Below are 115343 nucleotides of genomic sequence, written 5' to 3'. Positions count from 1 at the left end.
TGGGATATGATGCGGCACTTTTTTCGCATCCCGTGATTGATTGAGAATACCAGCCAACCGGGGCTTCTGCCAGTATCATTTTGGCTGGAAAACTACCTGAATTATTCTTTCTATGTCTTTGATTAAAATTGAAAAAGCCGGCCTTAGTTACGGCCTGCAAGTATTGCTTGATGGCGTTGACCTGAGTATCGAAAAAGGTCAGCGTTTGTGTTTGATTGGCCGCAACGGTGCTGGGAAGTCCAGCCTGCTAAAAGTTATCGCCGGCGAGGTGGATCTGGATAAAGGCGAAGTCATTCGTCAAAACGGTATCCGCATTGCGCGCCTTGAGCAGGATTTGCCAGAAGCGGATGACCGTTTGGTGTTTGATGCAGTGGCTGCCGGTAGCGATGGTACTGGCCAATTGCTGGCAGAATATCGTGCGCTTTCCCACGGTGCTGAAATTTCTGATGCACAACTTGCGCGCATGACGCAATTGCAGCAGCAAATAGAAGCGCGCGATGGTTGGCTATTGCAGCAAAAAGTGGAAGAGATTATTTCCCGTCTGGATTTACCGGCGGATCGTTACATGCGTGAACTCTCCGGTGGCTGGCGTCGTCGCGTTGCACTGGCTCGGGCATTGGTGCTTGAGCCGGATGTATTACTGCTTGATGAACCAACAAACCATCTGGATATCGCAGCCATCGAATGGCTGGAAAAACAGTTGCTGGCTTTCAACGGTGCGTTGATTTTTATCACCCATGACCGCTCTTTGTTGCAAGCATTGGCAACTCACATTGCTGAGTTGGATCGTGGTAATTTGCGGTACTGGCAGGGTGATTACAGCAGCTTTTTGGTGTACCGCGAACAGGCATTGGCTGATGAAGCGCGCCACAACGAATTGTTCGACAAAAAATTAGCTCAAGAAGAAGTGTGGATTCGTCAGGGTATTAAAGCGCGACGCACTCGTAATGAAGGGCGCGTACGTGCATTGAAAGCATTGCGTGTTGAGCGCGCTGAGCGCCGGGAAGTTGTAGGCAAAGCTAACTTTACTCTCGCCAGCAGCGGTGACTCAGGTAAGTTGGTCGCTGAGCTTAATGATGTTTCCTATGCCTGGGGTGATAAACAAATTATTAAACATTTATCCACGCGTATTATCCGTGGAGATCGAATCGGTTTGGTCGGTGCGAATGGAGCGGGCAAGAGTACGTTGCTCAAATTAATTTTGGGTGAGTTGCAGCCGCAATCCGGTACGGTTCGTTTGGGGACTAATTTACAGGTCTCCTATTTTGATCAGTTGCGCGATCAATTGGATCTGGATAAAAACGCTGTCGATAATATTGCCGAAGGGCGTGAGTTTATTGATATTGATGGCAAATCCAAACACATCTTTTCTTATCTGAGTGATTTCCTGTTTAGCGGTGAGCGCGCTCGCACACCTTTGCGTGCGCTTTCCGGTGGTGAGCGCAATCGCGTATTACTCGCTAAATTGTTCAGTAAGGCGGCGAACTTATTGGTGCTTGATGAGCCGACTAACGATCTTGATGTTGAAACACTGGAGCTGCTCGAAGAAATATTGACGGATTATTCCGGCACTATTTTGCTGGTCAGCCATGATCGTGCGTTTCTGAATAACATAGTTTCCAGTGTTATTGCCTTTGAAGGGCGTGGCAATGTCCTCGAATATGTTGGTGGATATGATGACTGGATTCGCCAGGGAGGAAAATGGACCCAGGCGGATGAGTTGCCGCAAGTCACTGCTGCTAAACCCGAAACAAGTAACGTAGTTGCTCCGGCAGCAACAACTGCAAAAGCGGCTCCCAAGACTAAAAAGCTAAGTTATAAATTCCAGAAGGAATTTGATGAGTTGCCGCAAAAAATTGAAAGCCTCGAACGTAAACTAACTGCGTTGCAAGCCGAAACAACAGCCGGGGATTTTTACACGCAATCTGCCCCTGTTGTTGAAAAAAAACTGCAGGAACTGGCCCAGGTCCAACAGCAATTGGATGATTGTTTTGAGCGCTGGGCAGAATTAGAGGATATGCAGCAGGAATAAGCCAATCATCGGATTGTTTTATTCCTGTTCATGATTCTTCGGTTTGTTTTCGTACCAATACTGCAAGTACGTCACACGTGGCGCCGTGCAATACGCTGTTTGGGGTAGAGCCGAGCAGTAGGGCAAAGCCTTTACGGCCATGGCTACCAACAACAATCAAATCTGCCGATTCCTGTTCCGCTAAATAATGCAATTCGGCAGCAGGTTGACCGACTAAAACGTGCTGCTGCTGGATCGGGTAATTCGTGGTTTTTGCAAGCTGGGCCAATTCGGCATTTGCTTTATGAACTTGTTGTTCCTGGACTCCGCTGAGGTCAACTGGCATGTCGCCCCCATACGCAAATGCGATGGGCTCCAGGACATAAGCTAACGTCAATTTGGCCCGACAAGCGCTGGCAATTCCGGCTGCACGTTGTATGACGGTAGGACAGTCTTCCGATAAATCCACACCTACAATGATATGGCGGTAGCTGATTGATTCACTCATGATGCTCACCTCTCTCCGACGGATGATTAACCTAGTGACAAGATTAATCTAAGCCTAGTTCCTCTTTGGTAAATATTTAGGGTTGTCCATGAATATCTGGTTTTTTGTAATTCTTATTTTGGCTATTTCACTCGTGCTTGGGCCCATAGCAATGTTGCGGCCAAATCCAGCCCAGAAGCGTAAAGAGGCATTGCGCCAATATGCCACGAAATTGGGGCTACGCTTTACCTTACGCAAGCTGCCAAAATTAAAAACAGATATGGAAGACCCGGGCATGTCGCCGGTTTACTATTTAACTCCAACAGCTGCAATGCAAGTATTGCCTACCTGGATTCTGGTACGTACCCAATATGAGCATGAAGGGAATTTTTATCGCGAGTGGGACTGGTATAACGAGATTCGCCCTAATCAAGCGGTACGTGCAAAATTAATGGATTATTTGCCGAAATTGCCTGGCTCAATTGCAGTTATCACTCAGGGAGAGGCCGGAACCGCTCTATTCTGGGGTGAAAAAGGGGATAAGGATATATTGGATCTGATAGCCTCGGCGCTGAATGATTTACAAGCGGCTGCTATTGCGGATTTATCAGTGTAGTTTGAGTGCTGCGGAGGTTGGCTCCCGTAATTCCCTGCTTAGGCCAACCCGGTCACCGTCTACCATTTCGCTCAACTCTTTAATCATTTTCAGGCGGCGAGGGTCCTGATGCATTGACTCCATCAGTAATTGCTGTGCCTTGCGATAAAAAGCCTGAGCGGAAAAGCGATCACTAATCGCCATGGATTTTTCGCCTTGGCCAATGTACGACATCACTGAAACCATAAGGTAAGCCCAACGCAATTCGGAAAGGTATGTATCCAATTCGACTTCATTAATAACTCCGCGCGCTGCCAGCTGGGTTATCAGATGCATAGCTTCATTAAGGTGTAACTGCGTTTTTGCAATCTGCGCGTCACTCTCACGCTGGTAGCTGATATGTGGCCGGGTCTGGGGATTCAAAAGTTCTTCTGAATAAAGCTCGCTCTTGTGAATGGCAGCTTCAATATGTTGCGGATTCTTATCTTCAAGCGCCAGCATTTGCTGCTGCAAACCAATAATCATGTCGTTGATATGTTTGGTAATAACCCGGTTAGGGATAGTTTGCTCAAGGGTAATTACTACCTCATTTAATTCATCAGCCTGATTGCGCAAGCGCCGCTGCTGCAGCCGGCGCTCGCGCTGCCGCTGCTGCATGCGGTTAATAACACTGACACCTACAAGTGTTACAAGCATCAAAAAAACGAGAACAACAATTAGGGTCATGCGTAGTCTATTTGGTCTGTTGGTCGCAATAGCGCGAAATTATTGGTTTTTGTTTTTGAATCATGATTTTTATTAAGTTCTTTTTAAATCAATGCGTTAATAACAAAAGTTAAAGTTGCTTAAAGTGCCATCTTAGGATTGATTTTGCGTGATTGCCAGAGCTCAGCTATAAGTCTTCATGGAAATAATCGCTTGACCCCTTGCGGCTCAGGTCTTATATATGCGCACCTTCAAACGCTAGTTTAGCCTTTTTGATGGCTCTGCAGTATTAGTTTGGCATATTTTTCAACTTGCACAGCCTTCCTTTATATAGAGACATTTCTAACCATCATGGGTAAATCTTTAGTTATCGTAGAGTCGCCTGCCAAGGCAAAAACCATTAATAAATACCTGGGGAATGACTTTATCGTTAAATCCAGTATTGGCCACATTCGCGATTTGCCAACCAGCGGTGGAGCCAAACCGGTTGATGCTAAAGAGCGTGCCAAACAGGCAGCTGCGACCAGAAAAATGTCTGCAGAGGATAAGGCTCGCTATCAGGCTCAAAAAAGTAAGAGCCAACTGATTAATCGTATGGGCATCGATCCCGAAAACAATTGGGAGGCCCAATACGAAATTCTTCCCGGAAAGGAAAAAGTGGTAGAGGAGCTGAAAAAGCTCGCTGAAAAGGCCGACACGGTTTATCTCGCAACCGACTTGGATAGAGAGGGAGAGGCTATCGCGTGGCATTTGCGTGAGGCAATCGGAGGTGATGAATCCCGCTATCGCCGTGTTGTTTTTAATGAGATTACTAAAACTGCCATCCAAAACGCGTTTAAAACCCCGGGCCCTATTGATCAAAATCGTGTAGATGCGCAGCAGGCCCGTCGTTTTCTGGATCGGGTTGTGGGATATATGGTCTCGCCATTGCTATGGGAAAAGGTTGCGCGTGGTTTGTCGGCCGGGCGCGTTCAGTCTGTTGCGGTTCGTCTGGTGGTAGAGCGCGAGCGTGAAATTCGTGCATTTATCCCGGAAGAATACTGGACATTATTTGCCGATTTGCAGGCAGGCAAAAACCAGGTCGCCAGTTTCGAAGTGAAAAAGCAAGGTGATGAAGCGTTTAAGCCAATTAATGAAGCGCAGGCGATGGCTGCGGTCAAAGCGTTGCAGGGCGTCAGTTATAAAGTTTCCAGCCGCGAAGATAAACCAACCCACTCCAAGCCTTCTGCTCCCTTTATTACTTCAACTTTGCAGCAGGCGGCAAGCACTCGTTTAGGGTTTGGTGTTAAGAAAACCATGATGATGGCTCAGCGTTTGTATGAGGCAGGCTATATCACTTATATGCGTACAGACTCCACTAACCTCAGCAAGGAGGCGGTAGAGGGTTGTCGCGATTATATTCTTGGTCATTATGGCAAACTTTATTTACCTGAATCGCCGGTTACCTACTCAAGTAAAGAAGGGGCCCAAGAGGCCCACGAAGCGATTCGCCCATCGAATGTTGAGGTTTTGCCCAATCAATTAAGTGGAATGGAGCGGGATGCTGAACGACTTTATGGGTTAATTTGGCAGCAGTTTGTGGCTTGTCAAATGACCCCTGCCGAATACACCAGTACGAGTGTTGTGGTTAATGCCGGTGAATACGAGTTGCGCACTCGGGGCCGTGTAATTCGCTTTGACGGTTACACCAAAGTGCTGCCGCAAATCGCGAAAAAAGATGAAGATGTTGTTTTGCCTGAGATGAAAGTTGGGCAGGTATTGCCACTCATCAAGCTGAATCCCCAGCAACATTTCACCAAACCTGCTGCGCGTTATACCGAAGCCAGTTTGGTAAAGGAGTTGGAGAAGCGCGCAATTGGTCGCCCATCTACTTATGCCGCAATTATCTCCACCATCCAGGAGCGTGGGTATGTGCGCCAGGATAATCGTCGTTTTTATGCTGAAAAAATGGGCGATATAGTAACTGAGCGCTTGGTGGAAAGTTTTGATGATCTAATGGATTACGGTTTTACCGCTAACATGGAAGATGCTTTGGATGTTGTCGCCCAGGGTGGTAAGAATTGGCGTGATTTACTTGATGAATTCTATACGGGGTTCAGTAAGAAGCTTGAATCTGCATCCAGCTCCTCTAACGGCATGAGGGCAAATGATCCAACCAACACCGATATTTCTTGCAATCTTTGTGGTCGTAACATGCAGATTCGCACCGGGAGCACAGGTGTGTTTTTGGGGTGTTCCGGTTATGCACTTCCCCCCAAAGAACGCTGTAAAAATACAATGAATTTGGTGTCTGGTGATGAGGTTATCGATGCTGAAGCGGATGAGGAGGCTGAATCTCGACAACTCCGTTCAAAGCATCGCTGCAAGCTTTGTAATTCTGCGATGGATTCTTACTTGCTGGATGAAAGTCGTAAACTGCATATTTGTGGCAATAATCCCGATTGTCCTGGCTATGAGGTGGAGCAGGGCACCTACCGCTTAAAGGGGTACGAAGGCCCGACAATTGAGTGCGATAAATGCGGCAGCGAAATGCAGCTAAAGACGGGCCGTTTTGGCAAATATTTTGGTTGTACTAACAGTGAGTGTAAGAATACTCGCAAGCTTCTGAAAAGTGGCGAAGCGGCACCGCCAAAAGTAGAACCTATTTCCATGCCGGAATTGCGTTGCGAAAAAGTGGATGACCATTATGTTTTGCGTGATGGTGCGGCAGGTCTTTTTCTGGCGGCCAGTCAATTCCCGAAAAATCGTGAAACCCGTGCTCCTCTGGTGGAAGAGCTATTGCCATACAAAGATCAAATTGATCCCAAATATCATTTCCTGTTATCGGCTCCCGCCAAAGATCCAGAGGGTAATAAGGCAATTATTCGCTTTAGCCGTAAAACGAAAGAGCAATATGTCCAGACCGAGGTCAACGGTAAGGCGACTGGCTGGAAGGCCTTTTATAACGCTGGTAAATGGCAGGTACAGAAATAATATTAATGGCCAGCTAATGCTGGCCATTTTAATTCGCATCCATATTTTTCATCGCACTTATTTACATGAGCAATCACCTATCCCTGGTTAACCAAAAACTTGGTTTCGCTACAGCAATTCTTTTCCTTGCAGATAATGCTTCTGATGCAACAGCCGGCCAGCAGTTTCAGCGGCAAGCAGCCTATGAGTCATCATTGCTTCATTTATATACAGCTTTCCATTTTTACTTGCGTGAGCTGGCGGAGAACAATGGTATTAAAAATCCTGAAACCATCAACTCCCTTGGAGAACTATCCTCTTCATTGCATGAATTGGGAAAGTGCCCGTCGGAGGTTGTTGAATTGCAGGAGCTTGAGAACCGGGAAGGGAGTTGGCTAAGAGATGTTCTGCGGTATCATTTGCAGGTTTTTAAATCCCCCCCAAAAAAAATTGAAAAGAAAGCTTTCGGGGCTGAAAACTTCATTGAGGTTGTGGACTTGACCCAGGTTGAGCCTGTTCATACAGCATTGAATTCTGAATTGCTTAAAAATTGGATTGGTGAGTTCAAGACTATGGTTTTGCGTCAGCGTCAAACTGGCGCTGAGTATTAATGAGAAATGCATAAAAAGTTGAAGCCACATAATGACTGTGGCACAATCAGCACCCTTCGCGCGACCGACCCGATGATTTTTATAAAAAACATTAAAAATCAAATAGTTAATGCGCAGTAAGATTTAGTCAGCACCTATCTTCCATGTAAGAAAAGGTGATCCAATGCGGACGTGGTGAAATTGGTAGACACACCAGGTTTAGGTTCTGGCGCCGCAAGGTGTGAGAGTTCGAGTCTCTCCGTCCGCACCATATTCTACGGGGTTTTATAATAAGCCCCTGATCGACCGCCAAACATTAGTTATCTCACGAGGCACATATGCAGGTTTCACTTGAAACAACATCTGGATTGGAACGTCGCCTGACAGTAGGCGTACCTGCGGAGCAAGTTGAAAACGAAGTTGAAAATCGTTTGAAGCAAGCTGCTCGCAATGTCAGCATTAAAGGTTTCCGCAAAGGCAAAGTGCCCCTGTCTGTAGTTAAGCAACGTTTTGGTGCTGGCATTCGTCAAGAAGTTGTTGGTGATGTAATTAGTCGTTCGTTCTACGCTGCTGTACAGAAAGAAAATGTAAAACCAGCTGGTCAGCCTTCTATTCAACCAAAACAATTGGCTGTCGGGCAAGATCTGGAATATGTGGCGACTTTTGAGGTTTATCCAAGTGTTGCCCTTAGTGACCTTTCTGCTTATGAGATTAATCGTTATAAGGCTGAGGTGACTGAAGCTGATGTAGACAACATGATCGAAGTGTTGCGCAAGCATCAGGCTACCTGGTCTGTGGTAGATCGTGCTGCGGCAGATGGTGATCAGGTTGATATCAACTTTGTTGGCACTAAAGATGGCGTTGAGTTTGCCGGCGGCAAGGCTGATAACCATAAATTGGTGCTGGGTTCAAAATCTATGATTCCTGGTTTTGAAGACGGTATCGTAGGTTTGAAAGCGGGTGAGAAAAAAACTGTTTCAGTAACCTTCCCTGATGATTACCAGGCGGAAGAGTTGAAAGGTGCTGCCGCTGAATTCGTTATCACTGTAAATAACGTTTTTGAAGCGCAATTACCAGAGCTCAAAAAAGAGTTTTTCCAAAAGTTTGGAGTAGAAAAAGGCGGCGAGAAGCAGTTCCGTAAAGAAGTTAAAGCCAATATGGATCGTGAATTGGCTAATGCGCTTAAAGCCAAGGTAAAGGGTCAGGTAATGGATGCGTTAATTGCTTCTCATACCACTGAAGTGCCGAAAGCGTTAGTTGCTAATGAAGTTGAGGTTTTGCGTAATCAAATGTTGCAACGATTTGGTGGGCAGCAGCAAAATTTTGATGTGAAGTCTTTGCTTCCGGACACTATGTTCCAGGAAGAGGCTACTCGCCGCGTTACTCTGGGTTTGATTGTTGGCGAAATTGTAAAAGCTAATAAACTTAAGCCGGATGCCAAGCGTGTCCGCGCAATGATTGAAGAAATTGCTTCTACATACCAAGAGCCTAAAGAAGTTGTTGAATACTATAACGGTAACCAGGAGTTGCTGGCTGGTGTGGAATCGGCAGTTCTTGAAGACCAGGTAGTTGATTATATTTTAGGTCAGGCGAAAGTTGTTGATTTGGAAACCAACTACGACGAAATCATTAAAGCCAACGCTCAGCGTTAATTGTTTAAAAAAGCTGCAAAACACTCGTTTTGCAGCTTTCCCTTCTTCGAATACCTCCCAAAATCCCTCTTTATACTGGCATATAATCCCATCACGGGTTAAGCTCTCTAATGTCAAAACCTAACAGTTCTCAAATTTGGCGATGCTATAAAAGCCCGCTTAAGGACAAAATGCACGATGTCATACGAATATATGAATTCCCATTCTTCTACAATTAATAGCGGTTTAGTTCCTATTGTTATTGAGCAGACGGCAAGGGGGGAGCGGTCTTTCGACATATATTCCCGATTGCTGAAAGAGCGCGTTATATTTTTAGTAGGGCCTGTAGAAGATTACATGGCGAATCTTGTGGTTGCTCAACTATTATTTCTTGAAGCTGAAAATCCGGATAAAGATATTCATTTATATATCAACTCTCCTGGCGGTTCAGTAACGGCTGGGATGTCAATATACGATACCATGCAATTTATAAAACCAGATGTCAGCACTATGTGCATCGGTCAGGCATGCAGCATGGGTGCATTCTTGTTAAATGCGGGAGCGAAGGGTAAGCGTTTTTGTCTACCAAATTCACGTGTAATGATTCATCAGCCAAGCGGTGGCGCTCAAGGGCAAGCATCCGATATTCATATTCAGGCGCAAGAAATACTAAAAATTCGGGCTAAATTGAATGAACTGATGGCTTTCCATTCGGGTCAACCAATTGAGAAAATAGAAGTAGACACTGAGCGCGATAACTTCATGTCTGCGCACCAGGCTAAAGAATATGGCTTGGTTGATGCGGTTATTGAAAAGCGAATTCAGCCAACCAAATAGCTTTAATTGTCAAATTTTTTGATTTTTAGTCAAGATAAAAGGTGAGAAAAGTGCCAAATTCTACTCTGATAGCTTGAAATTTGGCTCTTCGACCTGACAATTGTTATAGAAATTTTGATGGAGTGGGCCAATGACCGATCACACTAGTGACTCAGGTGATAAAAGCGGAAAGTTACTGTATTGCTCTTTTTGTGGCAAAAGCCAGCATGAGGTTCGTAAGCTAATTGCGGGCCCATCCGTTTTCATTTGCGATGAATGTGTTGATTTGTGTAACGACATTATCCGCGAAGAAATTCAGGAAAATGCCACTGAAGGCAATTCAGAAAAATTGCCGAAACCGCATGAGATATCAGCAATCCTTGATCAATATGTAATTGGTCAAAAGAGGGCCAAGAAGGTATTGGCGGTAGCTGTTTATAATCATTACAAGCGTTTGCGTTTTGGTGACAAGGCCGGCAAAGATAAAGAGCAAGTTGAGTTAGGCAAAAGTAATATCCTTTTAGTTGGTCCTACAGGCAGTGGTAAGACTTTGCTTGCAGAAACGCTTGCTCGATTACTGGATGTCCCCTTTACAATTGCAGACGCTACTACCCTAACCGAAGCGGGATATGTGGGTGAGGATGTAGAAAACATCATTCAGAAATTGTTGCAAAAGTGCGACTATGATGTTGAAAAGGCGCAGCAAGGTATTGTTTACATTGATGAAATCGATAAAATTTCTCGTAAGTCCGATAATCCATCAATCACCAGAGATGTGTCGGGTGAAGGTGTCCAACAGGCATTGTTAAAGTTAATTGAAGGTACTGTTGCATCTGTTCCTCCTCAAGGTGGACGTAAACATCCCCAGCAAGAGTTTTTACAAGTAGACACATCAAATATCCTATTTATATGCGGTGGAGCTTTTGCGGGGCTGGACAAGGTTATTCGAGATCGTTCGGAAAAAGGTGGTATTGGATTCGGTGCTGAAGTTAAGAGCAAAGATGAAAAGAGAAACTTTGGCGAAACGTTACACGATCTGGAACCAGAGGATTTGGTGAGATATGGCTTAATTCCTGAGTTTGTAGGACGCTTACCTGTCATCGCAACATTGGATGAGTTAGATAAAGCCGCATTGATTCAAATTCTCACTGAGCCTCGTAATGCATTGACCAAGCAATATGCAAGATTATTCGAGATGGAAGGTGTTCAAATTGATTTCAGGACGGATGCGTTGGACGCGGTTGCGGAGCGCGCACTTGAGCGTAAGACCGGTGCCCGTGGTCTACGTTCAATTATGGAATCGGTATTGCTTGATACGATGTATCGAATTCCAGCTGAAGAGCATGTTGTCAAGGTTGTAGTTGATGAGTCAGTTATAAAAGGCGAGTCTGAGCCATTGTTGGTATATGAAACTGCTGAAAAGCAACCAAAAGCTGCAGCTGATGAATAATAAATCCTGAGTGATTTTTATTCAGGAAAAACAAAAAGAGCGCAATTTAGCGCTCTTTTTGTTTTTTCTCCTCCGGTAAACTTGTAATTGCCCCTTTTTGCCCCCAATCTTGTTCTATGGCAGTTATAGCTGCCGCCAGAGAAGAGAGGATCCAATGGTCGCTGAAACCCCACTCGAACCCCGTATTACTGATATTCCCTTACTGCCGTTGCGTGATGTAGTTGTATATCCGCATATGGTTACGCCTTTGTTTGTTGGAAGAGGCAAATCCATTGAGGCCCTGGAAAGGGCTATGGCTGCAGATAAGCAGGTACTTTTAGTAGCGCAAAGAAATCCCCAGCAAGATGAGCCCAAGGCTGAAGATTTATATGAAATTGGAACGGTGGCAACCATATTGCAGTTGCTTAAGTTACCAGACGGAACCGTCAAGGTTTTGATTGAGGGACGAGAGCGCGCCAGGATTGAATCGATAGAAGATGTTGGTGGGTTCTTTAAAGCAAATGCAGAAATTGTTACAGGCCCCAATGTTGAAGGGGCAGAGGCGCGCGCCTTGGTTGCCTCTGCAATCGGCCAATTTGAACAGTATGTAAACCTGAGCAAAAAAGTCCCTGTCGAAGTTATTACGTCATTATCAGGAATAGATGAACCTGGGCGCTTGGCCGATACAATTGCGGCGCATATGTCTTTGGATTTGTCTAAGAAGCAATCCATATTGGAAATTGCTGATATTCATGCCCGCATCGAATTATTGCTGGATTTAATGGATGCAGAAGTGGATTTATTCCATGTTGAAAAGAAAATCCGTGGGCGCGTTAAAAAGCAAATGGAGAAAAGTCAACGTGAGTATTACCTCAATGAACAAATCAAGGCTATTCAAAAGGAATTGGGAGAGTTGGGTGAAGAGGTAAATGAGGTTGATGAACTGGAAAAGAAAATTCTCTCTGCCGCCATGCCAAAAGACGCAGAAGAAAAAGCGCGCACTGAGCTCAACAAATTAAAGATGATGTCACCAATGTCCGCTGAAGCATCGGTTCTCCGCGCATACATTGATTGGATGATCAAGGTGCCTTGGAGTAAGCGCAGCAAGGTGCGAAATGATTTAGTCCGGGCTGAAGAGGTGCTAAATAAAGATCATTTCGGTTTGGAAGAGGTAAAAGAGCGAATCCTGGAGTATCTGGCTGTCCAGCAGCGTGTTAAGAAGGTAAAGGGACCAATCCTTTGCCTGGTGGGTCCTCCCGGGGTTGGTAAAACATCATTGGGTGAATCCATTGCACGAGCTACTAATCGTGAGTTTGTTCGCATGGCGCTTGGTGGTGTGCGCGATGAAGCGGAAATTCGCGGGCATCGCCGGACTTACATTGGCTCTTTACCAGGAAAGTTAATTCAGAAAATGGCGAAAGTAGGTGTAAAGAATCCGCTTTTCTTGCTTGATGAAATTGACAAAATGGGAATGGATAATCGTGGTGATCCTGCATCCGCTTTATTGGAGGTATTGGATCCAGAGCAAAATAGTCATTTTAATGATCATTATTTAGAAGTTGATTACGACTTATCTGATGTGATGTTTGTTTGTACATCCAACTCGATGAATATTCCCGGCCCATTATTGGATCGGATGGAAGTTATTCGAATTCCTGGTTACACCGAGGATGAAAAATTAAATATCGCAGTGCGTTATTTAATACCCAAGCAAATGAAGGCCAATGGACTGAAAGAATCTGAAATCAAAATCGCAAACGAAGCAATTAAAGATATTATCCGTTACTACACTCGCGAGGCTGGGGTTCGCGGACTTGAACGTGAAATCGCTAAAATTTGCCGTAAGGTAGTTACGCTTCATGTAAAAGGTAAAAGCAATAAGGCAGATATTATTGGCAGTGATTTGCTTGAGGATTTGTTAGGCGTTAGAAAATTTGATTTTGGCAAAGCCGAGAGTAAAGATCAGATTGGTCAGGTGACCGGATTGGCTTGGACGCAAGTCGGGGGAGAGTTGCTCACAATTGAATCCTCTGCAGTTGCTGGTAAAGGCCGGATCATTAAGACTGGATCCCTCGGTGATGTGATGCAAGAGTCCATTCAAGCTGCACTAACTGTGGTTCGTTCTCGAGGTCAGGCATTGGGTATCGCACCAGACCATCATGAAAAGGTAGATGTGCACATACATGTTCCTGAAGGTGCGACTCCGAAAGACGGGCCAAGTGCGGGCATTGCTATGTGTACCGCGTTGGTGTCTGTATTGACCGGTATACCTGTCAAAGCAGATGTAGCCATGACAGGAGAAATCACTTTGCGTGGCGAAGTTCTTCGCATTGGCGGATTGAAAGAAAAGCTACTAGCCGCACATCGCGGAGGAATCCGGACTGTTATCATTCCTGCTGATAATGAGCGTGACCTGAAAGAGATTCCGGCCAACATAAAAGCAGATTTAGTGATTAAGCCTGTTAAATGGATTGATGAGGTTCTTGATATCGCTCTGCAATTCCATCCCAAGCCACTCAGTGATGAAGAGTATCGGGCCCTGGAAAAGGCGGCGCAAAAAGCGCCAGAAACAGACGCTCGGTTAAATACGCATTAAAGAGTGCTTTATTGCAAAAAAGGTGCATCAGGTTGTTTTGTGATCAGTGTTCGGCGGGTTTTGTGTAAAGCTGTAAGCTTTCCTTGACCCTCTCCGACACTGTTGGTATAAATCGCAATTCATTTGCTGCGCAGCCAAGTAAATTATTCGCGACATTAATTTGTGCTGTGTTTTTAGAAACAAATAATCAAAAGGGGTTAAGTGTGAACAAAACTGAGCTGATTGAAGCTATTGCCGCATCTGCGGATATTCCTAAAGCAGCTGCCGGACGTGCCTTGGATGCGGTAGTGGAAAGTATCACTGGTGCCCTGAAGAATGGTGATTCTGTTGTTCTGGTAGGCTTTGGTACGTTTGCAGTGAAAGAGCGCGCTGCTCGTACTGGACGTAATCCTCAAACAGGTGCGGAAATTAAAATTGCTGCAGCAAAAGTACCTGGATTCAAACCCGGTAAAGCTCTTAAAGACGCTGTCAATTGATTGATAGTTATTTCCGATAAATAATCGGAGATGCAAAAAGGCGCATTTATATGCGCCTTTTTCTTAGTGATGTGGCTTTTGTATATATATTTAACGATTACAAATTAATGCCTTTTAACATCGAATAATTAATTATTAGGTTTCTTTGTGCGATACCTTTTGCGCAAAACGCTTTCTTCCAAGCTAGGAGTTTAAAATGTTACAGAACCTCAGAGACAATTCCAGAGGCGTTATCTCTTTTATTTTAATTGGATTTCTTGTAATCATTTTTGCTCTCACTGGTGTTGAGGCTCTATTTAATTGGGACACTTCAGCTAATCAGGCCGCAAAAGTAAATGGTGAAGTAATTACCGAGACTGATGTTGCGCGAGCAATAGGAAATCAAAAGCAACAAATGCTTAATACCTATGGAGATCAAATTCCTGCTGAATTTTTGAGTGATGAATATTTGCGTAAACCTGTTATTGAGAATCTTGTCCAGCGCAAAGTTTTGTTTCAAGCGGCCGATGGTTCAGGTATGACAATCGGGAATAATTATCTTCACGAACAAATTAGCAATTCGCAGCAATTTAAAAATGAATCAGGCGCTTTTGATAATAATCGTTATCAACAATTGTTGCGTAACATGGGTTATACGCATGGCACTTATACGAAGTTGCTTTCCGAAGAGCTGGTTATAAACCAGCTTCAATCCGGGTTGACTGCTACTGCTTTTGCAACTCCTGCGCAGCTTAATGATATTGTGGCGTTGAGCTTCCAGTCTCGAGACTTATCTTATGTGATATTGCCTTCTGCAAAAATTCGCGAAGGTATCACGATTGATGAGAATGAAATTCAAACTTACTACAATGCTAATCAGCAGGCATTTACTAGTGATGAACAAGTTTCTGTTGATTACATTAGTTTGAGTGTTTCAGAGTTAGTTAAAACTGTTTCTGTTACTGAAGAACAAATCCGCAAGCAATACGAACAAAACTTATCATCCTTTGTTGCAGCGACTGAGCGTCATGCAGCGCATATCTTGATTGAAAATAATAATGCAGAAAAAATCAAACTTGTGACTGAAAAATTGGCAGCCGGTGAAGATTTCGCAAAGCTGGCAAAAGAATATTCTGACGATTTGGGAAGCAAAGAGCAGGGTGGGGATCTTGGTTTTACAAAAGGAGATGCTTTCCCGGCAGAGTTTGAAACTGCATTGGCTGCGTTAAAAGTAGGGCAAACTTCGGCAGCGGTTAAAACTGATGCAGGTACTCATTTTATTAAATTACTAGCAGAAAAAGGATCTGAACCTCCTACATTTGAAGAGCAAAAAGCTAGTGTAGAGGAGCAGTTGAAGCGTGCTGAAGCTGAAACATTATTTGTAGCACAATTAGAAAAATTGCGGGATTTGGCTTATAACGCAGAAAGCCTTGCTGATGTAGCTCATGAGTTGGGAGTAAAAGTACAGAATTCCGGTTTGTTCGAGCGTAATAAAGGCAAAGATCTATTGGCAAATCCAAAAGTTTCGGAAGCGGCTTTTTCTCAGGAAGTATTGCAGGAAGGTAATAGCAGTGATGTTATTGAGCTTGATTCAAGCAATGTCATCGTATTGAAAAAGACAGATTACAAACCAAAACAGGTTAGACCTATTGCTGATGTGAAGGAGCAAATCGTTAATACCCTTAAAGATCAGAAAGCGCGTACACTTTTGAATGATCAGGCAACCAAGCTAATTGCTGAATTAAAAGCTGGCGGAAAATTTGAGGAGCTAAGCAAGGCTAATGGAGTTGAGTTAAAGCAAGTTAAAGCTGCCGCTAGAAGTAATGCTGAAGTTGATGCTGATGTGTTGCGTTATGCCTTCACTATGAGCAAGCCACAGGCAGGCACCAATAGTTATGGCAGCACTCTAACTGGTTCGGGAGATTTAGCAGTTGTTGTCCTGGAGAGTGTAACTGCTGGCAGCTTTGATAAAGTTACGCCAGAACAAAAGACAGCTATTACAGCTCAGCTAGGTAGTATTTATGGCCGTAACGATTTTGCGAGCTATCAAAAACTATTAAAAGATGCTGCTACCGTAGAGTAAAATCATCCGCCACCTAATAAAAAAGGCTTCATTTGAAGCCTTTTTTATTGTTCGTCAAAGCATTGTGCAACGATTTCGACCAGTTTCCTTTGAGCGATACAGGGCATGGTCAGCTCTTTCAATCCAGTTTCGATGATCCCTGACCTGGTTGCTCATTTCTGCGACTCCCAGGCTAATAGTAAATTTAATCTCGTGCCCTTCTGCATAAACTGTCAGATTTTCAACTGTGTTGCGCAAACGTTCAGCAAAAACACACGCTCCATCTCCGTCGGTATTGGTTAGGATTATTGCAAATTCTTCTCCGCCGTAACGCCCGGCAATATCAAGGTCTCTGACTTGTTCTTTTATTGCGCGGCTTACTCCACGGATCGCCTCATCTCCAACCGTGTGGCCATACTTATCATTAATCTTCTTGAAATGATCTATGTCGAGCATTATCAGGCTAGAGGATTGCTCATAGCGGTCATAACGTTTGAATTCTTGAATTAAACGTAACTCCCAATAACCACGATTAAATAAACCAGTTAAATGATCGGTACGGCTCAGGTTCTGAAGCTGTTTGTTTGCTTGCTGTTGTGCAAGTTTATTAACAGCTGTATCGGTTACGTCATAAATTATCAGGCAGATATGGCCAACAATGCCTTTGGTGTCTGCCAGAGGGATAATGGTACTGTTTTGATACATGTATTCCGCAGTGCCAGTAATAGGGCGGTAATGAGGAAAACGAAATAGAAAAGGGCGCTGTTCCCAAGTGGTAAATGTGGCGTTTTGTAATACAAAAACAGCTTGGGCCTTGTGGCGAAACCATTGCTCTGGTAGCTCAGGGAAAACCTGGAACAAGCTTTTTCCCAGCACATCCTCAGGTGCTTTGCTGCTATGGTTTTGCATGAAGCTGTTCCAAACTTCAATCGTGTAGTCCTGGTTCATCACCACTAAACCTACATCGATATTTTGCAAGATGTCCATTTGCCAATGGACATCTTTAAATAACTTATTGAGTTCGTCGCTCATTGCCATCGTTTGTCTTTAAATGCCCAAAGTTAATCAAGTAAATAATTGAGTTTTTCAATTAATCCATGAATCGAATGTTCAGCTACAACGAGTAATAAATCGCAGTTGATTTTGTGATTTTCAATAGCGTAATTAATTTCAACGACCAGGGCTTGTTTCCATTTCATATTGTCATTTTGGAGAAGGTCGGTAATGTTGCAGTGTTGTCCCAGTAACATTGGTGGTCCGAAGCTGAAATGGGTGTCAAGCTGTTCTGCCAGGCCGCGCAAACAGGCCCCATTAAGCACATTGGCTGTATCCATTAATAGTTCATATTGCGCTTGCTCATCAGGAATGCGGTCATATTTGAGCAGCTTGGCCAAGTCTTCAAAATCGGTGCCATGAAAAATAAGCATGGCTTCACCTGCTATGCCGCCACCGATAAATCCCTGGCAAACGCCGTGAACGATATCGTCTTTCCCTTCCCTGTTCAGTGATTGCAACGCCATCGCAATATCGGTTGGATTTAATACGCTAACGTGGGGAATGGATAAAACGACAAAAACATTCAGCAGGCGAGCCAGGTGTGAGCCCGCTTGTCCCATGGCAACATTCGTAATTTCCTGAAGGCAATCACGTTGATCTTCAGTCAGTAAATAATCACGCATAATTCAAATCTAGTTATAGGCGTTTTCTAGGGATTTAACTGAAGCTTAGCAGCAATCTGTAAATTTGTTGGGAAACTCAGTATGGAAAGCAAATTGCCGATGGCTAACCCATCCAAATGCGGGGAAAACGCGAAAAATATCACATAAGTCCTTAATGATTAAGCAATTTTATCCTCTTTGTTTGTATTGAAAACTGTACTACCATGCCTCGTTCACCGGCGATATTGCAGCGCGGGAAAACCATTTATTGATACTGGAGGGGTGTTATGACGTTGTTCCTGGGTTCAAACAGATTGTTCCTCACAGCCATATCTGTAAGCAAATTACCTCTATGCGCACTAATTGGCATCCTCCTGAATGGCTGCACCTCAACTCTGCCCTCCAAATCGGGTGAGGCCGTACCAAACGATGCAACCGCAATTACCTGGACTGCACCGGCAGATAAAAACGCCAAAAGCTATTTGGATAATTGTCAGAATGATTACGTAAAGGTACAGGCTTATATGGCTGACCTATCGTCATCCAAAAATTACAGCCAGAAAGATTTGCTACAAAGTATTAATGCTGTGGATATTATTCTTGATCGGCAAATGAACCTGTCCAGCCTTTATGCCAATGTTCATCCGAATCCGGAAATGCGTACTGCCGCTGAGCAGTGCGAGCAAAATCTGGTCTCATTAATTAGTGAAATCAGTCTGTCGCGCCCACTTTATAATCGTATTGCGAAGATTGATAAAAATGTCCTGGATGAACAGGATCGCCGTTTCGTTGAGCGTATGTTGCTCGATTATAAGCGTTCGGGTGTTGATAAAGATGATGCAACCCGCGCACGTATTAAAGCACTAAATGAAGAAATTAATTTAACAGGCCAGCAGTTCGATAAAAATATACGTGATGGCGCGCGTCAGTTGGTTCTTGATTCTATTGGTGATTTGAGTGGATTGCCGCAAGATTATATTGATGCGCATAAACCTGATGCACAAGGGAAAATAATTCTTACCACTGCATATCCTGATTACGTCCCCTTTATGCAGTTTGCCGAAAATGATGCATTGCGAAAAAAATTCTATGTAATTTTCAGGCAGCAGGCCTATCCGGAAAATAAAAAGGTCTTACAACAGCTGCTTGAAAAACGTTATGAATTAGCACAGCTGTTAGGTTATAAAAATTTTTCAGAATATATCACCGAAGATAAAATGATTAAGAATCCGGCTAATGCCCAATCATTTATCGACAAAGTTTCTACACTGGCTAATCCTCGCGCTGAGATCGAATACAACGAATTATTGAAACGGCTACAAAAAATAGATCCATCAGCCAAGGTAGTTGCGGATTGGCAGAAACTCTATTTAGAACATTTGGTCAAGAAAGAAAAATACGAGGTCAACTCCCAGGAGGTGCGCCAATATTTTCAATACGAAAATGTTCGTAAAGGAATTTTTGATTTAATGGAGACCATGTTTGGTATCAGTATTCGCCCCTGGAATACCAAGGTTTGGCACGAAACAGTAACCGCCTATGAAATTGTTGAGAAGGGAAGAGTGATTGGCCGTTTCTACCTGGATATGCATCCGCGTGATGGCAAATACAAACATGCGGCCCAGTTTTCAATAACCAGCGGGCTCAAAGACCTTCAATTACCAGAAGCAGCCCTGGTTTGTAATTTCCCTTCCGGTTTAATGGAACACACCGATGTCGAAACTTTTTTACATGAATTCGGCCATCTAATGCACGATATTTTCGCTGGCGTGGATCAGCGTTGGATTTATTTTTCTGGTACCAAAACTGAATTGGATTTTGTTGAAGCACCTTCGCAAATGTTAGAGGAATGGGTTTGGGATGCTGCGACATTGGCCAAGTTTGCACGTAACGAGAAAGGTGAAGTAATTCCTCCTGAACTGGTAAAAAAGATGGTTGCAGCGCGCGATTTTGGCAAAGGAATGTGGACCAAGCATCAACTCTTCTATGCTGCATTATCGTTGGGTTTTTATAATCAGGATCCTGCCACGCTTGACCTAAACAAAAAAATGGCCGAAATACAATCTTCGTATTCACCTTTTGGTTATGTGGACGATACCTATTTTTATACCAGTTTTGGCCACCTAAATGGTTACTCGTCTCTTTATTACACCTATATGTGGTCATTGGTTATTGCTGCTGATATGCACAGTGAATTCGTGAAAAAAGGATTGCGTAATGCTGAATTGGCTCAACGGTATCGCGAAACAGTATTAGCGCCCGGTGGAAAAAAAGATGCATCTGAATTGGTAGAGGATTTTCTTGGAAGACCTTACAGTTTTGATGCATTTGCAAAAGACCTTTCAAAATAATGATTATTAACTTCTGACAGAGTTATATTTATGCATGCGATACGATGGCTGATGATTTGTGTAATGGCTGCTGGCCTGCTATCTGGTTGTGGAAAGTCGCAAAAACTGGTTGATATAGGTAATGAGCAGCAGATTTTGCATATTGCAAATGGCGATGAAATCTCCGATCTGGATCCGCAAGTCACCACTGGTATGCCCGAGTCACGTGTGCAGGCAGCGTTGTTCGAAGGGTTGGTCGCAAGGGATCCTAAAACGCTTAAGGTGGTGCCGGGTGTAGCGGAACGGTGGGATATATCAGAAGATGGAACAAAGTATAGATTTTATATCCGGGAAAATGCCAAATGGTCAAATGGCGATGACCTGACTGCAAATGATTTTGTGCAATCCTGGCGGCGAAGCTTTCTGCCTGCGTTAGGTAACCAATACGCAACATCGTTATACGTAGTAAAAAATGGCCAGGCATTTCACGAAGGAAAAATTGGTTTCGAAGATGTCGGTGTTAAAGCATTTGATAAAAAAATCCTGGATGTCGAACTCATAGCACCGACTCCTTATTTCCTGCAGTTACTCGCCCATCACAGCGCATTTGCACTGCATATCCCCACTATTGAAAAATTTGGTGCAATAGACGAGCGAGGTACAAAATGGACTCGCCCGGAAAATTTTGTAGGCAATGGACCATTTATTCCCGTTGAATGGATTCCAACAAAATATATCGCCGTCAAACGTAATCCTTATTATTGGGATGCGGCCAATGTAAAACTTAATGAAATAAGATTTTATCCAATTCCTAAATATACGGTAGAAGAACGTATGTTCAGGGCCGGGCAATTGCATATCACCTATTATTTGCCGCGCGATAAATTAGAGTATTACAAAGCAAAAAATGATGGCGTTCTGCGTTCCTTTCAAAATTTTGCAACTTATTTTTATCGTTTTAACACCACTATAAAACCGTTGAATGATCTGCGTGTTCGCAAAGCCCTTGCCTATAGCGTTAACCGACACCAAATAGTTGAGTATGTCACCAAGTTTGGTCAAAAACCCGCCTATGCATTAACTGCACCTGATCCAAATTCTTACGTACCTGAAGCAAAAATGCCCTACGATCCCGATCTGGCTAGAAAGCTGCTCGCTGAAGCGGGTTTTCCGGAAGGAAAAGGTTTTCCAACGTTAACCATTGCATTTAACACCAACGATGAACATCGAAATGTTGCCATGGCTATTCAACAAATGTGGAAAAAGGAATTGGGTATTGAAGTAAGTTTGGAAAATGTTGAATGGAAAGTATTCCTGGACCGTGAACGCCAAATGGATTATGAAATTGATAGGGCATCCTGGGTGGGGGACTATCTTGATCCGTTTACATTTTTGGAAATGTTTACGACCGGCAATGGTAATAATAAAACCGGTTTTGCAAGCACGGAATATGATTCATTAATTCGCGCGTCGGCACTGGAGGCTGATCCGGAACAACGTATGTTTTATTTTCAGAAGGCAGACAAAATTCTTGTAGATGAGGTTCCAATTTTGCCGCTATACACTTATCACTGGAATCGCCTGGTATCAAAATCAGTGAAGAACTGGTACGACAATCCGATGGATTATTATTCATTCAAGCAGATATACCTGGAGTAAAACACGCATGTTTATGTTTATTGTACGACGTGTTTTACAAGCGATACCGGTGCTTTTTATGGTGTCACTTGTGACTTTCATAATGATCCGTTCTGCACCAGGAGGGCCATTTGATGAAGATCGCGCAGTTCCCCCCGAAGTGATAAAAAATTTAAATGAACGCTACCACCTTGATGATCCGTTATGGAAACAATTCCTGGATTACATTGCGAATGTAGTTCAGGGCGATTTAGGGCCATCGTTCAAATATCCGAGCCACACTGTAAATGACCTTATAGCTGCCGGCCTTCCCGCAACGTTGGAGCTCTCTTTCTATGCATTAATTTTTGCATTGGTTACGGGGTTAACGGCCGGTATTATCGCGTCGTTAAAAACAAATAGTATGCAGGATTACATTCCAATGTCGGCGGCAATGGTAGGAATTTGCATGCCTACATTTGTATTGGGTCCGATTTTGCTATTAGTGTTTGGCATTTGGCTGGATTGGCTTCCCGTTGCAGGATGGGGCGAAATTCCGGGTGACAAAATATTACCTTCAATTACGCTTGGCTCTGTATATGCAGCTTACATTGCCCGTATTAGTAGAGGTGGAATGTTGGATATTCTCTCGCAAGATTATATTCGTACAGCCCGCGCAAAGGGATTGTCTACGAGCCGTATTGTGTTTGTGCATGCGTTGCGCGGCGGAATTACCCCGGTAATTTCATTTCTGGGGCCAGCAATTGCTGGATTGCTGGCCGGCTCCTTTGTTGTTGAATCTATTTTTCAGATTCCCGGATTGGGCAGGTTTTATGTAACTGCTGCGTTTAATCGCGATTACACAATGATTCTTGGGTGCACTATATTTTTTGCATTTCTAATTATTTTATTTAATTTGCTCGCCGATATAGTACTTGTTTGGCTCAATCCAAAATTGCGCCAAGAGCTGGAGGCAAGGGGATAGTTATGTCTGAGGTCATCAAAATTCCCGAGCTTTCACAACTGGAAAAAGGGCGTTCGTTAACACAGGATGCATTGGCACGTTTACGAAAAAATAGAATGGCCATGCTCGGTCTTTATTTTTTATTAGCGTTAATTGTTATTGCTTTATTAACCCCGTGGATTGCGCCTTATTCTTACGAAGAACAGAATTTGGAGCTCGGCGCATCACCGCCATCGGCTCAACATTGGTTGGGAACCGATATCCTTGGTCGCGATCAACTCACTCGGATTATGTACGGAAGCCGTATTTCATTGGCAGTAGGTTTTATCGCCACAGCAGTCGCACTAACCATTGGTGTTTTGTGGGGGGCGATTGCCGGCTTTGTTGGTGGTAGAACCGATGCAGTAATGATGCGAATTGTTGATGCTCTTTATGCTTTACCATTTACCATCTTCATCATTCTGTTAACGGTTGTATTTGGCAGTAGCCTCCTGTTGCTATTTCTTGCAATCGGGGCGGTAGAATGGCTAACCATGGCTCGTATAGTCCGTGGCCAGGTATTGGCGATCAAAAGGCAGGAATTTGTTGAAGCTGCTATTTCTATGGGGTTATCGCCTGCGCGAATCGTTTCACGCCATTTAATTCCCAATGTACTCGGCCCCGTCATTGTATATACAACCTTGACCATCCCCAGTGTGATCCTGCTTGAATCATTTTTAAGTTTTTTAGGGTTGGGGATACAACCGCCAGCAAGCTCATGGGGATCATTAATCGCCAGCGGAGTTGAAGTGATGGAAGAGTATGTCTGGTTGTTATTTTTCCCTGGTTTGATATTAACAATTACGCTTTTTTCTCTCAATTTCCTGGGGGATGGTTTGCGTGATGCATTAGATCCAAGAGCATCCAGGGATTAATTATGACCAGCGAAGCATTGTTATCTGTCGAAAATTTACGTGTGGTTTTTAATACCCGCAATGGCCAGACTGTCGCGGTAGAGGACTTAAGTTTTTCAATTAATCGCGGCGATGTATTAGGTATTGTGGGCGAGTCTGGCTCTGGAAAGTCTGTTGCTTGTTATAGCCTGTTAGGTTTGATTCCCATGCCGCCCGGGAAAATCGAATCGGGTCGCGCGCTTTTTAATGGACAAGATTTATTAAGTTTACCAGAGAATGAAATGCGCAAAATTCGCGCGCATAAAATTGCGATGATTTTCCAGGATCCGATGACTTGCCTGAATCCCTACATGCGCATTGCTGACCAATTAATGGAGGTGTTATTAGTCCACACCGCCATTAATAAACAGCAGGCACGGGCAAAAGCTATTGAGGTTCTTGTTGAAGTAGGAATCCAAAATGCAGCGGAGCGCATTGATCAGTATCCGCATCAATTTTCCGGCGGGATGCGCCAGCGTGTAATGATTGCTATGGCTTTATTAGCAGAACCGGAATTATTAATTGCCGATGAGCCAACGACAGCATTAGATGTAACAGTCCAGGCACAGATATTGAGCTTGATCAAAAACCTCCAGAGAAAACGTCAGTTAACGGTTATTTTTATTACTCATGATTTGGGTGTTGCAGCACAGATGGCAAATCATGTGTTGGTTATGGAAAAAGGTAAGCTGGTTGAGCAAGGCGATACCCAAAGTATTTTTAAAAATCCAACACAACCCTACACAAAAAAATTACTCAGTGCAGTATTAACGACTGCAAAACCGGCCTCCGAGCATTCTGTTGATTACAAAAGACCACCGTTGTTGGAAGTGAAAGATCTTGAAGTCGGGTTCCCTGCGTACACCGGCACCTTATTTCAACGCATAAAAAGCGTTGTTAAAGGTGTGGATCATGTATCCATAAATCTTTATGAAGGTGAAGTGTTGGGGTTAGTGGGGGAATCGGGTTCGGGCAAGTCAACTCTTGGTCGTAGCATCATTCGTTTGATAGATTCACAGGCGGGCGAAATTGTTTTTAATGGTAAGGATCTATCAACTATAACCGGTGAATCGTTAAAAAATGCACGCCGCGAGTTTCAAATGATTTTTCAAGATCCGTATGCTTCACTAAATCCACGCATGACGGTATTTGACACCCTCGCTGAACCATTGTTGGTTCATGGGCTAGCCAATAAATCCACTGTGTTGGAACAAGTGAATCAACTGATGGATGATGTAGGTTTGGATCGTCGCTTTATTCGTAAATACCCTCATGAGTTTTCTGGTGGGCAGCGCCAACGTATCGCAATTGCTCGCGCTATTGCCCTCAAACCAAAACTCATTATCGCTGATGAACCTGTTTCAGCATTGGATGTGACTATCCGGGCACAAATTTTGGCGTTACTGTTAAAGTTAACGCAAAAACATAAATTGACGATGTTATTTATTTCTCATGATATGTCGGTGGTTAGGTATTTATGTGATCGTATTGTGGTGATGCAGAAAGGTAAAGTGGTAGAGGAGGGTATAACGGAATCTTTATTTGCCGCACCTCAGCAATCTTACACGCAACAATTATTAGCAGCGATACCTAAACTATAGTGCAGGTGTGATACAAAAAAACGAGCCTTCTTCTGGCTCGTTTTTTTATGAAGTGGATTAAGAGAGTAGCTCTGTATAAATATTAGCGTACTGCTTCGCACTTTGTTCCCAGGAGTAATCCCGGCTCATTGCATTGATTTGCAATTTTTTCCAGATATCGGGTTGATGATAAGCCTCGGCTGCGCGTTCAATTGCTGCATATAATTCATCACCATCGGGTTGATGAAACACGAATCCATTTGCTTGATCGTCGATATTATTGAGTGGTTGTTCAGTAACGGTATCTCGCAAACCTCCCACAGCATGAACAACTGGCAAAGTACCGTAACGAAGGCTGTACATTTGGTTCAAGCCGCAAGGTTCAAAAATAGAAGGCATCAGGAAGATATCACTACCGGCTTCAATTTGATGCGCAAGCGCCTCATCGTAACCCAAATGCACGGCAACTTTTTGTGGATTTTGTTCGGCTATATTTCGTAAGGTTTGTTCGTAGTGGGGAAATCCACTGCCAAGGATTACCAATTGATAATTTGAAGTTAATAAGCGATTCATTTGTGACAGTATCAGGTCAACACCTTTTTGATCGACGAGGCGTCCAATAAATCCTAATAACGGCTTATCACTATTAACCTCCAATCCCATTTTTTCCTGCAGGAGTTGTTTGTTTTTGCGTTTATTTCCCAATGTTCGTCGATTATAGGTGTGGGTTAAATGCGTATCTGTTCCCGGGTTCCATTCATCGTTATCAATTCCATTTAAAATTCCTGCCAGCGAATCGCTGCGATAGCGCAACAATCCGTCAAGCCCGTAACCAAATTCAGGCTTTTGTATTTCACGTGCATAACTCGGGCTAACGGTAGTTACATAATCTGCAAACGCAATTCCGCCTTTAATGAAAGACATTTGGCCATAAAACTCCAAACGCTCATGATGCCAGAATGCCTGGGGCAAATTTAGTTCGGCAAATGCCTGGTGCGAAAAGAGGCCGCGGTAAGCGAGGTTATGAATAGTAAAAACAGTCGCAGGATGGTTAGGGTGTAATGATAATAATGCGGGAACCAAACCAGTTTGCCAGTCATTGCAATGAACTATATCCGGCTGCCAATCGAGATTGGCTTGATTCAATGCAATAAGCTCTGTCGCTTTGGAAAAAATATAAAAGCGTTTATGGTTATCGATCCAGTCATTGCCATCCGGTCCACAGTAAGGATTCCCGGTTCGTTCTGAAAACTCCGGGATATCGACTAACCACACCGTAACTTTTGTTCCGGGCAAGCGTGTTTGTTTGATAACGACCGGGTTGCCATCAATATCCAATTGTGTAATTTTTTTTATGCCCGATGCAGATGCTTTTTCCAGCACGCTCGCATAAGCGGGCAATATAATTTTTATGTCATAACCCTGTTTTTGCAGTGCACGAGGCAAGCTGCCGGTTACATCCGCCAAACCACCGGTTTTAATCAACGGATAAACTTCACTGGTTGCAAATAAAATTTTCTGCATAAGTGATCCTTCTTTAAATAAGTAATCAGGAAATCTTTAAAATTAATGCACCCAGTGGTGGCAAATTTATTTCCAGCGATTGCTGGTGGTTCATCCACGGCACCGGTTGCGTATAAAGCGGATTGGCATTGCCGACATTACTGCCACCATAGAAGCTGGAATCAGAATTCAATACTTCATGATAGGCGCCAGCTACGGGGACACCAATACGATAACCAGAGCGTGATACTGGTGTGAAATTTAAAATTATGATCGAAAAATCATGATCGCTTTTACGGATGTAACTAACAATAGACTGGGTGCTGTCGTGGCAATCGATCCATTCAAAACCATCTCCGCGAAAACTGCGTTGATACAAGGAAGGCATTCCGGTGTAGCAATGATTTAAATCTTTAATTAATGCATGAATGCCCTGGTGGCGATCATAGTCCAGCAAGTGCCAATCCAGTGAGCGACCATGGGCCCATTCACTCCATTGCGCAAATTCGCTGCCCATAAATAATAGTTTGGTACCGGGATAAGTAAAAAGGTAAGTGTAAAGCAAACGCAAGTTCGCAAATTTTTGCCAGTCATCGCCCGGCATTTTGTTAATCATACTGCCTTTGCCATGTACGACTTCGTCGTGGGAGAAGGGCAGTTGGAAGTTTTCGCTAAACGCGTACATCATGCCAAAGGTTAATTGGTTGTGATGGTATTGGCGATGTATTGGATCTTTAGTGAGATAATCCAGTGTGTCGTGCATCCACCCCATATTCCACTTCATAGAGAAACCCAAACCGCCAACCCAGGTGGGACGAGTAACTTGTGGCCAGGCGGTTGATTCTTCAGCAATGACTAATGTACCGGGATGTCGACCATGGCAAATTTCATTCAGCTTTTGTAAAAAAGCCATCGCTTCCAGATTTTCATTGCCACCATAAATATTGGGAATCCATTCGCCGGCTTCACGTGAATAATCCAGGTGTAACATTGAGGCCACAGCATCTACACGCAACCCATCAATGTGATATTCCTTTAACCAAAAGAGCGCGTTGGCCAATAAAAAGTTACGGACTTCGTTGCGTCCGTAGTTATAAATCAACGTACCCCAATCGCGATGCTCACCCAGGCGCGGATCTTCATGTTCATAAAGCGCAGAGCCATCAAAACGGGCGAGGGCATGGGCGTCTTTGGGGAAATGTGCGGGAACCCAGTCGAGGATGACCCCGATTCCATGCTGGTGTAAATAGTCTACAAAATAGCGAAATTCGTCAGGCGTGCCAAAACGGCTGGTGGGGGCATAGTAGCCAGTGGTCTGGTAGCCCCAGGAGTCATCCAGCGGGTGTTCACTGACCGGTAAAATTTCGATGTGGGTAAACCCCAATGGTTTTACATAATCAACCAATTGATGAGCGAGGTCCCGATAAGTCATAAATTCGCCGGCCCAGCCACGGCGCCATGAACCCAAGTGAACCTCATAAACCGACATGGGCGATGCTTGCCAATCCCAATGGGCGCGCTTGTTGATCCAATCGCCATCTTGCCATGCGTATTGTGAAGGGACTTTTACAATAGAGCTGGTTTGTGGGCGCAATTCAAATGCCTGACCATAAGGATCAGATTTAAGGAAGACGGCCCCCGTCGCACGATTACGGACTTCAAATTTGTAAAGGGCTTCCGGTTTGATGCCGGGAATAAACACCTCCCATAAACCGCTTCCTCCACGGACCCGCATAGGGTGTTGGCGGCCATCCCAATCATTGAAATCACCCACGACGCTAATTCGTTCTGCATTCGGAGCCCAGGTTGCAAAGAGCACGCCCTGGATACCATCAACGGTGCGTAGATTGGCCCCGAGGTGTTGATAGATATCCCAATGCTGTCCCTCTGCGAATAGATGCATATCGATATCGCCCAATAATGGTGCAAAGCAATAGGGGTCATACTCCGTATGCGTCACATTGTGACGGTCAAACCATTGCACTTGATAATGAGGAGGCAGCTTTTCGCCCAGCCCGTACCATTCGAAAAAATCAGTCCCCTCAATGCGTTTCAATGCATGTATTTGTTGATTAATTAACAGTGAAGCGCTCCGTGCGCCTGGCAGGTATATGCGGATAACTGTATCGGCATTCGCGGAAGCGGCGCTTAAAAGCGGGTGGCGACCAAGGACTTCAAAGGGATCGTGGTGGGTAGCGGTAACTATGCGGAGCATTTCGTGGGTTAAAGGTTTGTCCTGCTTGTGATTCAACATGCACTTGATTCCTAAAGTAAAAAGTGTGGCGCGTTATTTAATTTTTTCACCGTATTTGCACAGTTTTGGGCTACATAAAAATGTCATATGCTTGGGCTCTACTAGCTTAGCCATTATCGATAAATTTTGTTGCACCAATTTTTTACAAAAATCGGTGTCTGTTAAAGACATTTGCAGGTTCGGTGCCAAACTTGTGGCTACACTTAGCTGTGCATTTAAAACGGGCATCCAATCTGTTAAAAAGTGCACCAACAATTTTTGTGTATGACCAGAGTTTGAGTTAGATCAATTTATTGGCATTGATATTGCTCTTAATCTTGTCAACGAGGTCACAAAAAATTCATCGTTGTTACACACAATAGCCATAAGGAATACGTTGTAATGAGTACACCTACATCGGGTCGTTTTGTTAGTCGTCTTACTCGAGAAACTTTAGCGGTAATACTTGCTGGTGGGCGTGGTTCCCGATTGCATCAACTCACTGATTGGCGTGCAAAACCTGCGGTACATTTTGGTGGCAAATTTCGCATCATTGATTTCCCCCTTTCCAATTGCGTTAATTCTGGCATTCGTCGTATTAGCGTTCTCACCCAGTACAAATCACATTCCCTGGATCGCCATGTGCAGCGTGGTTGGGGTTTTCTCGGGGGCGAACTCGGAGAGTTTGTCGAATTATTACCCGCGCAACAACGTTTGAGCGAATCCTGGTATGCAGGCACTGCCGATGCAGTGTTACAAAATATCGACATCATTCGTCGCCACAATCCCGAATACGTTTTAATTCTCGCCGGAGACCATGTTTATAAAATGGACTACGGTACGATGATTGCTGCCCACGTTGAACGTGGCGCAGATATTACTGTTGGATGTATCGAAGTTCCTCTTGATATCGCCAATGCATTTGGTGTTATGGATATCGATAATGACCATCGGATTGTCAAATTTACAGAGAAGCCGCCAAAACCTGAATCAATGCCGGGCAAGCCCGACAAAGCATTAGCCTCAATGGGAATTTATGTTTTCAGCACCAAAGTATTATTTCGCGAATTATTAAAGGATCGCGATAATCCAAATTCTTCGCATGATTTTGGAAAAGATATCATCCCTTCGATGATTAAAACCCATCGCGTAAACGCATTCCCATTCCGTGATCCGGTTTCTGGTGGCGATGCATACTGGCGCGACGTGGGTACAGTGGACTCACTGTGGGAAGCCAACCTTGAGCTTACCGGTATAACACCCGAGCTGGATTTATACGACGCAGCGTGGCCCATCTGGACTTACCAGGAGCAAGTAGCGCCAGCCAAATTTGTGTTTAATGATAATGGGCGTCGCGGTTTTGCTGTTGATTCGCTCATTGCCGGTGGTTGCATTATTTCCGGCTCCGCTGTTAAACATTCATTACTGTTTCCGCGTGTACGTGTGCATTCCTATTGCGAGATTGAAGATTCTGTTTTATTTCCCAGTGTAGAAGTAGGGCGCAATTGCAAGATTCGTAAAGCATTAATTGATCGCCGTTGCAAAATTCCTGAAGGAACTGTAATTGGTTACGATCTCGAAGCCGATAAAAAACGTTTCCACGTTTCTCCCAAAGGCGTTGTATTGGTAACTCCCGGTATGCTCGGGCAGGACGAAGTCAATGGCTAATAATGGCAAAACAAAAGTCGTATTTTTATGGCACATGCACCAGCCGGATTATCGCGACATCATGACAGGGGAGTACTATTTCCCCTGGACATATCTTCATGCCATTAAAGATTACGTCGATATGGCTGCGCATATAGAAGCGCAGCCAGCAGCAAAGGCAGTCGTTAACTTCGCACCCATTTTATTAGAACAACTTGATGATTATGCGCAGCAAATAGCCGCACATTTATCAAATGGAGAGAAAATCAAAGATGCTGTATTAGCATCACTCGTTGAACCCAACTTACCTGCGCCAGGCAGTATGGCGTTTGTTGACCTTGCACAAAAATATCTGCGTGCAAATCGTGAACGGATGATTGAGCGTTTCCCGGTTTACCGTGAACTTGCTGACCTGGTGAAAAATTTTCAGGATAAGCCTTTTTTCAGCCGCTATTTAAATGAACAATTTTTAGTGGATTTGGGAGTTTGGTACCATCTGAGTTGGCTCGCTGAAATTCCTCGCCGCAGTGATGAGCGCATCCAGCGACTGCAGCTCAAAGAACGTAGTTTTACCCTGGAAGATAGGCGTGAATTGTTGACTATTATTGGTGAACTGGTGGCTTCTATCGGCCCCCGTTACAAAAAACTCGCCGATAATGGGCAAATTGAACTCTGCATGAGTCCTTATGCGCATCCGATTATTCCGTTGCTCATTGATTTAAATTCTGCCAAGGAAGCAATGCCCAATGTCGCGTTGCCGAATGCGACTTGTTATCCGGATGGGCGCAATCGCGCGAAATGGCATTTGAATGAGGGTATAAAATCATTTGAGAATTATTTTGGCAAACGTCCTCGTGGCTGTTGGGCCTCTGAAGGTTCGCTGAGTGATGACACGTTAAAATTGCTCCATGAAGCTAAATTCGATTGGGCGGCAACGGGGGATTCCGTGTTGCACAATAGTTTGAGGGCCCACGAAAATCACTCAATAGCAACTGAATTGCAGGCAACGCAACAATCCTTGCATCGCGCATACGAATTTGCCAGTGTGAAAATAAATACCTTTTTTCGCGATGATGGATTATCTGACCTCATCGGATTTAAATATTCAACATGGCACTCCGACGACGCCATCGGTGATCTTGTAAATCACATGGTGAATATTGCAAATGCTGCTAAAGATACAAAAAATACTGTCATCTCTGTCATTATGGATGGCGAAAATGCATGGGAGTATTTTCCCGAAAATGCATTCCATTTTTTACATTCCCTTTATGAGCGTTTAACTACTCATCCATTACTCGAACTTTCAACTTACAGTGAAGTGCTGGATCAACAAAATCCGGAGCCATTACGCTTGCCACATTTAGTCGCTGGTAGCTGGGTGTACGGCACCTTTTCCACCTGGATAGGCGACAAAGATAAAAATCGTGGTTGGGATATGTTATGTGATGCGAAACAGCAAGTTGATCAAGCCTTGCGTAACCGTAATTTTTCTGCGGAACAACTCGCACAAATAGAAAAGCAATTGGCGTTATGTGAAGGTTCGGATTGGTTTTGGTGGTTTGGCGACTACAATCCAGCACAAAGCGTCAGCGATTTTGAATATTTATTTCGCCGTCACCTGATGAACCTATATGCGTTGATTGAAACTCCAGCTCCCGGGTATTTAAACCAGGTAATCAGTATTGGTGGAGGTGATCCTGCGTCTGGTGGTGTCATGCGACAAGGCCATGTCAGCTAATTGCATTCATTGTTTTAATGCGGTAAGGAACAAAATTAATGGCAGAAAAATCTCCAATTTTTGCGCGCCGCACAGCTGGTGTTTTGTTGCATCCAACCTCATTACCGTGTTCGGAATCCTTTTGGGAAGACGATCAAAAAAATAGATTCGGCACTTTGGGGAAAGACGCCTATTATTTTATAGATCTGATAGCGAAAGCGGGTTTAACAATTTGGCAAATGCTACCCATCGGGCCAACGCAAGCGGACATGTCACCTTATCAATCAATATCTGCACATGCAGGGAATCCAGAGCTCGTTAGCCTGGATTGGTTGATAGAAAAAGGCTGGATCAGGGCAGGGGATTTGCAACATGACGGCGAAAAAAATATCGCTGTTGCACGTCAAAAGTTCGCTTTATCTTTTTACGCGTTCTTAAATTCAACTGAAGGCGAAGCTACCCGTCAAAACTTTCAGACTTTTTGTTCACAACAAAACTATTGGTTAGATGATTTTTCACTATTTTGTGCATTGCGTAAAAAATTTGATGGTGCATCCTGGAGTGATTGGCCAGCTGATTTGCGTCAACGAAAGCATTCGGCATTAGAAAAAATTCGCATTGAATTAAATTCTGATATTGATGTGGTTCTGTTTGAACAATTCGTATTTTTTAGCCAATGGCATGCGCTAAAAGATTATGCCAACCAAAGGAATATTTCTTTATTTGGTGATATGCCTATTTTTGTTGGTCATGACAGTGCGGATGTATGGGCCCAGCAGCATTATTTTCAATTGGATGAAGGGGGGTGCCCTTTAACCGTTGCAGGAGTTCCGCCGGATTACTTTTCAGAAACCGGCCAGCATTGGGGCAATCCTCATTATGCCTGGCAAGTTATGGAAGCTGATGGTTTTCAATGGTGGCTTGCGCGGTTACGTACACAATTACAATTGTTCGATTTGATTCGTATTGATCATTTTCGCGGTTTTGAGGCGTATTGGGAAATCCCTGGCGGCAGTCATGATGCTCGCCAGGGCAAATGGGTCAAAGCCCCGGGAGAGGCTTTCCTGAATGCCTGTTTCAAAACCTTCCCGGGGTTACCGCTCGTTGCGGAAAATCTCGGTGTAATTACCGAAGAAGTTGAAGCATTGCGAAATCAGTTTGATTTACCCGGAATGCTGGTCCTGCAATTTGCGTTTGATGGAAATACCAACAATCCGCATTTGCCACACAACCATACACGAAGCGATGTGATTTATACCGGCACACACGATAACGATACCACGCAAGGCTGGTGGAATACGTTAAGCGAGGCTAGCCGCAATCAAGTGCAGGAATATTGTTTTAATTCGAAAGATAAGTTGCCCTGGTTATTAATTGAAGCAGCTTTGGCGTCAGTAGGTGGCATGGCCATTATTCCCATGCAAGATTTTTTGGAGCTGGATGGAGGGCACAGGATGAATATGCCCGGTACGACGGATAAAAATTGGGTGTGGAAGTTTTCGTGGGATCAAGTTGAACCCACACTTGCTGATCGTGTTCGGCAGTTATTGGCAACCTATCATCGTTTAGGCTAAAAACGTTTAAGTGCCTGATAGGACATTTATCACTCAACCTATAAAGGAATCGCTATGGAACACAGATGCAGCGCGCGCTATAACGCCGACATTAAAATCCTCCTCTATAAATACGAAGTGCCTGTGGCGATTGGTCGTATTAAAAATGGTACACGCCACGGTTTGTTTATAAAGTCGGATTTAGCGGATGTTAAGCCGTTGCAACAATTAGGTGTGGAAATTCTGGTTTATCGCAATTCACAAAAATTGCAGCGGCATCGTTTTGATTCCATCGTCATTCATACCACTGACCACGGTTTCGGTGTTGAACTGGATACATTGAGCGAGGAAACCGGCAATCAATTAATTGAAATGCTCCATGCATCACCGGAAACTCCCCAGGAAAGTGAGCTATTTGACATGGTGGCAAATGCGTAATCCTGTAATATGAAATTTCGCATAATGTAGATTATGTTAAATCGTATATTATCATGACCATTCAAGGGGGTCGACTTTATCGGCCCCGTCTGTTTATCCAACTCGTCATAGTCCCTTACAACATTAAGCCCTATTACTGCATCGTCCCTGGCGTTGGTGCTGTTATTTTCTACGGTAGCAATCAGGCACGTTGGGATAGCGCCGCTCGCGATATAAATACGATGGGAGTTGTACATGCGCTAGCGCCCTTTTCATTTCAGTTTCAGATGCGTGTCCTGAAATATCCAGAATTTTCTTTTGCTCGTTATAGTGTGCAATAACTGCTGTTTGATCGGGCTTTAAAATAGTGATTTTGTCTTGTTCCATTAATGCGAAATAATCTTCGAATTGTAAAATTGCGCGGCCGGGACTTTCACGGTCGCTGGCAAAGTCACGTCCGATCATTGGGTGACAAGTTGAAATTCCCATCAATGATAATAATGTGGGGGCCAAATCAATTTGGCTACCTAGCATCGATATTTTTGATGGCTTTATGTCTGCACCAAGAATTAATCCGGGGATTTGAAACTTTTCAACGGGAATAAGATTGTTACCGTAAACGCGATTGTCGTGGTCAGCCACAATCAGAAAAACTGTATTTTTCCAATAATCACTTTGTTTGGCCTGCTCGATAAAACGTCCCATGGCCCAGTCAGCATATTTAACTGCATTGTTGGCTGTATTTTTGGGTTGCTCGAATAACGTTATGCGATTGTCAGGAAATTCAAAAGGCGCGTGATTACTTGAGGTAAAAATCAGACTAAAAAATGGTTTTCCTGCTTTATGGAGAGTATTTAGCTCCCGCTGAGCAGTATTAAAAAGATCTTCATCACTTGCGCCCCAACTTGCGACAAAAACCGGGTTGGCGATTTTTTTTATGTCAACAATATCCTGAAATCCATTGTTGGTGAAAAAACCGCGCATATTGTCGAAGTGCGCTTCACCACCATAGATAAATTGGGTTTGATATCCCGCAGATTGAAGTACAGATGCAATCGTCGCCAAATTATTTTGGCTGTTAGACAATTTTACAACGCTCTGTGCCGGCGTAGGTGGAAAACCTGAAACCACAGCCTCAATGCCGCGTACAGAGCGGGTTCCGGTAGCATACAAATGTTCAAACCATATTCCCTCCTCCGCTAACTTTTCCAGTTCGGGTGTTACTGCAACGCCACCGAGCGACTTAACAAAAGTAGCTCCCATACTTTCTTGCAAAATAATAACCAGGTTTAAGGGCTTGTCATGGGTAAATGCAGCCGATTGATGGTGAAGGGTAGGATATTCAGAATGATTAAATTGATAAGTTTTTAACCATGGCCAATCAAGGCTGTATTGAAGCATTTCGTGTGTCGATAATTTTCCATAAATCTCACTGGAACGAGCTTCATGTTTCATACTGTAGAGCGCATAAAGAACGGAGTAGCCGGAGTTGATGATCAATGAATTCACCATTGAATCACTGGTAATAGCAAACAACGCAGGGTTTGCAGGACGATGGGCTGTCGTAGAGCGGATCCCCATAAACACTGCAACGAAAACCAATGGCCACACTAACAAATTTTTTGCCGGGGACCATAAGGCTAAAGATGGTGTTGGTAAACGCAGAAGACAATGAAGCCCATATCCTAATAATATTGTTAATAGTAAACCGCTAATAAATGGCAGCCTGAATCCATGCCATAAAGTTGATAGAACTTCTTGCGGATATTTTAAATATTCAATGAAAAGACGATTCGGCCTGCTATCAAATTGCATCAGGAATGCCGGCGTTGCCAGTTCCATAAACAAGATGCTGATCAATCCGATAAGGCACCATATATAAGTCCCCTTAAACCAGATTGTTGCCCAACGGCTCCATGCAAACAGTGGTGCACATAAAACAGGTATTAAAAGCCATAAGCAAACAAGGATAATGTCTGCTCTCACGCCCTGGAAAAAAATGCTGCCCGGATTTCCGGCGGCCATCACCCGGTCATAATTCCAGCCTACGAGCGCTATACGGCTAATACCGAGTACTAACAGGGATAAAACCGCCATACGTACCAAATATATGTAAGGACCAAAAACACTTGCACGGGAAGACCTGGTAATAGACGGCATTGTTCAGTTAACCCTGAGTAAAAAGTGCGGCATGCTAACCACTGAAACTTAAGTGATTCTTAAGAATCGGATAAACAAATAAAGTTTTCTTATTGTTGCGTTTAAAAGGCGCACCTTAAGCATCCCTTAAGTTTCCTTTTTTACCCTGCGCCCCGACTAATCAGGCTGTAGCGCCCAATTCTAAAGCTATAATTGCGTAAGCTTTTTGTTTCGCAACACCAATCTTGAGCAGTTTCTGCGTCATGAAAGATTGGTATCCTAAAAAGAGGGATTGGAATGCACATATTGTTAGTTGAAGATGACAGCCTTCTTGCTGATGGAATTGTAACTGCGCTTAAACGCTCCGGATTCGCCGTTACCTGGTTAGATAATGGCAAGACTGCGAGCGCTTATCTTGCCGCCGAGTCTCCGGACATTCTCCTGTTGGACCTGGGATTGCCCGATATGGACGGTATGGATTTGCTTCAACAGGTGCGTCAAAAACAATTTCCAACACAAGTGTTGATTCTCACTGCACGGGACAGTATTACTGCGAAAGTTGCAGGCCTGGATGCGGGTGCGGATGATTACCTTACAAAGCCTTTTGAGGTAGATGAATTACTTGCGCGATTACGCGTACTGGAACGGCGACTTGGTAATGCGCCTACCGCGCTGATACAAGTGGGCCCGGTCACATTGGATACGGCCCACCATCTGGCATTGTTAAACAATGAACCAATAAATTTATCGCGCCGGGAATATATGTTGTTAAAAGCATTGGTCGAGCATGTTGGGATTATTCAAACCAAAGAAGGCCTTGAAGGAAAACTCTACAGTTGGGGCGACGAAGTTTCCAGCAATGCGATTGAAGTCCATATACACAACTTGCGAAAAAAATTGCCCGCTGATTTTATTCGTACCATGCGTGGTATTGGTTATATGGTTCCCCGCCAATGAAATCCATCCGCATATTTTTGGTTGTGTTGCTGGTAGCAATAGTAACGCTGGCCAATTTTGCTGCTGCGGTGCGCGGTTACCTTGGGAGTATGGAAGAAGCAGAACGATTGTTTAATAAACGGTTGCTACAACAAGTGGATCTACTTGATTACGTATTGCCCTCTCGTTACCAGGAATATTTGCAACGCCCTGCTCCGGAAATATTTCCTACACCACAGAAAAATGATTCATCATCCCCGCAAATAGCCGATTTGCAATTCCAGTGGGTCAGTAACGAGGGGAAATTGCTTGCGCGCTCGGCCGCTATGCCAAACGAAATAATTACTGATTTAAAAGCGGGCAATCAGTTTGCTAATTTTAATCATTATCGTTGGCACGTATTGGTGGCAGAGGCGGCAAATAATTCAGGTTGGTATTTATTAGCGGAGCGTGATGATCAACGTTATCGCCTCGCTGAATCCATAATCCTGCAAGCAGTGTCCCCGATGGTAATCGCTATTCCACTGATTGGTTTTGTTATTTGGTGGGTTTTGGGAATTGGCTTAAAGCCGGTAGCGGTGCTTGCAAAAGAATTTCATGCACGGGAAGCCACTGACTTGCGCCCCATAGAACACCAAAATATGCCTATTGAACTGCTGCAGTTGGCGCAATCTGCAAACGAATTGCTGCGCAGGCTGGAATCTTCATTTATCCGGGAGCAACGTTTTTCAGCCGATGCTGCGCACGAATTGCGAACACCGATCGCCGCATTAAATATCCATTGTGAAAACTTATTGCATGAAGTTAACCCCGTACCTGAATCTGCGCACAAATTACAACAGGGCATCAAACGCATGCGCTACTTGGTGGAACAAATTTTATTGCTCAATAAAACATCGCCAGACCATTTTATGAGTCAGTTCAAACCCGTTAACCTTACGGCATTAACGAAACAAGTCATTGTATCGGCCAGCGAAGCATTGAGTGATAAAGATATCAATATTGAATTTGACGGCGACGAATGCTGGATAAATGGCGATGCTACCGCCCTCGAAACATTAATTAATAATTTATTGGGCAATGCCATTAAATATACGCAAAAAAACGGGCACGTAGTGTTACATACCTGGCTTCGAGGGAATGTTGTGATACTGGAAGTTATGGACAACGGCCCGGGCATTCCCGTGGAGCAGCGTGAACGAGTATTTGACCGCTTTTACCGGTTGCATGGTGATCGCCATGATTCAGGAACCCCTGGTTGCGGATTAGGCTTGTCTATCGCAAAACAAGTAGTGGATTTACATCAGGCAGATATTCGCCTTACCCAATCATCGTTCGCATCAGGATTATTGGTGACAGTGAAATTTACTGCTGGAAAAAAAGGAGAAAAAACGAATGATATTTAGGAAATTCATCTTAATATTACTCTGCATGTCCCCCGCTATTTCAGCCGCGACGGTACCGGAATTTACGATTGAAATTCACGATCACTTATTCTTCCCTTCAACACTGGTTGTGCCCGCTGATACCAAAGTAAAATTAATTATTATTAATAAAGATCCAACGCCTGAAGAGTTTGAGAGCTATGAGCTTAACCGCGAAAAAGTCATTATGGGTGGGGCCAGGGCGGTAATATTTATTGGTCCCTTAAAGTCGGGGGACTATCCCTTTTTTGGTGAATTTAATCCCAAAACTGCCCAGGGCGTGATTCGCGCACAACATTAAAGGTCGGCATATGGTTGATGCAATTTTATTGATATTGCGAGAAGTGTTGGAAGCAGCACTAATTATTACCATGTTATTAGTGATGAGCAGGAAATTATCCATCGCGTTTAATTGGATAGTAATTGCCCTGGCTCTGGGAATGCTAAGCTCGTGGTTGTTAGCCTGCTACGCATACGCTATCGCGGATGCATTTGATGGCACCGGGCAGGAATGGATCAATGCCCTGCTCTATTTTTCGGTAATTTTGTCATTTATTGTTATCGCCTCAATAATTGCACCACTATTATTTAATACACCTTCCCATGTTCAATACTTACCGCTCACTAATGAATCAATAAAGCCGTATCGAAAGTTAATATTTTGCGCTGTGTTCGCTGTTGGTTTATCACTTGCACGAGAAGTGGCAGAGATATGGATTTATGTCGGAGGCTTCTTACATGATCCGAATTTATTGCAGTCTGCACTAATCGGGGGTGCTATCGGTGTCGGTATAGGTACCAGCCTGGGAGTAATTACTTATTATCTCCTGGTGTTTATTTCGGCACGCGCATTTTTAAATATTTTATTTGTTTTTCTCGTTCTTCTATGCGGCGGGCTTTCAATGCAAATAGCCCGGCAGCTATTGCAAATTGGAATATTAGATTCTGCAACTCCCTTGTGGGATACATCAAGCATCATTAACGAACATTCCTGGCTCGGCGAATTACTCTATGCCCTTATAGGCTATGACTCCAGCCCAAACGCGATACAAGTTATTTTTTATTGGGTGGCTGTGATGCCTTTATTATTGATACTGCTTTGGAATGGGTATCGCCGGAATCGTACATCCATATAAAGCTCATTTCACCGCTTTGGGAGTGGGCATTATCTATTCTGTATTTATACCCCCGACGAATAAAAAACCTGCCAATTAAATCCTCTTCAATTAAATCCAGCCTGTGCAGTTTCTGAAACACTTAAGGATCTCTTAATTTTTGCCACGTAATATCCTCTGACCTATTCTGATTATTCAATTTGAATCTCTCTGTATATGTTTATGAGCAGCATAGACAAAAAATCTTTATTGTTTGCCTCAGCTAAAGTACTGGCGACATTAATTTTTATCAGCGTAATAATAGAAATTACTGGCTTGGACCAGGCTCTCGCCGATTTTATTTATCAATCGGAAGGCAACCAATGGTATTTTAAAAACGAATGGGTTACTGCAGTGCTTATCCATAAGGGCGGAAAGTATTTTTCCATTGCCTTATTGTTTAGTGTAGTAATGTTGCTGCTCCTGTCCTACATCTCTCCGCTATTGGCTGCATGGAAACACCGATTGCAATATTTATCCGTGGCCACTATTTCAGGATCACTAATCGTCAGTGTCGGCAAAATCTTCACTAACATTTCATGCCCCTGGGACTTTTCCCGTTACGGTGGCACGCAAGAATACCTGTCATTAATAGAGCAACTTTGGGTTCGCAATGGTAGCCAATGCTTTCCAGCTGGACACGCGAGTGCCGGCTTCGCGTGGGTAGCACTTTATTTTGTTGGGCTATACTCAAAATCATTCTGGCGTTGGCCAGCGTTATTTTTCTCATTGTCATTGGGTATTGTTTTCGGAATTTCACAACAATTACGCGGCGCCCATTTTCTCTCGCACGATATCTGGTCATTAGGTATTTGCTGGATGGTTTCTCTTATTTGCTACGAAGTGATGTTAAAGCCCTATGAATCTACCCAATAATCTTGCGTTCAAGAGTTTATACAATACTCAGCTGGCATTTCTATTGTTAATGCGTCAGCGCCTTGACTCATTCAGTGTTCAGATACCTGGCCAATATTTTTCATTAGGCCTATCGTTAGTATTTGTATTGTTATTTAATAAATCCTTTTTTTTTGAAGCATGGAATACCCAGGCAATAGATTCATTGAGCGCCGCCCTTTTTGCTATTAGCCTGGTGCCATTGTTGTGGCTATTAACGTTTTTCCTTATTAATCTGCTATGCATTCCCGGCCTTGTTAAACCTGTCAGTGTATTTTTACTGCTAGGGGGCGCATTTGCTGCTCATTTTATGGATACCTATGGTGTTGTGATCGATAAGGAAATGCTTAGAAACGTGTGGGAAACCGATACGAAGGAGGCGAAAGGTTTAATCAATTTACATTTGATTGGTTATATTTTTTTCCTTGGGGTCTTGCCATCTTTAATGGTTGTCAAAACCCGAATCCTCTGGGGAAGTTTCTGGCAAGAATTAAGGAATCGCACTGTTCCAACAGGATTATCCTTGATCATCTCATTATTACTAATATTGAGCCTTTCAGATTATTACAGTTCTTTTTTTCGCAATCACAAGGAAGTGCGGTTTTTAGCGAACCCTTTAGGGTTTGTTAATGCGGGTGTTTCCCTATTGAAAGAAAACAGCCAGCGCCCGGTAGTGATAAATCCAATCAGCCATGATGCACAATTGGGAACCGGCACTATCCGGCAAACAAAACCGTTATTGATTATATTTGTTGTAGGAGAAACTGCTCGCGCTGCGAACTTCGGCCTGAATGGATATCAACGAAACACTACTCCGTTGCTCGCGCAAAAAGATATTATCAATTTCAACCATTTTTCTTCCTGCGGTACATCCACCGCTGTGTCTTTGCCTTGCATGTTTTCTGCACTCGCTCGCTCGGAATACAGTGACGGCAAAGCCAAAACCCAACATGGTTTATTGGATTTCATCAGTACAGCCGGTATTGATGTACTCTGGAGGGATAATAATTCCGGATGCAAAGGTACCTGTGATCGGGTTGTGTATGAGTCCCCTGATGAGCTGGTTTCTTCTGCAAATTGCAAGGATGGTAACTGCTATGACGAGGCTCTCCTGGATAAATTATCGAATAAGCTCACAGGGCGAAACCAATTTATTGTGTTACATCAAAATGGTAGCCATGGCCCTGCTTATGACCAACGTTACCCGGATTCAATGCGGGTGTATCAACCCGTTTGCAGCACAAATAAATTACAAGATTGCTCAACTGAAGAAGTTGTCAATGCATATGATAACACCATCCGCTATACCGACTATTTTCTCAGTAAAGTCATTGATTGGTTAACCAACCAGCAATCTGCTTACAACACCGCTATGGTTTACGTCTCTGATCACGGGGAATCCCTGGGGGAAAATAATTTGTACTTGCATGGTATGCCATACGCCTTCGCACCTGAGCATCAAAAAAATGTTCCTTTCATTTTCTGGGCATCATCCAATTTTTATCGCGATAGAGGTTTGAGCAAAGAATGCCTGGCAGGCCTGAAAAATAAAGAGTTTAGTCACGATAATATTTTTCATTCATTTTTAGGATTACTTGATATCAGGACTAAATATTATCAACCGAATTTAGATATTTATGCCCCTTGTATTAGTCACCATTAAATTAACGTGAAAGGTCTCGCTAAAAATAATATTAACGATTAATACAAGAGGCGATTTATGGAGCGTAAATTTTTTTGTTTAGGTTTATTGCCTTTACTCGGTTGTCGCCTTGCCTATGGAGCAGACCCTGTGCCCGCTCCTGCACAATCAAATAATAACCCGCCAGTGATCGAAGAGATAACGGTTGTTGTCCATCCGGTATTTGATGAATCAAATCCCAAGGAAAACAATATGCTCTTTCGCCTGGTTAATAGATTACATATTGATACTAAAAAACATGTTATCGAAAAAGATCTCACCTTTAAAAAAGGCGATCCGCTGGACAAGCATTTACTGGAAGAAAGCGAGCGGCGATTGCGTGAGCGACGCTATTTTGCTGAAGCAAAAGTAACTTCACAAGACAATTCCGATACAACACAAGGCGTCGGCCAAAAAATACACGTTGACGTCCGTGAAGTATGGACACTAATTCCAAAAATTACCTACTCAAATACTGGCGGCAACACTCATTATGGTTACGGTTTACATGACTCCAATTTTCTCGGATTAGGAAAAACGGTAAAGGTTGAGCAAAACTCAAGCGTTGATCGCACCAGTAATATTATTGTTTATCGCGATCCCAATTTTGGTAATGACAAACAACTTGCTTTAGCTTATGCCGACAATAGTGATGGAAAACAACAGGAGTTTCATTTTAGTAACCCGTTTCGATCCATTCGAACTCCCTGGACTGCCGGCTTTGATATGCTCGATTTTGAGCGTGAAGATACACTTTATAACGCTGGTGACGAAGCGTGGCGATTTGGCCATGACGGAACTAACTATTCGGTATTTTATGGACAGCGCCTGGATTCATCGACAGATGATAGAACGATGCGCTGGACGCTAGGTTGGGATAGTGTTAAACATGATTTTTTTGAAGTTCCGGGTGCTACAAATAGTTATGATGGAGAATTGCCGTTTAACCGGGATTACAACATAGCCTGGTTTGAATATTCCTACCTCCATAACCGATTTATCAAATCACTTAACATCCAACAAATTAATCGTATTGAGGATTTTAACCTTGGCTCACAATGGCGAGCACGTATCGGTAAGGTGATGGCAAATACAGAGCCCCTTGATGGTTCCACTCTTCTTGAGCTCGAATACAGCAAAGCCTTTCAATTTACCCCATCACAATTGCTCACGGGTGAATTCTCCACAACGGGTTTTTACAGCAGCAAACAAAGTACACAATCTATTTCTAAACTGGATATTAGCTATCACTGGCAGAATTTTTCGCGCGGCCAATTTTATGTAACTATGAATGAAACCTACGGAAAGAATTTGTTTGCCGATATGCCATTGGAACTCGGAGGTGATACTGGCTTAAGAGGTTATCCCGCGAGGTTTATGGCTGGAGATCGTTCGAGATTACTTACTGTTGAACAGCGCTATTTTGGTGAAACAGAATGGTTTTCATTATTTCATCTCGGCGCAGCTGTTTTTTATGATGAAGGTAAAGCCTGGGGAAATTCTAATGTACCGCAGGATTACCAGAAAACATTGCGCGATATTGGAATTGGTTTACGAATTTCCGGAACTCGCACCGGTGGGCGCGATGATGGGGCGCATAATGTTGGTCACATTGATTTTGCATATGCATTGGATGATGGACCTGGAATTGATAAATACCAAATATCTGTTCGAATAAAAACCGGTTTTTGACAAGAGTTGATCACTGGCAACCTATTCATGATAAGGCAGCCTGGGCAGGCTGCCTTTATTTATTACGTTTTTTGTATTTTGCCACCTACGATTAAAATTGCCGTTGCAACGATAACTCAACGTAAAACGGTAGTGTTGGATTATCTTCAAAGTCCTGGCCGAATGCCCTGCCAATATTAAAGAAAGTTGTTGTTGAACCAAATACCCGGTTAAACCGGGCACCAAATTTAAAATTTCCGCCCGATGAGTCATACCAGCCATCTTTAATTTCAGGGTAGTATTCCTTGAGCAATTTATTTTTAATATGGGTAGCCATGGAGTAATCATAACTAACCAATAATTCTGCCCCCCAATTTGGTTTAAGGTAACCAAATGTAGAAACTACATCAGCACCCACATTATAAAAGCGGGCCATTACTGACTCATAGCGCCTGAAAATAAGCCCACCTTGAAGGCCGAATGAAAGATTGCCAGAACGCCAGAATTCCCGTTGTAAGCTGGCTTTCATTTTGTAATCATCTGCAATGGTATCGCCAAATGGAAGTAATAGCTCATAACCTGCAATGACGGGAGCGTTCTCATTACCTAACTTTTGCCCGTAGGCAAAACTGTAATAGGAGCCATAGTCTGCACCAAATTGCATTCCCCCCAAATATCGAGTGTCTTTGTCTAACGTACGCCAGTTTACGTCCAGTGCGCTGGCACTGGTTGAGAGCATTAGTAACGCGATCGTAGATGCTATTTTCATATCTGCACTCCCTTACTATTTCATCTGATTCAAATAGCTGGCAGCCAACGGATAAAAATTATCCCAGGCAAAATAAACCATTTCATGCCCTGCACCTTTTATTAAGGCTATTTCACTATTGGGATAAGGCGCCGCCACTTTGTCGGCCCATCCCAAACCGTAAGCTTTATTTTTTTCGCTGTAGAGGAATAAAATTTGTGGTGTGAATTTATCCAGGTTCGTGGTGAAATCAAATCCATGGTCTTCGGCGTAATCAATCGTCTCGCTAAAAACGACGGCACCGTTGCGCCAAAACGGATAATTTGACGGATTGCCGATAGTATTTCCCGGCGCGTTTTCGTACGTGGAAAAGAAAGAAGCTTTGTAATCCAGAATTTCATGTTCGCTTCGCCCTGCAAATATTTGCTCTGCAAACGTTGCATCATTTAATGCTTCAGAGAAAAATTTTATTTTGTTGGAACGCTCCAGGTAATCCTCTGTTTGTTTCCAGGTTAAGCCACCGGGCTCCGCCAAAATTGCGCCGCTGATTTTATAGGGGTTCTGGTTGATATAAGCAGTGGCTAACATTGCCCCCCAGGAGTGCCCCAGGAGAAATATTTTTTGCCGGGGCGACACATGGAAATAATCAATTAACGCATCAAGATCATCAATAAATAATTGCACAACATCCCTGCCCTTATAATGCCCCCGGCTCTCGCGTTTGGATAAACCTGAGCCGCGCTGATCATAAAACACCACAAAAAAACCTTCTTTTGCCAGCTCTTGTACCTTCAACATTGAACGGTAATCAGCTCCTGGCCCGCCGTGTAATACAACCAGCAAAGGATCATTCCTGTTTCCGTAGGTTTCCACATGCAACCGGGTTCCATTAATACTTAACGATGGCAGTTGCTTATCCTCATCAACTGTCTTGGGAACCAGCGCGCCCTTCTTTGCCATATCCTCTTCGCAGGAAGCAACCAGTAAACAAAGGATGGTGCAAAACATTATTTTCAAAAATTTTCCCGGGAAGATATTTGTGGTTCCGGACAGTCTGGTAAAGAAATGAAGCCTCGAAAAAAAATTCATTGGAAACCTCCTGGTTTGGTGCTAACTGGATGAATAAAACGTGCGCACGAAAGCATCATCCGCTCTGAATGAGCAGCGGATGGGTTTCAATGCTTTTATGGGAAAAAGAAGCGCTTGCTAAATTACAAGGTTATGGAGACACCAAGGGAGCCAAAAACTCCCATGTCGACACTATCGCGTTGATGAAGTTCGCCAGTATCGTTCACCTTTTCGTAATCCAACACTCGCTGGGAAACATTTTCACGATTGAGAACATTCAGAATATCGATAAAGAAACTCGATTCCTTGCCGAACATCACAAGGTCGCGTTCAAAACGTACGTCCAATCGCGTATAAGGTGGCAGGCGCGTACCAAAAGCTTCACCGTAAATCGGGATGTATTTATCCGAAAAATCAGGATTCGGTTGAATCCCGATAATTTTGGTGGTGGCTTCTCCACTGCGATAATTAAACCTGAAGCCGGCATTCCATTTTTGTGTTAACTGATAATTTGCAACAAGGTTTACCAGCCATGGTGTATCCAATGTATAGGTTCTGGTTTGCCCGGTTCTTAGATTGGTGCGCTCACTTTCTGCGTAACTAACCGAAACCCAACCAAACCATTTGTTGGAAAGGTTTTTATTCAACATTAGGTCAACACCATTCACCTCACCTTCAACGTCATTGGTATAAAACAAGTTTGCGTCGGGTTCACCGTTATTAAGGGCGAGTGGAAGATTGGTCAATTCCTTGTGGTATCCCTCAACAATAACACTCCAATAATCATTGAACTCATTTTTGAAACCATAAGTAAAATGTTTGGCCTCCAGTGCGTGAAGTTCAGGATTACCAACAACGCGAAGAATAGTATCGACATCCGGTGTACGGTTATATTCACCGGCAGAACTGATTAGCGTCAATGAATCCGTTAAACCCCACGACAGGGCTGCACGGGGATTAACAAAATAATCGTCAGTGTAGTCATTGCCACTGCGTTGCACACCCACTTCTACGTTGACGCGATCAGTCACTTGCCAGTTATCGAGTAAATAGATACTGCTTTCAGCAACAGATAATTTTTCGCCAGTATCAATCAGCTCACCTCTTCCATCCTGGCAATCCACATCAAAATCGGTGCAGACAAAATGAATCATGCGCGCGGAATAATCATAAACCTTTTCATTATATTCCACGCCCATTCCCAAGCGATGCCCGCTATCCCCGAGGGGAATTGTGTATTGTGCGCGTGCCAGCTCACTGTCCAGTTGCAGTTCAAGAGAATAATCATCGCCCCAGGTTACCAATTCGGAATCAGCATATTTCGCCAGTGTCAGCCTGAATTGGGCACCAGACTCAGCGGCATACTCATAATTCAATCCGCCACTATTAAATTCCTTATCCACTTTGGCGTCGCCAGCAAAATCCGGATTTTTCTGCACATCATCAGCCAGCTCGGTAAACTCAGCCTCTACAAAATCATTGGCCCCGGCAAGGCTAAAGGCAATACTGTGTTCTGAATTAATATCCCATTTATATTTAAACTGGTAATCGTTGTCTTCAGGTGGAGAAATAATGCGCAACCCATCATCATCCGGCTCATCATCTTCAGAAATAAAGTATTGCAACAAGCCCTTACGTGCGGAAAGATAAAATGCAGAATTATCGGTAATGCCACTTTCAACAAAAATTCCCGCCCGCAAAAATGATGCGCTCAACTTTGTGCTTAAATCCTTGTTTTCAGGGTCGCGCAAACGAATATCAAATATTGCACCAGTCGCTTGTGAATACTGCACACCAAAACCGGCAGAAAATAATTGAAAGTCCTGAATAACATTTTCATCAAAAATAGATGTATTGAAATCGTGGAAAATATACCCGGCAGGCATACCATCAACGTAATACCGGTTATCTTCAGGCGCTCCTCCCCTCACCGCTGGCGAACCGCCATCGCGGGGAATAATGACACCGGGCAAGGCACTGACAGCCCCCAGTGGATCGCCAAAAGAACCGGGCATGTTGACAAGCTTTTCTGTATTTTCCGTAATAACCGTGTAGCTTGCCTTGCGTAAACCAAACACAAGGACTTCCTGAACCTCATCGCCTGCTTCTGATGATGGAGCAGTTGCTGCCGCTGGTGCAGCATTTTCTGCACTATAAACCAGAGGCGATACTGCAATAACCAATGTTGCAACAGTGCCTCGAACAAAATGCGACATAAAAAGCTCCTTATTCATTGAATATGAAATTCAATGAGTCCGATAAAATTCTACTGAAGATGTAACTGCTAACAAGTGGGCATTAACTGGCGACCACGCTAGATAATTCGCGCTCGATATTTTGAGTTGCAGCGATTTTTGCAATAACCTGACCTAATGAAAGATCGATTATTTGCAAACCCTTATGTAATTCATCAAGCCCGATAGTGAGGGCCGGCATGATTTTTAACACTTGATCCCGCTCACCGCTTCGCTCAATAACCAGGCCATTTGAAAAACAACTTTTGCTAATAGCTGCACAAAGGGTTTCATCGTAAAACTCGATACCTTGCATCAAACCAATACCACGGCTTTCTTTAATCAACTCAGGATAGGTATCGGCTAATCCCTGGGCAAAACTTTTAACAATCGCCGCTCGCTCGGCGATTTCCTCTTCAAAGTCAAAACCATTCCAATAAGTGTCCAGCATTTTTGCTGCGGCAATAAAGGCAATATTATTTCCACGGAAGGTGCCTATATCTTCGCCGACTTTCCATATATCGAGATCTTCACGGAATAGCAGCAGCGACATGGGAACGCCAAATGCACCGATAGATTTGGATAAACACACGATATCCGGTTTAATACCCGCGCGCTCAAAACTGAAGAACTTTCCGGTTCTACCACAACCTGCCTGAATATCGTCAACAATTAATAAGGCCCCGCACTCTTGCGCCAACTCGGCAATTTCACGCAACCACTTTTCGCTGGCGACATTAATTCCCCCTTCGCCCTGGACGGTTTCCAGGATAATTGCAGCAGGGAGATCTATTCCCGAGCTGTTGTCGCGCAATAATTTCCGATAATAGGACAGCTCGTCGAACCCGCTACCGAGATATTTATCAAAGGGCAAACGGGTAACATTGCTGTAGGAAATTGCCTGGCGATTGCCACGGTTACCGGTCAGGCTTAGTGAAACACCCGTCATTCCGTGATAACCATTAGTAAAGGCAAAAACGTTTTCACGACCAGTATATTTTCTTGCCAGTTTGATCGCGGATTCGACCACACTGGTACCGGTAGGATTGGTGAATTGCATGCGATATGCCAGGCCTCGTGGCATCAACACCAATTCATTAAACTTGCGGATAAATTCGCGTTTGGCTTGCGTGTGAAAATCAAGCCCCATCACCAAACCGTCATTTTCCAGATACTGGATGATGCTTTCTTTAATGATTGGGTTGTTATGGCCGAAATTAACGGCACCGGCGCCGCAGAGGAAATCTATATATTCATTGCCATATTCATCAAATAGCAGGCTTCCTTTGGCTTTAGTGAATACGGTTGGGAAAGCGCGGCAATAGGAGCGCACCTTGGATTCGTGGAGAGAAAAAATATCGTTGTTCGCAGTCATGGAATAGCTCCTTTAATTTTATGCGTTGCGCTATGTAATAGGTTAAAAACTGTAAGTAAGGCGTGTAATCGCACTCGTTTGGTTAAACGTGCCGCCAATTTTTCTTAAATCAAAAAAATCCACTTGCAGGGCCAAATCATCAGAAAAGCTGTAGCGGAGAGAAAGCTGCGAAATTGCTGCTTTGGTTTCCACTGTGTGCTGGTAGTTAATTCCAACAGTTAGGTTTTCATGCATAAACTTATTGGTTACACCAAAAAATAACTCGTTGTAACTACCTTCATCCATGACAAAACTGCTTCTATCCGATTCATACCTTGAGTGTAAAATCCCGGCACTCCAATCGCGAACCCCGTTTTCCTGATAATCAATATTAGCGGCAAACAGAACTTCATCGCTAATACCATAACCGTAGGGATATTTTTGATCATCAAACATATCCGGGTTAAGTTCCTGGGCGCGATCTTTGTTGTACGCCAGCTCCAGTTTTAACGCTATATCGCCGAAGTTAAGGTTGGCAGCAGCACCAGCCATCAAATAATTTTTATAAAAATTCTCGGAAACGGTAATAGTTGTATCCGGATTTTTTACCAAAACGTCTACACCCTGGTTATCGGTTAAATCAGCGAACATTAACGAAAAATCGCCATTGCCGATGACCGTTTTGAAATTAATCCCGATTTCCGCATCCTTATCATCCATACGACTTTCAACGGTTTGTCCTTGCCCTTGTGCAACCAGTGGTTGCTCGTCAACTTCAATATCGGGGTTAATAATCAAACTAATTTGATTGCTATTTACGTAGTGCTCGACAATTAACATGGTTTGCGAGATTCGTGATTCATCAAGGCTGGTGAATACCAGGTCGGTAATATTCTGCGGACTGATTACATCTGTAACCGCCGTTGAATCCGACTCGCCCCAAACAATAATCTTGTCGCCAACCATAACCGTCGTATTGCCAAAGCTTCCTTTTGCATAGAGCTCTTTAATCTTGAAATCGGCGTCACTTGAGCGGTCACCGTCAATCGAATCATCGCCATTCCAGTAAACAATGGGTTTTATGTCCGCATTAAAATAATATTGCCCTGCGACTTTATTCCATTGAAACCTGAGCGAGGACCGGTTGGTTGCGGTGCCGGTTGGAGCCGATAAAACCCGCGCAAAATCCTGCTGATAAATAAATTTTCGATTCCCCCCCCATAACATTTTTTCCTGATATGGGTTGTCGTATGTTAGTCCTACGTCGTCAAAAATATCTGTAACAGGTTGTATCTCTTTTTCGCTGGTTTCACCGGCTGCAATATGAGAAAAGCCCAACAAAAAAATTGGCAAATACAGATGCCACTTTTGCTCTAAAAAAAAATGCTTTTTTTTGCTTGTTGATTGCTCTTCATTCATTACTGGTTTGTCTTTCATTACCGGCTTCATTAAATCACTTCACCAATTAAATTTAAGTCGAGCGATAACCAGACTAACCACACACCAGGCAGTAAGTATTGATAACTCAATACTTAAATCGCCAATGTTTGACAGTGTCATTGATTCAAAAAGAATTTTTTGCATGGCGGCATTGAGTTGCGCCAGCGGAATAAACATACAGATGTATTGCAGCCATTCCGGGAACTTGGTGATGGATACAAATACACCACCTAAAATAATAAACGGCAATTGGACAAAGTTAACGATGCCGTTAAATGCTGTTGTAGAAGGACTAATTGCAGCGATCACCAAACCTACGCCAAGGAATGCCACACTGCCGAGTGTCACAATTAAGGCAAACAAGGGTATATCGAAAGAAAAACTGATATCGAACACCAATGAAGCCATCAGGCACAAGGCTACTGCGACGGAATAACAAATCAATAAGCGCGACAGGAACAATCCTGATAGGAATGGTATCGGGGAAATATCTACGGTTTTTAGATTTTTAAATAGCCCGCGATGTTCTTCTTCAATAAGAACACCTCCAAAACCATTAAGCCCGATGATCATCAGCGTCATACCAATAAGGCCCGGTAACAGCGTCACCAGGTAAGATGACATGCGATCACTCGCCAGGACATACTCTCCCACTTCCGGTTGTTTTTCGTTGGTAAGTGCGTTATTGACAATGCCAGCCAACGCGACATTCTCTATACGATTTTCATCAATATTGTTTTTACTCAGGAAAATATTCATTTCCGGGTTGTTTTCAGTCGATGCAGAAACTGACTCAACGATATTGGTTCCGTGGAAAACGGGCTGCTTTCCTTCCGGCAACAATTGTAAAACGCGCTTGACTTTGTTCTCGCTAATTTCCTGGTCCAGGCTGCCAGTGCTGGCATCAAACTCGATTAATTCAACCACGGCAGTGTTGCGTAATTTATCAAGGAAACCGCGACTTACATCAGATTGTATTTCGTCCTGATAATAAAGCGTTATCTTCGGGTCACTTTGCAACTGCAATGGATAACCAATCCCCAGCAACAGCAACACCGGTAATACATAACAAAAGAACAATGCCGTTTTATCGGATTTCAGTTGTAACATTCTTAATTTGAAGAATATCCAGGTCTTTTTCATTCTACGAGATCCTTTTTAGTGGTGGAGAGAAATACATCTTCAAGGTTTGGTTTAATCACATTGAAGTTCACAATATCGATTTTTTTGTTTTCACTCACACCCAGTATTTCTTTAAGCGTTTGGTTAAATTGAGCCGTCTTGATTGTCAATTGGTTGGATTCACTCTCCCAACGATAATCAATGATGTCAGTTAGCTCTACCATGTAATCCGGGCTGAACTGGCCACGTCCGAATTGCAATTGGATATCGTGATGCGGGCTCAATGCACTGATTAATTCGTAAGGCGCACCCTGGGAAATAATTTTGCCTTCACTCATGATCATTAACTCATCACACAGGGTTTCAGCTTCTTCCATGTAATGGGTTGTCAGAATGATGGTTTTCTTCGGGTCTTTTTTGATGTGTTCGATAAACGCCCACACATCATGCCGGCTGTGCGGATCAAGTGCAGAAGTAGGTTCATCCAAAAATAAAATTTGTGGATCTTCCAGCAACGCAATAGCAATAGATAGGCGTTGCTTTTGCCCGCCGGATAATTCTTCCACTTTGAATTTCTTTTTATCCTTGAGGTTCAGCTGCTCTAACAATTCGTCAACCGATGCGCCGGTAACTTTACGGCCATTGGCGGAGCGCAGTTCTTTGTAGAAATTCAACAATTGACCAACATCGAGAAACTCGAAGTAGTTGTTTTGTTGCAACTGGACACCGATGTGAGGCTGGATTTGTTTGATTTGGGTTTTTACATCCATTCCCAATACTTTGATGCTACCGGAACTAATCGGTGTAACACCCTCAATCATCCCCAATAGCGATGTTTTACCGGCGCCATTCGGCCCCAGAATCCCGAAACAAACGCCTTGTTTAACGGCAAAGCTAACGCCTTTTACTGCTTCAAAACCGTTATAGTTTTTGCGTAAATCATTTACTTCAATTGAATATTTCATAGCTCACCTATGCCTGCTATATAAATCTGGAAAGCCAGCTGCGACTAGTGCTGCGCGCATTAAGGATTTTCCCTGGAATAACCTGGAGTAAGCGCTTTTCAGTCGCGGAATTACCACGGAAGGCACAGTGAATAACAAGGTCACCATCCTGACTGTATGCTTCAAATAAAACGCCACAAAAGTCCTTCAATTTTTCTTCCGTTTTTTGGTCGGCTAATACTGCTTGCATTTGGTCGTATTCACCCAGCTCTCCTTCGTAATTGAATAATATTTCATGGCGCAGGCCTGGAAATGCATCCTGGCAGATTTTGTGTCCAGACTTTTCAAGTGCCATGTAGCTAATGCCATTTTTAATTAACAGTTCTATTTTGTTACCAAGTGACTGCAATTTTGTTTCGGATTCGATTAAAAATGGGACTTTATCCATAAATAATCCGATTTGGTCGAAATAGTTTGTCGCACCAATCCTCCTGCCGTAATGATTCATAATCATTACGAAGGATTCGGCGCCAAGTAAATCTGTTACCCAACGCTTAAACCAATGGAAGGCCTGATCCACTTCGGACAAATGTTCCTGCATTGGAATCTTTAACAGGATGCTACGCAATGGCTGGGATTTACGCTCATCCAGCAGTTTATTGGTGGTTTTTACCATGGCTGAGGTTTGTTCGAGCGCTAATGTATCTGCTGCAATTCGGGCTGCAGCCACATCTGTTTTACCCCAGACGCTATTGATGTAATCGCGATAACGGGCATTTGGCTGATAAGGTTTGCCTTTCACCAAATATTCCAGGCGCTGTTGTAACAATAATGATGAGGTACCATCGGAAATAAAATGGTCATCAAACATCATTAATTGATGCAAAGTATCCGAGCGTTTGATCCATGTGCCCATATAGGGCAAAACAGATTTGGTTTTTTTCTCACGTATTTTTTTAAACATACGCTTCATAAGATCAACCGCATCATTGTCAGTAAAAGCGGACAGATCAATGTATGGGAAATTTTCCTGCAATGATGAGCTACTCACCAGTTTCCACTGTTGGTTCTTTTCATCCAGTAAGGAACGCAATAAATCCTGCTCGTTCATCAATAAATTAAATGAAGCGCGCAATTCTGTTGCAGTGTACCAGCCATGCAGTGACAGCCATTCAAAGTCATCGCGCGTTTTCCATTGCAATAATTCTTCTTGCATTGGGCTAAACCGGAATGATTCTTCAATCTCACCACCCACCAGCGTTTGTTCAAATGCATCCAATTGTGCATCGAGGTCTTTGATAATTTTTCCCGCCGCAGTAGCAGATGAATACTCTGGCAAGGCTTGCAAACCTTTTTGGCGAATAGTATTTGCCAATACGGAGGGATTATCACAATAGCGTACAAAATCCGGCAATTTCGCTGCGGATTCATCGGCAAGGATTGATTTCAATATTTCCCTGGAAGTGGAATGGCGCCGATCAATGAGTAATACCGTCACCGATCTGCCAGCAGATTTTATCTGTACTTTTTCGTGTGCAATATCCTGTAACCAATTATCCAGATTGCGTTTGGCAGATACCACATTTCCACAGCACACTTTCAATACCGGTTGTTGATAAATATCGCTGGCACGCAAGGCGATGCCTTCCGCTTTAAGTTCGCTGAGCATGCGGATAATCAGGATCGAATTACCACCGAGGTCAAAGAAATTATCATCGCGCCCTACACGTTCAACCCCGAGCAGGTTTTGCCAGATGCGCGCAACCGTTTGTTCAACGTCGCCTTGCGGTGCGCTGAAACTCGCACGCTCGACGATTTCGGTTTCCGGTGCAGGCAAGGCCTTGCGATCAATTTTGCCATTATGGTTGAGCGGCATTTTTTCAAGATTTACATAAATGCCCGGCACCATGTAATCGGGAAGTTGCGGTTCCAGGTAGGCCATGAGTGTTTCGCGTGTCGGGAATTTCCCGGCTTGCCTTGGGCTCACATAGGCGGCCAGGTATTTATCGCCCTGTGCATTGGTTCGCGCCATTACTACTGCATCGCGAATTTGCGGATGCCGCGCCAGGCGATTTTCAATTTCTCCCGGTTCAATACGGAAGCCGCGCACCTTCACCTGGAAATCTTTTCTGCCGATGTATTCAAGATTTCCATCACCATGGCGCTTCACCAAATCGCCCGTTAAATACAAGCGAGCGTCCTGCCCGTTAAGTGCGAAAGGATTTTCCTTGAATACTTCGGCGGTTAATTCGGGGCGATGGAGATAACCGCGACCCACTACCGGCCCCGATATCGCCAATTCACCGATGACGCCAACCGGCAGCAACGATAGATATTGATCCACTACATGCAAACGCGCGTTAGCGACCGGGTTGCCGATAAAGACGCGTTCAACCGGGGCATGGATTGGCTGGAAGGAAACATCGTCAGAACATTCCGCAGGGCCGTAGGCATTCATCAACGGAACTTGCGGATATTGCGCAAACCATTGCTCCACCAAATTGACGGACAGCGCTTCACCCGTGGGCATTACCCAACGCAATGCGGGCAGCGGTTGCTTTAATGGCAAGAGCGCCTGGATTACGGAAGGCACCGGTTCCCAAATCGTCACGGCGGCATTTGCCAGGCAATCGAGCAACGCTTGTGGATCGCGCGTGGTTTCATTTTTAACAATGACCACTTTGGCTCCCAGGATCGGCGCGATCAGGAATTGCCACACGGAAATATCAAAGCATTGCGATGCGGTCTGGGCGATAACATCCTGGCTACTCAAGCCCAGCGGCGCGATTTTGGCGCGCATGTTATTGATCATGCCCAGATGCTCAATCATTACGCCTTTGGGTTTTCCGGTTGACCCCGAGGTAAACAGCACGTACGCCAAATCATCCAGCGCAACCGATGGCAAAGATTCGGGGGACGCTGGCAGTTTGGTTGACGCGAGCTCTTCCAGCCCTGCCACCCTGCCGGAATTCCAATGTTGTGATAGCCACGCTTTACGCTCGCCGAATTGTTTACCGATCAGTAACAAATCCGGCTGGCCGTCGTTGAGGATTTCTACCCAGCGCTGTTCCGGTTGGGTTGGGTCAAGTGGCAAGTAAGCCGCGCCAGCCCGGAGAACGGCGACAATCATGACTAACAAGTCGAGATCGCGCTCATCCAACAAACCAACAATTTGCCCCGGCCCGATACCTCGGGTACGCAGTGCCTGCGCGAGCTTTTCAGATTCGGTATAGAGCTGGGCATAGCTAAGGGCTTTGCCATCGCATTCAGCAAGGATGCGCGTTGGATGACGTGCAACTTGCTCGGCAAATAACACCGGCCAGGTGTGGCTGAACAATTCAGGCTGCAAGGGTTGATTGAAATCCGCCAGCAATTGCTGTTCTTCGGATTGCCCTACAACCGGCAGCGATAATAATAATTTCGCTGGTGCAGTTTCCAATGCACTGATCAGTTCTTCCGCCGCACGCAGGATGTAATCCATCACTCGCCCGGTGCCTATATCGCTGGCAATGCTGGTGGTGAGGATAAAGTCATCGCCGCGATCAGTGATGGAAAGGTCGAACAAATAGTTACTGATATCGCCCGGTGCGCTGAGGACCTCAATGCCGGGGAATAAGCGCAATGGATCAATACCGGTTGGATCTTCATGGCGGAAATTCAGTACGGCACTGAACAATGGCGTTGACGCGGGAAGATCGGCACAGCTTTGGGTTTTCACCAGCGGCGCCTGCTCATAATCAAGTAGTTCAACCAGCTTTTTATGGGCAAGTTTTAGCGCATCGGCCACGCTCAAATCCGCCAGCGAAAACCGGACTGGCAGCATATTGATGAACAATCCAAAGATGTTTTCTACTCCCCGGGTTCCCTGCAACCGCCCGGACGTTACGGTGCCGAATACCACATCATTGCGATTACAGCACTTGGCTAACACCAGGCTCCACAACACATGGAAAAATGCTGCCGGCGTAGTATCCAGTTTGCGTACCCCGGCGCGCAGGCGCCGGGCAAGTTGTGGGTCCAGCGCTAACTCAAGCTCTTCGGTGTGGCGATCAGCGCGATGTATATCAAGCAATCCAAATGGCGCCGTGGGTTCGTCAATACCGGCGAGGCTCTCGCGGAAATAATTTTCGTAATTAAAGTGCGCAGCCTTGTGAATACCCTGTGCAACAAATTCACGATAAGCCACTGGTTCGGGCAATGAATCTTCTCGCTGCTGCAAAAATGCAAGGATGTCCCGGAACTCGATCCCCATGGATACCTGGTCACACACAATGTGGTGTTGCTGTTGCAAAAGCAGCCAGCGACCAGTGTGCTCTTCCCGGGCAGCAACCAGCGTAAGAATGGGGGCACGCGTAAGGTCGATATGCCGGCCGTCCAATTCCATTCGGGTTTTTAACCGGTCAATTGCCGCTGTTCCGATTTCCGGCGTAAGGATTTCCAGGCGAACCGGCGCTTCCCGCAGCACGACTTGCACCGCTGAGGGGAGGCCGTCCCACAGAATTGCAGTACGCAAGGTGTCATGGCGATTAACCAGGTTTTGCAGGGCGTTGACATAGTTATCCAGCAGCGGGCGACTATCAAATGCGAGCAGCACGGAAGCCAGGTAGGTATCCCCTGAATCGCTGAGCAGATGATCGAACAGTATGCCTTCCTGCAACGGCGTTAACGGGTAAATATCCTGGATATTTGCCGCACCGCCGGGGCACGCCTGGACAATAGAATCCAATTGGTGCTCAGTCAGATCGATAAGTGGTAGCAACTCCGGTGTGAGTCGGGTGCAGCCCGGCGGGATGAGATTAGGCGGGGCAACAAAAGCCTGCTGCTGATTGTTATCGATTAATGCAGCAAGTTGGGCCAGGTTTTCCGTTTCAAATACCTGGCGCACAGCGGCACCCAAGCCTTGTTCGCGCAGGGCATCAATCATCTGGATGATAAGCAGCGAATGCCCGCCTAAACGGAAGAAGTTGTCCTCCCGGCCCACCTGAGGCAAATTCAGGATTTTCCCCCACAGGCCGGCCAACAGGGTTTCCGTTGTGCCAATCGGAGCAACATACGACGCCGTTTGCCAGGCCTCCGGTTCCGGTGCTGGCAAGACTTTGCGGTCCACTTTGCCATTGGGTGTGAGCGGTAAAGCGGTCAACCGGACAATGGCTTTGGGCAGCATGTAATCCGGCAAATAATGCTGTAAATGCTGATGGAGTGCTTCGTTGTTGACTACCGCAACCACCACCACATAAGCGACCAGTTGCTGGTTGCCAGGTGATCGCTCGACGGCGGCGACCACACAATCACCAACGGCCGGATGTTCACGCAAGCGGGCTTCGATTTCACCCAATTCGATACGGAAGCCGCGAATTTTCACCTGGAAATCCTTGCGGCCAATGTATTCCAACCCACCGTCGGCAACGCGACGCACCAGATCACCGGTCAGGTACAACCGTTGATCCAGCTCATGACGCGCATAGGGGTTAGCACGGAATTGCTGCTCTGTTTGTTGGGGCAGATTCAGGTAACCACGTCCTACTACCGCGCCGGAAATTGCCAGCTCACCGGTAACCCCGATAGGTACCAGTTCGAGGAAATCATCCACCACGTGCAGATAAGCGTTAGCCACTGGCGTGCCGATCAGTACCCGCTCGACGGGTCCATCAATGCGCTGGAAAGCTACATCGTCGGAGCATTCAGCGGGACCGTAGGCATTCATCAAGGGGATGTGCGGATACAGCTCAAACCAGCGCGAAACAACCTGGGCGTTGAGTGCTTCACCGGTGGGCATTACCCAACGCATCGCCGCCAATGGTTTTTGCAGCGGCAATATCGCCTGGATAACTGATGGAACCGGCTCCCAGATAGTGACGGCCAACTCTGCAAGCTGTTCTATCATGGCCTGCGGATCGCGCACGGTAGCGTCGGTAATAATGCACACTTTTGCGCCCAAAATTACCGCTGTCAGGAATTGCCAGACGGAAATATCGAAACACTGGGAGGCAGTTTGCGCAATAACATCCTTCTCGCTCAGTGAGAGCGGATCAACCTTCGACAACATGTTATTGATCATGCCGCGATGCTCAATCATTACGCCCTTGGGCTTGCCGGTAGAACCGGAGGTGTAAATTACGTAGGCCAGGTCATCCAGCGCAACCTCCGGCAAACTGGCACCAGGGTTGAATTCAATCTGGCCGATGTCCGCCATCGCCAGGACTTTTTCCGCTTGCCATTGGCTAGCAATACTGGCTTCCTGTTCATGGAGCAAATTGCCACAAACCAGCAAATCCGGGTTGGCTTCAGTGAGGATGGTGAGCCAGCGTTCCTGCGGTTGGTTCGGGTCCAGCGGCACATAAGCAGCGCCGGCACGCAAGACCGCGATCATCATTACCAATAGATCCAGGCCGCGGTAATCCAGCAGCGCAACCAGTCGTTGCTGCCCTATTCCCAAGGCATTCAATTGCAGCGCGATATGGCGCGTTGTGACTTCCAGATCAGCGTAACTGAGCTGGTGATCATCGCATTGGGCCGCAATCGCTTGCGGTGTCTTATGGGCTTGGGCGAGGAAACATTCCGGCCAGGTGGTTTTAAACAACTCGGGCTGATCAGTGTTGTTGAGCGAATACAGCAAATGGGCGCGCTGGTCGTCTGCCAAACGGTTGATCTGGTACAGGGGTAAATCGGGATTAACAACAACTGCGCCCAGCAAATGCTCAAAATGCGCCGCCATCCGCTCAATAGTTGCGTCATGGAACAGGTCAGTCGCGTAAGTCCAGTTCAGGACCAGTTGCTCTTCGCCTTCATGGATATCCAGCGTCAGGTCAAACTGGCTAGTCGTTACCGGGGCGGAATCCACTACCGATAGCTTGACTCCCCCCATGTCCAGTTCGCGCCGGCTATCAATATTCTCCAGAGACAACATAATCTGGAACACCGGGTTGTAACCCAGGCTCCGTTCAGGTTGCAGCTCTTCCACCAGCAAATCAAACGGCATTTCCTGATGGGCGTATGCGTCCAGCGATACCGCCTTGCAATGGGCCAGCAGTTCAGAAAATGCCATCGCCGGATTCAGGCGATGGCGCAATACCAGCGTGTTAACAAAGAAACCGATTAAACCCGCAACACCGGATTGCTCGCGATTGGCAATGGTGGTACCGATAACCTGATCATCCGAACCGGTATACGCACGTAGCAACGAAGTAAACGCTGCGTTAACCAGCATAAACAGGGTCGCGTGCTGCTGGCGGGCCAAGGCGCGCAAGGATTGCGTCAGTGCCGGGCTCAATTGGCGGGTGATGGCCGCGCCGTTATAGCTCTGGGTGGCCGGGCGCGGTTTATCGAGTGGTAATGAATGGACTTGCGGCAGGCCCTGCAATTGCTCCAGCCAGTAATCCCGGTGCAACGCCTGGGCGTAACCCTGCATATGCGTGCGTTGCCAATGGGCATAGTCGCCGTATTGGAGTGCGAGCGGCGCCATGGAATGTTCTTTTCCGTGGAGAGCACTTTCATAGAGACAGACAAATTCGTCGGTAAATACACTGAGTGACCAACCATCGGATGCGATGTGATGCAACGTCAGCAACAACAGCGATTCCTGTTCCGCCAACACCAGCAAACGGGCACGCACCATCAGGTCATTACTTAGATCGAAGGGCGTATTGGCCTCTTTATCGACAAGCGTATCCACTTCAATAGTTTGTTGTGGTTGCGGTAATCCGGATAGATCGTGATAACTAATTGGCAATGGACGGGCCGGATTTACCTGCTGTTTCGGTTGCCCGTCGTGGGCGGAATAGGTTGAACGTAGCACTTCATGGCGCGCGATAATTCCATCAAGTGCAGCCTGCAATGCAGCTTTATCGAGCGCCCCGTTCAAGCGCAACACAATAGGCTGGTTGTACTGCGCGCTGCCGCCTTCGAGGCGATCGATAAACCATAAACGCTGTTGGGAAAATGAAACGGGCAACAAGCCGGAGCGATCCACCGGCTTAATGACCTCAACCGCCGCCTCCTGTTGTTCGAGGCGCTCCGCGAGGCGGGCAATAGTACCCAGTGCAAATACATCGCTCACCGCCACTTGCACCTGCAATTCCCGCCCGATTTCACTCACCATACGCATCGCAAGCAATGAATGGCCGCCGATATCAAAGAAATTGGCGTTGATCCCGAGTTTGGCAACATCCACATTCAACAGGTTCGCCCAGATCTCGCACAGTTTGCTTTGCAGCGGCGTTGTGGGGGCAAGGTAACTACCTTCGTAAATGGGCTCTATATCGGCGGCGAGCAAGGCTTTGGTATCGACTTTGCCGTTCGCTGTCAGCGGCAGGCTCTCAATCACCATAAAACCTTGCGGGATCATGTAATCCGCCAGCTTGCTGCGCAATGAAGTGCGTATGCCGGTAACAAACTCGATAGGATCAAGCGTGTCATTGATATTTCCAGGGGCAATGTTTTCAGGAGCAATGTTTTCAGGAGCAATCCAGGCCAACAACTGCTTTTCAGCGCCCTCTCCTTTAACGACGACAGCCGCCTGACCGACGCCAGTCACCTGGCGCAGCTGGAATTCAATTTCGCCCAATTCGATACGGAAGCCACGGATTTTTACCTGGTTATCGCGCCGGCCGGCAAATTCAATCGTCCCGTCCGCTAACCAGTAACCCAGGTCGCCGGTGCGATACACCGGATTGCCCGGGCGCCAGGGGTCAGCAATAAATTTCTCGGCAGTCAGTTGGGCACGATTGAGATACCCCAGGGCAACACCGGCCCCGCCAATCAGGATTTCCCCGATCACGCCGGGTGGGCACAGTTGGTTGTATTGATCGACCACGTAAAGCTGGGTATTAGTAATGGGGCTGCCAATGGGCAAGGTATTTCTGCTAATCGCCTCGCCATCAAAATGCCAGCATGAAGACAAAATCGTGGTTTCGGTCGGGCCATAGGCGTTGATGTAACGGCAGCGCTCGCCCCAGGTCCGGACCCATTCCAAACCCGGCGCGGAACCTGCCGTTACCAACGTCAAGTCGGCAGGCAGGTAGCCAACCGGGATTTGCTCAAGGTACGGCGGTGGAAATGCGGCAAAACCGATGTTGTTATCCCGAAGGTATTGCCCTACCGCGTCCGGGTTCTGGATCAACTCATCGCCTAACAAATGCAATTCTGCACCTGCCAGTAACACGGCAAAGGTTTCACCAACAGAGGCATCAAATGTAAACGGCGCAAATTGGGTAGCTTTGGTACCCGCCAGGATCCATTGGTCGCGCTGGCAGGAGCGGCAAAAGTTGATCAGGTTTTCATGGCTGATCTCAACCCCCTTGGGCTGGCCAGTGGTACCAGAGGTGTAAATAACGTAAGCGGCCTGGCGATCCGGCGCTAACCAGTTTTCCTTATGTATATCACCTTTGGTTGCAGCAAGTGTATGCGTATGGTCGTCGGTGCTGGCCTGATCGATATCCAGGACATCGAGTGGTAAATCCACCAATTCCGTTTTGTGTTCACCCCTGGTAACTATCCGTTCGATCCCGGCATCGCCGGCGATGAATTCAAGGCGATCACGCGGGCAATCCGTCGCTACCGGAACGTAGGCTGCGCCCAATTTGATAATGGCCAACAGCGATGCCACCAGATCAGGACCTTTGGGAAGCATGATGGCAACACGGTCGCCGGCGCTAACCCCGGCTCCCTGTAACCAATACGCCAATTCCCGGGTGCGACGGGAAAGATCACCATAAGTCCAAACAGTGTCTCCCATCACCAGCGCGCGCGAAGACGCTTGCGCTTTGGCCTGCTCTTCAAACAGATCAAACAAATATTTGTCGACGGGCAGCGGTGTAAGCGTGTAGTTCCAGGTAAATACCGCTTGCTTAACACTGGCTGAGTTAAGCATGCCCACATCGGCAAGGGATTTACTTTTAATATCTGCAAGCTGGCTGTCCGCGATACTGGCGAGGATTTCGCAGAAGTGCGCGAGTATGGTATCCGCTGCTTCCGGGCTATAAAGGTGGGATTGGTAGGCCAGTTTAACGGTGATGGAAGCGCCCGGATAAATCACCAGGTTCAGCGGGAAATCGTTTTGCTCTACCCCTTTTATCGCTCGCAGTTGTAAATCTTCCGGGCGCGAATTTTTCAGCAGGCTGCGATCCAGTGGGTAATTTTCCAGTACCACCAGGCTTTCAAACAGCGCCTGGTCGGTGCGCAGGCCCAGCCATTTCTGGATATCCGTCAGCGCAACATAAGCGAAATCTTCCGCTTCCGCCTGGCGTTGTTGAACCCGCTTTAAACAATCGACCAGTGATTGTGAGGCTTCCAGTGTGAGGCGCATGGGTAAGGAGTTGATAAACAACCCCACCATATTCTCAACGCCATCCAGGTCCGCCGGCCTGCCACTAACGGCATAACCAAACAGAACCTCCTTTTCACCGGTATATTTGCTTAATAACAGCGCCCACGCCGATTGCACCAGGCTACTCAAGGTAACGCCGGCTGTACGCACAATGGATTGGAGTTTGTTGGTAATTTGCGCATCCAGGTTACGAGTAGCTGCACGCTGGCCCGTTGTTACTTCCGGCTCGGGCAAATGGCGTGGCGCAACCAATCGACTACCCGCTTCCACGCCGTTCAAATAGCGCTTCCAATAGTCTTTCGCCGCCGCTAAATCGCGGCGCGATAACCACTGGATGTATTTATCAAAATCCGGTTCGTTAGCGGAGTTTCGGGTTTCTCCGTTGCTAGCCAATGCCGCGTACTGCGCGATAAGTTTTTGCACCAGCAAGCCCATTGACCAACCGTCCAGCAAGGCGTGGTGATGGGTCCAGGCCACCTGGGTTTCTGTGGGGGTTGCCTGCACCAGCAACAGGCGCATCAATGGCGCCCGGGTCAAATTAAACGGGCGACGGCGCTCGGCTTCGAACAGGTTTTCCAAACGCTGCGCATATTCTTCAGCGCTCTCGCCGGCGAGTACCGGGCAATCCGTTTCTTGCCAATCCAGATCTACGCCCCCAGATACCACTTGCGTTAATGAATCCAGGCCCAGATCGACAAACGAGGTGCGCAATACCGCATGTTGCCCGACTAATGTTTCCCAGCTTTTGCGAAAGCGGCCCTTATCCAAACCCACCAGGGTCATGCGCAATTGGGTCAAATAGGCGCCGGTCCCCTGATCACGCTGGGTGGCCAGAATCAATCCTTGTTGCATGGACGTTGCGGGATAGGCATCCACCAGCGCGGGGTGGCTGGCTACCAACTCTTGCTGCTGCACGCGCGATAATTGCAGGTGCTCGAATTCGCGCGGCGGAACACCGCCACCATCATCGCCACCGGTGGTGCAATGCTCGATAACTTGCCCGATGCTGTGCTGGATCGCCTCACCGAAGCGCGCGATAGTCGCCTCTTCAAATTGCGTAACGCTGTAATCCAGCGCGATGTGCAGTTGCTTGTCCTTCACAAAACCGTTGATGCCGAGTGTATGGCGGCGCGCGCGTTTGGCGCTGACAGTACCGGTCTCAAGGATGTCAAAGGTCCAGTCAGTCTCGCCCGTAGCGTCCATCTGCCCGAGGTAATTGAATACGAGCTCGGACGCGGGTTGCTCTGCCAGCAGCTCCAGCAAATCTTCGTCCTGGGCTAAATATTGCAACAGACCAAAACCGATTCCCTTATTGGGAATAGCGGCCAGCATGGCTTTAATTGCCAGGATTTGTTGCCCGGTATCACCATTCACCCGCTGCAAATGCACCGGATAGAGCGACGTAAACCAGCCGAGGGTTTCGCTGATATCAATATCGTCAAACAACGGCTCACGCCCGTGACCTTCCAGATCAATACGCAACGCGCGGATGCCTGCCCAAGTGTCCAGCGCGAGTGTTAATGCGGACAGCAGCAAATCATTAATCGCCGTGTTGTAGCAGCGATTGGCTTCGTGCAGCAGTAAATGCGTTTGTTCTGCGCTTAACGAAAAACGATACAACCGGGTATTGGCTTCGCTCAGATCGCTAGTGTCTTGTATATCAACCGGAAGCAAACGATTGGGTTGCTTCAATAGCTCCAGCCAATAACTGCGTTCCTGCAAAAACGAGGGGCTATGGGCATGCTCATAAAGCCGGCTTGCCCAGGACTGGTAACTGCTGGTTTTAGCGGCCAGTTGAATGTGTTGCGCGGGGTTTTGATGGAGCTGGGTCCAGGCACTGTTTAAATCATTTAATAAAGTGCGCCATGAAATACCATCCACAATCAGGTGATGCATGATCCAGTAAAGTGAATCGCCCTCCTGCTCGCGCACCCACAACCAGCGGCACAACTCGCCTTTCTTCAGGTCGATACCCGATTGCGCAATGGCGATTGCCGCTTGCAACACTTCGTCATGGGTAGAATCCGTCAAGGCGCGCAAATCCAGTTCGCGAATTAATTCGCGCACTTGTTCCGGTTGCTCCAGGAAATCATTGCTATAGCGCGCCACCCAACCACCGGGAGTCTGGCGGAATTTAAGGCGCAAGGCATCGTGGCGTTGAACCAATGCAAACAGCAGCTGGTGCAAATTTTCCAGCGTCGTTGGCGCTGGCAGCGATAAGCGCCCCGCCTGGTTGTAGTGATGTAAATCCGTTGTATCGCTCAGGAAAAAATGCCAGTGGATTGGCAACAAACGTTGCTCACCGGTAACCGCTTCCTGCTCGATCGCCACAATGCCGTTTTGGGTTTGCGCACCATTAACAGCGGATTGCCCAAGGTCTGATTGCCTAAGGTAACTGGCAATCGCGCGAATATTGCGTAACTCAAACAAGCGGCGGGTAGATAAGGCGAGCCCCGCTTTTACCGCGCGCGATACCACTTGAATAGCAATAATCGAATCGCCACCAATAGTGTAAAAATCATCAGTAACGCTAATCGCTTCCAGCTTCAGCACTTCTTTCCAGATCGCCAACAACTGTTGTTCAGTATCGTTAGCCGGCAATTCCAGCGTGCGGGTGAAATTTTCCAGATCCGGTTTGGGCAAGCGCGGGCGATCAATTTTTCCGTTGGCGCTAAGCGGCATTGCATCGAGCAAAATAATGACATCGGGAACCATGTAATCCGGTAATTCCGCGTGCAACGCATTGCGCAATTGCGCGCGGAATTGTTCGGCTTGCGCCGCATCGTTGAGGTCGAGTTGATCCGGAACAAGGTAAGCCACCAGGCGTTTCTGGTTGCCATCGCCAAGCGCCATCACCAACGCCTGGCGCACGGGTGCGGTGTTCAGAATTACCGTTTCAATCTCGCCCAGTTCGACACGGAAGCCACGGATTTTGATTTGGAAATCAATGCGGCCATAGAAATCGATTAAACCGTTATCGCGCCAGCTCACCAGGTCACCGGTGCGATAAAGCTGGTCTTCATCTGCAAAGAATGGATTAGGTACGAATTTTTCTTGCGTCAATTCCGGCCGCTGGTAATACCCGCGCGCAACGCCCGGCCCACCCACATACAATTCGCCTTTCACACCGGCAGGCAACAAATGTCCGTCCGGATTCACAATGTACGCGGTGGAATTGGTGATCGGGCGACCAATCGGAATAATTTCCGAATCCGCTTCGGAAAGGAAATGGTAAGTGGAGAACGACGTATTTTCCGTCGGCCCATAACCATTAATAAACGCCAGCCCGGGAGAATGTTCACGCGCAAGGTTGATGTGATACGGCGAGAGCGCATCGCCACCGATCATAATGCGTTTCACCCCGGCAAACAGATCCGGGCGCGCTTGCACCAGTTGGTTAAACAACGGCGCAACTACCCAGAGGAACGTAACTTGTTTATCGCGAATTTCATGGGCAAGTTGTACCGGGTCGAGCAAGGTATCTTCGTCGATAACCGCCAGCGTCAAACCATTTAATAATGCGCCCCAGAGCTCGAACGTAGTAACGTCAAATCCGGGTGCACTGGTGATGAGGATACAATCCGTCTCATCAAACTCCACATCGCGCGCATTCTTGATTAAACGCACAATGGAGCGTTGTTCGATCATCACACCTTTGGGTTTACCCGTTGAACCGGAGGTGTACATCACGTACGCCAGTTGGCGCGTTTGATGGGTGCTGGTATCCACCGCTGGTAATTCCAGGGTGTGCGACACACCGCTTTGGATATCGATCAACTCTGCGGCAAAGCTCGCAGGAATTGAATTACGGAAAGCATCTTTCTGCAGCAGGATTAGCGGGCAACGCAAATCCTCCAGCATATGGCTTACGCGATCTTCCGGATAACGCGGATCAATTGGTACATACGCAGCACCGGAACGAATCACTGCCAGAATTCCCAACACCATTTCCAACGAGCGCTCAGCCACCAGGCCAATCACTACTCCCGGCGCGGCACCTTTACTGGCGAGCAACCGCGCGAGCTTATCAGTTTGTTGATCCAGCTCGGCATAGGTCAGGCGAATATCCTTGAACGCCAATGCAATTTTATCGGGAACGCGTTTAACCACATCGGCAAAATGTTGGCCCAATAAAACGTCTGATGGATAAGGAACGGTAGTCTGGTTCCATGCCGCAATATTCTCTTTATAAACGGCGGGAATTGGCTGGATTTGATTCCACTGCAGTTGTGTATCAGCGGCCAATAATTCCAGCAAGTGCGCATAACAATCGGCCCAGCATTCAACCTTGTCTTTTGCATAAAGTGCAGTATCAAAACCGATACGCAAACCATAGCGGTATGCCCCTTCTGATTCGCCGGCCTGCTCAATCAAACCAAAAATAAAACCATAATTTGTTGCTTCATAACCATCTTTAAGTAACGGTTTTCCATCGCCACTCGCCGCACCGTAATGGCTGCTTTCGATATTAAATAAACAATCAAATAAATTGCCTTCAACCTGATTGCGCGCTTGCTGGTGAATTCTGGAAAGCGGATAAACCGCGCAATCGCGCAACGCCAGCAATTGTTGCTGGACGGTTGAAAGGATTGTTTCAAGGCTGGAATCTGCAGTGAAATCGACAACCAGTGGCAACGTATTAACGCAACATCCGGTAATCCGGTTTGCATCCGGAATAGTCTCCGGGCGGCCATTCTGTATCAAACCAACCCGCACCTGGTGGCCGCCGCCGAGGTAACGCATCAGGCAAATAAAACCGGCGATAAATAAACTGTTCAGTGTTAAACCCAATGTCCGCGCTTTAACTTGCAATTGCGCAACGGTTTTTGCGGGCAATGTGCTTAATAATAATTCCACATTGCCCGATGCATCCCTTGCCCCAGCGCGTTTTGGCAATTGGCAATAATTATCTGCCCACTGCACATTGGACCAATAATGGTTCCACTGGGGATCATTCGCGAGACGCTGCTGTTCAAGGAAAATATCGCGCACGCTGGTGGATGATGATTCAGGTAAAGCGACAGCTTCACCCAATTTGCTGCGATAAATTCGCCAGAGCGAATCCATCAGCAATTCAATCGTCCATCCATCATGGATGATGTGATGGATAGATAACACCAACGAAAATGCAGCTTCACCTGCATCCAGCACATGTAATTTATAAGCCGGGCGATCGGTAAATTCGACAGCTGCATTTTTCCCGTTGGAAATTAATTCGCTCGCTACCTGTTGACGCTGCCCGCTAGCAACATTCAACACTTCCACTTCATTGGAAAGGCTGGAATAAACACCTTGCACAACACTACCGTCAGCGCGGGTATGGATTAACGTGCGCAAACAGTCATTCAAATCTATCCAATCAGCAACAGCAGACTGGAATTTTTCCTGCTCAAAGTGGCGATTGAATTCGTGATGCATCCATACCTGGTAAGTATCGCGGTGGCGATACAGGGTTTGTTGCATATCTGTGAGCGGAAATAAATCGACCAGAGTTTCGGGCAGCGCTGCCGCATCTTCATCTGTAATAGCAACCAATGGAAAATCAGCAGGCGTCCAACGATGATTTGCAGGGTTAATACAATGCTCGACAATTGCGCCCAACCAGGTTTGCAAATTGCGTTGCAGGGAATCGATTTGTTGCTGGCTCCAGCAGGATTTATCCAGGTAAAAACCCACGATCAATTCGCCATCGCGAATTTCACTTTCAACGGACAGCAAATAAGGGTTCTGGTTACCCTCGCCCATTTCAATGGCAGCTACCGGCAACGTTTTCCAGGTCCCTGTGGAACGCTGAACAACGCCGGAGAAATTAAACAATATTGACGGCGCGCGGTAATGTTGGAACGCAGCCCTGACGTCGTCGTGAGTGCTTAAATAACGCAGCGCATAAAAATCGCGACCACGTGCAGGAACCGCAGCACGGGTTTCCTTGAGGTAACACAAAAAGTCACCTAATGCCCGGGTAGGATTTTGTGAGGAAAAATCCGGAAGCGATAAAAACAATGGATGAACACTGGTAAACCAACCGAGGGTGCGATCCACCCCCTCTACTCCACCCAGGGTTTCATCGCGGCCATGCCACTCAATATCAACACCTAATTGCGCCACAGCAAAAGTCTGGCCCAAGGCAAGGTATACGCTGGCTAATACCAATTCTTCCGGTGACTGATGATAGCAATCAGGAGCCTGGCTTAATAAGCGCGCAGTTTGTTGTGTATCAAAACGGCACTCTTCCAATTCAAGCGATGTGCTTTCTGTTTTATTTCCAATCGGCAGTCCGGGCGCGGTTGCAGCGGTAGATAGCGTTGCTTTCCATGGCTGCAACAATTCCTGTTCACTGCCGGCCAATTGATGTTGCAATCGTTCGGCCCACGCAAAATAGCTGAGGCTTTTACCCGGCAATACTGACTCGGCAATCTCACCGCTTACATAGAGTTGATGCAAATCATTCAGCAACAAACTGTGGCTCAGGGTATCGACAATTAAATGGTGGATAACCCAAACAACACGCGAACCAGCCGGGCTATTGAGCAATGCAAGGCGGAATAATGGCGCTTGCCCAAGTTGCAGTTGGTCAGCAAGGGATTGCTGCAATGCGGCAGTACGCGTAGTTAAATCATTGGCATCAATTGATTCAACAATAATGTCCGGCAATGTTACTGAATCCGCATCAATGTGCTGGGTCCAGCGTTTACTATCGCCCGAGCCGGATAAAACAAAGCGCGCGCGAAGTTCATCGTGATAACCAACCAGGTGTGCCAGTGCTTGTTGCAAGCGCTCCGCATCCAGCGGTTCAACACTTTCAAATACCAACGACTGGCAAAAGCGTTGTGGATTCGCTAGTGGCTGGCTGAAAAACCAGCCTTGAATCGGTGTAATACTTGCTTCGCCAACTTGCGGGCGATAATCGCGCACTAACGTTTTGCCACTGCGTTTTAATAATGCAACAAAATCTTTTAATTTCGGTTGTGCCAACAGTTGCGCAGAGCTGATGGCATATCCCAGTTTGCGTAACGCAGAGACAACAGCCAGTGCAGTCAGTGAATCGCCCCCCAGGAATAAAAAATTATCTTCGCGAGCCACCGTTTTGGTTTGCAGTGTTTGTTGCCAAATAGCGGCAACCTGTTGCTCGAGGTCATCAGTAAGCGCTACACGCGCATCGGTTGTAGCGGTTGCAGTTTCTGATGCTAATCGCTGCAATATCTGGTAATTGATTTTGCCGTTGGTCGTTAATGGCAATTGCTCCAGCCAATGAATCCTGTTTGGCATCGCCCACTGCGGCACCCGTGCTTGCAGTTGGAGCCGCAGGTCAGCTTCGGCAATTTCCTTGCCTTGTAAGAACAACACCAATTGCAGGGTATTTTCGGATTTATGTACCACTACAGCGGCTGCATCAATACCTTCAATTCCCGCTACGGCGGCTTCCACTTCACCCGGCTCAAGCCGGTGACCGCGCAATTTAATCTGGTTGTCTACCCGGCCATTAAAAATTAACTGGTTATTTTTGTTAAAACACGCAAGGTCGCCGCTGCGATACCAGCGGGTCTGCTCTTCATCCAGGAATTTTTCTTTATTTAGATGTTCGCGATTCACATAACCTTGTACAACACCATCGCCACCAATAATTAGCTCACCGGTAAATCCGGCAGGCAATGAATGGCCAAACTGGTTCACTACACGCACATGGGTATTCGCGATAGGTACACCCATAGAAATGGGTTCGTCGGGTGCAGGCAAAGAATCTGCTTCCCATACGGTCGACAGTACAGTGGTTTCCGTTGGCCCATAACCATTCACATAGCGTACATGGGGCAACCATTTTTTTATCAATTCATAATTGGGCGCAGAACCGGCAGTCAGTAATGTTTTTAGTGACGGTAAAAATTCCGGTGAAAGATGCTGTAAATACTGCGGAGGAAATGCCGCGAAGGTAACATTCCGTTCCGCCATATAAGCCTGCAGCTCGGCAGGTGAATCTATTAATGCCTTACCAAGAATTACCAGGGTTGCGCCATTCAAAATCGCTGAATGAATTTCAGCGACTGACGCATCAAATGAAAACGGTGCAAATTGTGAAACAGTATCGCCAGCGCGAATGTATCCCGCATCATTAAAATAAGTAACAAAATTCAGCAAATTGCCATGGCTGACTTTCACCCCTTTGGGAACACCGGTAGAGCCGGAAGTGAAAATAATATAGGCGGCGTCATCCCGGTAAATGCGGTGGGCGCGCCGTTTTTGTTCGATCCCGGCAGACGCGGGCACAACATCTTCAATATAAATCGCTGCAATTTTTATTAATTTTTCCGCGATGATATCGCGCAAGGATTGTTCAGTGAGCAGATATTTTATCGCTGCGTCCGCAACCATTGACTCCAGGCGATCGGCAGGCAAACTGGTATCTAACGGAACAAATGCTGCGCCAGCTTTAAGTACCGCAAGCTGTGCGATTACCATGTTGGAATTACGCGGAAATGCGACGCCTACGGCATCCCCCAGGGTCACTCCTTGTTGGTAGAGGTTATCAGCCCAAATATCAGAAAGAACATCCACTTCCGCGTAGGTGTAATGTTTATCTCCATCAATAATGGCAATAGCAGAACCATACTCCGAGCAACATTGATTCCATTTATCCAGCAAGTTACCTGTCAGCTGGCGGCTTTCACCACTGACTTGCTTCGGAAAAGTAACTTCATCTTTTAGAAAATAAATATTGGAAAGCAAATGGCGGGGATGCTCCTGGAACTGCTCAATAAGCTGCAACCAGAAATCGCGCATATGTAATAAATACGCCTCACTGAATATCGAGCGTGCCCCATTAATCCACCAACTGCGTTTATCATAAATTAATTCAAATTCCGCAGTGGGCTGGCTATCGTCCATTGTGCCATTTACACAAATAGCATGGCAAAGCAGATGATCAGCAAACAATGGATGATCCAACTCTTCCAGGCTCAACCAATCATTATTGAATTTGGGCCACTGTTTACAAATAGCGGCATGCAAGTCAATTAACTGTGAATCTTCCTGGATCTCAGACACCAATGGCCAAACCCTGTTACGGTCTTTCGCCAATAAACAGGTAATTACCGGTTCCTTGTCATATCTCAACCAATGTAACAGAACATGCCAGGCGGCAACGCATAATTGGATGTTTTCATCCCCTGGAAATGTATCAATTTTAATTTGCCATCTACCGGTATCCGCTTGGGCACCCACGCTGGCATCGCGCAATGGGCTGGAAATACTTTTCCCTTCAAATCGCGCAATAAATTGATTTAACTCCGGCGGCAACAAGGATTTTTCGGATATAGAATTTTCCGAAACAAATTGTTCCGATATAGATTGTTCAGACATGGGATCTCGTTCCTTAATCTTGCAAAATCAATCGACTTTTTTAAATATAAATAAAGCTCTGAAATATCGATATCAAATTACTGGCGTGCAACAGGCATCGCTGCCGCAGGTTTTTCCTGGCGCAGGGATTTAATAAAATTCTCCCGGAACACAGCGTCGCTTAAAATACGCGGCGTCAGCGCTTCATCCTGGATTGGCAAGTTATAGGTAACGTCTGCATACAACAACATAGAAACACGACGGGTTTTCAGATTGCGCATCATGACTTTTTTAGCCGTCCAGATATCATCCGACTCAACCAGGTCAGAGGAAGTTTTTACTTTAAAAAGTTCACCACTCAATTCGTAATATTCCTCTTTGATTACCAGCAAACGCGCTTCATCGATCCATTGGATACGTTTAGCGTAATTACTTTTAGGTGCACGGGCTTTGGTAGGGACATGCTCAACTTTGACCAATTCTTCACCGTTAATCGTCTCTTTGCCGATAATTTTATAGGTATACTCATTCAACTTTTGACGTTCCATATCCTCCAGCGAAAACTCGCTACCAAACAAAGAGCCTTTTTTGGGCGCATCATTTGACGAAGCAATACGTTTTACTTGATCCAGCTCCGGTAGGTACATCCACTGATCGCTGTCTGCGCCGCTCTCAACATAATCGTATTGCAAAATGCCAATTCCATATTCAGCAACCGGTTCAAGAATCAACATCAACCCGCGACTGTCTTTGAGTTTTTGCCCATACATTTTGCTAATGGATTGAACTGTTTTGCGACGCGGCGCAGAACTGCAACCAATAGAATCCCCTTTATCACGGTAAGCGCAGGTTACTAGTGACATACGTGAAACTTCGGTATTTCCCATGTAACGATCAAGTACCTTTTCCACCAAATTACGTGCGGCATCGTTACCTGCCTCACCATTCACTTGTGCAGACGCTACCGGAACAATCAACGACACCAACAAAGGTAAAATGAAAAGCGATTTCATAATGATTCTCTACAATTAATTACTGTAAATAATGTAAAACCCATCAACCCATTGCTAATTTATATGGTTAATTAGCCGGTTCAGGATCAGCCTGTGGCACAGTGCGGTATTTCGCGTAGAGCAAACACACGGCAGGAATAAATAAAAGATCTACAAACAAGGCACACATCAATGCCAGTGCCCCCAGATAACCAAATGCCTGGAATGAACTGTCGGAGCTGTATAACAGCGAAAGCATCCCACCCACCAATACCAATGTGGTAAATGTTAATGCGGGGGCCAATTGCCTTAATGTGTCCCAAACAGCAACGGTAATATTTTCTGTTTTCGGTAAAAGGCCACGCAATTTATTAATGAAATGAATTGAGTCGTCTGTCGCCAATCCAAGGATAATAGGAGCAATAATCATCGTAGTCGGATTAAGGGGAATACCTAACCATCCCATCAATCCAAATGTAAGAATGATGGGAAAAGTCGCGGCAATAAGCGCAAGTGAACCCAGGGTGAACGATTGAAAAACAAAGAAGAACGTAATTCCAATCAACGCCAGGGTAACCAAAAAGCTATTTACTTCTGACTTGGTCATCAAATCAAACAAATGCATAAATGTGACAACACCACCGGAGGTAACAATTTCCATGTTTGTGTATTTGCTTTTTAATGGATTGAATATTTCCTTGCTCCATTCATTCGCGCGATTAATAAGGTCCACGTAACCGGTTGAACCGGAATTGCGCACATTGAATGAAATACGCGTTGCTTCAAAGTCATCAGAAATCAAACGGCGACGCTCTTCCGGTGATGCGCTGTTAAACAGGAACAACAGTTGATTCACCTCGGTATTGGTATCGGGCAAACGGAAATAAGCGGGATTGTCCTGGTTCATTTGTTGGTTCAGGCGTTTAATTAAATCCACCACTGAAACACTGGTCGCAATCAAGGTTGGGAATTCCCTGTTCATGCGTTGCTGGAAATCCTCAATACGCGTCAACACATCCAGATCACCGATAGAGTCCGATTCCTTTAAATTAATCATAAAGTCAATATTTTGCGTTCCCGCCATATTCTTGTCAGCGACTTCAAAGGCTTTACGTAAATAGGTGGATTCATCAAACGATTCCAATGTATTGGTATCTACAACGATATCTTTCATTCCAATTCCAATAGCAGTAATGACTACCAGGAAAACACCAATGATGGCTGCGGGATAATTATTGGTCAGGTTAAAAACACGTTGGCCAAAATAAAATTGCTTGGGAACATCAGTCGATGAATTGATAGCGATATCCGGATTTTGGATGTCCGCATTTGAATTTTTAATAGGTTTGTAAGACGGTGCCCAGAAATCCAGCAAGATTGGCATGAGCGTGACGCTAACCCCATAGGCAAGCAGCAGCCCCACCGCACAAAAATAACCGAAATTGGAAACCGGGATTGTTGACTTAACCAACCATAGGGAACCGAAACCAATCATGGTGGTGAAAGTAGTTAAAAAACAGGACCAACCGGATTTCCCGAATGCATTGGATAAACTTTCTTCATGCGGCATGCCCAATAGGCGATGGTGTTTGTAAGACGCAATAAAATGCACAACGTCTGATACCGAGATCAATACAATCATCAATATCATAGGGTCGGAAAGGCTGGAGGTAGGCACTCCCGTCCAGCCGATAATTCCCATGGTAAATACGACCGTCACGATCAAAACAATCATGGTCCAGATAACTGCAGACGGATGGCGGAAAATCCAGCCGAGAATAACCAGCATAAAAATAAATATGCCCAGGAAAATAATACTCATTTCCGGATCGAGTACTTCAGTTTGGAACGCAATGATTTCAGGCAAGCCGGCGTAGTAGATATTCAACTCACCATCGACATTAGCCTCTTTAACCTTTGCGCGGATTTCCTGCATGTAGCTGTAGTACATATCATAATCGCGCGGTGTTTCATCAAAGCTTTCAGCATTTATAACAGGCTCTTCCGCTTCAAATTCGAGATCCACAGAGAAACTATCAACATTACTTCGGGTATCCCTATCTTTGTACAGCATCATATCGCCGAAATTGGTTTGGATTGACACTGCACCGTATTGCGCTTCGCGCGAAACAAAATTCAGCAACAACTCAGGGTTTTTTAATGCGGTTTGCTTTAATGCTTCACGTTCTTCTTTGCTGGAAGGAAGGTTTTTGCCGATAAATTCATAGACTTGTAAATTATCACCCTCAACTTTAGTGACTTGTATATTAATGAGGGATTGCACATCGCGTGTGTGCGACAGCGGTGAATCGGGATTTTTTTGCACCTCCACCGCAAAACCGGCAAGTTTATTGTGTAAACGCGATAAAGCAGCAAGTGACGCTTCCGAAAAGATATCGCCGTCTTTTGCCTCGTAAACGATATAAACATCTTCATTGCCACCAAAATAACGCTCAAATTTTTGCTGGTTTTTAAAGATATCCGAATCCTTGCCAAACCAGGATTTCAAACTATCGTCTTTCCATATCTTATCCATTCCCAAAAATGCCAACACCAATAGCACCAGGTATAAGGACAATACTGGCCATCGGTACTTGCGTAACCACCCAGGTAAAGCGTACAGCGTTGATTCAATAATGTTCATACATTGTTCCATTGCAAAAGGTTAAAAAAATAAGAAGTGCTAGCCCGGCAAGCTTTCGGCATTTTTGACATCAGCAACCAGCTTGTTCAGTGTTTCAAGATTTTTTCCAAATTGGTTGATAGCGAACCTGTGCCGTTCATGTTTTCCAAAAATCCGATCCATAAAAGCTACCAGGGACGCCGTGGGGCTCAAATCAATAAAGGTGTAATCCTGGCTGGTTTTTATTTCAGAAATTACATTGAGGAAATTCACCGGCTCACGAATAGCACGCCATAAATGTTCCTGGCTCAAATCATCAGCAGGGCTCAAATTATTGATAGGCGCCTGTGGTGAGGCCGAATAGAAATTGATCGTGGGTTTGGCATATTCAACCGCGCTAGCCTGGCGAATAAAGTCTGCGCGAATCCCATCGATTTGCTCGGAATGAAAAGAGTGCGCTACCGGTAAAATTGCCGTAAGCACATTGCGTTGTTCAAGGCGTTGCTGGATCTTCACAATAAGTTCGTGAGCACCGCTGATAATAAAATTATCCTGGTAGTTAACGCAGGCCAGGCTGGCCCCGGCATAATCACCAGGGTTATTGGAAAAGTCGGATACATTGGTCAGGACTGCCAGCATACGGCCATTTGCGGCTTGCTCTTTCAGTAAGCGCGCCTGCATGCAAACGAGGCGCAATGCAGTTTTGAAATCCACTACACCAGCAATGGTGGCAGCAATGTATTCACCCAGGCTATAACCCAGCACGGCTGCCGGTTTAATTCCCCTGGCTGCCAATTCACGGGTAAGGCAATAGCCAACACTGAAACAAGCCGGGTGAGTTATCAGAATATTTTCCAATGCAGTATTAGTTGGTTGGTGCTGGTAAATATCTTTAATAAGCGATATGCCCAAGGCTTCCTGCACCACGGCATCACATTCTATAAATGCACCGCGGAACGCCTGGCTGTGCTCAAATAATTCGCGCCCCATATTGCGATAGTGAAATCCCTGTCCACCATACATAAACAAAAAATTCCCTGGTTGCCCAGCAATATTTTTCGTTTTGTTTTTAAGGTCATCCTCATACGCGCTTTGGATAAAACCGGTTAATTTGGTAAGCACATTACCCGGGCCTATCTCTTCAATATCCGCAACATCGGAATTGAGCATCAACAAAATAGTGTCATGCCACTTAACCGTTCCGGTAATTTGATCGGCGAGGATTTGTTGATAATTTACTGATGGATAAGGTTGTGCCGTTAAATTGGCAACGACCGGTATTTCCAAAGGACGAAATTGAAACCCACGCAGATAGGCAATAAATTCTTCGCGCGCTTCGCGCATATAAGTTGAGTGAAATGCGGCGCTCACTTTCAGGGGAACACATTTTGCTCCCTGCTGTTCAAAGTACTGGCAACTTGCAGTAAGCGCAGCCATATCACCTGACAAAATGGTTTGTTTTGCAGAGTTAATATTCGCTAATTGAATGCGCGGATCATTTAATTGCGCAAGAATTTCCCGAACCAATCCTATATCAATTCCCAATACCGCGAGCATTCCCCCCTGGTTCGCCCTTGCCATGAGTTCGCCACGCTTTTGAACCAGCTTTAATCCGGTTTCAAAATCAAACGCGCCCGCTGCTAGCAATGCGTTGTATTCGCCCAGGCTATGCCCTGCCACTAAATCCGGTTTCTGACCCGTAGTACGGGATTTAGCAATGTAATTAAGTGCATTTACTGTATAGAGTGCAGGCTGGGTGTATTGGGTTTGATTAAGGCATTTATGCGGATCTTGTAAACACAGTTCCTTGATTGAGTAACCCAAAACGGAATCGACGATACTGACCAGTTCGGGGAACTGGTCAAAATACTCTTCTCCCATACCCAGAAACTGGGCTCCCTGGCCGGGAAAGACATAAGCTTTTTTCATCATTGCAATTTCCATTATTAAAAAAGTACGCGCCTAACAAACGACGATTCACAATTCGGGTTACTCGTTTTCCCCTGCTTAAACAGGTACCGTTTCGACTTTTTGCTCCAATAAATCGATAACGTCCTGGACGGTGTAACGATCGCGCTTTTCACCATCGGGAATATGAATATTCAAGGTTTTTTCCAGGTCATACCAAATCTCAAGCATCTCGCGCGAGTCAATGCCCAGGTCTCCGCCCAAATGAAAATCCAGGCCGATGATATCGGCCGTGAACGCAGTTTTTTTCACACTGTTAACCACAGAAAAAAATGCATTGACGATGTTGTCACTACTCATAACCAAGACTCCTCTAGAATTAATTGCAAACCAATCGCGACGCTTCGTAAATCATGTCTACTGCCCTATCCATTTCTTCCTTCGTGTGGATTGACATGATTGACAAACGCAACCGTTCAAGCCCGGGAGGAACCATTGGATATTCCATAATGTTGGCGAAGAGACCGCGACGATAAAGTTCCTTGTTAATTAGCCTTACTACTCCATCCTGTTCAAAAAATACCGGAATAATCCCCGACTCTCCGCGAATAATTTTAAATCCGCGTTGTTCCAGGCGATCTTGCATATAGGCAACATTCGCATGCAGTTGCTGTACGTGGTGCGGTTCGTTTTCAAGCAGATCCAATGCTGCGGAAATGGCTGCAATCGTTGGTTGCGCCAAACCGGAAGTAAACACGTAGGGGTAGGAAAAATTGCGTAACAAGAAAATTAATTCTTTACTGCCGGATACGAATGCACCTTGTGCGCCAATGGCTTTACTACAGGTGGACATGCGCAAATCTACTTGTCCAATCAGGTTTAAATATTCCAGCGTTCCTTTACCGGTAGCCCCAACAGTACCCAAACCATGGGCATCATCGAGAATAATGATGATGTTGTTGGCTTTGCAAATTTCAATATAACGAGCCAGCTCAATAATTTTTCCGTCAATAGAGCGAACACCTTCCACGGTAGAAAAAATTTGTTTTTCATTGCCGACACGGCTGCGAATCTTGCCAATTAACTTTTCGAATTCATCCAGATTGTCAGGATCGAATGAATAGAAAGGAACACTGGTCATTTTTATCGCATTGATAACACTGGCATGGCTGTTTTTGTCATAAATAATAATGTCGTTATTATTCATCAAACCATTTACCCAACACAGGTTGGCCATGTAACCGCCGGGCAATAACACAGCATCTTCGTGTCCCGCAAGTTTTGCCAGGCGCAGTTCCAGCTCTTTGTGCTGGCGGGTATAACCGGAAAATGCCGGCGAACCACCGGTGCCAATGCCGTAGAGATCAACAGCTTCTTTTACTTTTTCTTTCACATAAGGATGATCAGAAAATCCAAGATAACTGTTTGAACCAAACACCAGAACTTCGCGAAATTCGTCAGTGTGCAGATCCTTGTATTTCATGGTTTTGCCAACAGGACCAAAACCTTCGCGGCCCATCATGTAACCATTTTCCAATTCCTTTAGATAAAAAGAATATTGTTTTGTCAGACGATCTTTAAACGGCATGCGTTCAAGTTCGATAAGTCCCCGAGAATCCATTTGTTCACCCTTGTAGTTAATTAGCCAAAGTAGTTTTGGCAGGAATCATGCCGGCAGACTGGTACCAGTGCACAGCGTCTCCTACCATTTGTTCCAACGAAATTTCACGATAATCAAGTTCCTTTACTGCTTTGGCGGAGCTGAAATAATAATGCCCCCCAAATACACGCATCCGATATGCCTCCACCGCCGGCTTGTTACGCACGATGGCTGGAAATTTTTCATTCATCCACGCGTTTGCATATTTCACCCAGTAATTACCACCGGGTTTATCTGCATTTGCTTCCAGCTTTTGTTCGATGGTTTCGATATAAGCTCTAATATTGGTGTTAATTCCACCAAGAATATATTTCTCCCCACTGCGGCCACGGGTGAGTGCATTTACATGCGCCCTGCCCACTTCACCCGCATGGCAAAAACTGGCACCACCGGGAGGAACAAATGGCAGCTGATTAAATGCCACAGCCAGCACCAGGCGCCCCCACTGCAAGTTGTAATCAAATGAACCAATCACTTCAGCGGGATTTAAAATAACCGCGCTCAAACCTTTATCCGCCGCATTGAGCACGTGACGCTCAGCTACCTGCTTGGAAATACCATAGGGATTTTTAGCGCGAAAACCATTGAGGATGGTTTGCTCATCTGCAACAAAATTTTTATCGTTAGTAGCACCTAATGTAGAGGTAGTGCTGGTAAACACCAGTCGTTTTACGTTTGCGTCAATACAGGCATCGCATACATTGCGTGTCGATTCAGCATTGGTTTCTAATAGCTGTGGCAAATCACCCGGATTGCAGCTGGTAATTCCTGCCGTGTGAATAACCGCATCCACTTCACTAAACAACCCGGCTAATTTTTTCTTATCGCGCAAATCACCGCTTACTACCTTGACGGGAAATTGCTTAAGAAATTCACGATTGGATTTGGCGCGCACCAATGCAGTGACTTCATGCCCCTGCTCTACTAATGCGTCTACGATATTCAGACCCACAAATCCGTTACCGCCAGTTATTAATACTTTCATCAACGCTTGCTTCCCTGGTCATCTACTATGGACATAAAATTACGTTTGCTTTCTTTATTACTGCGCAATGCGAGTGCAGCGGGATTGCGTGTTGGATTACTGGCGATACCACTGAGGAAGCCCTGGAGGAATTGCAAGATGTCAGTTAACGGATGGCCTAAAAATTCCTGCGCCGGACAGTGCAAACTCATCACGATTTCTGCACTGTTTGCATGGATATCCAGGCGATTCACGCACTCGTGATCAATAACACAATCGCGTACCCGATATTGCTCAGCACTATCCACGCTTGGGAAGAAATTCAGCTGGCTGTGATAGAAATTATCCGGATTCCAATTAGCCAAACTTTCATTCAATAATTCGCGTGCAGTAAATTTAATCAGGCGCTCCGTTTGAACAACCCTGAGCCAATCAAGGCAGGACAAGCGCACTTGCGATTTAATCCGGAATGGCATCGCACACGCATGGCCACTGGAAAGACAAGCGAATTGCGTATGATGGCGATTGCTTTCAAGGCGTGAGAGCAACAAACCAAAGGACGCAATCAATACAGTTTCCAATTCAATGTGGTGTTGCTGCGTAAATGCTTGCAGATTGCGCACTAGTTGCGGATCCAGTTGCAGCGTTTCAACAACTGCTGTTTGCCCTTGTGTTGCATGACGTTGGTCGTCGGACAACTCATTAAACGAACCCAGGTAATCATCCCAATACTGGCGCTTCCACTGTTCACCACCAAAAATATAATTGGAGAATCGATCTTCCATTCCCACAACCAATTCGGCGATATTGAGATCATCGCGTGCCGCCAAATACCAATGGCCTTCCACAACATCAATTACTGGCCCGGCCTCAACAATGGAGGGCAACTCCGCTCTGCTTACAAGTGGTTTGGCATTTGCGTTATAACCGGAATATTCACGCAGGTTGGTATTAATACGTGCATAAGGGTAACCGGGCATAGAGATACGGCGCGGTAAGGAATCGCCGTACAATAAAGCCCATTGAGGCGCAGCACCTACCACCCACATAGATGCGAGGTTTGCGATATTTTTTTCTAGTGTTTGCGTGCGTAAATATTCTTGGCCTGCGGCATCGGCCAATAATTTTTCAATCAGGCTCGCCGCTGGATCTTGCAGGTTACCTTGATAAATAGAATTGTTTTCTGCACGCCCTGACTCAATCCAGTGTTGTGCTTTTGTTAAAAACTCTTCGATGGAACTGGCGAGAAGTGCAACGCGATATGCACAAGCAACACGACCAACCTGGCTGGTGTACGCCAGATCGCGCAAGGAGTGCTGGCGATGTTCATCGCGACTGAAAAACGCTACGGCAGATTGCACATAATTTTTTAATTGCACTGGTGAAGCTGCCGAGAAAAGAATTGGCAATGTTTCTGTGCGTGCCGACTGTTCAGGCTGACGCACAATTTCCGGCTCGGAGCTTACTACCAAAAACACATTGCTGCCGCCCATACCGAAGGAATTAATGCCCGCATTAAAACGACCATTCTTTCCTTTTTCCCATGCCGTAAGCGTGGTTGGCAAAATGAACGGAGAGTGTTCCTGCTCATACACTGCATTTACTTCATTCAGGTTTGCACAAGGAGCAACAACGCCTTGCTTCATGGCAAGCAAGACTTTAATGAGGGAGCAAATACCCGACGCCGCTTCCATGTGACCGAAATTGGCTTTGGTGCCAAGCGCACAATAACGGTTGGTTTGGGTAAAATTTTTGATGGCCAATTCCATGGCTTTCATTTCAATCGGATCACCCAATGCAGTGCCGGTACCGTGGCACTCGATGTAGGTGATGTCATTTGCGTCGATTTCTGACCCGGCAATTGCATCAATTGCCGTTTGCGCCATGACTTGCAGATTGGGCAGGAATTGCCCCGCACCCGTACCGGAGTGACTGGTGCTGCTGGCAGAAATAACACCATAAATGCTATCGCCATCAGCCAGCGCCTGATCGTAATCCTTGAGTAGCACCATACCCGCCCCTTCACTGGGCACAAGACCGTTTGCAGCTTCATCAAAAGCAGCTTCGCGACCATCGGGTGAAAGCACACGCATATCTTGCAGCATCAGGTATTTACCCGGATGGACGCTGATATTTACACCACCGGCAAGTGCGTAATCACATTCGCCATTAATAATGGCATTGCGCGCTAAATGCAGTGCAACCGCAGAGGAAGAACAAGCCGTTTGTACCGACATGCTTGGACCATTCACGTCCAGGAAGAATGACAAGCGATTAGCGATATCACTGGCCACATGGCCCGCACCCAAATATTTTTGTTGCTCGCGATACGCATCGTGCACTACACGCGAAAAATCATCGCTCATGGTGCCAACAAATACACCTACGCGGCGGCTACCCAATCCAGCCGGTGTGTAACCGGAATCTTCCAGGGCGCCCCAGGCACTTTCCAATGCAAGTTTCACTTGCGGGTCCATCCTGCAGGCATCGTCTTTAGTGATGCGGAAGAATTCCGGATCAAAACCATCGAGGTCATCGATGAATCCGCCCCATTTGCTATTGGCGCGATCAATAACACGATCAACGCGCGGAGCGTAATGGTCTTCAGCGTTCCAACGCTCTGCCGGAATAGTTTCAACCGTATTTACCGCACCGGCGATATTGTTCCAGAATTCGGTAAGGTCGCTGCTTTTAGGGAAGCGCCCCGCCATCCCTATCACTGCAACTTTTTTGCGGCGGACAGGAAGCGTAGATGTAACGACTGATAGCGGATTGCTTGAGAAACGTGTGTCAAATACCGGCGCAGTAGTTGTTAAATTACTTGCAGGCGCTGAAACCGGTGAATTAATGTGTGGAGCTATTTTTGAACTTGAAATAGGTGTGGATTGCGAAACCGGTACACTCTTTTGTGCTTGTAAATGGGTTGGCGTATTAGCGTGTTCGATTGTTTCCAATCCAAATTGCGCTGCAACCAGATCCGGATAGTTCGACTGCAAAAATGTAGCGAGTTTGCCGGGAGTATCCTGTTCAAACAGTACCGTTTTTGAAAGTTTGGGAAAATCCTCCTTAATACTGCTTTGCAATTCCATCAGCATTACCGAGTCAAGCCCCATGCGCTCGAAACTGTGGGTGACAACAATTTTGTCTTTATCCAGTTTGGCAATCGTGGCCAGCTTATCGCGCAGATATTCATGTACAACATCATCGGCGGCGCTGGTGGATGACGTTGTTTTTGCAGCAACATGAATGGATTCCGGTGCAGCGACGCGAGCAATGGCTACCGGCAAAGAATGTACAGATGCAGATTCAACGGGTTTGCTAATAACATTCATTCCAGCAGCAACATTCATTTCGTCGTCGCTACTATGAACCCGTAAATAATGTTTCAGTTTCTGCGGATCACCGGCTGCTACCAACGCATTGCTCCAACCGAGCGATAACAGCGTCTCCAGCGCGAGTAAACCATCGGCTTCCGTTAATGGCTGGATACCGGAAAATTCAAACAGTGCTTGTTGTTCCGGTGGAATTGTCATACCACCTTCCGCCCACAACGGCCAGTTGATTGACAGACTCAAGCCACGCCGCAACCCCGCCGCAACCAATTGCTGGCGATATTCTGCAAACGCATCGAGATAACGGTTTGCACAGGCGTAGCTGCCCGAACCCAAATCGCCGACCACCGCGGAAATAGATGAGAAAAGGATAAAGAAATCGAGATCAAGACTTACAGTTGCTTCATCCAACCAACGACTGCCCAGAAGTTTTGGCTTTAATATTTCTGCGAATGCCACCGCATCTTGTTGCAGCAAATTTTGCTCGGTGGCGAGACCCGCGCTGTGGAAAATTCCATTGATATGGCCAAATTGTTCCAACACATTAGCAATTAATTGATTGGTAGATTCTGCATTGGCAGTATCTGCCGCGCGATAAACAACTGTTGCTCCGTCGACTTCAAGAGCATTGATAATATTCTGGCCTTCAGCGGAAATTGCCGAGCGCCCTACCAACACCAGATTAACGGGCTTTTGGCTAAGCAGGTAGCGAGCGATAACCAATCCCAGTTTGCCCAAACCACCAGTGATTAAATAAGTGCCCTGTGCTTTGATAGCGGTTGCAGAAAGCGTATCAATAACGGGTTGTGCCGGCGCTAATTGACGCAGCAAACGTTCACCGGCGCGGTAATAAATTTCTTCAGCACTGTTATCAGACTGCATTTCTGCAAGCAGCCGCACAGCGGTCAATGCATTATCAGATTCATCTTCAATAGCAAGGGTCAACATGCGCAAGCGATGGTTAATCGCCAATAAGGATTTGGCAAAACCTGCCACGCAGCTATTCAACACCGTTTGCCAACCAGGCTCACCGTTATGGGAAAAAACCAGCTTGTAGGCAGTTAACGGTTGGACTTGTTCGAATGCCAGGAAAATCCTGCGCAAATCAGCCAGGGGAGCCGGTGGTAAAACATCGAGATCCGTTGTATTGCTGGCGTGATAGAAAACACCATCAGGAAGGCGTTGATGGTTACGCAGTTCTGCTAATAATTCTTCCAGCGCCGTGTGCTTATCAACGTTAAGTAATTGCGGATAAACCCCGGCATCATTGCCAGGAATTGCAAATTGGTTGCTCTCACCGCTGCGCACCGACAATACCTGGACCTTGCCAGCACTTGCGATTTGTTGCTCAAGCTCGCTGCTTAAACCAAAAGCCAGCACACGCCGACGAGCGACCTGCCCCGCAACCGGCGCCGGCGCAGGTAATAATTGATAAGGATAAACACCGGGTTTAATTTGCGTAGCATCACGGCCAAATGCCCTTGCAGTGAAATTATTAAATTTCACTAATAATTTTCCATCAGGATTAATCACCTGAATTTCGTATTTTCTCAGCGATTCATTACCGCCTGTCGCAGTCGGAATTTTACGTGCAAACGCAAAACAGCGTGGCTCAAGCGGATGATGGATTTCAACATCGTCGACAGCAAAAGGAACAATGGGATAATCCGGTAGTGTTCCCGCCGCGAAATCGGCAGCCAGGCCAGTACGCAATGCAGCGTCCAATAACGAAGGATGCAACTTGAATGAGGATGAGTCCGCAATCAACTGTGGTGGTAATTGCAGTTCGCTGAGCGCACTTTGCCCGGCGAGTCGATAGCGGGTTTGGGTAACGCGGTAAGCGGGGCCATAATGGAATCCCATCTGATGGAATTCGCGATAAATAGTATTGTGGACATCGTGTTCGATTACCGAACCGGACAAGCTGTCGATATCCAACCATTGATCTTCCGACGCATCACCATTGCCATATACAACCTCGCCCTGGCAAAACACCTGGTGGGTTGGATGCTCGGCAAATACTTCAAAATTAATCTGTTCTCCTTTCGGCGTAATACGTACAAAAACTTCCAGTTCGGCACCCTGAATTTCAATCGGCGTGGCCCACATTAAATTGCGCAGGTTGCGCACTGGATATTGACCTGCAACAGCTTGTTCCGCACACGCACGAACCAATTCGAGATATGCAACGCCCGGCAGGATTACCCGTGGCTCGCCGGTATTAACGATATGGTCAGCGAGATAAAATTCTTTTCCAGTAAAGGTTTTTGCATAGCGTTGCTCAAATAATGTTGAGCGATTTTGATCGATCAATGGATGCAGACCTTGCGCTGGTAATTGCTCACCCGCTTCTTCCACCCATACACGGCGATGCATAAACGGTTTTGCCGGTAGCGGCAATTTGCGCAGATAACCCGTGTCTGATTGCGGGAACAGTTGCAAATGCAACGCGGGCCAATCGATATCCAGCGAGGAAACCCACAAAGACGCCAAACGCGTCCATTGTTGTTTAGCTAATACTCGGTCAAGCAATTGTGCGCGCTCATCAGCTTCCATGATGGAATTGAGTGAACCGGTGTGATCTTGTGCTGCAACAAAAAGCGCAGGGTGAGTATTCGCATCCAGATATTGCTGCAGGGCGTCTTTCAATTCCGCAATATTATTTACGAGCACTGCGATGCGTGATTGCAAATGATCCCGGCTCACTTGCGTGCTGTAAGCTAAACGATGGAGGAAATGTACATCGGTTGGCTGATCATCGAGCCACGCACTCAAGCGTTGCGCATAAGCAGTAAGGCGCTGCTCATCATCTGCAGATAACAAAACAAAAACAGGTTGTGAACCAAGCACAGGCGCGGGTAACGGCTGGTTGTATTCTTCGATTAACATGTGTGCATTGGAACCACCAGCGCCAAATGAACTAATACCGGCACGGCGCGGATATTCCGCATCCCATGTTTTTAATTGTTGAGGCACACGCAATGGCGTGAGATTGAAATTAATATTTTTATTTAATTCAGTGGAGTGCAATGACGGAGCAATTTTTTGGTGTTTCAGTTGCATCAATACTTTCGTCAGTGCCGCAATTCCCGCTGCTGATTCAAGATGGCCAATATTGGTTTTTACCGAGCCTATATCGCACTTGAAATCTGCGCGTAAATTGCCACCGGCAGCATCATTTAATGCGCGGGTTAATCCCGCCACTTCAATTGGATCACCGAGGGATGTTCCGGTGCCGTGGGCTTCAATATAACTAATGGATTCCGGATTCCAACCCGCACGCGCCAGTGCGTGGTTGATGACTGAGGTCTGCGCTTTTTGGTTCGGAACTGTGTAACCGTTGGTTTTACCGCCGTGGTTCAACGCGCTCGCGCGAATCAAACCGTATATATGGTCACCGTCAGCCAATGCGCGACTAAGTGGTTTTAACAATACTGCCCCAGCTCCCTCGCCTGGCACATAACCACTACCGCCTTCACCGAACGCACGACAACGGCCATCGGAAGCCAAAAATTGTTCCTGGCTCAACCATTGGTATTTGATCGGATGGCTGGTGAGGTTAACACCACCCGCCAACGCCATTTCACAATCGCCATTGCGAATGCTTTGGCAAGCCAGATGAATTGCGGTAATGGATGATGAACACATGGTATCCAGCGCAAGGCTCGGCCCCTGCAAATCAAACGTATAGGAAACGCGATTGGCAATAGACGAGAACGCCGAGGTTGGCCGCCCAAAGCGCGTGCGTTGCTGGTCAGAAACATCAATGTGTTGATACATTCCCCACATCACGCCGACAAACACACCCACTTTTTGTTGCTTTAATACAGCGCGCGGGTAGCCTGCATCTTCAAAACATTCCCAGGATGTCTCCAGGAAAATACGCTCTTGCGGATCTGCTTTTTCGGCATCGCGCTGGGTGATCTTAAAAAACTCCGGATCAAACGCATCGATACGCTCAAGGAACCCGCCCCACTTGCTGTAGGTTTTACCTTTTTCAGTGCGATCTGCTGAAAAATCCTTGCGATAGTCCCAACGGGATTCAGGAATTTCAACAATTAAATCCTGCCCCTGCGCCAAATGCTCCCAAAACTCCTGCGGGGTATTGGCGCGAGGGTAACGCCCGGCCAGACCCACAATGGCAATTTCCTCTTCGCGTTCAGGCTGGCGCGCCCAGAGGGGTGATCTTTTTTTACTGGTACCGGATGACAATGCCACTGCTGGTGTAACTGGCGCTAAATTTTCAACCACAGTTTGCGGCATTGTTGCTGGAATTTTTTCCGCCGGCAAAAGCTGATCCAATAGCGTTTGGATTGAAGGGATGCCAAACAGTGAAGGAAGGTTATCAACAGCAAAATATTTCCCCAACCGTGCGCTTATACGCATCGCCGAGACGTCGTCCAAGCCCACGGTTGCCAAGGATTTGGTTAAATCGTCAGGCAATGCAGGTAACGACAATTCTGTTGCAAGGATCTGCAAAATGTCCGTACGCGACAACCGGGCTATTGCGGCTACCCGTTGCAAATCTGTCGCCGCAGGTTCTTGCGCAGAAGCTGTAGCAACTTCAGGTGTTGTTGTAGTTTGCGGAAGAAGTGCAGCTGTAATATCTGCACTGTGATTTTCCACAAAATAACCAGCCATGCTGGCGACATCCTGATATTCAAAAAATAATGTGCGAGGAACCTGGTCGCCAAAAACCGTCGCGATTTTTTCATTCATCGCCATGATCATGACCGAATCAACACCGTACTTTTCCAGTGCAACCTCGGGGTCAATATCATCGGGCGCGAGCTTGGTAACGTCGGCGAGGGATTTAATCAGGAACGCTATAACAGCGGCTTCCGCATTAACGGGAGATATAGCGGCAGGTTGGGTTTGCGACTGCGCCGCCGAGGATGAAATCCCCACGCCAGTGATAGCCTCTGGAGTGGCTGCCGGTGCAAACTGATCGCCATAATTTTCTGCAAAATATTCAGCCAACTCAGCAGCATTTTGATATTCGAAGAACAAGGTTTGCGGAATATCGTTGCCAAATTTTTCGCGCAATTTCTCGTTCATTGCCATGATCATGACCGAGTCAATGCCGTAACGTTCCAGGGCCAGGTCCGGGCTTATTTGTGCCGCTGGCACTTTGCTTACCGTTGCGATCAGGCCGACGATATAAGACAGTGCTTGTTCTGCACGCTCCCTGGCGGTCGGTGCTGCAACAGAAACGCCAGTGCGGGTAACAGCAATTTCATTGTGTTTAGCAGCCGCCGCGACTTTTGTTGAATTAACCACCGGCGATTTCAGTGGACGCGTACCCGCCAGATGCGCTACCCACTGCACTTCAAACCCAATCAGGCTGGCAATTACCTGATCCGCTTTGTCGAACACATAAACATCGTAACGACTGCGCGCGCCATTGGTAGCAACTGTTTGTGCAAACACATAACAATCATTGTCCAGGCGACCATGCACTACCAACTTCGCCAAACCAACGGGGAGCGGCATACCGGGTTGCTTATTTGCAAAACCATTAATCGCAATGGTGCAACGAATGGCACCATCCAGCAGCGCCGGATAAAACATAAATCCGTCAGCAACCGATTGGTTACCGGATAACACCAATTCACCTACGGCCATATCCGTAGTGAAATTAATTTTCTTGATAACCTGGAATGATTCACCAAAATTAAAACCCATCGCCGCAAATTGACGATTGATTTCTTCAAAATCCAGATGTTGCCCGGAATTTTTTACCTTATTAATTTGCGTTTTGATTGTGCTGCTGTTTTGTGCGCGGAATTGTTGTAAACGAGCACTGCCACTGAATTCCCCAACCACCAACTCACCCTGACAGCAAACTCCTTGCTCGTTTACATCCGCTCGTTGTATTTCAAATTCAATTCCATCCTGGCCAGCGTAAAAAGAAGTTTTCAATGTAACCGGCACATCCTCAACAATTACCGGACGCAACCATTGCACATTCGCAACGCCCAATATTTCACGATCGCCGACAAATTGTCCGATGGCTTCCAGGACCATTTCCACATAGGCAACGCCTGGTAACACACAAGTTTCGCCAATGCGGTGATCATTCAAATAACTGGCAGTAGCGACAAGGGTAGTTTCGAATGCGGGAGTATCGAGTGTAGAAATATTGCGATCCACTAACGGCGCAATATTAGCAACTGAGCGGCGTCCACTTGTGCCAGTTTTATTCCCCAGGGGGGCGTGATCAATCCAGAAACGACTGCGATCAAAACTATATCCAGGCAGGGAAACACGCTGCAATGGTTGATTGAGGTAAAGTGCGTCCCAAGGAACATCTATTCCCGCCATCCAGAATTCGGCGAGGACATTCCAATCGCGGGATTGAAGGGCAGCTTCAAGTGCCTTCGCCTCGAATGCCTTTGCTTCGCCAGATTTATTGGGTTGTTGCGGTGAATTGCGGGTGCGTTTCCCCCACCGAATATTGGTCGTGTTCTGTCCGTCAATAATGCGCGTTAATTGTTCATCCAGCTCAACCAAACTATTAACCAGAAGCGTGCAACCAATTTCCAATGCGACACGACCTGTTTGCAAGGTATACGACAAATCTTGCAGTGCAACCGGTGTAGCACGAATACTGGAGCGCAATTCATCTACCATCGCCAGCAAAGAAGATTCCTTGCGCGCGGAAAGAATTACCAACACGGGCCCCTGGAAACTGCGCGTTTGCGGTTGCGCAATGAATTCTTCAACAATCAAATGGCCGTTAGCACCGCCTGCCCCAAATGAACTCAACGCGGCAATACGTTTTTGTGCCGTACCCGATAGATTCCAATCACCAAGCTGTTGTTGTACAACAAACGGGCTGGAATCAATTTTTGCGTAAGGATTCAACGCTTGCGAATGCAATGACGGTGCAATTTTTTGGTGTTGCATCTGCAACAGAATTTTAATTAAACCGGCAACACCTGCAGCAGCTTCCGCATGGCCGATATTGGATTTCGCCGAGCCGATTGCGCAATAACCTGTTTCACCCTGGGCAAAGGCTTTGGTCAACCCGGCAATTTCAATAGGGTCACCCAAGCTGGTGCCAGTACCGTGGGCTTCCACGTAAGAAATATCGCGCGCATCGACACCCGCGGTATGAATGGCATCTTTGATCAGCGCAGCCTGGCGATTGGGATTGGGAACAGTAAAGCCACTGGTCCTGCCACCGTGGTTTACCGCTGTACTCCTGATAACACCATAAATATGATCGCCATCGCGCAACGCATCGGATTTGCGTTTAAGGATCACTGCCCCAACCGCTTCCGCAGGCACATAGCCATCGCCACCCACACCAAAACTGCGACAACGTCCATCCGATGACAGGAAGCGCAAATTGGACAGCAATGTGTATTTCAACGGGTGTAATGACAGGTTAACGCCGCCTGCAATAGCCGCGTCGATCTCACCTTTTTTCAACGCATCACAAGCCATATGGATGGCCGTGATTGATGACGAGCATGCAGTATCAATCGTGATACTCGGGCCGGAAAAATTAAATTGATAGGAAACCCGGTTGGCAGTCGCCCAATAAAATGAACGTGGATTACCCATTTCGCTAGGCGCATTGGTATCCATGCCATACAGGTGATAATCACCCCACATCATGCCCGCATAAACGCCGACAGGGCTTTCATGGACACCGCGCGCCGGTGCAAGTTTTTCCGGGCGATAACCCGCGTCCGCAATTGCCTGGCAAGCCACTTCCAAAAATAACCGCTCATGCGGGTCCATCTCTTCCGCTTCTTTGGGTGAGATGTTAAAAAACAGTGGATCAAACTGATCCACCGATTTCAGGAATCCACCCCATTTGCCATAAGTTGAACCCAACGCAGTGTTGCCCGGGCTAAACAGGTTTTCCATATCCCAATTGCGTTCAGCTGGCACTTCGCGAATGCAATCGCGCCCGGCTTTAAGGTTGTCCCAGAATTCAGTAACGCTTTCTGCTTCAGGAAAGCGACCTGATATTCCGATAATCACAACATCGTCATCACCAAATTGCGTGTGATGTAATTGACCTTGAGGAGCCTCGCCGGCTTTTACCGAGGCTATGAAACGTGAACCGCGAACTTCTGCCGATTTAGCGTTAACGTTATCAATAGATATAACATCTGCCTGTTGTTCATTAACCGGTTTCGTTGCTGCAAACTGTTGCGAATATTCACTGGCAATAAAACCAGCGAGCTCTTCAATATTTTGATATTCAAAAAACAATGTTTTGGGTAACCCGGAAAATTCCTTTTCCAACAGATTGACCATGTCGATCATAACGACCGAATCAAATCCGAAGCTCTGGAACGAACTTCTTAAATCAAATCGCTCTACCGGAACGTTTAGTGCTTTTGAAAAAATAGCAATCAAATGCGCTGCAACTTTTTCCTTTATATCGCCAGCGTCTGCTGAACTACTATTTGCAGAAACTGCTGTTGTAATTGCGTTCACCGGGTAACGTTGCGCATCAATACCCAACACATCACGGACTTTTTCCTGATTGCCTTCAAGCACCGCCAGTTGGCTAATACCGTAATGAACGGCAAATTCCAATGCTGCCAATCCGGAGGCATTGGATAATGGCGTGATACCAAAGTTCTTGAAAAGGATTTCTTCTTCCTTCTCACCCAATTGCATTCCGCCCTCTTTCCAGTAAGGCCAATTGAGAGAAACGCTAACTCCCTTACGTAAGCCGCTATTTTGCAAGTGGTTACGATAGTGACTGAAATAATCCTCAAAAGAATTTCCATAACCATAATCACACTGGCCGAGGTTTCCGAAAATTCCGGTCACAGATGAGAACAACACAAATACATCCAGAGGCTGATCACGCGTCGCCAAATCCAGCGCAAGAGTCCCATTAATTTTTGGTGCAAGTACGCGTTGGAATGCAGATAATTCTTTTTTAATTAAAAAATTATCTTCAATAACACCGGCAGAATGGATAACACCATTCACACCAAGCCCCTGCTCATTAATAGTAGCGATATGAGCTTTTAATTGATCAACATTAGCGATATCACCTTGCCAATAAACAACACTACCACCGGTATCACACAAGGATTGTAATTGGGCGAGCCTGGATTCATCAGGCGCTGAACGGCCAGTTAAATAGACATTTGCCTGATATGCCTTGATCAGGTGCCCTGCCACCAGCATACCTAAAGCGCCAAGTCCGCCAGTTATTATGTAATTTCCTGCCTGTTTAAAACCACCCGTTGTAATGTCAGTACTTAATTTTCTGTGTTTTGCATAATCGGCAAACGGTAAAAATTCACGTGCGTAGGCTTTTCCTTGCTGATAAGCGAGATCTACCCGTGTGTCATCATTCGCCAATTCCTGTACCAACCGGGAGATGAAACTTGCAGAACTAAAATCAACATGATCAAACAATACAACACGGCCTGAATATGTTGGCTTTTCCAAGCGAATACTTTTATAAAAACCACTGAGGCCTTGTTGCAATGGCTTGAAGGAATTTACATCACCTTCCACTACACTCGTAATACGCAACTTGCGCACTGCTTTGAAACAGGCTTTGATCAGCAGGAAGATATTTTCTGCAAAAACGGTAGGCTGTGTAGATATGGAGTCACTGGAAATGTCCCAGGCTGATTGATCATGGACAATCAGTAAACCATCAGGGAGGCGGTTTTGCTGTTTCCATTGCGCAACCAATACTTCATAATTTTCCAAATTCAGTGACGCGACCTGGCAATCAAGGCCGTCCGCATTAAACGTATTGTGAGTTACTGCAAGGCTTTGGATTTCAACACCGGAAAATGCAGCAGAATTGCGCAATGTTTTTGCAACCTCTTCTACTCCATCATTCCCCATTACTAACAGCTGCCGTATTTGAAGCGGTGCCACAGGACGATCAGTCAAACTCCAATAGGGTGCATAATAACTTTCATTGCCGGTAACAAATTCAGTAGATTCCAGCGTTGCTGCATGCGCAATGCCTGCGCCTGGTGCGAGCGATTCACGGCAATTCAATCCGCGAATTGAAACGCAAGGCGTTGGTTCCGGCTCATTATCAGTGAGATTAAAAAAATCAATATCAAAACGGAGATTAGATGTTTCAGTGCGCTTACTATTGGTGCTGGCTGATATACGTGCGACCGCTGAAACAGCCAATGGTTTATATACGCTAATCGCATCAATTGCGAAGGGCAGGAAAGTTTTTCCCGTCGATTCGCGCCCTAACCCGGCCTGAATTGCCACAACCGCTTGCAAAGCACCATCAACCAGCGATGGATGCAGTAAATAATCCCGATGGGAATTTATTAGCGCCGACGGCAAAGTAAGTTCTGCAAAAATATCGCTGCCATCTGTTTTCAGGGTGACAATCGATTGGTGGGTATCACCATAATCAAAATTCAGGGTGCTTAAAAAGGAATAAACGTCTGCGGCTGAATAACTTTCCAGTTCTTGCGAGATATGAACCGGATTAATATCCGGCGCTCCGCCTTCCAGCGCGTAAATGGTTCCATTGCAGTTGGTGTCTACAACAGCGCGTTCAAACCCGCTTACCGCATCGAAATTCACGTAGGCTTTCACATGGGGAAGATCAGCGGGAGGAGTATCGGCAAAGAGCTTTAAACTCAGGGATGATACTTCACCATCAGCGATAAATGGCCGCACAAAAAACAGGTTGCGCAATTCAATTGAACGCTGCGTATCATGTTGTTGTGGAAGTGCATGTTTAAAGGCCGCACAAGCCATTTCAATATATGCGGCCGCCGGCATAATTTTCTTGCCTTGTACCTGATGGTCACGCAGGAAAAATTCATCGCCATTAAAATTACTACTAAAAGATTGCTCTTCAAGCGTTGAAGTATTTTGATGCAATAAAGGGTGTAGAGCGGAAATATCGCTAGCTACTGTTTCCCCGCTTGCAATCCAATATCTTTCTTTTACAAACGCGTAGGTTGGAAGATGTAAACGTTTTATTGAACCTGCAAACAGCGCAGAGTAATTGATCATTGCGCCAGCGAGGAAAAGGTCTTTTAGTTGCACCAATGATTGTTGATAACTTTCAACTGATTGTTCATCGGTAGCGAGCGCTTGTGATAATAAGTCCGCTTGCGAGGATAAGCTTGCTATAGCGTCAATATCATCAGTATTTACCGTGGAATGTAACAGGTTATTTGTTGAAATTTCCTGCTGTAACAATGCCAATAACTCGGCAGTTGTTTTAACCACATAGGCAGCACGAACCGGCATGGCATCACGCCCCAAAGCCAGGCCTGCACTGATATCCTGCACATGTTCATGTTGACCGTCTGCTTGCAGCCAATAAATAAGGCGCTGTTTATATTCCGCCAGGGATTCTGCAACTTTTGCAGATAACACAACAAGATAGGCAGGCCTTTCCTGGCGAGCGGGAATTTCACGATTAGGCGATTGTTCGACAATAATATGCGCATTGGTCCCACCAAAGCCGAAGGACGAAATACCCGCGCGCAAAGGTTCAGTTTTCTTTACCTTCTTGTTACCTGCGCGGCTACTCAACGCGGGGGTCCATTCGGTGGGTTTATCAACCACATAAAATGGTGATCCGGATAAATCAATTCGATGATTCACCTGTTGGAAATTTCGCAGCGGTGCCAGGGTATTGTGTTTGAATGACATCAATACTTTCAATAAGCCAGCAATTCCTGCCGCTGCTTCTGCGTGACCGATATTGGTTTTTACAGCACTCAAACCACAACGTATATTTTCCAGAGCGATTGATTGTTGTTCTGCCAATGTTGAATACGCACGGGTGAGCCCCTCTATTTCAATGGGATCACCTTTAGGTGTACCCGTGCCATGGGCTTCCACATAATTAACCGATTGCACCGGAACATCTGCCGCATTATGTGCAGCAATAATTACTTCTGCCTGGGCTTCGGCACTGGGATACGTAAGTGTATAAGTAGCGCCACAATGATTGATCGCACTGCCGCGAATAACGCCGTAAATTGCATCGCCATCATCAATGGCTTTTTGCAACGGTTTCATCAATATGAATGCCGCACCTTCCCCTCGCACATAACCATTCGCACCGTCATCAAAGGTATTACATTCACCCGTCGGTGAAAGCATCCCCATTTTTGAGAACGCAATATGACGTGAAGGTGTGAGAATCAAATTTACACCACCAGCCAAAGCGACATCGCAATCACCCTGTTCGAGTGCCTGGATACCACTGTGAATGGCGTTTAACGAGCTTGAACAAGCTGTATCAATGGGGAAACTGGGCCCCCTGAAATCAAAGAAGTGGGAAATACGGTTGGCGATAACATTCGCAGCAAGCCCGGTGGAATAATGCGCTTCTATTTCCGAATGTGAACGCTCTTGCAACTCTTTGTAATCATGATTAAAGACACCGCAAAAAACGCCGGTTTTACTACGCCTTAAATTTGATGGTGCAATTCCGGCATCTTCCAGGCACGCCCATGCCAATTCAAGCATCAAGCGTTGTTGCGGATCCATGGTGGTAGCAACTTTCGGTAACAATCCAAAAAAAGCTGCATCGAATGCATCTACATCATTAACAAAACCGGCCCACTTACTAAAGGTTTTATTTTTTTCCTGTTTAGGGTCGCCCCAATAATTACGCCAATCCCAGCGAAATGCAGGTATTTCGGATACAGATGATTTCTGCCCTATCAAATTCTCCCAGAACTCATTGACTGAATTTGCCTGAGGAAACTTGCACGACAATCCTATAATCGCGATACGCATAATTACGATCTTCCCGGAATCAGAATAGTGAAATCAATTAATTACAAAATCCATTTACCACCAATCCCTGAAAACCTGCTCGTTACAACCTGTTACAACACATAGAAATGTGCTCAATTACAATTAATCCATCGCTCAAGGAAAAAAATTAGTGCGTTTATACACACAACATTTTGTTGAACGTTTTCATTTTCAGCCTATGTGATCTCACTAAATTGTGAGCCACTAAATTTAAATTGCTCACATTGATAGCAGTAATGCAGAAGCATCACGCCACACAAGGTTTAATTGGCAGTCCGTTAGAACTGCTACGGCAACCGGATAGGCATCGCGACTGTGAGTTTGCGAAAAAAATTGCCATTTCCTGTTAGCTCGATCAAATTCATATCGCACGTCAACACGCGCGTTTAAGATAGATTCAGTATTAATGCAAAAACTATCGAATGGAATGTTCATCCCAACCCCGAGCGCTTTTACATAAGATTCCTTAATCGTCCACAAACGAAAAAAGAACGGCTGCTTTTCGTACTCAGCCAGCGTTTTTAAAAATTCCTTTTCCTCAGTAGCAAAAAACCGATTTACCACTCCATCGACATCCTTGATAAAAGTGGTTGTTTCAATATCAACACCCACTTCACCAGCTGTTGTAACAGCGCAACAGACAAAACTTCCCGAATGCGTCAGGTTAAATTTCAATTCACCTGAGCCGCCATCAACAAGATAGGGTTTTCCGTACTTTTCCCGCGAAAAAGTCCAATCTTCCGGGGCTTTACAAGAGGAATAAGAGGATAATGACAAGCGCAGCAACACTCGGGAAACCAGGCAAATCAACCTATCTTTTTCAAACATAAAACCATTAATTTTTTCGATTTCATCTGCACTTAGCATGTATGAATAACGCAGCGAAAAATCTTCAAAAACAATACCATCAACATTTAAATGCCAAACATCTACACAATCAGAAAGCGTATCAGCTTTTAAAAACCCCATCTGAACTTGCACCACACAACGCTTTATGCGACATCTATCTAGTATTCTGTGAAATATACTGGCCGGTTGTTTCGTTTTTATTAAAAGTAACCGAATCCATAACTGGATTTTTTAAATTTTTTTGAGTTTTAATTTAATCGCAAGACACTTAAATCAACTTATATTTATTTTCGGCAATAAATATCCAGCAATGAAATATTCTTTAAAAATAAAAATTAGTACCACCAGCACCAATTAAGTATTTTCCAAGAGAAGAAAAAACAACTAATCACTGAAAAAATCAGAATTAACAAGAGCAACCTAAATGATATAAAACCAGAAGAAACAGAAAAAAGCAGACGGGAAGGATCAATAACACCGAAAAATCAGCGGAAATTTATGAATATGCCCTGCCTTGACCATTTAACTTCAAGCTCCTTTAGGGTCAAATCCTAACACCGCAATAGAGGTGTTACAATCATATTACTTGTGTATTGCTTCAACTTTTTTTAAAAAAATTTCAAAAATTTTTTTAAAATATTAAATAAAAATATTTATGTACCCCATGGGGGCACATAAGTGTTTCAGGATCCGCATGTTTGCTATTTAAATGAACTTAACGGTATTATCGCCGGATAAAGGAAGGTCTTTGACCATCATTGCAGGGAGAGAAACTAAATATGGAATAGCCAAATGCGTGAAAATTCTGATTTTGACATATTCTATGCGTTTAAAAATTCTGACCAACACTGCTCAATAGAAAAAACAACTATGCGCCAATTTGATGTTGAATGCCTGACATCAATATATGAATTTTCAGCAGCACAAGTTAAATCGCTGCGCTTGAAAAATGGACTATCGCAACCTGTTTTTGCCAGATTTTTAAATGTTAGCGATAAACTTGTGAAAAAATGGGAACAAGGAGAAAGGAAGCCTCAAGGTTCTGCCTTAAAAATGTTGATCCTTGCGGAACAGAAAGGAATTGAATCAATAAAATAACGTTTTATTGGTTATTCATCATTTTCGAGACTGCAGATTTATTTGTTTCTATTTCATTTAAGCCATGCATTAGCAGCTGTGAAATAAAGTATTGAGTCATTTCGTAAGTGCTGGTTTTTACAGAGTGCCTTGTCCTGTCATTCGCTAAAATAAAACGGAAGATACCTAAAAGAGAGCCCCCAAAAGGTATCTTCCGTTTTATATCAAGATACCGTCGCCTTTTTTCCCAATTCTCTATAATTACCTACCTGGAAAGTTAAACTACGGTCATCAGGACGCGTAGGAGTTTGCCCCATAGCCGGTCAAATATATCCTTCCCGTGCTATAAAATGAGGCGTTAATTTTGGCGACCAGCCTAACCTTGAATATTTCCGGCTTATTGTGTATAAGGAGCATTATCCTCCTGAAATCAATACCTTACGAGACTGGCAGTTCCCGACTTAACGTTGTCGTCCAGCTCCTGCCAGTCTATTTTTCCCTTTTGATGGCGATGGCTTTATGAAGCATAAACAACTGTTGGAGCGGTTATACGCAGAGGTCGAAACAGTCATTCTCAGTAAACAGCATCCGGTAACCGGATTGCTTCCTGCCAGTACAGCAATTAACAATCATGGCGACTACACCGATGCCTGGGTACGCGATAATGTTTATTCAATTATCTGCGTCTGGACCCTGGGGATGGCATTCAGGCACCAGGGCGAACATCATAAAAGCGACGAGTTGGATCAAGCCACCATCAAGTTAATGCGTGGATTGTTACAATCAATGATGCGACAAGCGCATAAAGTTGAAGCGTTTAAACATTCATTGCAAAACAGTGACGCATTACACGCGAAATACGATACAGCCACTGGGCTGCCGGTTGTTGCAGATGATGCCTGGGGGCATTTGCAAATTGATGCGACCTCCGTTTTTTTATTAATGCTCGCACAAATGAGTGCCTCCGGTTTGCGCATTGTATGCACCCACGACGAAGTCGATTTTGTGCAAAACCTTGTTTATTACATTGCGAGCGCGTACCGCACACCGGATTACGGTATTTGGGAGCGAGGCAATAAAGTCAACAATGGTAAAACCGAAATCAATGCCAGTTCGGTTGGAATGGCCAAAGCAGCATTACAAGCGTTGGATGGTTTTAATTTATTTGGTAAACATGGCGATAAAAGAGCAGTTATCCATGTAATCGCCGACGCGATTTCCCTTGCCAGGACTACCCTTGCCTCACTTCTACCGCGCGAATCCTTATCCAAAGAAACTGATAGCGCGTTATTAAGCATTATCGGCTTCCCCGCTTTCGCTGTTGGAAAAGAAACGCTCGCCACGCAAACACGCGATTCAGTGCTAACAAAACTTGGAGGCAATTATGGCTGTAAGCGTTTCCTATGGGACGGACACCAAACCGTTTTGGAAGAAAGTTCGCGTATTTATTACGAACACGATGAATTAAGTAATTTTGCAAACATTGAATCCGAATGGCCGTTATTTTTCACTTATCTTTATATCACTGCACTTTTTGATGGCAGCGAAGCAACAGCAAAACATTATCGCAAAAAACTTGAATCACTTATGGTTTATGTCGACGGTGTTGGCTTATTGCCAGAGCTGTATTATCTACCGATGGAAAACATAGAAGAAGAAAAGAAAAGTCCTCGCTCACAGACTCGCGTTCCCAATGAAAACATTCCACTGGTGTGGGCGCAGAGTTTATATTTAACCGGTTTGATGCTCGATGAAGGCCTTGTCAGTAGTGATGACCTGGACCCATTAAAAATGCGCAGGCGCTCTACCCGCTTTATTAAATCCAGCATTGCACTTGTAGTGCTGGCTGAAAATGAAATGGTTAAACAACATCTTGCAAAATACGGTGTTATTGCAGAAACATTGCAAGACATCAAACCTATGGGCGTGGTTTCCGCATCAAGTTTGATGGAAGCCTATGCACATATCGGTGAAAATAAATCACTGGGTTTGAGCGGTCGCCCGCGTCGGCGTGTGCAAAGCCTGGCCACATCACAAACCTATCAAATTAACAACAAAATCTATTTAAGCTTATCCTGGTTGCAAAGCGAACGGGAAGATTATCGACGCTATGATGCGCAATGGGTTATCGAAAGTTTGACACAGGAAATTCAATTCATTTATAAAAACTGGATCAGTTCTGAAGTAGCCGTCTTTACCTTACTCGTTGATCATCGTTTGTATAAAGTTCCAAATGCTGAATTGCTATTCCAGGTTCTACGCAATTACCAATTGCGCAATGAGGAAGAATATGTCGGTTACGCATCGGCCAACCTGGCCCATCGTGCATCGCGTGTAAATAACCTGACTATCCCTTATTTCCATGTAACATCCATGACCAACCAAATGCAAACCTCCACAGCGAGCGATGCGTTGCAGGCAGCCCAATTAGAACCGGAAGCAGCTGTTCTCCTGGAAAAATTTTATACCGACAGCGATATAATGACTTACCGCAAATTTTCCGCCTATATCAAGAAGCATAAGCTGACCGACAACATCGGTATTAATGGGGCAATTATTACTATTAAAGATTTAATTCGTGATGTGTATTATCGTTCACAAAAAGTAAATTACTGGTTGCTCGCACGTTTTTGTTTTTCACAATTAAATTATACCCTTACCGACCTCGGTGATAGCCTCACATTGTTAGCGGCACGCAATCTCACCATTACCGTTGGCGATAACAATTACACCGAAATTAAAGTAGATCAATCATTTTCAAATGCATCCTATTTTGAAAGTGTCCGTCAATTATTTCCGGATCTATTGGAGCGCACACTGGTACAGGAATTAATTTCTGCCATAGGCTCGTTGATTCGCTCGGAGCCAAAATTGTTCGATGGTTTGCATTCTGTGCAATTGCGCAATTTCATGCTGCTCTGCGGTATGGATAAAGGCGATGCCGAAGACGTATCTATGACCGAGTGGCTCGGGTTGCAATCACCCGCAAAACTCTATAAAAAGATTCGCACCATTTTAACCTCGCGCAAAAAAGTATTTGCTCAGGGCATCAATCACATTACCCCTTACAAAATCCATCACAATGAAAATGCAGATGATGAAAATCCGGTGTTATCCGACGCAATGGATACTGATTGGCTGGAATGGCGCACAGCGCGCGGGTTGATTACCCACTTCGATGAAAATTTCCTCAAAGATATATGGCATAGTTTGATGTTTGCGGAGTACCTGATATTTAGCAATGCAAACGGCCAGCGTTTTGTGCTCGACTGTAAAACAACTCGTCGCTCCATGACTCCGGGAGAGGAAAGTTTTGCTCACCACATTGATCAATTAACCCACCAACTTCATCCTGCTTATTATAAAAGTGCGATGATTGAGGCGCTTTATGCCTATACTCAATTTTGCATTAATAACCCGCAAATGCGTTTTCAGCGGCCTGTCGTGTTCCGTGAAGTATTGGAACTTGCTGCCGAACGCTATGCGCACGAACGCAAAACACAATCACCGGGCCTGGGGCTGGAGACTGATCTGACAGTATTTATGCAGCAGTCGCCGCATATAGTGAACCTGTATGTCACGCTAATCTATGCAGAAACTACCCAGCCTTATTAAGGGCAAGTGTTATTAAGGCCCATTATTACCAGGGGAATACAGCTGGCAGATTTTGGCCTGCCAGCAGGTTTTACAAATATATATCCAGTCCCCCATAGGCTCCCGCAATGCTAGCGTTTAGAATGCGGCCATTTTCTGCCATACCTGAAAGTCGGACACTATGAAACTACTGGGGCCTACGCTGCTTATTTTGGGCGCAATCCTGAACATCCTCGCATTATTCATGTTGGTGCCCCTGGCGCTCTCCATTGCTTACGATAGTGACAATCAACTCGCGTTCTTCTCATCGGCCACCATAACCAGTGTGGCAGGTATCGTTTTCTTGCTGATTGGAAAAACATCCCGCCTCGATTACATGCAACCCCGGCAAGTATTTTTGATTACCAGTTGTACCTGGACCGGTGTCTGCCTGTTCAGCGCAATTCCGTTTCTCTTAATGGCGAAACCATTGAGCATTGCCGATGCGGTATTTGAAGCAGTAGCCGGAGTAACCGCAACAGGCTCTTCGGTAATGTCAGGCCTGGATGCACTGCCAAAGGATATTTTACTGTGGCGTTCAATGCTTAACTGGATCGGTGGCGTAGGGATTATCGGTATGGCGATCGCTGTACTGCCATTCTTGCGCGTAGGTGGAATGCGTTTGTTTAAGACCGAATCCTCTGATTGGTCAGATAAAGCCATGCCGAGGGCGCAAAGCCTTATGGCGATGATTATTTACTGCTATCTGCTCTTATCCGGTATCTGCTTCCTCGCTTTTTGGGTGGCGGGCATGGATGTTTTCAATGCAATTAACCATGCAATGACAACAGTATCGACAGGTGGGTTTTCTACTTCTGATCATTCATTCGCGCAATTTGATGGATTACTGATTCATTGGGTTGCCATCGTTTTTATGCTTGCAGGCGCATTTCCTTTTTTCTTGTTCGTACGCCTGCTGGTCAATAAAAAGCTGGTAATTTTTAGCGACACCCAGGTTCAGGGCTTACTATGGATAGTGGCACTAACTACATTAGTACTAACATTTTATTTAATAATTTCTGATCAAATGGAACCTTTTCACGCCTTGACCAAGGCTTGCTTTAACATTGTGTCAGTGATTACAACCACCGGGTTCGCCTCGGGTGACTATCAGCTTTGGGGGTCAGCTGCCCTTATTATTTTCTTTTTCCTAACGTTCATTGGTGGCTGTTCTGGCTCTACAACTGGCGGGATTAAAGTGTTTCGACTGCAAATATTTGGCAGCCTGGTTAAAGAGCAAATTATGACAGCAATTCATCCAAGGGCCGTCATCAGTCGCCGCTACAACAATCGCCTGATCAGTTCGGAAATTATTGCATCATCTATCTCCTATATGTTTTTGATGACGGTTTGTTTGGTTGTGTGTTCGGTTATTCTCGCTTTTACCGGATTGGATTTGGTAACCAGCGTCACCGGTTCGGCCGCGTCATTGATGAACGTAGGGCCGGGACTGGGAGACATTATTGGCCCTGCTGGCAATTATTCCAGCTTGACTGATCTCGCTAAATGGACATTGTCTGTTGCCATGCTACTTGGGCGCCTGGAGTTTTTAACGATTCTGGTTTTATTTGCACCCGCATTCTGGCGCGCATGATGAGTATCGAAAAGATTCTCCGCCGCTTTGCGTATCCGATCGGGATTTTATTCCCGTGGCTACTCACGCCCATCGCATTTTTAATTACCGATTATTTACCTAAAGCCAATGTGCCGTTGTTATACATTGTGATGGTGGTTTTTATCGCCATCAATGTTACTGTCGAATTGGCAATTATTAATGCGCTTTCCAGCTTTTTTGCATTCAGTTTCTTTTTTGCCGAACCTTACGGGTCGATCATCATTCATCAGGATGAAGATCTGTTAACCATCCTCTTGTTTTTGTTGACATCCGTGATCGTGGGTTACATGGCCACCAAGCATAAACAAAACGTGCAGCGAATTCGTGTACGCGAATTTATGACAGATATCGAATTGGAACTGCTGGAAAAACTTCCTAAAGCACTGGATACCAACGATGTGCTTAATGCAATGCGTGCGGCACTTGAGCCCTGGAAAGAGAGTTGCGTGTTAATCACGCGCGATAGTAACTGGGCCACCCACCCGACTATTCGCAGGATGACGCATTTACGAAAAACCTATCTGGAAGAGTTGCTTGAGCTGCGCCTTACACCGGAGCTCATTGCTAAAATTCCGGATTTGCAGCAAGAACACGATGTGTACTTTTTGTTTAATTCACGGCAAGTAATTGGCCTGTTGAAAATCTCTATTGAAAATATTCAATATCTTCCCAAAGATATTTTCCTGCTGTTACTGCATCAGGTAAATATTTCATTGGAACGGACCAGTTTGTCTGCTGAATTGGAAAAAGAAAAAATTGCGAAAGAAAATGAATTACTTCGCTCTGCGTTGCTCTCGTCAGTATCACACGACTTCCGTACTCCCTTAACAACAATGATTGGGGCAACCTCGACGGTAATGGAGTTTGGCGATCACCTGGATAAACAGCAAACGCGAGAGCTGTTAACAACAGTATTGGAAGAAGCACAGCGCCTGAACCGTTACACCCAGAACTTGCTGGATATGACGCGGCTCGGATTTGGCGAACTGCGCCTGGAGCGCGACTGGGTCAGTGTTGAAGAAATTATCAGCGTTGTAAAAAAACGCCTTAAACCTCTATTGATCCAAAATGATGTACGTGCAGAAATCGACCCTAACCTGCCTTCCCTTTACATCCAGGCCGCATTAATTGAACAAGCATTGTTTAATGTCATCGATAATGCCATTAAATTTTCACCACCGGATGCCAGTATCGAAGTCAGTTGTGTGAAAGAAAATGACTTTATTGTTATCAATGTATGTGACCAGGGGCCAGGCTTGCCCGAAGAGGAACGTGAAAAAGTATTCGAACGTTTTCATACCGCAGAAAAAGGGGATCGCCGGCGCTCGGGAAGCGGCTTGGGTTTAACCATTTGTCGCGGTATGATCATGGCGCATGGAGGGAATGTGAGCATTCATGCTAACCCCAGGCGCACGGCAGACCGGATTAATCCTGGCTGTTGTATTCGCATTGAAATCCCCATCGAAACCAACCTGGGAGATAGTAATAAAAACCCGGATATGCCTGGCTCACACCCTGCAGCAGAATAAAATTTAACAGGGATATGACAGGCCGGTAATTACACGCACTTTATACTCCCCGTACAGTTACGGAGTTACCATGAGCAAAATACTAATTATTGATGATGAACCCCAAATTCGCCGGTTCCTGCAAATCGGTTTAACTGCACAGGGATATTCTATTTTAGAGGCCGACGCAGGCCGCCAAGGATTAGTGTTGGCAGCAGAAGAAAATCCTGACCTGGTTATTCTGGATATGGGTTTGCCTGATTTGGATGGACAGGTAGTGTTAAAAAAGCTGCGCGATTTTTACCATCAACCGGTCATTGTTTTATCAGTGCGCAATCGCGAAACAGAAATCGTGCAGGCATTGGATACCGGTGCAAACGACTACGTTGTTAAACCATTTGGTATTCAGGAGTTGCTGGCGCGCATCCGTGGCCTGATAAAAGCTTTTGGCCCCAGTGTACAAAGCGTAGAAAAATTTCAGGATGAACATGTACTGATTGATCTGCAAGAGCGCAAGCTTACAGTTGATGGCGAGGCTGCTAAATTATCCCGCAAAGAATTTGAATTATTAAAGCGTTTGATTAATAACGCGGGACGCCTTGTCACACAGCAACAATTATTGCGCGAAATATGGGGCGGTACCCATGTTGAAGACACCCATTATTTGCGTATTTTTATTGCGCGCTTGCGTACCAAACTGGGCGATGATCCATCAAATCCGCGCTACATAGAAACCGAGCCGGGTGTTGGTTATCGCTTCTTGCCTGTGGTTGAAAATTAATTTTCCATCCCTTCAAAAATAAAAAAAGCTCGCGATCAATTTAATCGCGAGCTACATCAAAATACGTCCTGGTACACACACACTTAAAATCGATTCAACCTGGTCCAGGATCAGGGTTTATCAGCGACAAATTGCACCAACATTTTCAACCAGTCCAGAAGCTGCCTCACTAATACACCCGTTTTTGTTGTTAATAAACTGGGCTCCAACCATCATATTGTTCACACAAGATGCATCATTCGCCAGGATACCCATGCCACCCGACCGCGAAATGACGACACCGGTAAAGGTATTCCCTGTAGCCGCCGTACTTGGGTCAGTATTTACCTGGGCCAGGAAAATACCGTGCTGGACGCTGTCGCGAATGTGCAAATTAGTAAATGAATTATCCAGCGAATCGCGCATGAATATGCCTACGGTTTTATTGTCGGCAATAGTGACATCGTAAAATTTGTTGTTATTGAATTTGATGTCGGTAGAAATTCCAGCGGCTTTATTGCCGTACAGATGAATACCGGAGAAAGTACTGTCCTCCGTTTCATAGCCAGCCAAACCGTCAAATTCATTATCGTAGGACGTGTAGTCGCGAATTGTCAGGCGCCGGCAACCAAGTTCGGTAACCAAACCGCCAGACATAGCGCCAAACACGATAACCGATTGCACGACACAATCCACACACCGACGAATGCTGATGCCATTGTTGCGTAAAGGGAACTGGTCGCTGCATGGTCCACCCATACACTCAGCAGTTTGATTGGCGCGATTACCGTCAATCATCAAATCCATAACACGCACATGGCGAGTATCGCGAGAGGGAATATTTTCAGTCAGCCCCATCACAATAACTGGCGCATTGATGTGGTCGGCAAGGCGCAACAGCGTCCCTGGTCCAGCGCCACGCAAAGTGAGATTATTGCGATCCAGGATGATAGGTTTGGTGCAGTTGTATGTACCCGCTGGAAGCGAAATTTCACCACCTTCTGCCGGTAATTGATGGATCGCTTTTTGAATCGCATCACAGGTTTTCTCTTTAACCTGTTGCGCTGCAAAAACCGATGAAGAAACACTACTTAACACAAGTGCAAGCAGCGTCCAGACTACATATGCCCTATGAATCATTTTCATAGTAAGCCCTCTCTCGAACGCGGGAGATGTTACTCCCCTTGCTTTCATCCTAGCGCGAAAAAGTGCTGCGACAATGAAAAATGTGCCTTTAGCCTAAAAAAATCTAATTCGGTTATTCGCCCAAATTAGCGGTGATAAATCCTGTGTATTTAGGAAACAAAAAAGGGACCCGAGGTCCCTTTTTGTAGCAATGTTGCTGTTTCTATTTTGCATTTGTTGTTGGCGATGCTTGCGGCATTAACGGGTTACAGTTTTTAATTGTTACCCGGCCTTCCAATAAACTGCCTTTTGAGTACTCACTAAAAATGCAGGTGTTGCTTTCAGGATCATAATTTTCTACCCAGAGGTTGTCATCTTTCCAAGTGGCTTGCATGTGCAATTGGCCTTTAGGGACATCGATAGACATCACGCCACCATAGTTTTTAACGAAATGCTGTTCATAGTGGAAGGTGTACATTAACCAACCGATGATCACGATTGCCAGACCGCCAATCAAACCTGCTTGCCATTTCAAGTAGCGGCCAACGCCCCAAAAAACGAAAATTGCAACACTGATAACCGCGATCCAATACAAATAGGTAATCACAACATTTCCCTCTTTAAATGAAATTACTTCCTATTCAACAGTCTTTTTCCACCCAAGGCAAGCAATCCCAACAGCATTAAGGAAATCAGGCCTGTACTACCGCCGCCGCCACTGTCTTTTTTGGTAATCAGGGTGTTCTTGGTGGGATTCAGGCTGGAAGCGGTATCCGGGTCAGCATTCAGGACAACAATATTCTCGATCAGAGCGAGGTTGCTAACTGCAACCGGAACATTGTTTTTGGCATCGTCATAAGAGTAATTGCGCAGCGGAAAATTCTGCAGGCCAGTAATGGTGAAGCGGTTTAATGCAGCCATCGAATCAATAATTGCCATACCGTTTCCGGTTACCTGGCCAAACACGGTAAATCCACCGTTTTGCTTGTCGAGGTTTGCCGAGTTATCAGCCAGGTTGAAAAACCATTCACTTGTTGCACTGTTAGCATTACCTTCCTTCTTGGCCATGGCAATGGTACCGCGCAGACTTGAGTAAACGGGCTCATTCTTTACCGCAGCCTTTTGGGGAATACTAACGAGAGGCAGTTTATCCTGATAGGCATAGCCACCACCTTGTATGATAAAACCGGGAACCGAGCGATGAATAATGGTGTTCTTGTAAGATCCGCCATTAACGTAAGCCAAGAAATTTGCAACGGTTTCGGGCGTAGTTTTATCGAACAGGTTAACTTCAAAATCGCCCATGACGGTCTGGAACTGTACAGTGGTTGCCGAGGCAGCCTGGCCCAATAATAAACTACCACCAATGCAGACCGCTGATACTGTGCGTTTCAGCCATTTGGAAGAAGACTCAAACCTATTGCAAAAACTCATCGAAAACCTCTGGTTATAAAAATGAATGGAATGGAGAAGCGGCTTGCAGGGGAATCCGAAAAGCCACGTTGGGTGATGCATATTAGCTCGCAACACCTGCTCCAAACACCTGAAATTTGTTGGATTTTGTAATACTTAGGTGATTTTGTTGAAGTTAGTCCTCATCAGTCACTTTTTTCCAGTGACCATTCGCTTGCGCCTTAACCTCATAGCGCGCCCACTTCTGGAATTCAGTGCGCAAACAAATACCTGTTGCATAGCCGCCATCGCCCGCCACAATTTTGTAAATAACCTGGTCTTTACTCGCGACAGCGTTATCAGCGGCGTCTACGACCTGACGGACACTCCACAAGTTCCCCAATTTGCCATTGCTGTAAAAATGGCCGGCGATAATCTGCTCCGGGTGGGTGATATTTTTCTCTGCATGCTGTTTGGCCAGCTCCAATAGCTGGGTCAGGTTTTCGCTGGTGATATCCACATAGGAATTCAATTGCTCCATCGCCGCCGAAAAATCTTCCTGGGTTAATTCAAATTGACGCTCGGAAGCGACCGCAGGTTTAGCAATTTTGCGGCGAACAAGGTGCGCGGGATAACGCCGCCACGGGAAGAAAGCGTTAAACACGACGGCCATTAACAGGATACAGAACACGTTAATAGCAATAGGGAACACCAGGTACCAATAATCCAGGCGATAAATTTCCACACCGCCAATCACGGCAGCCAGGGCCGTTGCTCCGCCCGGTGGATGGATACAGCGGCAGTAATGCATCACTGCTACTGCGAGCCCGACTGCCAGCGCCGGGGTCCAGGTTTGATCCGGAAATAACTGCTGGCAACTTACACCGACGAATGCCGACAACAAATGGCCACCGATTACAGCCCAAGGCTGGGAAAGCGCCCCCTGGGGCACGGCAAATAGCAATACTGCCGATGCTCCCATCGAGGTAACCATTATCAAGGTGCCAGCGGTATGCATGAAACCATCAGGGAAGCACCAGCGGGTTCCCCAATAAACCGCCAGAATTCCCAACAGGGCACCAAGACCGGAAATAAGTTTTTCGCTGTGACTGGTAGTACTGCGCTCTATACCGAAGAAAAGCCTCGTTTCATGCAACCAGTGTTTTACTCGCATAATTGGTCTCGTCGCCCCATAAAAGCGCAAGATGCTAGTCGCTTCCTTCTTATGGCGCAATTACACACCCGCGTTATTTTTTGCTTGACCTTACCACAGTGGTAAACCTTAACCTGAGTCCATCCTGATCAAATACGGTAATCACCGGGGAGTTCATCATGTACACGTTTACGGTAAAAACCATGACCTGCGGTGGCTGTAGTGCCGCCATCACCCGTGCAATCCTGGCCGCAGACAAATCGGCCACCGTGAATGCGACACCCGCAAACCGTCGGTTAGCGGTAGAAACGCGCTTGAGTCGTGACGACTTGATAGAGCTGCTGAACGATGCAGGTTTTCCCGCCGAACCTGATTAAGAACGTGATTACAGGAGCTTGATGATGAGCAATACCACCCGCGAACTGGATTTGGCCATTGAAGGTATGACCTGCGCATCCTGTGTTGCCCATGTGGAACGCGCACTGGCAAAAGTGGATGGCGTAGAAGCGGTAAGCGTCAACCTCGCTACTGAGCGTGCGCATCTGCGTTTGTCCCCACAAGTAACCCCTGCGACATTAATCCAGAAAGTTGAACGCGCGGGTTATGGTGCCCATCTGGTGGAAAATGCGGACCAACCCGAAACCTCCGCCAAACGCGAGCGCGAACGTATTGTGCTGGCTCGGCAGTTCAAATGGAGCCTGATTGCAACCCTGCCGGTTTTTATCCTGGAAATGGGTTCGCATATCATCCCCGCCTTCCATCATTGGTTGATGGCTAACCTCGGCGTGTGGAACTGGATAATCCAGGCAATCCTTACCACGGTAGTGATGTTTGGCCCCGGACGGATTTTCTATTTGAAAGGCTTGCCCGCACTTGCCCGCCTTGCACCGGATATGAATTCGCTGGTTGCGTTGGGTAGCCTTTCAGCATGGGCGTATTCCCTTGTCGCAACCTTCGCACCTGAACTGCTACCCAACGGCACCGTCAATGTCTATTACGAAGCCGCAGCGGTAATCGTTACCTTGATACTGCTTGGTCGTTTGATGGAAGCCAATGCCCGTGGCCGCACTAGTGATGCTATTGCACAATTGGTAAAACTCCAGCCACAAACTGCCACGCGCTTGCACGATGGCCAAACGGAAATTGTCGATATTGCGGCACTACAACCAAATGATTTACTACTCGTTCGCCCCGGTGAACGAATTCCGCTGGATGGTGAAATTATCGAAGGCAATTCATTTGTCGATGAATCGATGATGACCGGCGAGCCCATCCCTGTTAGCAAAACGCCAGGTGCGGAAGTCATCGGTGGCACTATCAACACCAACGGTTCCCTGACTTACAAAGTCACCAAAACCGGAAAGGACACAATGCTCGCCCGCATTATTGAATTGGTCGAAGCAGCACAAGGTGAAAAACTCCCCATACAGGCATTGGTGGATCAAGTTACGCGCTGGTTTGTACCGGTAGTGATATTAATTGCATTGATAACATTTGGAATCTGGTTGGTGTTTGGCCCCGACCCCGCATTAAGTTTTGCGTTGGTAAATGCGGTTGCGGTGTTAATTATTGCCTGCCCTTGTGCAATGGGTTTGGCAACCCCGACATCCATCATGGTCGGCACTGGTCGCGCAGCAACGATGGGATTGTTATTCCGTCGCGGCAGTGCTTTGCAAAGCCTCGCCGAGATAAAAACTATCGCATTCGATAAAACCGGAACACTCACACTGGGTAAACCACAGCTGACGGATTTTGAAATCGTAGCAGGCTTTGACAGAAGCCAGTTGTTGTCACTCGCCGTAGCCGCCGAACAACATTCTGAACACCCTATCGCCCAGGCGTTAATTGATGCTGCAAGGGAAGCAAATGCAAGCCCGGGAACACTGGAATCATTTGAAGCCATTCCCGGTTACGGTTTGCGTGCGCAAGTTTCAGGGCAAACAGTGTTAATCGGTGCGGATAGATTGTTTAAACAACAGGGTATCGAATTAAGCATTTTTACTAACGCTGCAACTACACTCGCCAGTGAAGGAAAAACCCCCATTTATATGGCAGTCAATAATAAAATCGCTGCGATAATGGCATTGGCAGACACAATAAAACCGAGCACACTCCCGGCGTTAAATGCATTGCATAATTTGGGTTTTAAAATCGCCATGATCACCGGCGATAACCAACGCACGGCGAATGCAATCGCAAAAAAATTGGGAATTGATGAAGTCATCGCTGAGGTATTACCCGATCAAAAAGTTGCAGCCTTGAAAAAATTGCGCGAACAACACGGCACCATCGCTTATGTAGGCGATGGAATTAATGATGCGCCTGCGCTTGCCGAAGCAGATTTGGGGTTGGCAATTGGAACCGGTACCGACATCGCGATTGAAAGTGCCGACCTGGTATTAGTGAGCGGCGATTTGCAAGGTGTTCCAAAAAGCATTGCGCTCGCACGGGCAACTATGCGCAACATCAAACAAAATTTATTTTGGGCCTTCGCTTACAACGCAGCGTTAATTCCGTTAGCTGCCGGCATCGCTTATCCTTTTTTCGGTATATTGTTATCACCGATGCTGGCCGCCGGTGCGATGGCGTTATCAAGTGTGTTTGTTGTTACCAATGCATTACGTTTACGTCGCTGGCAAGATACAAGCCTGCGCCACCAGCAAGATATTAAAGAGGCAACCCATGAGTAGTCGCCCGGCAAAATCGACACAGCCCCTGGAATTAGCTGATGCCCATGCCAAAGGTTTGCATAGCATTGGTGAAGCCGCAAAACTCACCGGACTTACCGCCAAAATGATTCGCCACTATGAATCACTTGGATTGGTAACCCCCACGGATCGTACCCAGGCAAATTATCGTGTGTACCAAACACGCGATATTTATTTGCTGCGCTTTATAAAAAGCGCGCGCGATTTGGGTTTTTCGATGAAACAGATAGCAATACTCGCCAGCCTTTGGCAAGATTCTGCACGCAGCAGCGCCGAAGTAAAAAAACTGGCACTGGAACATATTCAGGAAATGGATGAACGTATTCATTCGCTGCAACAAATGCGCAAAGCACTGAGTGATTTAGCCGGCCGTTGCCATGGCGATGAACGCCCTGACTGCCCGATCCTTGATGCAATTGCTTGCAATAGCTGCCACAACACTGATTAACAGCAATGATAACTGCACGCAAATCTGTACATATGTTAGTAATTGCCCTGTGCTTGTGGCTACCGCTGCAAGCAATCGCCGGGCAATGGCAGCATTGCGCGCAAATGCAATCGCGCCTCGCCAACCTGGATCACAGCGATAAAGAAACCGGGCTAACGGCCCTGCAAGAAATTCCTCCCTGCCACCAGATTGCAGAGACAGCCACACCAATAAACACCGATTTACCTCAGCAGGATTTACAAGATAACGACATAAAATCCTGCAAACATTGCCAGTTTGTTTGCCATTGGCACTGCGTTCTGTTGAAAGGTGATTTGGTTTCCGGCCCCATCGATTTAACGCCTTATTATATTCCGTTTAAAAATCCATCCCCTGCCCAGCCTTTGCTGTCACAACCGCAGCGCCCTCCGCAATCTATCCCTGCATAACCATTCTATTCCTAGCATTTAAAATACTTCAGGTTGATGCGTTTCGACTGCGAAAACGCAAATAAAACAAGGTTTTTATTATGAGCAACTTCCGACCATGGGGAAGGCTGGCATGTGTATTTATTGCAAGCACACTGCTGGGCGCTTGCGCCATCTCTCCACCGCAAACATCAATCAACACCGTTGAACAACAACTTGGTGAACAATTTCCTGCGACAAAGATTTCGCAAAATTCACTGGGGAAATCCACAATATCAATCACCAGGGATGAGCCGCTAACACTTCCGCAAACGCTACAAATTCTGTTGTCACATTCACCACAGGTGCGTATAGAACTCGCACAATTGGGTATTGCTAATGCAGCAGCTTTACAAGCTGAATTAATTGAAAACCCGCATATCAGCATCGGTGCGTTAAAACCGGAAGATGGCGGGCGTTGGCAATTGGATACTTCACTAAGCCAACCGCTGCTGGCGTTATTTACGCGACCGTTGCGACGCGAGCTGGCACAGGAAAATCTGCTGGAAGCACAATTGCGCTTGCAAGCCAGGTTACAACAATTAATTGCGCAAACCAGTGAACACTATTTTGCTGCTGTCGCGGCCATGCAACATTGTTATATACAAAACAAACTACTGGAAGCAACCACTGCAAGGCAGCAGCTCGCCTTGAGTTTGTATCGCGCCGGAAACCTATCGGAAAATAATTTTCTAGCCTACGACAATGAGCTGCGTCGCGCACGGCAGCAGATGGAGAAACGTCAAACCATAGCCTATGAAAAGCGCCTTGAGCTGCTTAACTTAATTGGATTACCTTCGATTGAAAACATTGAATTCGCTGCGCAACTTCCGGCGTTGCCGACGGAAAAATTTAATCATTCACAACTATTGGCGCAGGCAAAAACGAATCGAACCGATATTAAAATTGCACAGCAACAATTGGCCATCGTAGGGAAACGCCAGCAATTGGTTAAACAACAACATGGCTGGCGCGACATTACCCTGGGATTGAATGCAGAACGTGAATTTGACGGCGCCAACAACATTGGTCCGGAAGTGGAATTTGCATTGCCTATCTTTAACCGCGGGCAAGGTAAGTTGGCGGAAATCAATGCAAACAAAACCGCACTGGCTGCCCGCCTGCAAAAATTTGAACTGGACGCCGACAAATCTATTGCCCAATCATTAAACCTTATGGACTCAGCACGCGCGCAAATCAACATTCTGGAGCCTGCGTTGTCCGTCGCGGAAAAACGTGTGGATTTATCCAATCGCGAAGTCAATTTTATGTTGGGCAGCCCATTTGAATTGCTTGCCATCAAACGCCAACAGATCCAACTCGCCCATGAGTTTACCGATGCATTAAAAAATTATTGGCAAGCCCGTGCGCAGCTGGAATTGGCAATTGGCCAGGCACTGCCATCAAGCAACAATGAAGCGAAAGATCCTCGCAGC

At 45.8% G+C, this 115343-nt stretch carries 63 protein-coding genes and 1 tRNA gene; 37 read left to right on the top strand and 27 right to left on the bottom strand.

Features of this window, described 5'->3' with window-relative positions; all coding sequences use genetic code 11:
- Nucleotides 1-112 precede the first annotated feature (112 nt).
- Entirely contained in the window at nt 113-2032 is a 1920-nt protein-coding gene (locus A596_RS08870; protein WP_039913784.1) for an ATP-binding cassette domain-containing protein, read from the top strand.
- Nucleotides 2033-2060: 28 nt separating this feature from the next.
- Here the strand turns inward: A596_RS08870 and A596_RS08865 are convergent, their stop codons facing one another.
- Entirely contained in the window at nt 2061-2519 is a 459-nt protein-coding gene (locus A596_RS08865; protein WP_084128162.1) for a universal stress protein, read from the bottom strand.
- Nucleotides 2520-2607: 88 nt separating this feature from the next.
- Between A596_RS08865 and A596_RS08860 the strand changes: the two genes are divergently transcribed.
- On the top strand, nt 2608-3114 hold the full coding sequence (locus A596_RS08860) for a hypothetical protein (protein ID WP_039913783.1): 507 nt from the start codon (nt 2608-2610) through the stop codon (nt 3112-3114).
- Here A596_RS08860 and A596_RS08855 read toward each other — a convergent pair.
- Nucleotides 3106-3789, bottom strand: a complete 684-nt coding sequence (locus A596_RS08855; RefSeq protein WP_235425653.1) for a hypothetical protein — start codon at nt 3787-3789, stop codon at nt 3106-3108. The two genes, A596_RS08860 and A596_RS08855, sit on opposite strands and share 9 nt — an antisense overlap.
- 360 nt (nt 3790-4149) lie before the next feature.
- On the opposite strand from A596_RS08855, the gene topA reads away from it, so the two are divergent.
- From topA to A596_RS08810, 9 genes are all read left to right on the top strand, one after another.
- Entirely contained in the window at nt 4150-6771 is a 2622-nt protein-coding gene (gene topA, locus A596_RS08850) for a type I DNA topoisomerase (protein WP_039913780.1), read from the top strand.
- Between the two features lie 65 nt (nt 6772-6836).
- Complete coding sequence (locus tag A596_RS08845) at nt 6837-7361, top strand: DUF6586 family protein (protein ID WP_039913778.1); 525 nt, start codon at nt 6837-6839, stop codon at nt 7359-7361.
- 165 nt (nt 7362-7526) lie between these two features.
- Nucleotides 7527-7611: transfer RNA gene (locus A596_RS08840), tRNA-Leu, on the top strand.
- Between the two features lie 67 nt (nt 7612-7678).
- The gene (gene tig, locus A596_RS08835) at nt 7679-8992 is read left to right on the top strand and encodes a trigger factor (protein WP_039913777.1); all 1314 of its coding nucleotides are present in this window, start codon (nt 7679-7681) and stop codon (nt 8990-8992) included.
- 177 nt (nt 8993-9169) lie between these two features.
- Nucleotides 9170-9808: an ATP-dependent Clp endopeptidase proteolytic subunit ClpP gene (clpP, locus tag A596_RS08830; RefSeq protein ID WP_039913775.1), complete on the top strand. Its 639-nt coding sequence runs from the start codon at nt 9170-9172 to the stop codon at nt 9806-9808.
- A 130-nt stretch (nt 9809-9938) separates the two neighbouring features.
- Nucleotides 9939-11237: an ATP-dependent Clp protease ATP-binding subunit ClpX gene (gene clpX / locus A596_RS08825; RefSeq protein ID WP_039913773.1), complete on the top strand. Its 1299-nt coding sequence runs from the start codon at nt 9939-9941 to the stop codon at nt 11235-11237.
- Nucleotides 11238-11391: 154 nt separating this feature from the next.
- On the top strand, nt 11392-13812 hold the full coding sequence (gene lon, locus A596_RS08820) for an endopeptidase La (RefSeq protein WP_052417354.1): 2421 nt from the start codon (nt 11392-11394) through the stop codon (nt 13810-13812).
- Between the two features lie 203 nt (nt 13813-14015).
- Nucleotides 14016-14288: an HU family DNA-binding protein gene (locus tag A596_RS08815; RefSeq protein WP_039914522.1), complete on the top strand. Its 273-nt coding sequence runs from the start codon at nt 14016-14018 to the stop codon at nt 14286-14288.
- 196 nt (nt 14289-14484) lie between these two features.
- On the top strand, nt 14485-16350 hold the full coding sequence (locus A596_RS08810) for a SurA N-terminal domain-containing protein (protein WP_039913771.1): 1866 nt from the start codon (nt 14485-14487) through the stop codon (nt 16348-16350).
- A 54-nt stretch (nt 16351-16404) separates the two neighbouring features.
- On the opposite strand, the gene A596_RS08805 is transcribed toward A596_RS08810, so the two are convergent.
- Together A596_RS08805 and A596_RS08800 are read right to left on the bottom strand one after the other, a co-directional pair.
- On the bottom strand, nt 16405-17361 hold the full coding sequence (locus A596_RS08805) for a sensor domain-containing diguanylate cyclase (protein WP_084128218.1): 957 nt from the start codon (nt 17359-17361) through the stop codon (nt 16405-16407).
- A gap of 29 nt (nt 17362-17390) precedes the next feature.
- Entirely contained in the window at nt 17391-18008 is a 618-nt protein-coding gene (locus A596_RS08800) for a hypothetical protein (protein ID WP_052417353.1), read from the bottom strand.
- 266 nt (nt 18009-18274) lie between these two features.
- Here A596_RS08800 and A596_RS08795 point away from each other — a divergent pair, with 266 nt between their 5' ends.
- Genes A596_RS08795 through A596_RS08775 form a run of 5 tightly spaced genes read left to right on the top strand, consistent with a single transcriptional unit; the run spans nt 18275 to nt 25431 of the window.
- Complete coding sequence (locus tag A596_RS08795) at nt 18275-20338, top strand: M3 family metallopeptidase (RefSeq protein WP_039913767.1); 2064 nt, start codon at nt 18275-18277, stop codon at nt 20336-20338.
- 30 nt (nt 20339-20368) lie between these two features.
- Nucleotides 20369-21976: a peptide ABC transporter substrate-binding protein gene (locus A596_RS08790; RefSeq protein ID WP_084128160.1), complete on the top strand. Its 1608-nt coding sequence runs from the start codon at nt 20369-20371 to the stop codon at nt 21974-21976.
- Nucleotides 21977-21983: 7 nt separating this feature from the next.
- Entirely contained in the window at nt 21984-22919 is a 936-nt protein-coding gene (locus tag A596_RS08785) for an ABC transporter permease (protein ID WP_039913764.1), read from the top strand.
- A gap of 2 nt (nt 22920-22921) precedes the next feature.
- Nucleotides 22922-23812, top strand: a complete 891-nt coding sequence (locus A596_RS08780) for an ABC transporter permease (protein WP_039913763.1) — start codon at nt 22922-22924, stop codon at nt 23810-23812.
- Between the two features lie 2 nt (nt 23813-23814).
- Nucleotides 23815-25431, top strand: coding sequence for an ABC transporter ATP-binding protein (locus A596_RS08775; protein ID WP_039913762.1), 1617 nt, complete (start codon nt 23815-23817; stop codon nt 25429-25431).
- A gap of 57 nt (nt 25432-25488) precedes the next feature.
- Here the strand turns inward: A596_RS08775 and glgA are convergent, their stop codons facing one another.
- Both glgA and glgB read right to left on the bottom strand, forming a co-directional pair.
- Nucleotides 25489-26934, bottom strand: coding sequence for a glycogen synthase GlgA (gene glgA / locus A596_RS08770; protein ID WP_039913761.1), 1446 nt, complete (start codon nt 26932-26934; stop codon nt 25489-25491).
- A gap of 25 nt (nt 26935-26959) precedes the next feature.
- Complete coding sequence (gene glgB / locus A596_RS08765) at nt 26960-29167, bottom strand: 1,4-alpha-glucan branching protein GlgB (RefSeq protein ID WP_039913759.1); 2208 nt, start codon at nt 29165-29167, stop codon at nt 26960-26962.
- A gap of 381 nt (nt 29168-29548) precedes the next feature.
- Between glgB and glgC the strand changes: the two genes are divergently transcribed.
- From glgC to A596_RS08740, 4 genes are read left to right on the top strand one after another with little or no spacing between them, the layout of a single operon-like run.
- Nucleotides 29549-30814, top strand: coding sequence for a glucose-1-phosphate adenylyltransferase (gene glgC, locus A596_RS08755; RefSeq protein ID WP_039913755.1), 1266 nt, complete (start codon nt 29549-29551; stop codon nt 30812-30814).
- Complete coding sequence (locus tag A596_RS08750; RefSeq protein ID WP_039913754.1) at nt 30807-32534, top strand: glycoside hydrolase family 57 protein; 1728 nt, start codon at nt 30807-30809, stop codon at nt 32532-32534. The genes glgC and A596_RS08750 overlap by 8 nt, the downstream gene beginning before the upstream one ends.
- A 38-nt stretch (nt 32535-32572) precedes the next feature.
- Nucleotides 32573-34087, top strand: coding sequence for a 4-alpha-glucanotransferase (gene malQ / locus A596_RS08745; protein ID WP_039913752.1), 1515 nt, complete (start codon nt 32573-32575; stop codon nt 34085-34087).
- Nucleotides 34088-34141: 54 nt separating this feature from the next.
- Complete coding sequence (locus tag A596_RS08740; RefSeq protein ID WP_039913750.1) at nt 34142-34504, top strand: PilZ domain-containing protein; 363 nt, start codon at nt 34142-34144, stop codon at nt 34502-34504.
- A 162-nt stretch (nt 34505-34666) separates the two neighbouring features.
- Here the strand turns inward: A596_RS08740 and A596_RS08735 are convergent, their stop codons facing one another.
- Nucleotides 34667-36643 (bottom strand): LTA synthase family protein, encoded by a 1977-nt coding sequence (locus tag A596_RS08735; protein ID WP_039913749.1) that lies wholly within the window; start codon nt 36641-36643, stop codon nt 34667-34669.
- Nucleotides 36644-36919: 276 nt separating this feature from the next.
- On the opposite strand from A596_RS08735, the gene A596_RS08730 reads away from it, so the two are divergent.
- From A596_RS08730 to A596_RS08700, 7 genes are all read left to right on the top strand, one after another.
- Complete coding sequence (locus A596_RS08730) at nt 36920-37579, top strand: response regulator (protein WP_039913747.1); 660 nt, start codon at nt 36920-36922, stop codon at nt 37577-37579.
- Nucleotides 37576-38964 (top strand): sensor histidine kinase, encoded by a 1389-nt coding sequence (locus A596_RS08725; protein WP_039913745.1) that lies wholly within the window; start codon nt 37576-37578, stop codon nt 38962-38964. The genes A596_RS08730 and A596_RS08725 overlap by 4 nt, the downstream gene beginning before the upstream one ends.
- Nucleotides 38954-39283: a cupredoxin domain-containing protein gene (locus tag A596_RS08720; RefSeq protein WP_039913744.1), complete on the top strand. Its 330-nt coding sequence runs from the start codon at nt 38954-38956 to the stop codon at nt 39281-39283. Before A596_RS08725 ends, A596_RS08720 begins: the two co-directional genes overlap by 11 nt.
- A gap of 10 nt (nt 39284-39293) precedes the next feature.
- Nucleotides 39294-40118, top strand: a complete 825-nt coding sequence (locus tag A596_RS08715) for an FTR1 family protein (RefSeq protein ID WP_039913743.1) — start codon at nt 39294-39296, stop codon at nt 40116-40118.
- A gap of 201 nt (nt 40119-40319) precedes the next feature.
- Nucleotides 40320-41012, top strand: a complete 693-nt coding sequence (locus A596_RS08710; RefSeq protein WP_084128216.1) for a phosphatase PAP2 family protein — start codon at nt 40320-40322, stop codon at nt 41010-41012.
- Nucleotides 40996-42693, top strand: coding sequence for a phosphoethanolamine transferase (locus A596_RS08705; RefSeq protein ID WP_235425652.1), 1698 nt, complete (start codon nt 40996-40998; stop codon nt 42691-42693). The genes A596_RS08710 and A596_RS08705 overlap by 17 nt, the downstream gene beginning before the upstream one ends.
- A gap of 57 nt (nt 42694-42750) precedes the next feature.
- Nucleotides 42751-44403, top strand: coding sequence for a POTRA domain-containing protein (locus A596_RS08700; protein ID WP_039913741.1), 1653 nt, complete (start codon nt 42751-42753; stop codon nt 44401-44403).
- Nucleotides 44404-44494: 91 nt separating this feature from the next.
- Here the strand turns inward: A596_RS08700 and A596_RS08695 are convergent, their stop codons facing one another.
- From A596_RS08695 to A596_RS22040, 16 genes are all read right to left on the bottom strand, one after another.
- Complete coding sequence (locus tag A596_RS08695; RefSeq protein WP_039913740.1) at nt 44495-45151, bottom strand: hypothetical protein; 657 nt, start codon at nt 45149-45151, stop codon at nt 44495-44497.
- 15 nt (nt 45152-45166) lie between these two features.
- Complete coding sequence (locus A596_RS08690) at nt 45167-46138, bottom strand: alpha/beta fold hydrolase (protein WP_039914516.1); 972 nt, start codon at nt 46136-46138, stop codon at nt 45167-45169.
- A 203-nt stretch (nt 46139-46341) separates the two neighbouring features.
- The gene (locus A596_RS08685; RefSeq protein WP_160280115.1) at nt 46342-48414 is read right to left on the bottom strand and encodes a TonB-dependent receptor plug domain-containing protein; all 2073 of its coding nucleotides are present in this window, start codon (nt 48412-48414) and stop codon (nt 46342-46344) included.
- Nucleotides 48415-48496: 82 nt separating this feature from the next.
- Complete coding sequence (gene ectB / locus A596_RS08680; RefSeq protein WP_039913738.1) at nt 48497-49807, bottom strand: diaminobutyrate--2-oxoglutarate transaminase; 1311 nt, start codon at nt 49805-49807, stop codon at nt 48497-48499.
- Nucleotides 49808-49849: 42 nt separating this feature from the next.
- A complete protein-coding gene (locus tag A596_RS08675; protein WP_052417351.1) occupies nt 49850-51223 on the bottom strand; it encodes a hypothetical protein in 1374 nt (457 codons plus the stop codon).
- Nucleotides 51224-51244: 21 nt separating this feature from the next.
- Nucleotides 51245-52369 (bottom strand): ABC transporter permease, encoded by a 1125-nt coding sequence (locus A596_RS08670; protein WP_039913737.1) that lies wholly within the window; start codon nt 52367-52369, stop codon nt 51245-51247.
- A complete protein-coding gene (locus A596_RS08665) occupies nt 52366-53313 on the bottom strand; it encodes an ABC transporter ATP-binding protein (protein ID WP_039913736.1) in 948 nt (315 codons plus the stop codon). The genes A596_RS08670 and A596_RS08665 overlap by 4 nt, the downstream gene beginning before the upstream one ends.
- Before the next feature lie 16 nt (nt 53314-53329).
- Nucleotides 53330-72973 carry a non-ribosomal peptide synthetase gene (locus A596_RS08660; RefSeq protein ID WP_039913734.1) on the bottom strand — a complete coding sequence of 6548 codons (19644 nt, stop codon included), beginning with the start codon at nt 72971-72973 and terminating at the stop codon, nt 53330-53332.
- Nucleotides 72974-73050: 77 nt separating this feature from the next.
- Complete coding sequence (locus tag A596_RS08655) at nt 73051-73965, bottom strand: outer membrane lipoprotein-sorting protein (RefSeq protein WP_052417350.1); 915 nt, start codon at nt 73963-73965, stop codon at nt 73051-73053.
- A gap of 67 nt (nt 73966-74032) precedes the next feature.
- Nucleotides 74033-76588: an efflux RND transporter permease subunit gene (locus tag A596_RS08650; protein WP_039913732.1), complete on the bottom strand. Its 2556-nt coding sequence runs from the start codon at nt 76586-76588 to the stop codon at nt 74033-74035.
- 39 nt (nt 76589-76627) lie between these two features.
- The gene (gene fabD, locus A596_RS08645) at nt 76628-78499 is read right to left on the bottom strand and encodes an ACP S-malonyltransferase (protein ID WP_235425651.1); all 1872 of its coding nucleotides are present in this window, start codon (nt 78497-78499) and stop codon (nt 76628-76630) included.
- A 75-nt stretch (nt 78500-78574) separates the two neighbouring features.
- Complete coding sequence (locus A596_RS08640) at nt 78575-78835, bottom strand: acyl carrier protein (protein ID WP_039913731.1); 261 nt, start codon at nt 78833-78835, stop codon at nt 78575-78577.
- A gap of 19 nt (nt 78836-78854) precedes the next feature.
- Entirely contained in the window at nt 78855-80096 is a 1242-nt protein-coding gene (locus A596_RS08635; RefSeq protein ID WP_039913730.1) for an aminotransferase class I/II-fold pyridoxal phosphate-dependent enzyme, read from the bottom strand.
- A 16-nt stretch (nt 80097-80112) separates the two neighbouring features.
- Nucleotides 80113-81120 (bottom strand): NAD-dependent epimerase/dehydratase family protein, encoded by a 1008-nt coding sequence (locus tag A596_RS08630; RefSeq protein ID WP_039913728.1) that lies wholly within the window; start codon nt 81118-81120, stop codon nt 80113-80115.
- Nucleotides 81120-97172, bottom strand: coding sequence for an SDR family NAD(P)-dependent oxidoreductase (locus A596_RS08625; RefSeq protein ID WP_039913727.1), 16053 nt, complete (start codon nt 97170-97172; stop codon nt 81120-81122). Before A596_RS08625 ends, A596_RS08630 begins: the two co-directional genes overlap by 1 nt.
- A gap of 240 nt (nt 97173-97412) precedes the next feature.
- A complete protein-coding gene (locus tag A596_RS22040) occupies nt 97413-98162 on the bottom strand; it encodes a 4'-phosphopantetheinyl transferase family protein (RefSeq protein WP_052417349.1) in 750 nt (249 codons plus the stop codon).
- Nucleotides 98163-98834: 672 nt separating this feature from the next.
- On the opposite strand from A596_RS22040, the gene A596_RS08615 reads away from it, so the two are divergent.
- From A596_RS08615 to A596_RS08595, 5 genes are all read left to right on the top strand, one after another.
- Nucleotides 98835-99140: a helix-turn-helix domain-containing protein gene (locus tag A596_RS08615; protein WP_039913726.1), complete on the top strand. Its 306-nt coding sequence runs from the start codon at nt 98835-98837 to the stop codon at nt 99138-99140.
- 498 nt (nt 99141-99638) lie between these two features.
- Nucleotides 99639-102734 (top strand): phosphorylase b kinase regulatory subunit alpha/beta, encoded by a 3096-nt coding sequence (locus A596_RS08610; RefSeq protein WP_039913725.1) that lies wholly within the window; start codon nt 99639-99641, stop codon nt 102732-102734.
- Between the two features lie 160 nt (nt 102735-102894).
- A complete protein-coding gene (locus tag A596_RS08605) occupies nt 102895-104346 on the top strand; it encodes a TrkH family potassium uptake protein (RefSeq protein WP_039913724.1) in 1452 nt (483 codons plus the stop codon).
- Nucleotides 104346-105896, top strand: a complete 1551-nt coding sequence (locus A596_RS08600) for a sensor histidine kinase (protein WP_052417348.1) — start codon at nt 104346-104348, stop codon at nt 105894-105896. Before A596_RS08605 ends, A596_RS08600 begins: the two co-directional genes overlap by 1 nt.
- Before the next feature lie 70 nt (nt 105897-105966).
- Complete coding sequence (locus A596_RS08595) at nt 105967-106656, top strand: response regulator (RefSeq protein WP_039913723.1); 690 nt, start codon at nt 105967-105969, stop codon at nt 106654-106656.
- A gap of 120 nt (nt 106657-106776) precedes the next feature.
- On the opposite strand, the gene A596_RS08590 is transcribed toward A596_RS08595, so the two are convergent.
- From A596_RS08590 to A596_RS08575, 4 genes are all read right to left on the bottom strand, one after another.
- Nucleotides 106777-107781 (bottom strand): right-handed parallel beta-helix repeat-containing protein, encoded by a 1005-nt coding sequence (locus tag A596_RS08590; RefSeq protein ID WP_039913722.1) that lies wholly within the window; start codon nt 107779-107781, stop codon nt 106777-106779.
- Nucleotides 107782-107983: 202 nt separating this feature from the next.
- Nucleotides 107984-108367 (bottom strand): hypothetical protein, encoded by a 384-nt coding sequence (locus A596_RS08585; protein WP_039913721.1) that lies wholly within the window; start codon nt 108365-108367, stop codon nt 107984-107986.
- 23 nt (nt 108368-108390) lie between these two features.
- A complete protein-coding gene (locus A596_RS08580; RefSeq protein WP_200882886.1) occupies nt 108391-109290 on the bottom strand; it encodes a peptidylprolyl isomerase in 900 nt (299 codons plus the stop codon).
- A gap of 58 nt (nt 109291-109348) precedes the next feature.
- The gene (locus tag A596_RS08575) at nt 109349-110326 is read right to left on the bottom strand and encodes an HPP family protein (RefSeq protein ID WP_039913720.1); all 978 of its coding nucleotides are present in this window, start codon (nt 110324-110326) and stop codon (nt 109349-109351) included.
- A gap of 158 nt (nt 110327-110484) precedes the next feature.
- Between A596_RS08575 and A596_RS22910 the strand changes: the two genes are divergently transcribed.
- The 5 genes from A596_RS22910 to A596_RS08550 form a co-directional block, all read left to right on the top strand.
- A complete protein-coding gene (locus tag A596_RS22910) occupies nt 110485-110682 on the top strand; it encodes a heavy-metal-associated domain-containing protein (RefSeq protein WP_039913719.1) in 198 nt (65 codons plus the stop codon).
- Between the two features lie 24 nt (nt 110683-110706).
- Nucleotides 110707-112995 carry a heavy metal translocating P-type ATPase gene (locus A596_RS08565; RefSeq protein WP_052417346.1) on the top strand — a complete coding sequence of 763 codons (2289 nt, stop codon included), beginning with the start codon at nt 110707-110709 and terminating at the stop codon, nt 112993-112995.
- Nucleotides 112988-113461, top strand: a complete 474-nt coding sequence (gene cueR / locus A596_RS08560; protein WP_052417345.1) for a Cu(I)-responsive transcriptional regulator — start codon at nt 112988-112990, stop codon at nt 113459-113461. The genes A596_RS08565 and cueR overlap by 8 nt, the downstream gene beginning before the upstream one ends.
- A gap of 5 nt (nt 113462-113466) precedes the next feature.
- A complete protein-coding gene (locus A596_RS08555) occupies nt 113467-113889 on the top strand; it encodes a hypothetical protein (RefSeq protein WP_039913717.1) in 423 nt (140 codons plus the stop codon).
- Nucleotides 113890-113969: 80 nt separating this feature from the next.
- On the top strand, nt 113970-115343 hold a 1374-nt coding region (locus tag A596_RS08550), incomplete at its 3' end, for a TolC family protein (protein ID WP_039913715.1).

This window comes from Cellvibrio mixtus subsp. mixtus J3-8 (assembly GCF_000766945.1).
GTDB lineage: Bacteria > Pseudomonadota > Gammaproteobacteria > Pseudomonadales > Cellvibrionaceae > Cellvibrio > Cellvibrio mixtus_A.
Note: the sequence above shows the minus strand (reverse complement) of the source record. Positions and strands in the feature narration are given on the sequence as shown.

What these genes read in the sequence shown, in the direction of transcription:
- A596_RS08870 (WP_039913784.1), top strand. Translation starts at nt 113, where the DNA reads ATGTCTTTGATTAAAATTGAAAAAGCCGGCCTTAGTTACGGCCTGCAA.
- A596_RS08865 (WP_084128162.1), bottom strand. Translation starts at nt 2,519, where the DNA reads ATGAGTGAATCAATCAGCTACCGCCATATCATTGTAGGTGTGGATTTA.
- A596_RS08860 (WP_039913783.1), top strand. Translation starts at nt 2,608, where the DNA reads ATGAATATCTGGTTTTTTGTAATTCTTATTTTGGCTATTTCACTCGTG.
- A596_RS08855 (WP_235425653.1), bottom strand. Translation starts at nt 3,789, where the DNA reads ATGCTTGTAACACTTGTAGGTGTCAGTGTTATTAACCGCATGCAGCAG.
- topA (WP_039913780.1), top strand. Translation starts at nt 4,150, where the DNA reads ATGGGTAAATCTTTAGTTATCGTAGAGTCGCCTGCCAAGGCAAAAACC.
- A596_RS08845 (WP_039913778.1), top strand. Translation starts at nt 6,837, where the DNA reads ATGAGCAATCACCTATCCCTGGTTAACCAAAAACTTGGTTTCGCTACA.
- tig (WP_039913777.1), top strand. Translation starts at nt 7,679, where the DNA reads ATGCAGGTTTCACTTGAAACAACATCTGGATTGGAACGTCGCCTGACA.
- clpP (WP_039913775.1), top strand. Translation starts at nt 9,170, where the DNA reads ATGTCATACGAATATATGAATTCCCATTCTTCTACAATTAATAGCGGT.
- clpX (WP_039913773.1), top strand. Translation starts at nt 9,939, where the DNA reads ATGACCGATCACACTAGTGACTCAGGTGATAAAAGCGGAAAGTTACTG.
- lon (WP_052417354.1), top strand. Translation starts at nt 11,392, where the DNA reads ATGGTCGCTGAAACCCCACTCGAACCCCGTATTACTGATATTCCCTTA.
- A596_RS08810 (WP_039913771.1), top strand. Translation starts at nt 14,485, where the DNA reads ATGTTACAGAACCTCAGAGACAATTCCAGAGGCGTTATCTCTTTTATT.
- A596_RS08805 (WP_084128218.1), bottom strand. Translation starts at nt 17,361, where the DNA reads ATGAGCGACGAACTCAATAAGTTATTTAAAGATGTCCATTGGCAAATG.
- A596_RS08800 (WP_052417353.1), bottom strand. Translation starts at nt 18,008, where the DNA reads ATGCGTGATTATTTACTGACTGAAGATCAACGTGATTGCCTTCAGGAA.
- A596_RS08795 (WP_039913767.1), top strand. Translation starts at nt 18,275, where the DNA reads ATGACGTTGTTCCTGGGTTCAAACAGATTGTTCCTCACAGCCATATCT.
- A596_RS08790 (WP_084128160.1), top strand. Translation starts at nt 20,369, where the DNA reads ATGCATGCGATACGATGGCTGATGATTTGTGTAATGGCTGCTGGCCTG.
- A596_RS08785 (WP_039913764.1), top strand. Translation starts at nt 21,984, where the DNA reads ATGTTTATGTTTATTGTACGACGTGTTTTACAAGCGATACCGGTGCTT.
- A596_RS08780 (WP_039913763.1), top strand. Translation starts at nt 22,922, where the DNA reads ATGTCTGAGGTCATCAAAATTCCCGAGCTTTCACAACTGGAAAAAGGG.
- A596_RS08775 (WP_039913762.1), top strand. Translation starts at nt 23,815, where the DNA reads ATGACCAGCGAAGCATTGTTATCTGTCGAAAATTTACGTGTGGTTTTT.
- glgA (WP_039913761.1), bottom strand. Translation starts at nt 26,934, where the DNA reads ATGCAGAAAATTTTATTTGCAACCAGTGAAGTTTATCCGTTGATTAAA.
- glgB (WP_039913759.1), bottom strand. Translation starts at nt 29,167, where the DNA reads ATGTTGAATCACAAGCAGGACAAACCTTTAACCCACGAAATGCTCCGC.
- glgC (WP_039913755.1), top strand. Translation starts at nt 29,549, where the DNA reads ATGAGTACACCTACATCGGGTCGTTTTGTTAGTCGTCTTACTCGAGAA.
- A596_RS08750 (WP_039913754.1), top strand. Translation starts at nt 30,807, where the DNA reads ATGGCTAATAATGGCAAAACAAAAGTCGTATTTTTATGGCACATGCAC.
- malQ (WP_039913752.1), top strand. Translation starts at nt 32,573, where the DNA reads ATGGCAGAAAAATCTCCAATTTTTGCGCGCCGCACAGCTGGTGTTTTG.
- A596_RS08740 (WP_039913750.1), top strand. Translation starts at nt 34,142, where the DNA reads ATGGAACACAGATGCAGCGCGCGCTATAACGCCGACATTAAAATCCTC.
- A596_RS08735 (WP_039913749.1), bottom strand. Translation starts at nt 36,643, where the DNA reads ATGCCGTCTATTACCAGGTCTTCCCGTGCAAGTGTTTTTGGTCCTTAC.
- A596_RS08730 (WP_039913747.1), top strand. Translation starts at nt 36,920, where the DNA reads ATGCACATATTGTTAGTTGAAGATGACAGCCTTCTTGCTGATGGAATT.
- A596_RS08725 (WP_039913745.1), top strand. Translation starts at nt 37,576, where the DNA reads ATGAAATCCATCCGCATATTTTTGGTTGTGTTGCTGGTAGCAATAGTA.
- A596_RS08720 (WP_039913744.1), top strand. Translation starts at nt 38,954, where the DNA reads ATGATATTTAGGAAATTCATCTTAATATTACTCTGCATGTCCCCCGCT.
- A596_RS08715 (WP_039913743.1), top strand. Translation starts at nt 39,294, where the DNA reads ATGGTTGATGCAATTTTATTGATATTGCGAGAAGTGTTGGAAGCAGCA.
- A596_RS08710 (WP_084128216.1), top strand. Translation starts at nt 40,320, where the DNA reads ATGAGCAGCATAGACAAAAAATCTTTATTGTTTGCCTCAGCTAAAGTA.
- A596_RS08705 (WP_235425652.1), top strand. Translation starts at nt 40,996, where the DNA reads ATGAATCTACCCAATAATCTTGCGTTCAAGAGTTTATACAATACTCAG.
- A596_RS08700 (WP_039913741.1), top strand. Translation starts at nt 42,751, where the DNA reads ATGGAGCGTAAATTTTTTTGTTTAGGTTTATTGCCTTTACTCGGTTGT.
- A596_RS08695 (WP_039913740.1), bottom strand. Translation starts at nt 45,151, where the DNA reads ATGAAAATAGCATCTACGATCGCGTTACTAATGCTCTCAACCAGTGCC.
- A596_RS08690 (WP_039914516.1), bottom strand. Translation starts at nt 46,138, where the DNA reads ATGTTTTGCACCATCCTTTGTTTACTGGTTGCTTCCTGCGAAGAGGAT.
- A596_RS08685 (WP_160280115.1), bottom strand. Translation starts at nt 48,414, where the DNA reads ATGTCGCATTTTGTTCGAGGCACTGTTGCAACATTGGTTATTGCAGTA.
- ectB (WP_039913738.1), bottom strand. Translation starts at nt 49,807, where the DNA reads ATGACTGCGAACAACGATATTTTTTCTCTCCACGAATCCAAGGTGCGC.
- A596_RS08675 (WP_052417351.1), bottom strand. Translation starts at nt 51,223, where the DNA reads ATGAAAGACAAACCAGTAATGAATGAAGAGCAATCAACAAGCAAAAAA.
- A596_RS08670 (WP_039913737.1), bottom strand. Translation starts at nt 52,369, where the DNA reads ATGAAAAAGACCTGGATATTCTTCAAATTAAGAATGTTACAACTGAAA.
- A596_RS08665 (WP_039913736.1), bottom strand. Translation starts at nt 53,313, where the DNA reads ATGAAATATTCAATTGAAGTAAATGATTTACGCAAAAACTATAACGGT.
- A596_RS08660 (WP_039913734.1), bottom strand. Translation starts at nt 72,973, where the DNA reads ATGTCTGAACAATCTATATCGGAACAATTTGTTTCGGAAAATTCTATA.
- A596_RS08655 (WP_052417350.1), bottom strand. Translation starts at nt 73,965, where the DNA reads ATGAAATCGCTTTTCATTTTACCTTTGTTGGTGTCGTTGATTGTTCCG.
- A596_RS08650 (WP_039913732.1), bottom strand. Translation starts at nt 76,588, where the DNA reads ATGAACATTATTGAATCAACGCTGTACGCTTTACCTGGGTGGTTACGC.
- fabD (WP_235425651.1), bottom strand. Translation starts at nt 78,499, where the DNA reads ATGATGAAAAAAGCTTATGTCTTTCCCGGCCAGGGAGCCCAGTTTCTG.
- A596_RS08640 (WP_039913731.1), bottom strand. Translation starts at nt 78,835, where the DNA reads ATGAGTAGTGACAACATCGTCAATGCATTTTTTTCTGTGGTTAACAGT.
- A596_RS08635 (WP_039913730.1), bottom strand. Translation starts at nt 80,096, where the DNA reads ATGGATTCTCGGGGACTTATCGAACTTGAACGCATGCCGTTTAAAGAT.
- A596_RS08630 (WP_039913728.1), bottom strand. Translation starts at nt 81,120, where the DNA reads ATGAAAGTATTAATAACTGGCGGTAACGGATTTGTGGGTCTGAATATC.
- A596_RS08625 (WP_039913727.1), bottom strand. Translation starts at nt 97,172, where the DNA reads ATGCGTATCGCGATTATAGGATTGTCGTGCAAGTTTCCTCAGGCAAAT.
- A596_RS22040 (WP_052417349.1), bottom strand. Translation starts at nt 98,162, where the DNA reads ATGGGGTTTTTAAAAGCTGATACGCTTTCTGATTGTGTAGATGTTTGG.
- A596_RS08615 (WP_039913726.1), top strand. Translation starts at nt 98,835, where the DNA reads ATGCGTGAAAATTCTGATTTTGACATATTCTATGCGTTTAAAAATTCT.
- A596_RS08610 (WP_039913725.1), top strand. Translation starts at nt 99,639, where the DNA reads ATGAAGCATAAACAACTGTTGGAGCGGTTATACGCAGAGGTCGAAACA.
- A596_RS08605 (WP_039913724.1), top strand. Translation starts at nt 102,895, where the DNA reads ATGAAACTACTGGGGCCTACGCTGCTTATTTTGGGCGCAATCCTGAAC.
- A596_RS08600 (WP_052417348.1), top strand. Translation starts at nt 104,346, where the DNA reads ATGAGTATCGAAAAGATTCTCCGCCGCTTTGCGTATCCGATCGGGATT.
- A596_RS08595 (WP_039913723.1), top strand. Translation starts at nt 105,967, where the DNA reads ATGAGCAAAATACTAATTATTGATGATGAACCCCAAATTCGCCGGTTC.
- A596_RS08590 (WP_039913722.1), bottom strand. Translation starts at nt 107,781, where the DNA reads ATGAAAATGATTCATAGGGCATATGTAGTCTGGACGCTGCTTGCACTT.
- A596_RS08575 (WP_039913720.1), bottom strand. Translation starts at nt 110,326, where the DNA reads ATGCGAGTAAAACACTGGTTGCATGAAACGAGGCTTTTCTTCGGTATA.
- A596_RS22910 (WP_039913719.1), top strand. Translation starts at nt 110,485, where the DNA reads ATGTACACGTTTACGGTAAAAACCATGACCTGCGGTGGCTGTAGTGCC.
- A596_RS08565 (WP_052417346.1), top strand. Translation starts at nt 110,707, where the DNA reads ATGAGCAATACCACCCGCGAACTGGATTTGGCCATTGAAGGTATGACC.
- cueR (WP_052417345.1), top strand. Translation starts at nt 112,988, where the DNA reads ATGAGTAGTCGCCCGGCAAAATCGACACAGCCCCTGGAATTAGCTGAT.
- A596_RS08555 (WP_039913717.1), top strand. Translation starts at nt 113,467, where the DNA reads ATGATAACTGCACGCAAATCTGTACATATGTTAGTAATTGCCCTGTGC.